This window comes from Streptomyces sp. A01, from assembly GCF_059026195.1.
Window position 1 is genome coordinate 57,672 of sequence record NZ_JBWLKN010000007.1, and the last position, 114,670, is coordinate 172,341.

The following is a 114,670-nucleotide window of genomic DNA, read 5'->3' on the forward strand; positions in this document are numbered from 1 at the left end:
CATCGGCGTACGCGCGAGCATGGCTATGGCGTGGTCTACTAATGCATTTATTGGCGCATGGGTGGACTCGCCTCATCCATTTGATCACGCGAAAAGCCTGGGTATTGGTTCTCACCCAGCGGCTGACCGTCCCACTGGGGACGGCCTTTCAGAGTGGTTGACGGCTGTCCTTGCTTGGTAGATGAGGGTTTTCATGCCGCTCAGCGCCCGGTTGGAACTTCTATCTACATAAGTCACTGGTGTCTTGTTATGGACTACTGGAGAGTTGTGTGGCATCACGATTTTCGTGATGAGCCCATAACATTTTTCAGCGAGATTGCCGAAGATGGGTACGAATCTTGAAAGATCCAGAAATATCGCGATGGTCGTCTCCTGCGTGCAGATCGCATGCACGAGACCGGGGAAATCGGACTCGGCGGAACTCCGGTCGGTGGCATCGAGGATGTGGCAGCGCAGGCAGAATTCTCTGCCGTAGTGATCTCACGTACTGACTTTGAGGAAGTGTGGCAGTGCGCATCCTGCTCGGACTGAACCAGTGCTAGGGCCTTGCGCCGTAGATCAACTGGCCAGAAATGTCCGCGAGACGGCTCAGATGCCGCCACTGCGGCATGCGATCAGAGAAGGTTGGAAGAAACCAAAAGGAAAAGCCATGTGATCGACGGGGTGAGTGATGCGAGCGTTTGATCAGGGTCAGGTAGATGCCTTGCTGTCTGGTTCGCTTTTTATTGACGAGCCTGCGGAGCGGGAATGTCCGGCCTGTGGCGCGAGGAAGGTGAGAACTACGTTCGTCGTGACAGCGCTGGACGGCGTCCGGTTCGATTCACTTACTCGTGGTGTGCCGCATGTCGCCGATTCAAGGGGTGGACAGGCCCGGATACGGGCGACCTGGAGATTTCTGATCCGCTTGAGGGCAAGTCTCCGCAGGCGTGGCGGGAAATGGAGCGCGACTTCGACGGCTTTTTTCTGCATGGGCTCGCCGGGTTGTCCGAGACTCGGCGCAGCGTAAATCGCCAGGTTGGTGCGGGCGTTGGAGCGTGGTCCGCTCGCTCATCGGTGGGTAGACAAGCGATGGACGCTGGCGCGGGTGAATACGTTGATCGGGCGGCTGTTCCACATCTCGTACACAGTGGAGGGCACCTGGCAGCTGTGAAGCGCCATGGGTGTCGTGGCAGCAGCCCGGTCGGCAAGCGATCGAGCGCGACGATGGGGCGGTGGAGCTGTGGAAGAAGGAGGTCTGGCCGCGGGGGAGAGCACTGCGGCGGCGTGCGACGGCTGGATCGTCTTCGAGGACGAGGCTGGCCAGTCGATGACGCCGCCGCCTGCCAGGAGCTGGGGTCGCAGAGGCGACACCCCTGTGGTGCGGGTGCGGACCGGGGGCGGGACGGGTATCGATGGCGGGCATGCCCTGCTACAAGCCCGGAGAACGGTCTCAGATGTTCTACGCAGTCCGCGAGTACAGGGCGCAGGGGCCAGCTGAAGGGCTGCGAGTGGCGTGACTTCCGTGACCTGCTCATCCGGGACCGCGTCCAGCTCGGTGGCCCGATCATGCTGGTGTGGGACAACGTCCGCATCCTTCTGACGGCCCCGCTGCGCGAGTTCATCGCCGCGAACGCCGACCGGCTCACCCTCTACCAGCTGCCCACCCACACGCCGGATCTCAACCCGCAGGACGACGTCTGGCCGTTGGTCAAACGCGACATCGGAAACCTCGCCGCAGCCAACCTGGGCCAGATCACCAGGGCCGTAAAGCGCAGAGTCAAGCAGATCCAGTACCGCCCGGACCTGGCCAATGGCTGTCTTACCGGCACCGGGCTGGCCCTCAACGACTGACCACATCATCAGCCTGGGACAAAAACGCTAGCACCGGACTAGAGCGAGGCGGCATGGTGAGGCGCATGTACATTACCCAGTGCCGCACCGAGGACGTCGTCCTGCTCGACCAGCACCTGCCCTCGGGCGGTGCAACCTCGTTCCATGCCCGGCGCTTCGCTCGCAATGCCTCAGGCAGAAGCACATATCTGGTGGCCTGGTTGGATGGCCGTCCGGTTGGCAATGGGGAGGTCCGGTGGAACGGCTGCGCCGCCCCAGAGGTCCAGGCTGCCTTCGCAGACTGCCCGGAGATCAACGGCCTGAATGTCGCCGAACCGCTGCGCGGCACCGGGATCGGCACCGCGCTCATACGCCATGCCGAACGACTCGCAGTACAACGGAACACGCACAAAATCGGACTGGGCGTCGACGACCACGGCAATCCTCGGGCCGCAGCGCTCTACGCCCGTTTGGGATACCAGTCAACAGTCCGCTATCTGGACCGCTGGTCCTACATCGATCGGGACGGCATCAGCCACCACGTCGAAGACCCTTGCATCTTCCTCGTCAAGAATCTCACCGCGGACCGCCCCGATGCTGACGGCCAACGCGACCGCGATTCCTAACCCCCACGCCAAGCCCCGACATCACGCATTCAACTTCAGTAGTGCCGGCTGACCACGCTGTCCCAAACCAGCAGGAAGGTGACACAGTGAGCCAGTACTTCGAGATGGGCGACCAGAGCCTGTGGAACTCATCCAGCGGCGCCCCCCGGCTTTTCCTACGCCACATGGCCGTCTATGAAGCCGAACTGGCTCTGCCGTCCGGCATCGGTCCGAGGGAAGCCGACGAGTACCAGATCGATCCCACTGACTTCAAAGTGTTCGTCGAAGCCCTACTGACGCGGCATCGCACAACGAATCACGCTGTCGTGAACGCCCTGTCCGAAGGGTTTGTCGCCACGGCCTTGGTCCTCGCGGAGAGGGCAGGCATCGAGGTGAGCTGGGAGTCGGCTGACTCCACTCCAGGCGATGAACTCAGGGACATCCAGGTCCCGGCACCTCCGGCTCCTGATGAGGGGGAAAGGGCGGCCAACCTGCGCCGGACGGCATGCGAACTGGACCGGTTTATGGCGCGCTGAGCCTCCGTCTGCCCTGCCACGGGCCGAGACGCGACCGTCCCGGTTCGTCCCAGCGCATGCGACGAAACAGGCGATCCTGAGACCCGTGCTCAGTGCTACGGCAACGTACCTACGGTTCAATTGAGGGTCACGTCCAAGCTCATGGCAGCAGGGGCCCCACGGCCGCGCGTCGCCGCCACCGCAAAAGAGGTTAAGAGTGTCAGAACCGGTGGTGGTAAGGAAACGTTCTGCGCGCCTGTTCCATGCGGAAAGAAGGTGAAGTACAGCACGCGGTTCTGGGGGATCAGCGAAGGGTAGATAGTCTCTCCCATAGCGGGTACCAAGGCCAAGGTTGAGAGTATGTATGCCGACGTTAAGGTCCCCAAGGAGGCGGACAAGAAAGAGGATGCCCTGCGATGGTCATGGACTGGGAAGTCGATGTGCAGCTGTTGCTGGACGTCACGGATGACGAGTGGGCAAGGCTCGAAGTGGGCATGGTTGATGCGATGGAAGGAGAACCGCAGTATGAAATCGCACCGACAGCCACCTCCAACAGCCCTACCGGTGCTTTCTTCTCCGTCGGTGCCACCTTGCAGGTCAAGGCGGAGACGCCCGGCGAGGCGGCTGATACCGCTGTCGCCGTAACACGCCGTGCTCTCCAATCCGCTGGAGGAAGGCCGGACTGCGGCGTAGTGGAAGTCAATGTTCGCCAGGGTGAGGTAGACCCCCGGATTCTGGGCCGTTAGCCTCGCGCTTTCATAAAGCGGCCTGTCCGACATAAAGCGGCCTGCCCGCCAGGTGACCAGGGAAGCAGAAAGTGCCTCCGACCGGCGAGAATGAGGATAGCTGAGGTTCTCGCACCCGCCGGAGGCACTTTCCAGGTGGAGAAGCGCATCGGGCCCTATCCGCGTGTCCGTCAGCCGTTGCGGTTGCCTGGCAGCGGTCGGCCGACGGCGACGAAGAGCCTGGTGTCGGCGTCGATGACGACCTGGTGGTTCGTGGAGTACCGGGAGTTCGACTGCTCGGCGATGGCGCGGTCGCGGATGGGGGCTGGGCGCCGTCCACGATCAGTGACTGGAATAATGACTGCCATCTCAGTCCGAGGAGTCAAAGGGCCGACTCGGCATTCGATTGGTTTCGGTGAATAGCGGCCACGTACGTGGATGACCCAGGCTGTCCCTCAGCCAGTCCGTTGGGCCGCCGGAAGGTCGACGTTTTGCCGAAGCGGCGGGCTCGGACAGCGGATTCGGGGCAGGGGAGGTCGTACCCGCACCCTCGTCGGCAGGTTCGGGTCCTGGGAACGCGGGGCACAGAAAAACGCATGGTTCCTACACCGCGACTGACGATGACGGGCACTGTGCTGGACGCCCCTGACCCCCATGGGCTGGCGGACTTCTACCGGGGGCTGCTCGGGTGGAGCGTGACGCAGGAAGAGCCCGACTGGGTGAAGCTCAATCCGCCCGAGGGTGGGCCGGGGATCGCCTTCCAGACTGAGCCGGTCTACGCGAGGCCGACCTGGCCCGCTGTTGCCGGGGAGCAGCAGATGATGATGCATCTGGACATCGAGGTGGACGACCTCGCGGCTGCGGGGGCCCACGCACGCGCCTGCGGGGCCGTACTGGCGGAAGATCAGCCGCAGGACGACGTACGGGTGTATCTGGACCCCGCGGGGCATCCGTTCTGCCTGTGGGTGCGCGAGTAGGGACACCCCCGGCGCGAGGGCGCCAAGCGCACAGCACGAAGGGCCGCCGCTCCCCCGGGGTGGAATCCACCAGGGAGCGGCGGCCCTTCGGCCACTGGTCGTGCGTCCTCACCCGCTTGCGCGGATGGATCGGGCATAACGCGCCTTTGGCGGTTATGGGGCGAATTGCGCCCGAACTGCCCCGCGCCGCAGGAGCCATGACGCACTGTGGCGCCATGTCGGCGCCGCATGTGAAGGAACGGGCGTTGCGTCAGGCCGGACCTCCGGACCGGCCTCCGGGCCGGACCTCCGCGCTCGACCGGATCAGACGATTCGGGGCGGAGGGCCGGGCCGGAGGGGCCGGAAGGGGCCCGATCAGAGAACCCGCACCGCGCCCGACGGCATGTCGTAGCTCATGTCGCGCTGCACGATGCCCGTGCTGGAGTTCTGCGCGCCGATGAACTCGCCGCCACCGATGTAGACGGCGACGTGGTACGCGCTGCCCGCGCTGCCCCAGTAGAGGATGTCGCCGGGCTGCAGGGCGTCCAGGGAGACCTGGGTACCCGTGGTGGACTGCGGCTGCGAGGTGCGCGGCAGGCTGATGCCGACCTGGCGGAAGGCGGCACCGGTCAGGCCGGAGCAGTCGTACGAGGACGGGCCGGTCGAGCCGAGGACGTACGGCTTGCCGATCTGGGCCTTCAGGAAGCTGATGACAGCGGCCGCGTTGCCGGTGCCCGTGGAGGGGGCGGTGGGCGTGGGGGTGTCGGGGGCGGAGCCGGGGGCGCTGAGCGTGGTGCGCTCGGAGGAGCGGGAGGCCCGTGTCTCCTGCGCCTTCTCCGCGGCTGCGGCGCGCTTGGCGGCGGCGCGTTCCGCGCGCTCCTTGGCTTCCTTCGCCTTGCGCTCGGCTTCGGCCTTGGCCTTCTTGGCCTCGGACTTGGCCTTGTCGGCGGCCTGGTCCTGCTGTTCCTGGAGCTGGTAGCCGAGGGCGGCCTGCTCCGTGGCGTCAGCGGCCTGCGCCGTGGTGCTCGCCAGGGCGGCGGAGACCGTGGGCAGTTCCTGCGTCGTCTCGGTGGCAGCGGGTTCGGCGGCGGAGGCAGGCATGGCGCTTCCGGCCACCGCGAGGGTGAGGATGCCACCAGTTACCCCGGCGCGAATTGCCCGCGCGGAGGCGGCACGTCGGGGTTTCCGGTGGCTGGGTATGTGAGCGGTCTGGGACATGAGTACAACGGCTATCAGGAGGCACAGGTTGCCCACAACAAACGTGGGCTGCGCCACAATTGGCGTGTACACACCCAGAATTGAGTGAAGTTGATCTTGGGTGGGCGCTTCGGCGGCTTGTCGGATTTTCGCGATCATGCGCCTACGCATGGCTTTTGGCGGTCAAAACGCCTACCAGAGCCGCCTACCACCTTCGGGGGCCCTGCACCAAGGGTTCCCGTTAAATCGAGATCTCGAACGTGGGCCACTGTGGGATAGGTCACTCTCTGACGCCTCGTGAATGAAAGCGCGAGCCGACGATCAAGCTGTCGGCCGGATGGTGGAACATGCCACCGGGCGGCGGTCATCTACCAGTTGACGCTGTCCATCGCCAATTTGCGTGCATAGGTCACGTCTTGATAGGCCCGCACCTCCTGGACCTGCGGTAACACCCTCGGATGTCACCTCTAGTGACCACTCGGCCGCTTCGCGTATGAAGATCGCCGGTCATCCGACTTCATGATCGTTCATCGGGTGGCAAAGATCACAAACCCGGTGTCGCACCCCGTGTCGCAGATCACAAGGCGACGGGCATAAGATGCAGGCGAATCGGGCTTGTGAACTGCCTCACATGTTGGCGATCTTCAGAGGCAGGACGCTCGCCCGGCGCAGCCCTCCCCCGGCCGGGGGAGCCCAGCAGTCATCGTCGACTGAGAGGAGCGAGGAGCGGTGAACGCGTATGCGCCCATCCTCGTACTAGGAGCCCTCGGGGCCGGCTTTGCGATCTTCTCCGTGATCATGGCCACGATCATCGGTCCCAAGCGCTACAACCGGGCAAAGCTCGAAGCCTACGAGTGCGGCATTGAGCCGACCCCGCAGCCGGCTGGCGGCGGGCGCTTCCCGATCAAGTACTACCTGACGGCGATGCTCTTCATCGTCTTCGACATCGAGATCGTCTTCCTTTATCCCTGGGCCGTCACCTTCGACTCCCTCGGGTTGTTCGGGCTCGTCGAGATGCTCCTCTTCGTGCTCACCGTCTTCGTCGCCTACGCCTATGTCTGGCGTCGCGGCGGCCTGGAATGGGACTAACGGGAGCGAGAGGAGCCACATCGCAATGGGTATCGAAGAGAAGCTTCCGAGCGGGTTCCTGCTCACGACCGTCGAACAGGCCGCCGGGTGGGTGCGCAAGTCCTCCGTCTTCCCCGCCACCTTCGGGCTCGCGTGCTGCGCCATCGAGATGATGACCACCGGCGCCGGCCGCTACGACCTCGCCCGCTTCGGCATGGAGGTCTTCCGCGGCTCTCCCCGGCAGGCCGATCTGATGATCGTGGCCGGGCGGGTGAGCCAGAAGATGGCGCCCGTGCTGCGGCAGGTCTACGACCAGATGCCGAACCCGAAGTGGGTCATCTCCATGGGCGTGTGCGCCTCGTCCGGCGGGATGTTCAACAACTACGCGATCGTGCAGGGCGTGGACCACATCGTCCCGGTCGACATCTACCTGCCCGGCTGCCCGCCGCGCCCCGAGATGCTGCTCGACGCCATCCTCAAGCTCCACCACAAGATCCAGAACGAGAAGCTCGGGGTCAACCGCGAGGAAGCCGCCCGCGAGGCGGAGGAAGCGGCGCTCAAGGCGCTCCCGCTGATCGAGATGAAGGGGCTGCTCCGGTGAGTGACGCGAACGAGCCCGTCGGCGTCAACCCCGACCAGGACGTCAACGCCAACAACCTCCCCGGCCAGCGCGGCGACGCGGGGGAGGTCATCGGCACCCGGCGCGGCATGTTCGGGGCCGACAACGGCGGCGACACCTCCGGCTACGGCGGGCTGGTGCGCACCGTACGGCTGCCCGGCGCGTCCACCCGCCCGTACGGCGGGCCGCGCGGCGCCGGGGAGAGCGGATACGGCCAGTTCGACGAGGTGGCCGACGAACTGGAAGGCGCCCTGGAGGAGCAGGGACTGCTCCCCGAGAACGCCATCGAGAAGACGGTCGTCGACCGGGGCGAGCTGACCTTCCACATCGCCCGCGAGCACCTGCCGCGCGTCGCCCGCGTCCTGCGCGACGACCCGGCCCTGCGCTTCGAGCTGTGTACGGGCGTCAGCGGGGTGCACTTCCCCGGCGACAAGGGCCGCGAGCTGCACGCCGTCTACCATCTGCGCTCGCTCACCCACAACCGGCTGATCCGGCTGGAGGTGAGCGCCCCCGACGCCGATCCCCATGTGCCGTCGATCGTCGATATCTATCCGACCAACGACTGGCACGAGCGGGAGGTGTACGACTTCTTCGGCCTCATCTTCGACGGCCATCCCGCGCTCACGCGGATCATGATGCCCGACGACTGGCAGGGCTTCCCGCAGCGCAAGGACTACCCGCTCGGCGGCATCCCCGTCGAGTACAAGGGTGCCCAGATCCCGGCTCCCGACCAGCGGAGGTCGTACACCTGATGCCGCGTTCTCCCGGGGGGCGACCCCCGTACCCCCAGCCGGAAACCCCCATGTGGCACGGCCCGTCGGTACCGGCCCCGCGAGGAGGAGCCCGATGAGCACTTCGCACACCCAGCACGCCGCGCCGGAGTCCTCCGGGCCGGCTGCCTCGACCGCCCGCGAGACCACCGAGGGCACCGTCTACACCGTCACCGGCGGCGACTGGGACGAGGTGGTCGCCGCCGCGGGGCGGACCGACGACGAGCGCATCATCGTCAACATGGGCCCGCAGCACCCGTCCACGCACGGAGTGCTCCGGCTGATCCTGGAGATCGACGGCGAGACGGTCACCGAGGCCCGCTGCGGCATCGGCTATCTCCACACCGGCATTGAGAAGAACCTCGAATACCGGACCTGGACGCAGGGCTCCACGTTCGTGACGCGCATGGACTACCTGACCTCGTTCTTCAACGAGACGGCGTACTGCCTCGCGGTCGAGAAGCTGCTCGGCATCGAGGAGCAGGTGCCGGACCGGGCGACCGTCATCCGCGTCCTGCTGATGGAGCTCAACCGGCTCTCCTCACACCTGGTCTGCATCGCCACCGGCGGCATGGAGCTCGGCGCCACGACGGTCATGATCTACGGCTTCCGGGACCGGGAGATGATCCTCGACGCGTACGAGCTGATCACCGGCCTGCGGATGAACCACGCGTACATCCGCCCCGGCGGACTCGCCCAGGACCTGCCGCCCGGTGCTGTGGAGCACGTACGCGACCTGGTCAAGAAGCTGCGCAAGAACCTCGGCGAGTACGACAAGCTGGCCACCGGCAACCCGGTCTTCAAGGGCCGCACGCAGGGCATCGGCTACCTCGACCTCGCCGGGTGCATGGCGCTCGGGGCGACGGGGCCCGTGCTGCGTGCCGCCGGACTGCCGCACGACCTGCGCAAGTCGCAGCCGTACTGCGGTTACGAGAACTACGACTTCGACATCCCGACCGACGACACCTGCGACGCCTACGGCCGCTTCCTCATCCGGCTTGAGGAGATGCGCCAGTCGCTGCGCATCGTCGAGCAGTGCCTGGACCGGCTGCGGCCGGGCCCGGTGATGGTCGCCGACAAGAAGATCGCCTGGCCCGCGCAGCTGGCCCTCGGCCCGGACGGGCTCGGCAACTCCCTGGACCACATCAAGAAGATCATGGGCACGTCGATGGAGGCCCTGATCCACCACTTCAAGCTCGTCACCGAGGGGTTCCGGGTGCCGCCGGGGCAGGCGTACACGGCCGTCGAATCCCCCAAGGGCGAGCTGGGTGTGCACGCCGTCAGCGACGGCGGCACCCGCCCTTACCGGGTCCACTTCAGAGACCCCTCCTTCACCAACCTGCAGGCGATGGCGGCGATGTGCGAAGGCGGCCAGATCGCCGACGTCATCGTCGCCGTAGCGTCCATCGACCCCGTGATGGGAGGCGTTGACCGGTGAGCGGCGCCCACGACGTACAGCTGGGCATGCCCCAGCTCCCGGCCCCCGACTATCCGGCGGAGGTACGGGCCCGGCTTGAGGCGGACGCCAAGGAGGTGATCGCCCGCTACCCCAGCAGCCGCTCCGCGCTGCTGCCGCTGCTGCACCTCGTGCAGTCGGAGGAGGGGTACGTGACCCGTACCGGCGTCCGGTTCTGCGCCGAGGTGCTGGAGCTGACCACCGCCGAGGTCACAGCGGTCTCCACCTTCTACTCCATGTACCGCCGCAAGCCGAGCGGCGACTACCAGGTGGGGGTCTGCACCAACACGCTGTGCGCGGTGATGGGCGGCGACGCGATCTTCGAGGCGCTCCAGGAGCACCTGGGCGTGGGCAACAACGAGACCACCAGCGACGGCAAGGTCACCCTCGAACACATCGAGTGCAACGCGGCCTGCGACTTCGCGCCCGTGCTGATGGTCAACTGGGAGTTCTTCGACAACCAGACGGTCGACTCCGCCAAGGAGCTCGTCGACGACCTGCGCGCCGGGCGGACCGTCGCGCCGACGCGCGGCGCCCCGCTGTGCACGTACAAGGAGACGGCGCGCGTCCTCGCCGGGTTCCCCGACGAGCGCCCCGGCGCCGTCGAGGCAGGCGGCGGCGCGGGACCGGCCTCGCTGGTGGGGCTCCGCCTCGCCAAGGGCGAGGTCGCGCCGGGCCGGGTCGTCTCGCAGCGCGCCGAGTCGGTGCCCGCCGACGCGGGGCCGCCGCAGCCGGGACAGGAAGCGCCCCCGACCCACCCCAGTTCGCACGACGCCCCGCGGCGGACGTCCGCCTCCGATCCCAGCCACCCGGCCGGGCCTACGGCCGAGGAGGGGGAGTGATGACCGTGGCCGCCGAGGTCAACGAGCACGACACCAGCCCGGAGAAGCTGCTCTCACCAGTGCTCTCCGAGTTCTGGGACCAGCCCGAATCCTGGACGCTGGACACCTACCGCCGCTACGACGGCTACGAGGGCATGCGCAAGGCGCTGGCCATGCCGCCCGACGACGTCATCGCCTACGTCAAGGAGTCGGGCCTGCGCGGCCGGGGCGGCGCGGGCTTCCCGACGGGCATGAAGTGGCAGTTCATCCCGCAGGGCGACGGCAAGCCGCACTACCTCGTCGTCAACGCGGACGAGTCCGAGCCCGGCACCTGCAAGGACATCCCCCTCCTCCTCGCCAACCCGCACTCGCTCATCGAAGGCATGATCATCGCCTGTCATGCCATCCGCTCCCACCACGCGTTCATCTATCTGCGCGGTGAGGTCGTGCCCGTGCTGCGCCGACTGCACGAGGCGGTGCGCGAGGCGTACGACGCGGGCTACCTCGGCCGGAACATCCTGGGCAGCGGGCTCGACCTCGACATCACCGTGCACGCCGGAGCGGGCGCGTACATCTGCGGTGAGGAGACGGCTCTGCTGGACTCCCTCGAAGGGCGGCGCGGGCAGCCCCGGCTGCGGCCGCCGTTCCCGGCCATCGCGGGCCTGTACGCGTGCCCCACTGTCGTGAACAACGTCGAGTCCATCGCCTCCGTTCCCGCGATCCTGCACAAGGGCAAGGAGTGGTTCAGGTCGATGGGCAGCGAGAAGTCCCCGGGCTTCACGCTCTACTCGCTGTCCGGGCACGTCACACGCCCCGGCCAGTACGAGGCGCCGCTCGGCATCACCCTGCGCCAGCTCCTCGACATGAGCGGCGGCATCCGCGCCGGGCACCGGCTGAAGTTCTGGACCCCCGGCGGCTCCTCCACCCCGCTCCTCACCGAGGAGCACCTGGACGTCCCCCTCGACTACGAGGGTGTCGGCGCCGCCGGATCGATGCTCGGCACCAAGGCGCTCCAGTGCTTCGACGAGACGACGTGCGTGGTGCGCGCGGTCACCCGCTGGACCGAGTTCTACGCGCATGAGTCGTGCGGCAAGTGCACGCCCTGCCGCGAGGGCACCTACTGGCTCGTCCAGCTGCTCCGCGACATCGAGGCGGGCAAGGGCCGGATGGCAGACCTCGACAAGCTGAACGACATCGCCGACACCATCAACGGCAAGTCGTTCTGCGCGCTCGGCGACGGCGCGGCCAGCCCCATCTTCTCCTCGCTGAAGTACTTCCGCGAGGAGTACGAGCGGCACGTCACCGGCGGCGGCTGCCCCTTCGACCCGGCCAGGTCCACGGCCTGGGCCGACGACACCAACAACACCCACCTGGAGGTGAACGCGTGACCGTAACGACCACGGGAGCCAGCAGCGGTTCCGCCGCGGGACCCTCCGGCGGAGGCGCGGCGGCGGTGCCGCCCGAAGACCTGGTCTCCCTGACCATCGACGGCGTGGAGATCAGCGTGCCCAAGGGCACCCTGGTCATCCGCGCCGCCGAGCTGCTCGGCATCGAGATCCCGCGCTTCTGCGACCACCCGCTCCTCGACCCGGTCGGCGCCTGCCGGCAGTGCATCGTAGAGGTCGAGGGGCAGCGCAAGCCCATGGCCTCCTGCACGATCACGTGTACCGACGGCATGGTGGTCAAGTCGCAGCTCTCCTCGCCGGTCGCCGAGAAGGCGCAGCGCGGCGTGATGGAGCTCCTGCTCATCAACCACCCGCTGGACTGCCCGGTCTGCGACAAGGGCGGTGAGTGCCCGCTCCAGAACCAGGCCATGTCCACCGGCGAGACCGACACCCGGTTCGAGGGCAGGAAGCGCACCTTCGAGAAGCCCGTCCCCATCTCCCCCCAGGTGCTGCTCGACCGCGAGCGCTGCGTCCTGTGCGCACGCTGCACCCGGTTCTCCAACCAGATCGCGGGCGACCCGATGATCGAGCTGCTGGAGCGGGGCGCGCTCCAGCAGGTGGGCACCGGCGAGGGCGACCCGTTCGAGTCGTACTTCTCGGGGAACACCATCCAGATCTGCCCGGTGGGGGCGCTGACGTCGGCGGCCTACCGGTTCCGGTCGCGCCCCTTCGACCTGGTCTCCACGCCGAGCGTGTGCGAGCACTGCGCCGGAGGCTGCGCCACCCGCACCGACCACCGGCGCGGCAAGGTCATGCGGCGGCTCGCCGCGAACGACCCCGAGGTCAACGAGGAGTGGGTCTGCGACAAGGGCCGGTTCGCCTTCCGGTACGCGCAGCGCCCCGACCGGCTGTCCATCCCGCTCGTACGGGACGCCGACAGCGGTGAACTGGTGCCGGCGAGCTGGCCGGAGGCGCTGGAAGCAGCGGCGCGCGGGCTGGCCGCGGCGAAGGGCCGTACCGGGGTGCTGGCCGGTGGGCGGCTGACCGTCGAGGACTCGTACGCGTACGCCAAGTTCGCGCGGGTCGTCCTCGGCACCAACGACATCGACTTCCGGGCCAGGGTCCACAGCGGTGAGGAGGCCGACTTCCTCGCGGCCTGTGTCGCCGGGCGGGGCCTGGACCTGAACGGCCAGGGGCTGACGAACACGACGCTGGAGGCGGCCCCGGCCGTGCTGCTCGCCGGGTTCGAGGCGGAGGAGGAGGCGCCCGGTGTCTTCCTGCGGCTGCGCAAGGCGCACCGGCTGCACGGTCAGCGCACCTTCTCGCTCGCCTCGCACGCGACCCGGGGTCTGACCAAGGCGGGCGGCCGGCTGCTGCCCGCGGCGCCGGGCACCGAGCCGACGTGGCTGGACGCGCTGGCCCACCCCCAGGCGGAACCCGCGGGCGGGGCGGGCCTGGACGAGCTGGGCCGGCAGGCGGCCGACGCGCTGCGCGCCGACGGCTCGGTGATCATCGTGGGGGAGCGGCTGGCCGGCGTGCCCGGCGCGCTGGCCGCCGCCGTCCGGCTCGCCGCGGCCACCGGAGCGACGCTGGCCTGGATTCCGCGCAGGGCGGGGGAGCGCGGCGCCGTCGAGGCGGGCGCGCTGCCCGGGCTGCTGCCCGGTGGCCGTCCCGCGACCAGCCCGAGCGCCCGCGACGAGGTCGCCGAGGTGTGGGGCGGCACCGAACTCCCGCACCGCTACGGCAGGGACACCGGGCAGATCATCGAGGCCGCGGCCACCGGTGAGCTGGGCGCGTTGCTCGTCGGCGGCGTCGAGGTGGGCGATCTGCCCGACCCGGCGCGCGCCGTCGAGGCGCTGGACGCGGTGGGTTTCGTGGTCAGCCTGGAGCAGCGGCCCTCGGAGGTCACCGACCGGGCGGACGTGGTGCTGCCGGTCGCCGCCGTCGCCGAGAAGTCCGGCACCTTCCTCAACTGGGAGGGCAGGGCCCGGATGTTCGAGGCCGCGGTCAAGCCCGACCAGATGACCCGGCGGCACGTCCAGCCGGACGGTCGGGTCCTGCACATGCTCGCCGACGCGCTCGGCACGCCGATCGCCCTGCCCGATGTGCGCGCCGCCCGGCGCGAACTGGACCGGCTCAGCGGCTGGGAGGCCGCTGCGGTCCCCGGCCTGGCCGCCGCCGTCGGCACGGGGGCGGCCACCGCGCGGGGCGTCCAGCCACCGCCCCGCCCCGAAGCGGGGCAGGCGGTCCTCGCCGGTCACCGGATGCTGCTCGACCAGGGCCGCATGCAGGACGGGGACGAGGCGCTGACCGGCACCCGGCACGCGGCCGTCGCCCGGCTCTCGGCGGCGACCGCCGAGGAGGCCGGGGTGCGCGGCGGCGATCCGCTGACCGTCACCGGGCCCACCGGAACGGTGACGCTGCCCGCGCTGATCACCGCGATGCCCGACCGGGTGGTGTGGCTGCCGCTGAACTCGGTCGGCGCGGGCGTCCAGCGCGACCTGGGCTCCCGCCCCGGTGAGCTGGTCACGATCGGAGCCCCGGCCGCAGCGGCGGGCAGCCCGGAGCCCGTCACGGAGGGGGAGGCATGAACACCATGAACTACCTCGCGGCCGAAGACCTGTCCATGTTCGGGAGCGACCCGTGGTGGCTGGTCGTCATCAAGGCGGTCTTCTGCTTCGCGTTCCTGATGGTGACCGTGCTGATCTCCATCGTCATGGAGCGCAAGGTCGTCGCCTGGATGCAGCTGCGCATCGGCCCCAACCGGCACGGCCCGTGGGGCATGCTCCAGTCCCTCGCCGACGGCGTGAAGCTGATGCTGAAGGAAGACGTCATCGTCAAGCGGGCGGACAAGGCGGTGTACCTGCTCGCGCCGGTCATCGCGGCGATCCCCGCGTTCATGGCGTTCGCGGTCATCCCCTTCGGCCCGGCGGGCAACGAGATCTCGATCTTCGGTGAGCGCACCACGATGCAGCTGACCGACCTGCCGATCGCCGTCCTCTACATCCTCGCCACCGCCTCCGTCGGCATCTACGGCATCGTGCTGGCGGGCTGGTCCTCCGGATCGACGTACCCGCTGCTCGGCGGGTTGCGCTCGTGCGCGCAGATGATCAGCTACGAGATCGCGATGGGCCTGTCGTTCGCCGCGGTCTTCCTGCACTCGGGGTCGATGTCCACCTCGACCATCGTGGAGGCGCAGCAGGAGCGCTGGTTCGCTGTGCTGCTGCCGGTGTCGTTCATCATCTACCTGGTGGCGATGGTCGGCGAGACCAATCGCGCGCCGTTCGACATGCCGGAGTCCGAGGGCGACCTCGTCGGCGGCTTCAACACCGAGTACTCCTCGATCAAGTTCGCGATGTTCATGCTCGCCGAGTACGTCAACATGGTCACCGTCTCGGCGGTGGCCGTCACCCTCTTCCTCGGCGGCTGGCGGGCCCCGTACCCGATCAGCACGTTCTGGGAGGGCGCGAACCACGGCTGGTGGCCGATGCTCTGGTTCGTCGGCAAGCTCCTCACGCTGCTGTTCGCCTTCGTATGGCTGCGCGGCACGCTGCCCCGGGTGCGCTACGACCAGTTCATGAAGCTGGGCTGGAAGGTCCTCATCCCCGTCTCCATGGTCTGGCTGATGCTGGTCGCCACGGTGCGGGCGCTGCGCAACGAGGACTACGACTTCCAGGAGATCGTGCTGTACGTCGGCGGCGCCGTACTCGCGCTGCTGCTGCTGTCGTTCGTCTTCGACATGTACCGCGACCGCGAGGACAAGCGGGCCGCTGAGCTGGCCGACGCCGAACCGGAGCCGGCCTTCGATCCGATGGCGGGCGGCTTCCCCGTACCGCCGCTGCCTGGACAGACCCTGCCGCCCGTGCCACGCCGACGCTCGCGCCAGGAGCGCGAGCTGGTCACCACGGACGGGACGACCGATGGAGAGGAGGCCGACGGTGTCTGAGAAAGCCTCCCGGGAGGAGCCCTCCAAGGCTCCGCCGCTGAATCCGGTGGCCGGCTTCGGCGTGACCTTCAAGGCCATGTTCAAGAAGCGGCTGACGGAGCAGTACCCGGAAGAGAAGAAGCCCACCGCGCCCCGGTTCCACGGCCGCCACCAGCTCAACCGGCATCCGGACGGCCTGGAGAAGTGCATCGGCTGCGAGCTGTGCGCGTGGGCCTGCCCCGCGGACGCGATCTACGTGGAAGGCGCGGACAACACCGAGGAGGAGCGCTACTCACCGGGCGAGCGGTACGGCCGCGTCTACCAGATCAACTACCTGCGCTGCATCCTGTGCGGCCTGTGCGTCGAGGCGTGCCCGACCCGGGCGCTGACCATGACCAACGAGTACGAACTCGCCAACACCTCCCGCGCCTCGCTCATCTACACCAAGGACGAGCTGCTCGCCGGGCTTGAGGAGGGGATGGTCGAGACACCGCACTCGATCTTCCCCGGCATGGACGAGCAGGACTACTACCGGGGCCTGGTCACCGAGGCCGCGCCGGGCACACAGCGGCAGGTCGCCGTCAGCAAGGGCGAGCAGCCCGCGCGTGAGGAGGCGGAGGCGTGACCGCACTGGCCGTGGCGGCCTCCACCACCTCCACCGGGGAGGCCGTCCAGTTCTGGGTGCTCGGCACCGTGGCCGTGATCGGCGCGCTGTCCACCATCCTCATGAAGAAGGCGGTGCACTCCGCCCTCTCGCTCGCCGGGACCATGATCATCCTGGCCGTCTTCTACCTCGCCAACGGCGCGTACTTCCTCGGCGTCGTGCAGATCGTCGTCTACACCGGCGCGATCATGATGCTCTTCCTCTTCGTCGTCATGCTGGTCGGCGTCACCGCCGCCGACTCGGTCAAGGAGACGATCAAGGGGCAGCGCTGGCTGGCCGCCGCGTGCGGGCTCGGCTTCGGCGTCCTGCTCATCGCCGGGATCGGCCACGCCTCGCTGAAGACCTCCCAGGGACTCGGCAAGGCCAACGCGGGCGGCAACGTCGAGGGCCTGGCGGAGCTGATCTTCACCAAGTACGTCTTCGCCTTCGAGCTCACCGGCGCGCTGCTGATCGTCGCGGCCGTCGGCGCGATGGTGCTCACCCACCGGGAGCGCACCGAGCGCCCGGCGAGCCAGCAGGAGCTGGCCGAGCGCCGGGTCCGCGCGGGCAAGCAGCTCCCGCCGCTGCCCGCGCCCGGCGTCTACGCCCGGCACAACGCCGTGGACATCCCCGGCCTGCTGCCCGACGGCACCCCGTCCGAGCTGACCGTCAACCCGACGCTGCGCGGCCGTGGCCAGATCCGGGACGTCTCCGGTGCCGCGCTCGCCGACCTGGCCGCGCTGGAGCAGCGCTCCGAGGAATGGCTGGAGCGCGGCGAAGCCGGCGAGGGACCGGGAGAACCGGCCACGGGCGCCCGTAACAGCGCCCGTACGGACAAGCGTGACGGGGATCGTGCCGAGGAGGAGGTCAAGTGAACCCGGTCAACTACCTCTACCTGGCCGCCCTGCTGTTCACGATCGGCGCCACGGGCGTACTGATCAGGCGGAACGCGATCGTCGTGTTCATGTGCGTGGAACTGATGCTGAACGCCTGCAACCTGGCGTTCGTCACCTTCTCGCGGATGCACGGCAACCTCGACGGTCAGATCGTGGCCTTCTTCACGATGGTCGTCGCCGCCGCCGAGGTCGTGATCGGCCTCGCGATCATCGTGACGATCTTCCGCTCCCGCCACTCGGCCTCGGTCGACGACGCCAGCCTGATGAAGCTGTAAGGGGAAGCGAACAGTGGAGAACCTCATCGGATGGCTTGTCGCCGCACCGCTGCTCGGCGCGGCCGTGCTGCTGTGCGGCGGCAAGCGGCTCGACCGCGTCGGGCACTGGCTCGGCACGCTGCTCGCCGCGGCGTCGTTCGCGATCGGCGTGCTGCTCTTCGTGGACATGCTGGGCGCGAACGAGCACGACCGGGCCATGCACCAGCACCTCTTCAGCTGGATTCCCGTCCAGGGCTTCCAGGCGGACGTCGCCTTCCAGCTCGACCAGTTGTCGATGACCTTCGTGCTGCTGATCACGGGTGTGGGCACGCTGATCCACCTCTACTCGATCGGCTATATGGAGCACGACGAGCGGCGCCGCCGCTTCTTCGGCTTCCTCAACCTCTTCCTCGCGGCGATGCTGCTGCTCGTCATCGCCGACAACTACCTGCTGCTGTACGTCGGCTGGGAGGGCGTCGGCCTCGCCTCGTACCTGCTGATCGGCTTCTGGCAGCACAAGCCGTCGGCGGCCACCGCGGCCAAGAAGGCGTTCCTCGTCAACCGGGTCGGCGACGTCGGCCTGTCCATCGCGATCATGCTGATGTTCACCACCTTCGGCACCTTCACCTTCGGTCCTGTGCTGGAGGCGACGGGCGAGACCGGTGAGGGCAAGCTGACCGCGATCGGGCTCATGCTGCTGCTCGCCGCGTGCGGCAAGTCGGCGCAGGTCCCGCTCCAGTCCTGGCTCGGCGACGCGATGGAGGGCCCGACCCCGGTCTCGGCCCTCATCCACGCGGCGACGATGGTGACGGCGGGCGTGTACCTCATCACCCGCTCCGGCGCGATCTTCAACGGCGCGCCCGACGCGCAGACCGCCGTGGTCACCGTGGGCGCGGTGACGCTCCTGTTCGGTGCGATCGTCGGTTGCGCCAAGGACGACATCAAGAAGGCGCTCGCCGGATCGACGATGTCGCAGATCGGCTACATGATCATGGCCGCCGGGCTCGGCCCGATCGGCTACGTCTTCGCGATCATGCACCTGGTCACGCACGGCTTCTTCAAGGCCGGGCTGTTCCTCGGTGCGGGCTCTGTGATGCACGCGATGAACGACGAGGTCGACATGCGCAAGTACGGCGGCCTGCGGAAGTACATGCCGGTCACCTTCATCACCTTCGGCCTCGGCTATCTCGCGATCATCGGCTTCCCCGGCCTGTCCGGCTTCTTCTCCAAGGACAAGATCATTGAGGCGGCCTTCGCCAAGGGTGGCACCGAGGGCTGGATTCTGGGGGGCGCCGCCCTGCTCGGCGCGGCTCTCACGGCGTACTACATGACCCGCGTCATGCTGATGACCTTCTTCGGCGAGGAGCGGTGGCGCCACAGGGCGACCCCGTCGCCGGACGAGCCCAGCGCGGAGCCCGCGGCGCAGGAGCGCGGTGAGCACGCGGAGCCGCACCCGCACGAGTCGCCCAAGTCCATGACGATCCCCATGATCGTGCTGGCCTTCGGCTCGGTCTTCGCGGGCGGGCTGTTCAGCCTCAACGACCGGTTCATCACCTGGCTTGAGCCGGTCACCGGCCACAAGCACGGTCATCCGCCGATCAGCGCCACGACCGTCACGCTCTCCACGGTCGCCGTGCTCATCATCGGCGTCGGGCTCGCCTGGACGCAGTACGGACGCAAGCCGGTGCCCGTGGTCGCGCCACGCGGCTCACTGCTCACCCGGGCCGCCCGCCGCGACCTGCTCCAGGACGACTTCAACCACGTCGTGCTCGTCAGCGGCGGCGAGCACCTGACGCGCAGCCTGGTCTATGTCGATCACAAGCTGGTCGACGGCGTCGTCAACGGCACGGCGGCCTCGGTCGGCGGACTGTCGGGGCGGCTGCGGCGGCTGCAAAACGGCTATGCCCGCAGTTACGCGGTCTCGATGTTCGGCGGCGTGGCGGTCCTGATCGCCGCGACGCTGCTGATGAGGGCGGTCTGACATGTCATTTCCTCTGCTGACGGCCATGGCCGCGGTGCCCGCGGCCGGTGCGATCGTCACCGCCGCAGTCCCGGCGGCCAAGCGCACCGTCGCCAAGTGGGTGGCGCTGCTCTTCTCGCTGGCCACCCTGGCCCTGGCGGCGGTGGCGCTGGTCCGCTTCGACCCGGGCAGCGACGATCCGTACCAGCTCACCGAATCGCACCCCTGGATCGCCGACTTCGGCGTGCGCTACGAGCTGGGCGTGGACGGCATCGGAGTGGTGCTGGTCGCGCTGACCGCGCTGCTCATCCCGTTCATCATGCTGGCGGGCTGGCACGACGCCGACCCCCTGGAAGAGGCGAACCCCAACCGGCGCTGGCGGCCCACGCAGGGCTTCTTCGCGCTGATCCTGATGGTCGAGGCGATGGTGATCGTCTCCTTCGAGGCCACCGACGTCTTCCTCTTCTACATCTTCTTCGAAGCCATGCTGATCCCGATGTACTTCCTCATCGGCGGCTTCGGGGACCGGGCGGGACAGCTGTCCGAGGACGAGACGGCCAAGCAGCGCAGCTACGCCGCCGTGAAGTTCCTGCTCTACAACCTGGCCGGCGGCCTGATCATGCTGGCCGCGGTGGTCGGCCTGTACGCCGTCACCGCCGACGACATGGGAACCGGCACCTTCTCGCTCCAGCAGATCGCCGAGGCCAGGGCCAGCGGCGAGCTGAACATCTCCACCAACACCGAACGGCTGCTGTTCCTCGGCTTCTTCTTCGCCTTCGCGGTGAAGGCCCCGCTGTGGCCGCTGCACACCTGGCTACCGAACGCGATGGGCGAGGCGACCACGCCGGTCGCCGTGCTCATCACGGCGGTGGTCGACAAGGTCGGCACCTTCGCGATGCTCCGCTTCTGCCTCCAGCTCTTCCCCGAGGCCAGCAAGTGGGCGACGCCGGTGATCCTGGTGCTCGCCGTCATCAGCATCATCTACGGCGCACTGCTCGCCGTGGGCCAGAAGGACATCAAGCGCCTGGTGGCGTACGCGTCGATCTCCCACTTCGGCTTCATCATCCTGGGCATCTTCGCGATGACCAGCCAGGGACAGAGCGGCGCGACGCTGTACATGATCAACCACGGGATCTCCACGGCGGCGCTGATGCTGGTCGCCGGTTTCCTGATCAGCAGGCGCGGTTCGCGGCTCATCGCGGACTACGGCGGGGTACAGAAGGTGGCCCCGGTGCTCGCCGGCACGTTCCTGGTCGGCGGTCTGGCGACGCTGTCGCTGCCCGGTCTCGCGCCGTTCATCAGTGAGTTCCTGGTCCTGGTCGGCACGTTCAGCCGGTACCCGGCCATCGCCATCGTCGCCACGGTCGGCATCGTGCTCGCCGCGCTGTACGTCCTCGTCCTCTACCAGCGGACGATGACGGGCCCGGTGAAGGCCGGAATCGAGAACATGCCTGACCTCCGGGTGCGGGAACTCGTCGTCGTCGCCCCGCTGATCGCGCTGTTGATCTTCCTCGGCGTCTACCCGAAGCCGGTCACCGAGATCGTGAACCCGGCCGTCGACCACACGCTGTCCGTGGTCGACAAGCAGGACCCCAAGCCCGATGTGCCCGTGCAAGATGTGGAGGCCGCGAAGTGAGCGCCGTGGCAGATCCCGGAACTGTCCACAGCCTGTGGACAATGGCGGCGGAGTCGCCGGACACGTTCAAGGCGCCCCATATCGAGTACGGCCAGCTGTCACCGACGCTGATCGTCCTGGGCGCCGCCGTCATCGGCGTACTCATCGAGGCTTTCCTGCCCCGCAAAGCCCGTTATGGTACACAGCTGTTCGTCGCGGTCCTGGGGCTCGCCTCCGCCTTCGCCGCCGTCGTCGGCCTCGCCGCCGGGGACTACGGCAGCAGCAAGGCGCGGATCGCCGCGATGGGCGCCATCGCCGTCGACGGGCCCGCGCTCTTCCTCCAGGGCACCATCCTGCTGGTCTCGGTGGTCGCGGTCTTCACCTTCGCCGAACGCCGCCTCGACCCACAAGTGCACGGCAACCGCGTCGACTCCTTCGCCGCGCAGGCGGCGGCCGTCCCCGGCGGCAAGGCCGAACAAGAGGCCATCAAGGCCGGGTTCGCCACCACCGAGGTCTTCCCGCTGCTGATGTTCGCCGTCGGCGGCCTGCTGATCTTCCCCGCGGCGAACGACCTGCTGACGCTGTTCATCGCGCTGGAGGTCTTCTCCCTCCCGCTGTACGTGCTGTGCGCGCTCGCCCGGCGCCAGCGCATGATGTCGCAGGAAGCGGCGGTGAAGTACTTCCTGCTCGGCGCCTTCTCCTCGGCGTTCCTGCTGTTCGGCATCGCCCTGTTGTACGGCTACGCGGGCTCCGTCTCGTACGGCAGGATCGCGGACGTCGTGGACGGCGAGGTCGGTGACATCACGCCCGCGCTCGCGGAGACCATGGGCAACGACGTCCTGCTGCTCATCGGCGGCGCGATGGTGCTGACGGGGCTGCTGTTCAAGATCGGCGCGGTCCCCTTCCACATGTGGACGCCGGACGTCTACCAGGGCGCCCCCACCCCCGTCACCGGCTTCATGGCGGCGGCGACGAAGGTCGCCGGGTTCGGCGCGCTGCTGCGCCTGCTGTACGTGGTGCTGCCGGGGCTGCGCTGGGACTGGCGTCCCGTGATGTGGGGCGTCGCGATCATCACCATGCTGGTCGGCGCGATCATCGCGGTCACCCAGACCGATGTGAAGCGGCTGCTGGCCTACTCCTCCATCGCGCACGCCGGGTTCATCCTCGCCGGTGTCATCGCCACCTCCGAGGACGGCGTCTCCTCCGTCCTCTTCTACCTGGCGGCGTACTCCTTCGTGACGCTGGGCGCGTTCGCCGTGGTCACCCTGGTCCGCGACGCGGGCGGCGAGGCCACCCACCTGTCCAAGTGGGCCGGTCTCGGCAGGCGTTCACCCCTGGTCGCCGCGGTCTTCGCGGTCTTCCTGCTGGCCTTCGCGGGCATCCCGCTCACCTCGGGCTTCGCGGGCAAGTTCGCGGTCTTCAAGGCGGCGGCCGAGGGCGGCGCGGGCGCGCTGGTCGTGGTCGGCGTGATCTCCTCGGCCATCGCGGCGTTCTTCTACATCCGCGTCATCGTGCTGATGTTCTTCAGCGAACCACGCGCCGACGGCCCGACGGTCGCCGTGCCGAGCATGCTGACGTCCTCGGCCATCGCGATCGGCGTCGCGGTGACGCTGGTCCTCGGCATCGCCCCGCAGTACTTCCTCGACCTCGCGGGGGACGCGGGCGTCTTCGTACGGTAGCCACGGCGGACATGCCAACGGCCCGGCACCTGGGAGAGGTGCCGGGCCGTTGGCTTGTCCGGCGGAACCGGTGGGGGGCTGATCAGGACTGTCCGGCCGCGCGGCGGCGGGGAGAGATTCCGCCGAGGTCGAGATCGACGGTGAAGGGGGCGGACACCTTCATGCGGTCCCGGAAGATGCCGGTGCTGGTGTACACGCCGGTGGCTGGTTCCAGCTCGAAGACGTAGACCACGGCACGGTCGTTGTCGTTCTCCACCCGCCAGTAGTGCGGGATCTTGGCGCGCGCGTACTTCACCGGCTTGGTCTCGCGGTCCAGCGTCACCGATTCGGGGCGGACGACTTCGATGGCCAGCAGCACCGACGTAGCGGGAAGACGGGTCTGCCGCCCGTCTTCGATGACGTCACCGTGCACGACGATCACCTCGGGTTCGGGCCTGTTCTGCCGGTCGATGTCGATGGTGAACTCGCGCATGACCTCCAGGTCCGCAGGGGCGACGGAGTGCAACTGCCGCTCGAAGAAGCCGACCGCACGCTCATGGAAAACCGTTTGCGGGCTCACGAAGACAAGGCTGCCGTCGATCAGCTCCGTGTGCGGAGGCAGGTCCGGAAGCCTGTCCAGGTCGTCGGCGGTCCAGCCGCCCTGGGGCGGAACGGGCCACCCGGCCCCGGTGGCTGCGGTTTTCGGGGTCTCGGGTTCGCCGCTTATCAGTGCTCCCATGCGACGGAGTCTCGCGGGTTCGCCCAGCGGAACCGGCGGAAACCCCATCATGCCCCCGCGTACGGGTGAACCCTCGTGCGCCGTTGACGTGCGGGGTGTACGCCCGGAGCTCCGCGTCCGGATCGGCGGGGGTAAGGCCCTGGGGCCGGGCGGGGAACGGGCGCTGCGGGCGGTGGGAAGCGGGCGAGCCCCCGGGGGCTCGGGAGAAGCAGTGAGCGGGGTCAGCCGCCGAGGCCGCCCGTGGCTTCGACGTCGCCGAGGTCGGGGAGGCCGGTGGGCTTCGGGACGTCGGGGAGGTCCACGGGCTTCTCGGTCTTGATGAAGGTGTCGGCCTCGCTGAGGCCGTCCCACTGCACCTTCAGGCTGCCGTCCGCGCCCGGGGTGACCGAGCCCGAGGTCCGGTCGGTGTTGCCGTCCGGGCACTTGAGGGTCAGCTTGTTCTGGCTGAACGTACCGGTGCAGGTGTGCTCACCGGCGAGGATGGCACCCTTCTCGCTGAGGGACAGGATGACCACGCTGCCGTCGTTCTTCGCGATGTACGTCCCGCTCGCCTGCGCGTTGTCCCCTTCTGCGGGGGCGTCGCCCGGGTTCTGCTCGGCGCCCGAGGTGCTCGCCTCGGACTTCTCGCTGTCACCGTCGCTGTCGCTTCCGCACCCGGTCACGAGCAGGGCGGCGATGACCGCCGCACCAGCGAGCGTCGCTGCCTTGCGCACGTGCTTCTCCGTCCGTTCCCTGCGTTGCGGGCCGCCCGGTGAGGGGCGGCCCCGTTCTGGTCGAGAGCCTGACAAGCTAGCAGTCGCCCGCTCGCGCGGACCGGGGCGTCATCCGGCTGTGACGCGCCCCACCACCTCGCCGAGACCCACTCGGACGCCCTCGCCGGGGCCGGGCGCCCAGGCGGTCAGCGTGACCTCGTCGCCGTCCTCCAGGAACGTGCGCTTGCCCGTCGGGAGCTCGACGGGGTCACGGCCCGCCCAGGTCAGCTCCAGCAGGCAGCCGCGCTCCTCGGGCAGCGGGCCGCTGACCGTGCCGGAGGCGAACAGGTCGCCGGTGCGCAGCGAGGCGCCGTTGACCGTCATGTGCGCCAGCTGCTGGGCCGCCGTCCAGTACATGGCCGAGAACGGCGGACGGGAGATGACGTGGCCGTTGACGGCGACCTCGATGTGGATGTCGAGCCCGCCCGGCGCGGAGCCGGAGTCGTCCAGGTACGGCAGCAGCGGGACGTCGCGCGCCGGAGGTGCCGTACGGGCGTGGGTGAGCGCTTCGAGCGGGGTGACCCAGCCGGAGACCGAGGTGGCGAAGGACTTGCCGAGGAACGGGCCGAGCGGCACGTACTCCCACGCCTGAAGATCGCGCGCCGACCAGTCGTTGAGCAGGCAGACACCGAAGACGTGGTCCTCGAAGTCGTGCAGCGGCACCGGGCGGCCCAGCTGGGAGGGGGTGCCGACGACGAAGCCTAGTTCGGCTTCGATGTCCAGGCGCTGCGAGGGGCCGAACACCGGGGCCGGGTCGGCGGGCGACTTGCGCTGTCCGGCGGGGCGGATGACCGGCGTGCCGGAGACCACGACCGTGCCCGCCCGGCCGTGGTAACCGATCGGCAGGTGCTTCCAGTTGGGGGTGAGCGCGTCACCACCGGGCCGGAAGATCTTGCCGACGTTGGTCGCGTGGTGCTCGCTGGCGTAGAAGTCGACGTAGTCGGCCACCTCGAAGGGGAGGTGCAGCGTCACCTCGGCGAGCGGCGTCAGCAGCGGCTCCACGGTGGCGCGGAGCGCCGGGTCGGTGAGCGCGCCGGTCAGCTCGGCGCGGACGGCCGCCCACACCGGACGGCCCGACGCCAGCAGCGGGTTGAGATTCGCGTGGGCGAGCACCGCGGCGTGCGCGGAACCGGTGGCCTCGGCGAGCGCGCCCGCGTCCAGGACGTACGAGCCGTAGCGCACGCCGATCCGCCGCCGGTCCGGCGCCGCGGATGTGGTGAAGACGCCGTACGGAAGGTTGTGCGGACCGAAGGGATCGCCTTCGGCCAGTTCAAGCGGGCTGTGCTGCGGCATGGGGTGCTGCCTCGCCTTCTCCTCGTCTCCAAGCTGGCAGGCCACAGACTACGTCGTGGCCATGTCGGTTGAGGGGTTGCGGGTTGCTGTCGTAAAGGGTTGGCAATGTCCGGATACTTCTTGCTGGAACCGATAATTCCGAAGTAGCGTCCTTAGTCGGGTCACGCGTAGTGGGGGGCCACTGCGCTGCGATGGCCGAGGGGGGCTCGTGGCGAGCAGCACCACGCCGTTCGCGATAGACCAGGCCATACCCGGCCTCATCGTGAAAATCGGCGATTATCCACTGCACCACGGCGGAGTCGGCGCGATCCGCAGCCTCGGCCGGGCCGGAGTCCCCATGTACGCGGTCACCGAGGACCGGCTGACACCGGCCGCGCTCTCCCGCTACCTCCAACGCGCCTTCGTCTGGCCGACGACGGGCCGCGAGAGCCCGCAGGAACTGGTCGGTGGCCTGCGGCGGATCGGACGGGCCATCGGACGGCCCACGGTCCTGCTGCCCACCGACGAGGAGGCGGCCGTCCTCATCGCCGAGCACGCCGGGGAACTCGGCGAGAACTTCCTCTTCCCTCACGTGGCAGCGGAGTTACCCAGGCGGCTGGCGAGCAAGCAGGGGCTGCACGAGCTGTGTCTGGAGCACGGGGTCCCCTCGCCGGTCGCGGCCTTTCCCCGCTCGTACGCGGACGTCGAGGAGTTCGCCGCGAACGCGCGCTTCCCCGTCGTCGCCAAGAACCGCGAGGCGTTCGTACGCCGCACGCGGCCCGTCGTCCCCGGCACCACCCGCGTCAGCGGACCGCGTGAGCTGCTGCGGCTCGCCCGGGGCTGGGGCCCGAACCCCGGCGTGATCCTCCAGGAGTACCTGCCGCGCGAGCACGCCGAGGACTGGATCGTTCACGCGTACTTCGACGCCGACAGCACCGCCCTCGCCATGTTCACCGGTGTCAAGGTCCGGTCCTGGCCACCGCACGCGGGAATGACGGCCTGCGCCTACGTCGTGGACAACCTGGAACTCGCCGAGATGGCGGCGCAGTTCGTCAAACGCGTCGGCTTCTCCGGCATCGTCGATCTCGACTGGCGTTTCGACCGCAGGGACGGGTGCTACAAGCTCCTCGACTTCAATCCGCGCATGGGAGCCCAGTTCCGTCTCTTCGAGAACGAGGCGGGCGTCGACGTCGTCCGCGCCCAGCATCTGGACCTCGCCGGGCGCAAGGTCCCCGAAGCGGAACAGCTCAGCGACCGCCGCTTCATCGTCGAGAACATCGACCTGCCCGCCCTGCTCGCGTACCGGCGCGGTGGCTACACCACTCCGAACGCGCCCGCACGCGCGCGTGGCACCGAACTGGCATGGCTCGCGCGGGACGACATGCTGCCGTTCTTCACGATGATGGCCCGCTTCGTCAGGCCGGGCGCGAAGCACCTGTTCCAGATGTGGCGAGCCAACCGCGAGAAGGGCGGCGCGCGGTAGCGCGCCGCACGGGCGAGCGAGCGCCGTGGAGCCCGCCGCGCGGGCGCCTGGCGCCGGCCCGGGACGTACGCCAGCGCCGCAGCACGGCAGTACGTCAGCACGTCAGCACGGCAGCGGCGCGGTACGTCGGGGCCGCGGTACGTCGGTACGGCGCTGCGTCGGTACGGCGCTGCGTCGGTACAGCGCCGCGTCGGCGTCGCGGTACGGCAGTACGTCTGCGTCGCGGTACGTCGGTGCACGCGCGGCAGCGCGCGTGTACCGGTTTCGCGCACCTCAGCGCGCGCTGTCAGTTCGCGCACGTCAGCGCGCGTGCGTCAGTTCACGAAAGCCAGCGCGGCACTCCGGCGCGGACCGCTGGAGAGCTGCCGAGCAACGCCCTGGGAGGGGACTGTGAACGATCCGGTTGTTGTCATCGGCGCCGGGCCCTACGGCCTGTCAACCGCCGCCCATCTGCGAGCGCGCGGGCTGCCGGTGCGCGTCTTCGGCATACCGATGGAGTGCTGGCGGACCGCGATGCCCGCCGGGATGCTGCTCAAGTCCACGCCGGCCGCCTCGTCCATCGACGCGCCGCAGCCCGGCCATCAGCTGCTCGACTACTGCCGCGCGGCAGGCGGACCGCGATACGAGACCGACTGGGACCTGATCCCGGTGGAGACCTTCACGCGGTACGGGCAGTGGTTCCAGGAACGGCTCCTGCCCGACCTGGAGCGGGTCCGGGTGATGTCCGTGGACCAGCGCGGGGCGGGCCGCGCCGGAAGCGCCGGGGTATCGGGAGTGGCGCGGGCGCCGTGGGCGCGGCGCGGCACGCGCCGGGGCGGCGCGGGAGCCGGGGGGCGGTTCGAGGTGAAGCTCGACTCGGGGGAGCAGTTCCAGGCGCGCGCCGTCGTGGTCGCCACAGGGCTGAGCGGCCTCGCCCAGCTGCCGCCGGAGCTGGCTGCCGCCCTGCCCGACGGGCCCTCGCCTACGGGGCCCGTATCGCACAGCTCGCAGCACAGCGACCTCGGCCGCTTCGCCGGGCGTGACGTGGTGGTCGTCGGGGCGGGCCAGTCGGCGCTGGAGAGCGCGGTGCTGCTGGCCGACGGCGGAGCCGCTTCCGTACGGGTCGTGGCACGCGGCAGGAACGCGGTGGCCTTCGGCGCGCCACCGGACCGGCAGCCCCGGCTGCGGCCCGCGTCCCCCTTCGGCCGCGCCTGGTCGCTGTATGCCCTCTCCTCGTACGCGGAGGGGTTCCGGCACCTGCCGCCGCCCGTGAGGCAGGCCCTCGTACGCAGGGTGCTGGGGCCGCTCGGCGCGTGGTGGCTGCGGGAGCGGTTCGAGGACCGGGTGCGGGTGACGGCGGGGCAGCGGATCACGGGGGCCCAGGTCGCGGACGGGCGCCCGGTGCTCACGCTCGCCGGGGGTGGCCGCACGGGCGTGGTGGAGGCGGACCATGTGCTGGCCGCGACCGGGTACCGGATGGATCTGGCCGCGCTCGGGTTCCTCAGCCATGAGGTGCGGGCCGGGGTGGCGTGCGGGGCCGGCGGGCCGAGGCTGGACGCCAGCTACGGCTCATCGGTGCCGGGCCTGTACTTCACGGGGATGGCCGCGGCGGCGTCCTTCGGTCCGGTGATGCGGTTCGTCTGCGGTACGGAGTACGCCTCGCGACGCCTGGCCGCGGCGGTGGCCCGCGGGTAGCCGAGCGGCCGGGTCGGCGGGCATGTCGGCGGCCGGGTCGGCGGCCAGGGCGGCGGTCAGGTCGGCGGGCGGCCGGGGGGCGCCGGTCGTCCGGCGGACGTGGAGCGGCAGTGGCAGGGGCAGGGGCAGGGTGGACCGGGACCCTCGCGGGGGTGGTGCGGAGCCTGCGCCGGGTCGCTGCTGAGCTGACGGTCGCGGGCCGGGGCCGGGGGGCGGCGCCGTGGCTGGATTCGGGGTCGGGGGTGGCAGAGACGTAGGTGACAGACATGACAGGTGTGCTGCGTTTGCCCGTGGTGCCGGGGGCGTCAGCGATGGCCGCCAGGGGCGGTGTTCGCTCTGTGTGAGCGGCAGCGCCTGGGCAATGACGTACATACCGGGGCGTAAGTCTGTCTGTGTGACGGTGGAGGCGGTTAATGATCAAGGAGCGCTGGAGGGCCGGGAAGGGGTCCCGGCCGGGAAGGCGCTCACGGTGATCGATAGCCGACCGGATACGCTGCCTTTTGGTGGAGACAGCGACACATCGACAATCCACGTGATCGTAGGCAGACAGGAGTACCTCTCGTGACCGTCGTCGGGCCCCTTGGGCTGACCGTGCGGGACCAGGCTCTGGAAGCTGACACCCAAGCCGGGTTGGCGGCCGTCGAGGAGGGCCTGTTCGCGGCCACCAAGAGCGACGTCCCGTTCATCAACGAAGCGGCACAGCACCTGGTGCGCGCGGGCGGCAAGCGATTCCGCCCGCTGCTGGTACTGCTCGCGGCGCAGTTCGGCGACCCGCACGCGCCCGGGATCGTGCCGTCGGCGGTCGTCGTCGAGCTGACGCACCTGGCGACGCTCTACCACGACGACGTGATGGACGAGGCGGACGTACGCCGTGGCGTGCCCAGCGCCAACTCCCGCTGGGGCAACTCCGTCGCCGTGCTGACCGGCGACTTCCTGTTCGCGCGCGCCTCGCACATCCTCGCCGACCTCGGGCCCGAGGCCGTCCGCATCCAGGCCGAGGCGTTCGAGCGCCTGGTGACCGGCCAGATCCTGGAGACGGCGGGGCCGCGCGACGGCCGCGACCCGATCGATCACTACCTGGACGTGATCGCGGGCAAGACGGGCTCGCTGATCGCCGTGTCCGGGCGGTTCGGCGCGATGATGGCCGGCGCCGACGAGAGCGTGGTCAGCATTCTCACGCAGTACTGCGAGCGGCTCGGCACGGCTTTCCAGCTCGCCGACGACGTCCTCGACATCGCCAGCGACTCGCGTGAGTCGGGCAAGACGCCGGGCACGGACCTGCGTGAGGGCATTCCGACCCTGCCGGTACTCCATTTGCGCGCGAGCGCGAAGGCGACCGGCTCGGCCGATGACCGCGAGCTGTGCGCGCTGCTCGACGGCGACCTGTCGGATGACGGTCGGCATGCCGAGGTGCTGCGGCGGCTTCGCGCCCACCCCGCCCTTGAGCAGGCGCGACGCGACACGGTCCGCTACGCCGCTGAGGCGCGGTCCATGCTGGCGCCGCTGCCGAGGGGCGCGGCGCGTACCGCGCTTGAGGGTCTGTGCGACGCCGTGGTGCACCGGGCGGGATGAGCCGCGGCCGCCCTCCGGAGGAGTTCCCGGTCGCGGCCACCGTCTTGCCCCGGTAACCCTGATCTTTCGGCGGCGGTGTCATCCCCGAGGGGTAGGGGGACTTGCTCCTGCGGGGGGACGCCAGGCGACGGCCCATTTGATGGGATGAACAGGCCACCGCACGGCGGATCGGGTGACAATGAACCCGAGGGTGGACGAGTGCGACGTTGATGACCGCCGGCCGACGACGGAGGTAGAGCACACATGGCACGTACCCGATCGACAGAGGCCACTGACGACTGGGATGAGGAGCGGCCCGCACGACGCCACAAGGCCGCTCGTTACGCCGTTCCGGTCGCCGTGGCCGGGGTGGCGGCGGCGACGATCGGGCTTGTCCCGGCGCTCGCCAGCTCCGGCGACCCCGACCTGCCGAAGATCTCGGCGGAAGAGCTGATAACGAAGATAGCCGAATCGGACACCCAGCAGCTCTCGGGATCGGTGAAGATCACGACGGACCTGGGTATCCCGGGTCTGCCGTCCGGCACCTCGCTGTCCGGGATGGGCGGCGGCCGGCAGGGCGGGGACGGCGAGGACGGCTCGTCCGCGGCGCCGGAGGCCAAGCTCACCGAGCTGGCATCCGGTTCGCACACGCTGCGGGTCGCGGTCGACGGCCCCCAGAAGCAGCGGGTCTCGATCATCGAGGACGCCGCCGAGTACAGCCTGATCCGCAACGCCGACCAGGTGTGGGCGTACGACAGCAGCAGCAACTCCGTGCACCACATGACCGCTCCCAAGGGCGCCGCCTCGGGCGACAAGGAGCGCGAGCACGCGGAGAAGCTGCCCAAGGACCTGCGCGACGCCACCCCGCAGGAGCTGGCCAAGAAGATCCTGGCCGGGGTGGACGACACCACGTCCGTCACGGTCGACGGCACGGCGAAGGTCGCCGGCCGGGACGCCTACCAGCTGAAGATCAAGCCCAAGGGCGACACCACGGTCGACGCGATCCGCATCGCGGTCGACGCGGACAACGGTGTGCCGCTGAAGTTCACCCTCTCTCCGAAGAGCGGCGACAAGGCGGCCATCGATGTCGGCTTCACCAAGGTGGACTTCGGCAAGCCGAAGGCGAGCACCTTCGACTTCACCCCGCCCAAGGGCGCCAAGGTGACCGAGCAGAAGGACCTCGACAAGAAGGCCGACGCGCGGTCGCACGAGGAACTGGGCGCGGGCGACCTGTCCGGGCTGAAGGTCATCGGCGAAGGCTGGAACTCGGTCGCCAAGGTCAAGCTCCCCGGCGGCGGCCTCGCCGCCGGAGGCGTCGGCGAGGAGCCGGCAGCTGCGGGGCAGTTCCTCGACAAGCTGGGTGACAAGGTCAAGGGCGACTTCGGCTCCGGCACGGTGTTCAGCACCCGCCTGGTCAACGTCCTGCTGACGGACGACGGCACGGCGTACATCGGCGCGGTCGGCAAGGACACGCTGATCGACGCCGCCAACGCGGGCAAGTAGGGCAGACGGGCAAGGGGCCCGGATCGCCAACTGCCGTACGGAAGTAGCCGGGGCCGTCGGAGCGACGGGTCTGGCAGGCGGTGGCGCGGCGCGAGCGGTGGAACGGCGGTACGCCGCCGCCCGCTCCGCCCGCCGCCCGCCGCCCGCTGCGGGCTCCCGGCCGTCCGGTGGTGAGTACACGAGTCCGTACGCACCGCCGGACGGCCTGACCGCACCCCGCCCGGCACGCCCCACGGCAGCGAGCGCTCCGGCCCACGCGGAATCCCGTTCACCGGACCGGCGGAGCCACACCGGGCAGGCGCATCCGGTGCCGCGGCCGGAGCGGGTGGCAAGCGGGTGAGGCCGGAGCGGGTGCGGCCGGCGGGGTCGCGAGGCGTCGGCGCAGCGGCGAGCGGCAGGGCCGCGGTCGAGGCTCAAGGGCAGCGGCGCGGCGGTACAGCAGAACTAACCTGTGGCCAACAGGTCACGCGGAGCGGCACGGAGCGGGGCAGCGGGGTTCGGGACCGGGATGACCGGGCAGCCGACTGTCCGACGAGCCAGATACGAAGGGGGAGCCTGTGGACGAGCCGTCCGCCGGAGCGACGCCCGCCGTGGAGACACGCGGGCTCACCAAGCGGTACCGGGGTGGGCAGCTCGCTGTGGACGGGCTCGACCTGATCGTGCCGCGCGGCAGCGTCTTCGGATTCCTCGGGCCCAACGGCTCGGGGAAGACGACGACCATCCGCATGCTGATGGGCCTGATCGAACCCACCTCCGGCGCCGCCCGGCTGCTCGGTTCGCCCATGCCGCGCGCCAGCCGCACGGTGCTGCCCAAGGTCGGCGCCCTGATCGAGGGCCCGGCGCTCTACGGATTCCTGACCGGCCGCGACAACCTCGTGCGCTACGACGCCGCCGACCCGACCGCCGACCCGCGCACCCGGGCCACCCGGGTCGCGGCGGCCTTGGACCGGGTGGGCCTCGGGGCCGCGTCGGGGAAGAAGGCCCGTGCCTACTCGCTGGGCATGAAGCAGCGCCTCGGCCTCGCCGCGGCGCTGCTCCAGCCGCGCGAACTCCTCGTCCTGGACGAGCCCACCAACGGACTCGACCCCCAGGGCATGCGGGAGATCCGCGCGCTGGTCCGCGAGTTGGCCGACGACGGCATCACCGTCTTCCTCTCCTCCCACCTCCTCGACGAGATCGAACAGGTGTGCAGCCATGTGGCCGTGATGGCGCAGGGCCGCCTCATCACCCAGGGCACGGTCGCCGATCTCGCGGCGGAGGCGCGGGGACGACTGGCCGTCACCACACCCGACACGGCGGACGCCGTCCGCATTCTCAAGGAGTACGGCGTGACCGACCTTGTCGTCGCCGATGACCGGATCACCGGTGAACTGCCGACCACGCAGCCTCCCGAGGACGATCCGCTCGATCTCGCCGACCTGAACGCCGCACTCGTCCAGGCCGATGTGCGCGTACGGGCCTTCGGCGCCGAACGGGCCTCGCTGGAGGACGCGTTCGTCGCGCTGACGGGGGAGGGCTTCGATGTCGCGGGCTGAGCTGTCCCCAGCCGAACCGCCGCACGGCGGATCGGCTCACGGAGCGCCAGGGGCTGACCCCGCGGAGCAGCGTGCGCCGGGTGGCCACGGTGCGCGGTCGGCCGAGCCCTCTCGACGGGTGGCCGGGTACGGCGCGGCGGAGCAGGAGGGCCGTGCCGTGGCGCCCCGGGGCGGGGGAGCGGCCGCCGTGCCGCGTCAGCCCAACCCGCTCTGGTCGCTGGCTCTCTTCCGCAGCGAACTGGGCACGACCTTCCGTCGCTGGCGGACCATCGCCCTGCTCGCCGTGCTCGCGGCGGTGCCGATACTGGTCGGCATCGCGGTGAAGATCGAGACGAGCGGTGGCGGGACGATCGGTGACGGCGGTGGTGGGGAGAACGGCGAAGGCCCGGCTTTCCTCACGCAGATCACCAACAACGGCATCTTCCTGGTGTTCGCCTCCCTCGCCGCGACACTGCCCGTCTTCCTCCCGATGGCGATCGGTGTCATAGCCGGTGACTCCATCGCGGGCGAGGCCAGCGCGGGAACGCTGCGCTACCTCCTGGTCGCCCCCGCCGGACGCACCCGGCTGCTGCTCGCCAAGTACGCCGCGACCCTCGTGTTCTGCCTGGCTGCCACGCTGGCGGTGGCCGCCATGGCCTTGGGGGTCGGAGCGCTGCTCTTCCCTCTCGGCGACGTCACGCTGATCTCCGGGACCAGGATCTCCTTCGGCGAAGGCCTGCTACGGGCGCTCGCCGTCGCGGGTGTGGTCGCGCTGTCCCTCCTCGGGATGGCGGCGATCGGGATCTTCATCTCGACGCTCAGCAACAGCGGCATCGCTGCCATGGCGGCCACCGTGGGGCTGCTGATCACCGTGCAGATCCTGGACAGCATCCCGCAGCTGCACGTGATCCACCCGTATCTCTTCTCCCACTACTGGCTGAGCTTCGCCGACCTGCTGCGTGATCCGGTGATCTGGGACGACATCGTCAAGAACATCGGGCTCCAGGGGCTGTACACGGCGGTGTTCGGGTCGGCGGCCTGGGCCCGGTTCACCGCACGCGACATCACGGCGTAGGTCACGCGCGCCGGGCCCGGCGCGCAGCGGGGCCCGCTGCTTCGGCCCGCACCCGGCCCGCCGCTCCCGAGAGGGGGGCGGCGGGCCGGGGCAGTGGCGGCAGGGGTTCAGCCGCCACACGGTACGCGCGGCTGCGGTGGGCCGGTCATCGGCCGTACGCAGCGTGGTGACACGGTCAGAACGTGAGCTTCCAGCTGTCGATGTAGCCGGTGTCCTGCGGGCCGACGTCCTGGACGCGGAGCTTCCAGCTGCCGTTGGCGGGCTCGCTGGACGCGTCGACGGTGTAGGTGGCGATGACGTTGTCCGCCGAGTCCGAGTTGGAGCCCTTGAGCCGGTAGGCGGAGCCGTCGGGTGCGACCAGGTCGAGGATCAGGTCGCCCCGGTAGCTGTGCTTGATGTCGACGCCGACCTTGAGCGCCGACGGGGCGTTCCCGGTGCGGCCGGTGATGGTGACCGCCGAGGTCACCGCTGAGCTGTTGTCCGGGATCGCGACGTCGTCGGTGTTCTCGTAGACGTCGCCGGTGGGCGGCGGTGTGTCGCCCGCGGCCAGCGTCCATATCGCGTGCGCTATGGCGTCGCTGTTCCGGTCGAGAGCGGTGTCGTTGATGTTGGAGGTCGTGTCGCAGGAGGAGTGGTAGCAGCGGTCGAACGCCTGGCCCGCCGTCCCTCCCCACTTCTGCGCCTGGGCCGACGTCTTGGTGCGGCTGGCGCCCGTGAACAGCCCGCCGACCGGTATCCCGACGTTCTTGAAGGAGGCGTGGTCGGATCGGCCGTCGCCCTCGGTCTCGATCTCCGTGGGCACTCCCTTGCCCGCGAACCAGTTCTTGAACACCGACTCCAGCTGCGGGTTGTCGTCGTAGACGAAGTAACCGGGGTTGGGGGAGCCGATCATGTCGAAGTTCAGGTACCCGTCGAACTTCGCCCGCTCGGTGCTCGGCAGGTTGTTCACGTAGTACTTGGACCCGAGGAGCCCCAGCTCCTCCGCGCCCCACCAGCCGAAGCGCAGGTGCTTTGTCGGCTTCAGCCCTTCGCGGGAAACGGCCAGCGCGGTTTCCAGGACGGCGGCCGAGCCACTGCCGTTGTCGTTGATGCCGGGGCCTGAGCTGACGGAGTCCAGGTGGGCGCCCGCCATCAGCACATTCTGCGGGTCGCCGCCGGGCCAGTCGGCTATCAGGTTGTAGCCGGTGGCGCCGCTGGCGGTGAACTGCTGGACGGTCGTGGTGTATCCGGCCGCGTCCAGCTTGGCCTTGATGTGGTCGATCGACGCACGGTAGCCGGGGCGGCCGTGGGCGCGGTTGCCGCCGTTGTTGCTGGCTATCGTCTGGAGCTGGCTCAGGTGTCCCTTGACGTTGGCGAGGGGGATGTCAGGGGCGGCGAGCAGGGGAGCCGACGAGGCCGGTGCCGTGGACTGGGCATCACGCGGGGCGGACGTGGCTGCCGAGGTGGCGGGGGCGGCGGCGATGAGTCCGGCGACGGCCCCGACCGCGATGGTCGCGGTCGTGGCCCGGCGCAGCCAGGATCTTCGGGAGCGGGAGGAGGTGCGACGAGCGGTGTCTGACGACATGCGAGGCTCCAGATTCCGAACGAACAGGATGAAAAGAACAGTTCGCCCAGCGAAATCCGTGCGAAACGCGCACGAGAGGCGAGGGGGGAGCTAGTTGACGCGAGCATGATGTTCTGGCTCTCGCTCTGTCGCAGTCAAGATGGAAACCGGACACCGCGCGCCGGATATCGACCTCTGGGGCTCAGGCGGGCAGCCGGGCGAGGAAGGCGACGCCGCCCGTGGCGCCCTTGCCGGGCGAGACCATCACGCGCACGGAGCCGGCGTCGCGCGCCGTGAGGTGCAGAAGCGTCCGCTGCGTGGCGCGCTCCGTACAGGGGGTTTCGCGGGTCTCCTGGACGCCTCCCGCCGACGCGGTGACGTTCACCGTGCCCGAACCCAGGCAGATGGTCTCGACGACGACTTGCTGGCCGGGCGTGACCACGCCATCGACGGCGGCGCGGGTGCGCTGTGAGGCGCGGCCGCTGCCATCCAGGAGGTGCGTCCCGTCCATCGCGAGACGCGGAAGGCTCTCGGCCGCCTCCTCGACCAGCGTTTGCTCGCGCTTCTCCTTTGCGGACCCGGAACCCGTTTCCCCGCCTGAACTCACGCTGGCTGCCCCTGCGATGAGGAGCGCGGCAGCTACGCCCGCCAATGCCGCCGTCTTCATTCGTGACGTGAGGACGCTCTTCATCGACTGCCCCCTTCGAATGCCGTCGCCACGATCATTCCGCCCAGGGGGCGATCAAATCCTGATTTGAGGGAGCCCAGAGGTTGTCCCGGGCGCTGGTGCCGGAGCCGCGTCAGGAGTCGCGTGGAGTGGGCTCAGGGGCGGTCGGCGCACACGGAATTCCTTGCCCCCCGGTCGGTCACGACGGCCCACTCCGTGCCCGAACCCGGCCACCCGGTGGTGCGCCGCCGCCCCCGTTCTCCTCCGGCCGTGCCACTTCAGCGCCGCGCTGCTCCGGCGCGGTGTGCGGATCACGGGCGGCCGGTTCTTTCCGGTCTTTACCTCTGCGACGCCTTGGAGGAGGCGCGGCGGCCGAGGCCCGCGCCGCTCATCTCGTCGACTGTGTCTTCGGGATGCCGGACGGCGATCAGGTCCCGCCAAGCCCCGCGGCCCGCGCACACCAGAGGTGCGTCAGCGGGGTGCGGAGCCGGCCCCCGTGCCGTCCGCGGGCGCCGCGGGAACCGGCCCCGGCGCTGCCGTCGTGAGGACGGCCGCCGCCTCGTCGGCCCGTTGTGCCGCTGCCCGCAGCGCGGTGCGGGACTTGTTCGCGGTGCGTAGCGCGTCCCAGGTCAGCAGGGCCAGGGCGAGCCATACGAGAGTGAAGCCCGCCCACCGCTCCGGCGGCATCTCCTCGTGGAAGACGACGAGCCCAAGGGCGAACTGGAAGGTCGGCGCGATGTACTGCAGCATCCCGATCATCGACAGCGGCAGCCGTACGGCCGACGCGCCGAAGCAGATCAGCGGCAGCGCGGTGATGAAACCGCAGCCCGCGAGCAGCAGCGCGTGGCCGGCGCCGTCGGTCGTGAACGTACTGTCGCCGCGCGCGCCGAGAAAGACCAGAAAGCCGAGCGCGGGCACGAACTGCATTCCGGTCTCGGCCGCGAGCGACTCAAGACCGCCCAGCCCGACGTGCTTCTTGATCAGGCCGTATGTCCCGAAGGAGAAGGCCAGGGTGAGCGCGATCCACGGCAGCTTGCCGTAGCCGATGGCCAGCACGATCACCGCGACGACACCGACCCCGACCGCCACCCACTGCACGGGGCGCAGCCGTTCCCGCAGCAGCAGGACTCCGAAGCCAATGCTGACCAGCGGGTTGATGAAGTAGCCAAGAGCCGTCTCGACGATGTGGCCGGAGTTCACACCCCAGATGTAGACGCCCCAGTTGACGGAGATGACGGCCGTGGCGACGGCGATGAGGCCGAGCCGTTTGGGCTGCCGCAGCAGCGGCCGTATCCACGCCCAGCGGCGCATGACGGCCAGGATGAGCACGATGGCGACCAGCGACCACACCATGCGGTGGGCAAGGATCTCGACGGCACCGGTGGGTTCGAGAAGCGGCCAGTAGAGCGGGAAGAGTCCCCACATCCCGTAGGCGGCGAAGCCAAAAGCAAGGCCCGTGCGCTTCTCATTGGGCGAGTCCAACGCTTCCCCCCGATCCAGCGGTGATGCGTCGACGGTAGCGCCGCCCATGCCCGCCTGTCATTCGCGTTCCGCGATACGGTCATGACAGGCGGAGCGTCGGCCGCCCTGCCGGACTCGCCGGGCCGTTCACCGGCTCCCGGCCCGCCCACCGGCTCCCTCGCGCCGCCGCGGTGCGCCCGCAGGCCCGGGGGGAATCCGCGCACCCGGCCTCCGCATCAGGTCAGAGGGGTTTCAGCGCCGCCGCGATGGCTTCGGAGACGGGCGTGGTGGGGCGGCCGATGAGGTGGCTGAGGTCCCCGGAGGTGCCCGCCAGCAGCCCGCGCTCGACGGCGGCGTCGACATCGACGAGGATCGCCGCGAACGACTCCGGTACGCCCGCGCCCACCAGGATCTGCTGATGCCGCGCGGCGGGCACGGAGGAGTGGACGACCGGCTTGCCGGACTGGGCGGCGACCTCGGCCGCGTACGCGTCGAGGCTCCAGGCGACATCGCCGCTCAGCTCGTACGCGGCTCCCTCATGGCCCTCGCCGGTGAGGACGGCCACGGCCGCGGCCGCGAAGTCGGCGCGGGCGGCGGAGGCGATCCGCCCCTGGCCCGCGCTGCTGATGACGGCTCCGTGCTCAAGGACAGGGGCCAGGTGCTCGGTGTAGTTCTCGTGGTACCAGCCGTTGCGCAGGAAGGTGTACGGCAGCCCGGAGTCGACAATCGCCCGCTCGGTCGCCTTGTGCTCGTCGGCGAGCAGGAAATCGGCGTCTGGTCCGCCCAGCACTCCGGTGTACGCGAGCAGCGCGACACCGGCCGCCTTGGCGGCGTCGATGACAGCCTGGTGCTGCGGCACCCGCTGACCCACCTCGTTGCCGGAGATCAGCAGCACCTTGTCGCCCGCGTGGAACGCGCCCTCCAGCGTGTGCGGCTGGCTGTAGTCGGCTACGCGCAGCTCGACGCCGCGTTCCGCGAGGTCGGCGGCCTTGTCCGCATCGCGTACGACGGCGGCTGTCCGGCCACTGGGGAGCTGCCCTGCGGCGACCTTTTCCAGCAGGCCGTCGATGACGTGGCGGCCGAGCCGGCCGGTGGCTCCGGTGACGACGATCATGTCTGGTTCTCCTTGTTCGGTGAGGTGCGGAGCCACTCTATTTCGGTAACTTACTTATCGAAAGTACCCACTTTGAAGTAAGGTACCGACCTTCAGGGAAGTGGTGGTGAACATGCAGGACGGCAATGGCGGCCCGCTGGGCGTGCCCGACGTGAACGTGCCGATGTGCCCGTCACGGGCGGTGCTTGAGCACGTCACCAGCCGCTGGGGTGTGCTCGTGCTCGCGGCGCTGCTTGAGCGCACGTACCGCTTCAGCGAACTGCGCCGCCGGGTCGGCGGCGTCAGCGAGAAGATGCTCGCCCAGACGCTGCAGACACTGGAGCGCGACGGTTTCGTACACCGTGAGGTGTATCCGGTGATCCCGCCGCATGTGGAGTACTCGCTGACCGCGCTCGGCGAGGAGGCCGGCCGTCAGGTGTGGGAGCTGGCGCGCTGGACGGAGAAGCGGATGGCCCAGGTGATGGCCTCGCGCGAACGGTACGACGCGGAGAAGGCCGCGGCGGGAACAGCGGCGGTGGAACGGGCCGGAGCGGGGCAGACCCAGGCCGGGAAGGCACGGGCGGCGCGGACCGGTACGGGGAAGGCTGACGCGTCCGGCGGCGGTGCGGGCAGGACCGGCGCGGTGGCGACCGGCGCGGGGCGCGGCACCACAAGGTGAGCCGCCCCCGGTGAGCCTCTCGGCGGCCACTTCGGCGTCAGCGGCGGCAACCGTTCGGCACCGGCGGCGACGCGGCCCGGGCCTGAGGTTCTCAGGTCCGGGCCGCCGCGTCGTGGGCCGTCACACCGGGCTTCGGCGCTGCGGCCGAGGGGCCATGGCCGAGGGTCCACAGCCGACCGCCGGCGCGTGGGTCGCCGGCGGTCCGGACAGCTGGTGTGTCAGCTCTGGTGTGTCAGCTGGGGATGGTCCAGGTGTCGTTGCCGTGGAGGAGGGTGGTGAGGTCGCCCTTGCCCTGCTGGGTGATGGCGTGGTCGAGCTGGTCGCTCATCTGCTCGTCGTAGACGGGGCGCTCGACGCTGCGCAGGACGCCGATGGGCGTTTGGTGGAGGGTGTCGGGGTCGGCCAGGCGCGAGAGGGCGAAGGCGGTGGTGGGCGAGGCCGCGTGGGCGTCGTGGATCAGGACGCCGGCTTCGTTGTCCTCGGTGACCTCGATGACGCGCAGGTCGCCGGTGGCGGGGTCGCGGGTCACGCCCTTGGAGCCGACGCCGTCGGCGGTGGGGGCGCCGAAGCGGATGGGCCGGCCGTGTTCGAGGCGGATGACCGCTTCCTGGGCCTGGGTCTTGTCCTTGAGGGCTTCGAAGGCGCCGTCGTTGAAGATGTTGCAGTTCTGGTAGATCTCCACCAGGGCGGTGCCGGGGTGGGCGGCGGCCTGACGCAGGACCGAGGTCAGGTGCTGACGGTCGGAGTCGATGGTGCGGGCGACGAAGGAGGCTTCGGCGCCGATCGCCAGGCTGATGGGGTTGAACGGGGCGTCCAGGGAGCCCATCGGCGTCGACTTGGTGATCTTCCCGACTTCGGAGGTCGGGGAGTACTGGCCTTTCGTGAGCCCGTAGATGCGGTTGTTGAACAACAGGATCTTCAGGTTCACGTTGCGGCGCAGAGCGTGGATGAGGTGGTTGCCGCCGATGGACAGGGCGTCGCCGTCGCCCGTGACCACCCAGACGCTCAGGTCGCGGCGGGAGGTCGCCAGGCCGGTGGCGATGGCGGGGGCACGGCCGTGGATGGAGTGCATCCCGTAGGTGTTCATGTAGTACGGGAAGCGGGAGGAGCAGCCGATGCCGGAGACGAAGACGATGTTCTCTCGGGCGAGGCCGAGTTCGGGCATGAAGCCCTGGACGGCGGCCAGGACGGCGTAGTCCCCGCAGCCGGGGCACCAGCGGACTTCCTGGTCGGACTTGAAGTCCTTCATCGACTGCTTGCCCTCGGCCTTGGGAACCAGGGCCAGGGCCGGCAGGCGGCTGGGGCCGGGCTGGTGGGTGGCCGTGTCAGTCATCGATGGTCTCCTTCAGGGCCTGGGCGAGGTCTTCGGCTTTGAAGGGCATGCCGTTGACCTGAGTGTGGGAGCGGGCGTCGATGGCGTATTTCGCGCGGATGAGGGTGGCGAGCTGGCCCAGGTTCATCTCCGGCACCACCACCTTCTCGTACGCCCCGAGGAGTCGGCCGGTGTTCGCGGGGAAGGGGTTGAGGTGGCGCAGGTGCGCGTGGGCGATGGACAGCCCCTCGGCGCGCAGGCGGCGTACGGCGGCCGCGATCGGCCCGTAGGTCGAGCCCCAGCCCAGGACCAGGGTCCGGGCACTGCCGGAGGGGTCGTCGGCGGTGAGGTCGGGGACGGTGATCTGGTCGATCTTGGCCTGGCGGGTGCGGACCATGTGCTCGTGGTTGGCCGGGTCGTAGGAGATGTTGCCCGTGCCGTCCTGTTTCTCGATCCCGCCGATGCGGTGCTCCAGTCCCGGGGTGCCCGGCACCGCCCACGGCCGCGCCAGGGTCTGCGGGTCCCGCTTGTAGGGCCAGAAGACCTCGGTGCCGTCGGGGAGCTGGTGGTTGGGGCCCGACGCGAAGCGCACCCGCAGGTCGGGCAGGTGTGCGGGGTCGGGGACCCGCCAGGGTTCGGAGCCGTTGGCGAGGTAGCCGTCGGAGAGCAGGAAGACCGGGGTGCGGTACGTCAGGGCGATGCGGGCGGCTTCCAGGGCGGCGGTGAAGCAGTCCGCCGGTGTCGCCGGGGCCACGATGGGGACCGGGGCCTCGCCGTTGCGCCCGTACATGGCTTGCAGGAGGTCGGCCTGCTCGGTCTTGGTCGGCAGCCCTGTGGAGGGCCCGCCGCGCTGGATGTCGATGACCAGCAAAGGCAGTTCGAGGGAGACCGCGAGACCGATCGTCTCCGACTTCAGGGCCACCCCAGGACCGGAGGTGGTCGTCACGCCCAGGGAGCCGCCGAACGCGGCGCCGAGGGCGGCACCGATCCCGGCGATCTCGTCCTCGGCCTGGAAGGTGCGCACACCGAAGTTCTTGTGCTTCGACAGCTCGTGGAGGATGTCGGAGGCCGGGGTGATCGGGTAGGAGCCCAGATACAGGGGCAGGTCGGCCTGGACGGAGGCGGCGACCAGCCCGTAGGACAGGGCCAGGTTCCCGGAGATGTTGCGGTAGGTGCCGGGGCTGAACGCGGCGGAGGCCGGGGCGACCTCGTAGGAGACGGCGAAGTCCTCCGTGGTCTCCCCGTAGTTCCAGCCCGCCCGGAACGCGGCCACATTCGCCTCGGCGAGCTGGGGTTTCTTCGCGAACTTCTTCCGCAGGAACGCTTCGGTGCCCTCGGTCGGCCGGTGGTACATCCACGACAGCAGGCCCAGCGCGAACATGTTCTTGCTGCGCTCGGATTCCTTGCGGGTCAGCCCGAATTCCTTCAGCGCCTCGACCGTCAGCGTGGTCAGCGGGACGGGATGGACGTGGAAGGCCCGGAGGGAGTCGTCATCCAGGGGGCTGGTCGTATAGCCGACCTTCGCCATCGGGCGTTTGGTGAACTCGTCGGTGTTCACGATGATCAGCGCGCCGTGCGGGACATCGGCGATGTTGGCTTTCAACGCCGCGGGATTCATCGCGACCAGCACATCGGGGGCGTCACCCGGCGTGAGAATGTCGTGGTCAGCGAAATGCAACTGGAACGAGGAGACTCCCGGCAGCGTTCCTGCGGGAGCCCTGATCTCCGCCGGGAAATTCGGCAACGTCGACAAATCATTCCCGAATGACGCCGTCTCCGAAGTAAACCGGTCACCCGTCAACTGCATGCCATCACCCGAATCACCCGCAAAACGGATAATGACCCGGTCCAGCTGACGGACTTCCTTGTCTTCGCCGTGCTTCCGCTGGCCCCCGACGAGCGCTGGCTCGTCCTGTGTCTCAGCGGATTCGGCCTGCTCGGCATCGTCGGCCTGCTTGGCCGTGCTACTGACCTGGCTGGTCACTGCTTCGGACCTCCTTCGAGGCGGCGGCTCGCGACGGGCTGGTTGCGCCGGGAGTCACCCCCCGGGCCCCGGGCGTTGCCAATCGTTGTCCCTTATCCATCGTACGTGGGTAAGGGTCGCCTTTTCGGGGCAGATCACATCGTGGACGGTGGCGCATGCCACTCCTATGGCGCGGTTTGCCATAGTTTGCCCGCCCCCTCGCGCCCTCTCTCGCGTAAAGCTCCCCGTCACGGTCTTTCGTTGTACGACTCGCTCGCGCCGGTGGCCCCCCATTCCCGTACGAACGCGGCTGGCTGCCGGGTGTCAGGACTTGAGGTGCGTGAGCACGGCGAGTACGCGCCGGTGGTCCCCATCGCTCGGCGACAGGCCCAGTTTCAGGAAAATGTTGCTGACGTGTTTTTCCACCGCGCCATCACTCACCACCAGCTGGCGCGCGATAGCGGAATTCGTGCGTCCCTCGGCCATAAGACCTAGGACCTCCCGCTCGCGAGGCGTGAGCCCGGCCAGCACATCCTGTTTCCGGCTGCGGCCCAGCAGCTGCGCGACAACCTCGGGGTCGAGGGCGGTTCCGCCCTCGGCGACCCGGACCACCGCGTCCACGAATTCACGCACTTCGGCTACCCGGTCCTTCAGGAGATAGCCGACGCCCCGGCTGCTTCCGGCCAGCAGCTCGGTCGCGTACTGCTCCTCCACGTACTGCGACAGCACCAGCACGCCCAGGTCCGGGTGATCGCGCCGCAGTCGCACAGCCGCCCGTACGCCCTCGTCGGTGTGCGTGGGAGGCATCCGTACGTCAGCGACCACCACATCCGGCAGCCTGCCCTCGGCGGCCAGCTCCGCGACCGACTTGAGCAGGGCTTCCGCGTCGCCCACCCCGGCGACAACCTCATGGCCGCGGTCGGTCAGCAGCCGGGTCAGGCCCTCCCGAAGCAGCACTGAGTCCTCGGCGATGACCACCCGCACCCTGTCCTCCACACACTTGAGCCCCCCGGCAACGACACGTCCGTCACAGCATCTCAGCAAACGGCAGCGGAGCGGTGTGCTCCGGTGCCGTTTGCCGATATCTAGGGGGCTGGATTCCTGCCGAGGGACGCGTGGCGCGCGGGGGAGGGGGCGGGCAGGGGCGCGGCAGACGTGGCCAAGGGGCGCCGGCGCACGCGGCAGGGGTGGGGCGGCAGCGGCACGGCCGACGGGCGTACGGGGCAGCCACGGCGCTTCAGGGGGCGCGGCGGGGCGCGTCAGCGGCGCCAGGGCAGCTCGGCCGTGATCGCGGTGGGTCCACCGGCCGGGGAGTAGACCACGAGCAGCCCGTCCACCGCGTCCAGCCGCTCCGCGAGACCGGCGAGGCCGGTGCCGGCCCCTGTCCCCGCGCCTCCCTGGCCGTCATCGGTGACCTGGAGCATCAGCCGGTTGTCGGCGCGCCAGACATCGACACCCGCTGTCCGCGCGCGGCTGTGCTTGCTGATGTTCTGCAGCAGCTCGGAGACGGTGAAATAGGCGATGCCCTCGATGGCGGGCGCCGGGCGCTCGGTGAGGTCCACGATGACCTTGACCGGAACGGTGCAGCGCGCCGCCAGGGCGGAGAGCGCCGGGCCGAGTCCGCGGTCGGTGAGGATCGCCGGGTGGATGCCGCGGGCGAGGTCGCGCAGCTCCTGGAGGGCGATCTTCACTTCGCCGTGTGCCTCGTCGACCATCTTGGCCGCGGCTTCGGGGTCCTCGGTGAGCTTTTCCTTGGCGAGGCCGAGGTCCATGGCGAGGGCGACGAGCCGGGCCTGGGCCCCGTCGTGCAGGTCGCGTTCGATGCGGCGCAGATCGGCGGCGGCGGTGTCGACGACCGTCCCCCGGTCCGTCTCCAGCTCGGTGACCCGGGTCGCCAGCTGCGAGGGGCCGAGAAGGCCCGACACCATCAGCCGGTCCACGTGTGTCATGCCCCGGACCAGCCACGGGCTCGCCAGGACGACCAGCAGGCCGGTCGTGGCGACGGCGGCGATCTCGAAGGGTGTGTCGAGGTAGAAGTTGTTCCCCGAGCCGTCCCCCCAGAGCTGCATGCCCGGCATGTCGCCGTACTTCGGGTACGTCCACTGCCACAACGGATACGTCAGCAGGGTCCAGCCGCAAGAAAAGATCACCACCGCCGTGGTGAAGGAGACAAGCGACCATGGCAGGAGCAGAAACATGTAGATCATGTGCCGCCAGGACGCGCCGTCCTTGAGCATCGCCCCGATCCAGCCCATCAGCCCGTGCTTGTCCGTACGCAGGCGTACGGGGCTGGGGCTCTCGACATTCCAGCGGAGCAGCGCGCGGGCCCGCCCGCGTTCCACGACTCCGAGCCCCCGCGCCCCGGCGAGCATGGCGGCCAGGACCGGCACACCGAGGAAGGTGACCAGCAACCCGACGCCGAGCGAGAACATCGTGACCGCGTAGGTGAACGTGATGACGGCGACCGGCAGGTTGAGGAGGAGGTACAGCAACTCTCGCCAGGTGCGGCCCTCAACCGGGGCTCGCAGTGCCACAGGCAGCCAGCGGCCGCGGGGCTCAGTTCCGTATGCGGTGGCCATCTTTGTCCGTCCTCCGGTCCTTCGTTCACGCGGGGCGGCGTTCACGTTGTCGCGAGTGCCGCCGGGCACCTCGCGTCTGGTGCTTGAAGTGCGCTTGGGGTGCGCTTGGAGTGCTGCGAGTGCTCTGAGTGCTGGGGGCGCTTGACAGCTTTTCTCGTTGTTCTCGCCGTCTCGTTGTTCTCGTTTGTCCTCGTTGTTCTCGTCGTCTCGGCGTTTGCCGGTGCCTGAATGAGGGGCTTGCCCTCTGGTGAGCTCAAGGCTGTCCGATGGGGCGCGGCCGGGCCATGGAGGCGGTCGGTCATTCGAGCAGGGGGTTTTCCCTACCTGGCACGGCGTGCTGGCGCCACCCTGGCCTGCTCGCGCGGGCTTGCCCCGGGCTTGCGCCGGGCGGTCACGTGCGGGTTGCCCTGCCAGGCGGGGCCGCCCGGCAGGGCTCCGCATGGCCCCGTGGGCCGCGGTGGGTGGCGAGCGGACAGGCTCGTACGGCAGCTCGTACGCAGCCCGTACGGCAGCTCGTACGGCTCGTACGGCGTGCGCGGTTGGGCGTTATGCGGCCCGTAGGGCTGGCGTGGCCGTTGTGGCCGGTGTGTTCGTACGGCCGGTCTGTCCGTACGTCGGCCGGGCGCGCCTCACATGCTGGTGCGGTGGCGCCAGGGCAGCTCGGCGGTGATCGTTGTGGGCCCGCCGACCGGGGAGTCGATGAGGAACAAGCCGTCGACGGAGCCGAGGCGCTCGGCGAGACCGGCCAGCCCCCCGCCGCTCGTGTCGGCGCCGCCCTGACCGTCGTCCCGCACCTGGATGAGCAGTCGCGTCTCCGTACGCCACAGCTCCACCGACGCCGTCCGTGCGCGGCTGTGCTTGCTGACGTTCTGCAGCAGTTCGGAGACGGTGAAGTACGCGATGCCCTCGATGGCGGGCGCCGGGCGCTCCGTGAAGTCGACCGAGACCTTGACCGGAACGGTGCAGCGGGTGGCCACGGAGGACAGCGCGGCGTCCAGGCCGCGGTCGGTCAGCACGGCCGGGTGGATGCCGCGGGCGAGGTCGCGCAGCTCCTGGAGGGCGATCTTCACTTCGCCGTGTGCCTCGTCGACCATCTTGGCCGCCGCGTCCGGGTCCTCCAGCAGCTTCTCCTTGGCCAGGCCGAGCCCCATGGCGAGGGCGACGAGCCGGGCCTGGGCGCCGTCGTGCAGGTCGCGTTCGATGCGGCGCAGGTCGGCGGCGGCGGTGTCGACGACCGCCCCCCGGTCCGATTCGAGCTCGGCGATGCGCTGTTCCAGCTCGTCGGACGGCGACAGCAGGCCGCGCACCATCGCCCGGTCGACGTTCGTCAGACCTCGCACGACCCAAGGCAGGACCGGCCAGGCGACGAACAGGCCGGTCAAGGTGACGCCGAAGGTGACGACGTCCCAGGGCAGCCGGATGAGGCAGTAGAGCGTGTGCCGCCAGCCCACCGGGTCCTTCAGGCTCGTCCACAGCCAGGGGAAGAAACCGCCGCCCGGGCGGTGCCTGAGGCGACTCGGCTCGTCGACGCGCAAGCGGAGCAGCGCCCGGGCGCGGGCCCGTTCGAACTTGCCGATCAGCCGGCTGCCCATCAGGCCGAGCGCCAGCATGGGCAGGCCGATGACCGTGATCGACAGTCCGGCTCCCGTGAAGAACCAGAACGAGACATAGATAAAAGCGGCGATTCCGACCGGCAGGTTGGAGAGCAGATACGCGATCTCGCGCCAGGTCTGGGCGGGGAAGGCGAAGGCCGGGGGGTTGGGCAGCTGCTCCTCGGCGGTGTCGGCGGACGTGGCGCCGAACACATTCGCACGGGATTCGGCCGGTGATCTGACGGTCATGCTCCTAAGACTGCCGGGTTGAGTCCCCGAAACACCATGGGGGAAGTCGGTGCGACGAACTGGGGATAACCCCACTTCGCGGCGGACAGGCTGGTCACCGGGGTCCGCGCAGGGCCTAGACTCCCGTGCGTACGGATCGTCGAAGGGCGAAAACCGGCAAATACCGGCGATAAGCGGGACAGTGGGAGAGGGAGCGAGGGGCGGACGTGCCGAACGCGTCGTACGTGCCGAATGTGACGGACGTGCCGGAGGCGACAACCGTGCCCAGGACCAGCGCTCCCGTCCAGCTCGCGGCCGACTACTTCGACGGCTATTCGGTCGTCGGCCTGCTGATGGTCCTCGGCCTCCTCTTCGTCGCCGTGGCCTTCGTGGGCGGCCGACTGCTGCGGCCCATGGTCCCGACACGCGAAAAAATGCTGACGTACGAATGTGGCGTGGACCCGGTGGGCGAGGGCTGGGCGCACACCCAGATCCGCTACTACGTGTATGCCTTCCTCTACGTGATCTTCGCGGTTGACTCGATCTTTCTCTTCCCCTGGGCGACGGTCTTCGCTGAACCTGGCTTCGGCGGCACCACCCTGGTGGAAATGTTCGTCTTCCTCGGATTTCTCACCGTAGGCCTGTTGTACGCATGGAAGAAGGGCGTCCTCGAATGGACGTGACCCCCCGGACGAACCCCGTGGACCTCCCCGAGCCCACGGTGGCACCGCCGGCCAACGACCGCGGCAAACTCGGCGTGCTCTCCCGGCTGGCCCCCGAACCGATGAAGGTCGTCCTGAACTGGGGCCGCCGGTACAGCCTGTGGGTCTTCAACTTCGGCCTCGCCTGCTGTGCCATCGAGTTCATCGCCGCCTCGATGGCACGCCACGACTTCATCCGGCTCGGCGTGATCCCCTTCGCGCCGGGGCCGCGCCAGGCGGACCTCATGATCGTCTCCGGCACGGTCACGGACAAGATGGCCCCGGCCGTGAAGCGCCTGTACGAGCAGATGCCCGAGCCGAAGTACGTCATCTCCTTCGGCGCCTGCTCCAACTGCGGCGGCCCGTACTGGGACTCGTACGCGGTGACCAAGGGCGTCGACCAGATCATCCCCGTCGACGTCTACGTGCCCGGCTGCCCGCCCCGCCCGGAGGCGCTGCTCCAGGGCATCATCAAGCTCCAGGAGAAGATCGCGCACGAGTCGCTGTCCGAGCGCTACGGACCCGCCCAGGCCCGCCCCGCGGTGCCTGCGGCTGCTCCTTCGGGGCCGGGCGCCTCAGCTGCCGCACTGCGCAGCGGGCTGGTCCAGCCGCCGCAGCCGTCCGAGCCGCCCCGCGCGCCGGGGGAGGACGCCTGATGAGCACCCCCCAGGAACCGGCTGAGGGTGCCGAGCCCGTGGCACCCGGCGAGCCGGCCGAGCCCGCGCGGCCTGCGCGATCCACGCCGCCCACCCCGTCCAGCCCGTCCAGCCCGTCCACGCCGCGTACCGGGGCCACACCGGCTGCCCGGCGCACACGATCCACGCCGCCTTCTGGAGACCCGTCCGCTGGCGCTGGCGCGTCGGCTGGGGAGCCTGGTGCACCGGCTGAAGCGGTCGCGCCGCCTACTGGAGACCCGTCCGCTGGCGACCAGTCCGCTGGAAACCCGGCGCCGTCCGCTGGAGACCAGCCGTCCGGTGATCAGCCGTCCGGCGACGGGACCGCGGTCGTGGAGCCGCCGGTGGGGTGGTTGCCACGGCCCGCTGCTGAGCTGTTCGGGGAGGGCGCGACGGCCGCGGAGATGTACGGCCTGCTCACCGTCGACGTCCCGGCGGAGTCCTGGCTCTCCGCGCTGGAGACGGCCCGGACCACGCTGGGCTGCACGTTTTTCGACTGGCTGAGCGCGGTGGACGAACCGGGAGAGGGCTTCCGGGTCGCCGCGCACGTCGTCGCGCTCGCCGGACCGCCGGTGGCCGAGCAGCCGTCGGCACTGGCGGAGCCCGGGGAGCCGGCCTCTTCCCGACAAGCTGTCGGACAAGCCGCATCCGGGCAAGCCGGACCTGGGCAAGCCGTACCCGGTACACCGGTCGCACCGGCCGGAGGCGGGGGCGCTGGTTCCGCGGGGTCCAGGCTGCGCCGCCTGCTGGTACGGACGACCGTGCCGCACGACGCCCCGGTACTGCCGACCGCTACCGGTGTGTACGCGGGCGCCGGCTGGCATGAGCGCGAGACGCACGAGATGTTCGGCGTCGACTTCACCGGCCATCCCTACCTCGCCCCGCTGCTGCTGCCCGACGGCTTCGAGGGCCACCCGTTGCGTAAGGACTTCGTTCTCGCGGCACGGGTCGCCAAGGCGTGGCCTGGCGCGAAGGAACCGGGGGAGTCCGACCACGGTGGCCCCAAGCGCCGCACCATGCTGCCCCCCGGCGTTCCCGACCCCAACGAGTGGGGCCCGCTCAAGGGACAGCTTCCGCCTGCCCCGGCCCGCCCGGCTCGCGGAGCCCGTGCGGCAGCCGGCGCCAAGGGCGACCGTCCCGTACGACGTGCCCGCACCGCCAGCGCGGGCTCGGCCAGCCAGCAGGCCGAGGCCGCGGCGCCGGCCGAGGCGGCGCAGCCAGAGGCACCCCGGAAGCGCACCGCGACCGGCCCCGGCCCCTCGGCCAGGGGAGCAGCCGCTGCGCCTGCTGCCGACGCCGCGGGCACCAGTGCCACGGGTGCTGGGGCTGTGGGTTCTGGTGCTGCGGGGGCCGCTGGCGAGAGCGCCGGTGTCGCGGACGCCGCGGGCGCGACTGCCGCCGGTGCGGCCACCCCTGCTGGGACGGCCCCCGAAGCGACCGCCGCCGAGGGCGCAGCGGCTGAGCGGGCCGCCACCGACGGGACGACCGCAGAACGGGCTGCCGCCGAGGGCACGACCGCCGCACGCAAGCGGACGTCGTCCGACGCTCCGTGGCACAACCCGCGCCCGGCGACCCCTGAGCCAGGGCCGAAGGCCGAGCCGAAGCCTGAGCCCGAGGCTGAGCCCGCGCAGCAGCCCGTATCGGAGCCGAAGGCCGAGCCCGAGCGGCAGCCCGAGCCGAAGCCCGAGGCCGAGCCCGTTCAGGTGACCCCCGAGCCGGGGCCGAAGGCCGAGCCGAAGCCCGAGGCCGAGGGGCAGTCCGAGCCCCGGCCCGCGCCGAAGCCGGAGTCGGACTCGGAGCAGCAGCCCAAGCCTGAGCCGGGGCCGGGGTCCGAGCGGGAGTCCGGAGCCGATGAGTCGGCCTCGCCAGCCCGTACGACGGACTCCGCCGCCGCTGGGGAGACGCCCGAGGGCGGGCAGGGACCTGGGCCGAAGGCAGGAGGGGACGACGCGTGAACGACAGCCTCGAAGTCGCGCTGCGGCTCATCGGCATCTTCGTGATCTTCCTTGTCTTCCCTCTGGTGATCGGCCAGACGGAGCACAAGGTCATGGCCCACATGCAGGGCCGCCTCGGGCCCATGTACGCGGGCGGCTTCCACGGGTGGGCTCAGCTCGTCGCTGACGGGGTGAAGTTCGCGCAGAAGGAAGACGTCGTTCCGACGGGAGCGGACCGCCGTATCTTCCAGCTGGCACCTGCCGTGGCGCTGCTTCCCTACCTCCTTGTGCTGGTCGCGATCCCGATCGGCCCGGACAACGCCGTCGGTGAGGTCATCGACGCGGGCATCTTCTTCGTCCTCGCCGTGATGGGGGTCGGAGTCCTCGGCTCGCTCATGGCGGGCTGGGCCTCGGCCAACAAGTACTCCCTCCTGGGTGGTCTCCGTACGGCCGCCCAGCTCATGGCTTACGAGCTGCCGATGCTGCTCGCCGCCGCCTCCGTCGCGATGGCCGCGGGCACGGTCTCGCTGCCCGGCATGCTCGACGCCTTCGAGTGGTGGTGGGTGCCGTGGCAGATCGTGGGTGGCCTGGTGTTCTTCACCGCAGGACTCGCCGAGCTGCAACGGCCGCCGTTCGACGCCCCGGTCGCCGACTCCGAGATCATCTTCGGCGCGTACACCGAGTACACCGGGCTGCGTTTCGCGCTCTTCCTGCTCGCCGAGTACGCGGGCATCGTCGTCCTCTGCGGGTTGACCACCGTCCTCTTCCTCGGGGGCTGGCATGGGCCGTTCGCCGGTGAACTCGGCTGGCTGTGGACACTGCTGAAGACGGCGGCTCTCGCCTTCGTCGTGATCTGGCTGCGGGTGAGCTACCCGCGGCTGCGTGAGGACCAGTTGCAGAAGGTCGCCTGGACCGTTCTCATTCCGCTCGCTCTCGCTCAGATCGCCCTCACCGGCGTCGTCAAGGTGGTGATCTCCTGATGGCCGCGGGAAAGAAGGCGGGGTGGCCCGGTTCGGGCCTGGCCAAGGGACTGGCCGTCACCCTGCGCACGATGACCAAGAAGACCCACACCGCGCAGTACCCGGACGCGGTGCCCGCGCTGCCGCCGCGCAGCCGTGGCGTGATCGGGCTGTTCGAGGAGAACTGCACGGTCTGCATGCTCTGCGCCCGCGAGTGCCCTGACTGGTGCATCTACATCGACTCCCACAAGGAGACGGTGCCTCCGGCGGCCCCGGGTGGCCGCGAGCGCAGTCAGAACGTGCTCGACCGCTTCGCCATCGACTTCTCACTGTGCATGTACTGCGGTATCTGCATTGAGGTGTGCCCCTTCGACGCGTTGTTCTGGTCCCCGGAGTTCGAGTACGCGGAGACCGACATCCGTGAGCTGACCCACGAGCGGGACAAGCTCCGCGACTGGATGTGGACCGTGCCGGCCCCGCCCGCGCTGGACCCGGCCGCGGAGGAGCCGAAGGAGGTCGCCGCCGCGCGCAAGACCGCCGACAAGCTCGCCGAGGCGCGTGCGGCCGAGGCCGCTGCCCTCGCCGCGCAACCGGACCAGTCAGGCGACGAACCGGCCGAAGACGCAGCCCCGAGCCACGACGACTCCCCGAGCCAAGGCCCCGCTCAGCGCCGAGGCGGCCCCGCGAGCCCGGGCAGCTCCGCTCCCGGGGGCGACTCTGCCGACCGTGGTGACTCTTCCGGTGAAGGAGCGCCCTCATGATGCCCGCTGCGGAAAGCGGCTTCCTGTCACCCACCGGGGTCGAGGTCGTCTTCCTCCTCGTCGGCATCGCCACGCTCGGCGCTGCCATCCTCACGGTCACCACCAAACAACTGGTGCACGCCGCCCTGTGGCTGGTGGTGGCGCTTGGCGGGCTCGCGGTCGAATACCTCCTCCTCACGGCTGAGTTCATCGCCTGGGTGCAGGTGCTGATCTACGTCGGCTCTGTCGTCGTCCTCCTCCTTTTCGGGCTGATGCTGACCAGGGCGCCCATCGGACGGTCGCCGGACGCGGATTCCGGCAACCGCTGGGCCGCGCTCGCGGTGGCTGTCGCTGCGGCAGCCACCCTCGTATGGGTCGTCGTCGACGCCTTCCGGTCCACCGGGATCGACCTGGACGCGTCGGCGCCGGGCGGCGAGGGCGGCGCCGTACAAGGCTCGACCAGGGTCTCGGGAGAGATCCTCTTCCGGCACTGGGTGCTGCCGTTCGAGGCGCTCTCGGTCCTTCTTCTCGCCGCGCTGGTCGGCGCGATCGTGTTGTCCCGTAAGAACGACAACGGCAGCAGGGGCGGGGGCACCAAGGACGCCGTGGGCGGCAACGGCAGTAACGGTGGCAAGGCCGCCGGTGCGGCCAGGCGCCGGAACTCCACCGCGACAGTCTTCTCGGGCAGGTCCGGCCGCTCGGACAGGTCTGCCACGTCAGGCGGGACAGGACGAGTGACGGCCGACAGGGCGACGGCAGGCGAGGCGACGGCGGGCAGGGCGACGACAACCCCAGCGCCGTCGGCCACGCGAGCCACGAGCGACACCACCACCCAAGCCGGCCCCACCGTGCGAACCGGCCCCACCGCGGCCGACTCCACCCGCACCCGAGCCGACTCCACCCAAGAAGGCTCCACCCGAGCCGACTCCACTGATCCCAGCTCCAGCCGAGGCGGCACCGCCGAGGGCACCCCCGGGGAGGACAAGAGCTGATGCACCTCGTCTATCCCGCTGTGCTCGCCGTCCTCCTCTTCTGCGTCGGCCTGTACGGCGTGCTCGCCCGGCGCAACGCGATCCTGGTCCTGATGTCCGTCGAGCTGATGCTCAACGCCGTCAACCTCAACCTGGTCGCCTTCGACGTCTGGCTCCGCGACACGCTCCACGCGGGCCAGGCGCTCACCCTCTTCATCATTGCCGTCGCCGCCGCTGAGATCGGCATCGGCCTTGCCATCGTGCTGCTCGTGTACCGCAACCGCGGCACCTCCGATGTCGACAAGCTCCGCGATCTCGCCGACTCCCCACCCTCTGACGACAGCATGGCAGCCACCACTGACAATGCCGCCGCCGAGCGTCTGACCAGCGGAGAGGCCGCCGCGTGACGACCACGACCACCGCCGTCCTCGTCCCCCTCCTGCCCTTCCTCGGCGCCGTCGCCGGTCTCCTTTGCGGCCGCAGGGCCCCGGGGCTCGTGCGGCCGCTCGCCGTGCTGCCGACCGTCGCCGCCGCCGTGCTCGCGGTCGTCGTCGCCGTACGGCAGGGCGGGGACGGGCCGGTCACCGCGTCGACCCGGTACACCGACACCGGCTCCATCCCGATCGACCTCGCGCTGCACATCGACGGCTTCGCGTCGCTCGTCGCCGTGCTCGTCGGTGTCGTCGCGTGCTGCGTGCAGATCTACTCGACCGGCTATCTGCACGACGACCCGCGCTACCCCTCGTATGCCGCGCTCGTCTCGCTCTTCACCTCCGCGATGCTGCTGGTCGTCTACGCGGACGACCTGATCGTGCTGCTCGTCGGGTGGGAAGTCATGGGCATCTGCTCGTACTTCCTCGTCGGCCACTACTGGGAGACGGCGGCGGCGCGCGCCGCCTCGATCAAGGCTTTCCTGGTCACCAAGCTCGGTGATGTGCCGTTCCTCATCGGCATCTTCGCGCTCGCGTCCGACGCCGGAACGTTCAGGATCAGCGAGATCTACACCGGTCTCACCGCCGCCGCCGGAGGCGCGCACGGGCCCGAAGGCGCTGGCTTCCACCTCGACCACCCGACCGTCATCGGCCTGTTGCTGCTGGCGGGAGTCGCGGGCAAGTCGGCCCAGTTCCCGCTGCACACCTGGCTGCCGGACGCGATGGCGGGCCCCACCCCGGTCTCCGCGCTGATCCACGCGGCCACGATGGTCGCGGCGGGCGTCTACTTCGTCGCCCGGCTGCTGCCCGTCTTCGCCGCGTCCGCCGTCACGCTGACCGTGCTCGCGATCATGGCCGCGGCGACCATGGTGGGTTCCGCGCTCGCCGCGCTGGCGCAGGACGACATCAAACGCGTCCTCGCCTATTCGACCGTCGGGCAGCTCGGCTACATGACCGGTGCCCTCGCCGTCGGCGACCGCGGGGCGGCCATCTTCCACCTGCTGGCGCACGGCGCGTTCAAGGCGCTCCTCTTCCTCGGCGCGGGCGTGATCATCCACGCGGCCGGCACGAACTCGCTCGCCGCGATGTCCCGCATGAGCGGCCTCGCCAAGCGCATCCCCGACGCGTACTGGACGATGACCGTCGCCCTGCTCGCCCTCGCCGCGATCCCGCCGTTCGCGGGCTTCTTCTCCAAGGAAGCCGTTCTCGGTGCGGCGGAGTCCGTCGCCACCGGGCACGGCGCGCCGGAGCACGCGTACGACATCCCCGGCGCGGTCGGCTGGACCGTACTGATCGCCGGGCTGTTCACCGCGCTGCTCACCGCCGGCTACGCGGCCCGGCTGTGGCTCCTCACCTTCCATGGCAGCGGCACCGAGGCCCCCGACCACGGCAAGCAGCCTCTCGTCATGAACGCCGTGCTGTGGGTGCTGTTCATCCCCGCCGCCGGGCTCGGGCTGGCCGTCGGCGTCCTCCCTGACTGGTTCGACGACCACTCACTCAGCCCGACCCTCACCACCTCCGTCCTCGGGACCGGCCTTGCCCTCGTCGGCGGGTTGGTCACCTACGCGTCCTGGCGGCACACCACGGCACTCGCCGCCCGGTCGCCCATCGGCGCGGTCGCGGCACACCCGCAAGCGGAGCCCGCCGTGTCCGAGGCGGAGGCCATCGCCAGCCACGAACCTGTGTACGGAAGCATCGCCTCCGCCGATGACCCGGCCGACCAGGGAAGGCTGCTGCTCGGCCCCGTACACCGGCACGCCGCGGTCGGTTTCCATCTGGACGCCGTCTACGGGGCCCTGTTCGTCCGGCCCGTACGCGCCGCTGCCCGGCTCGTCCGCTTCCTGGACCGGGAAGTGGTCGACACGTACGTACGCGGCGCGGGCACCGCACCCCGGCTCCTGGGCACGGCTGCCCGCCGAGCGCAGACGGGCAACGTCCAGACGTATCTGAGCGCCCTGCTGGCGGGGACCCTTGTGCTGGTCGTCGCCGTCGTCCTCGCCGCGACGGGAGGCTGAACCGTGCCCGACACCCTCAGAGCAACACCCCACCGAGCACGTTCCCACTCCCGTTCCCGAGCGCGCCACGGGGCGCTTCGTGAACCAGGCCGACCAGTGCCGACCGCCACCCCAAGCCGGACCTCGCCCGCCCCTGCCCGGACGGCGGCCCCCGGCTGCCGGGCCGCGATTACCTGGGCCGCGTGCCTCGCGGCCGACACCCCGAGGAGCCCGAGGTGAGTCAGACCGCTATGCAACTCCTCCTCGCGGCCATCGTCGTCCTCCCGCTGATCGGCGCCGTCGCCGCGCTGCTGCCCGCTCCGCCCGGGCTGCGCGGACGCAGCCCCGACCAAGCGGTGCTCAGGCACGGCGTCACCGTCACCGGACTGATCCTCGCGCTGTCGATCGCGCTGGCGGCGGGCTTCGACCACGACCGACCGGCGTCGATGCAGGCGACCACGGACATCAGCTGGATTCCCGCGCTGGATATCCGTATCCACCTCGGCGTCGACGGCGTATCGCTTCCGCTGCTCGTCATGACCGCGCTGCTCACCTTCCTCTGCGCGCTGTACAGCTACTTCAAGATGCCGGCGGGCCCGTCCCCGATGGCGTTCGTCTCGCTGCTCCTCGTGCTGGAGGCCGGCACCCTCGCCACGTTCGCCGTCCTCGACCTGATCCTGTTCTTCCTGGCGTTCGAGATGGTCCTGATCCCGATGTACTTCCTGATCGCCCGCTGGGGCGGCTCGGAAGGCACGGCGCCCGGCATCCCGGCCCCGGCCAAGGGCGAGGATCAAGACGCAGACCACCAAAGCGATGGACTTGGCGTTGGCGTTGGCGTCCAGGGCGGCGGCCAGCCCGCGACCGGGCGTGAGCGCGCCGCCTGGAAGTTCATCCTCTACACGCTGCTCGGCTCCGTCGTCATGCTGCTCGGTCTCCTCCTCATCGGGATCAAGGGCGGCACCTTCGACATGGTGGCACTCGCCTCTGACAACGGCTCCGGGCTCAGCCACACCACCCAGCTCATCGCCGTCCTCGCGATCGGCGTCGGACTGGCCGTCAAGACCCCGATGTGGCCGCTGCACAGCTGGCTGCCCGACGCGCACACCGCCGCCCCGACCGTCGGGTCGGTCCTGCTGGCGGGCGTGCTGCTGAAGATGGGCACGTACGGGTTCGTACGCATCGTGCTGCCGATCGCCCCCGACGGCGCGCACACCTTCGCCCCGTACCTCGCCGCCTTCGCCGTCGTCGGCATCATCTACGGATCGCTCGCCTGCCTGGCTCTGGTCCGCCCTGGCGCCAAGGGCGACCTCAAGCGCCTCATCGCGTACTCCTCCGTCGGGCACATGGGCTTCGTGCTGCTGGGCATCTCGACCCTCACGCCCACCGGCGTGAACGGCGCGCTGTTCGCCAACATCGCGCACGGCCTGATCACAGGCCTGCTGTTCTTCCTGGTCGGAGCCCTCAAGGACCGTTACGGCAGCACGGATCTCGACCGCATGGCCGGTGGGGTGCGGGCATCGGGCGCCGCGCTGTACGGCAAGGCGCCGCTGCTCGGCGGGTTGCTCGTCTTCGCCGCCGTCGCCTCCCTCGGCCTGCCGGGGCTGGCCGGATTCTGGGGCGAGATGCTCGCCATGTTCGGCGCCTTCGAACCCGCCGACGGGCTCAGCCGTCCCGCCTTCCTGACCTATCTGGCGCTCGCGGGGCTCGGCACGCTGCTGACGGCCGCGTACATGCTGCTGGTCGTACGGCGTGTCTGCATGGGCGAGCACACCACGCCCACCGAGACCGTGGCCGAGGCCGAATCCGGGTCGGCTTCCGGCGCGCCGGGCGCGGGCGCCGTGGGCGCCGGCGCGGCCGCTGGAGCCTCCCGTACGGCTGCCTCCGCCACCTCCACCGCCGCCCCGGCTCCCACCCACGCGACGGACCGTGATGCGCAGCCGTACAGCGAGATCGCGGATGTCCGCGGGTACGAACTGGCCGCCTGGACCCCGCTCGTCGTCCTCACCATCCTCGCCGGACTCTGGCCGGCGGCCCTCCTCGGGCTGACCGACCCGGCCGTGCAGCACCTTCTCGGAGGCGGCAGCTGATGACCACCATCGCCGCGAGCGCCGTCCAGTCCGTCGACTGGCTCGCCATCGCCCCGCCCACCATCCTCGCCGTGGCCGGGCTCGTCGTCCTGGTCGCCGACCTGTTCGTGGCCGAGCGGCACAAGCCGCTGCTCGGCTGGGTCGCGGTGGCCGGACTCGCCGTCGCGGGGCTGTCCCTGCTGCCGCTGCTCGACGGCGACCGGACGACGTTCTGCCTCTCCGCGGAACCGGACGTGTGCAGTTACGTCGCCGACGACTTCGCGATCGTCGTCCAGCTTCTGGTGATCGGCGGCGCCTTGCTGACGGCGCTGCTGTCCATGCACGCCGTGGCGGAGCTCAAGCTTCCGGCGGGGGAGTACTGGTTCCTGCTGCTGTCATCGGCCGCCGGAGCCGCGCTGATGCCCGCCTCCCGGGACCTGGCGACCCTCGTCATCGCCCTCGAAGTCACCTCGCTCCCCGCCTTCGCGCTGGTGGGCCTGCGCCGGGACGACCGGCGCTCGTCCGAGGCGGCGCTGAAGTTCTTTCTCTCCTCCGTCACGGCGACCGCCGTGACCCTGCTGGGCGTCAGCTTCGTGTACGCGGCCACCGGCAGCATGCACTTCGCCGAGATCGCCGACGGCCTCACCCGCGTCGACCCGCAGCTGGAAACGCTCGCCCAGGCGGGCGTCGCCCTCACCCTCATCGGCTTCGCCTTCAAGACGGCGGCCGTGCCCTTCCACTTCTGGGTCCCTGAGACGTACGTGGGGGCACCGCTGCCGGTGGCCGCGTACCTCTCGGTCATCGGAAAGGCGGTCGGCTTCACCGGTCTGATCCTGGTGACCGTCCTGGCCTTCCCGTCCTACGCGGACATCTGGGGCCCGGCCATGGCGGTGCTCGCCGCGCTGACCATGACCATCGGGAACGTGGCCGCGCTGCGCCAGCGGCCCGAGCAGGCCCGCAGCGCCGTACGCCTGCTGGCCTGGTCCTCCGTCGGCCAGGCGGGCTACCTCCTGGTCCCGATCGCGGCAGCCGGTTACGTGGACTCCGCGGACGACGCCGCGCACACCATCGGCGCCACCGTGGCGTACGCGCTCATGTACGCGGCGGTGAACCTCGGCGCCTTCGCCGTCGTCGCCCTCGTCGCGCTCCCGACCGCCGCCGCTCGCGGCGAGGGGGCAGCGCGGGCGCACCCCGCCGCCTCCCCGCCGACCGCCGACCGGCTCGCCGACCACCGCGGCCTCTACGCCACCCGCCCACTGGCGGCCCTGTCGCTCGGCTTCTTCCTGCTCTGCCTGGCCGGGCTGCCGCCGGGCATCATCGGCCTGTTCGCCAAGGTCACCGTCTTCTCGGCGGTCGTCGACGCGGGTCTCGGGTGGCTCGCCGTCGTGATGGCCGTCAACGTGGTGATCGCGCTCTACTACTACCTGCAGTGGACAGCGGTCCTCTTCCGCGCCCCGGCACCGTCCCTGGTTTCGGCGGCGGCGAGTGGGCCGGAGCCGGCAGCGGCAGGTCAGGCCCCGGGCGCTGGGGCGAACGTACGAGCGGGCGCGCACGCGGGCACGCGAGCAGACGGAGAAGCAGGCGTACGAGCGGGCGCGGCCGCGGAAGCCGAAGCGACCTCTACGCTGACGGCGCCCGCCGGGCAGCCGCGATCCCGCCCGGACACGGACACACGGCCCCGCGTCCCGGCCCCGCTGGCCGCGTGTATCGCCCTCGCCGTCATCGTCGGCGTCGCCCTCTCCGGCGCCCCGCAGCTCGTCCTGCGGTTCGCTTCCGGCACTCTGCTCTGACGTAACGCCCTGACGCCCTGACGCCCTGACGTCCTGAGGTAAGGCTGCGCTGGCGTAAGGCTCTGACGTAAGGCGCGCGGGTGCGCTGCCGCAGGCTGGCCCGACCTCCCGACCTCCCGACCGCCCGACACGCAGCCGTGGGTGGCGGGCTCCGGCGCCGGGCGTACGCGCCGAATGTCGCAGCCCGCCGCGGCCTGGTCTGGCCATGGGCGTACGGGCAGCCCGGCATGCCTCCGGCGGGCTCCCGGCTGCCCGGCGCCCGCGTGCCCGTGCGCATACGCGCCCGTGTGCCCCGAGTGCCTACGCGTCCCGCACGCCCCGCGTACGTACGCGCCCGTGTGCCCGCGTGTGCGATGGGTAAGCGGGAGCCCGATGACCAGCCGCCGACCACGGTCACATCCGCTCGGGTCAACCAGCCCCGACCAGGCGCGCCGGGCGACCGAGGCGGGAGGCCCGAGGGGTCCCGGCACGCCGCTCAGGGCCGCGTACGGGTGTTCCAGCCGGTTGGGAGAGGGCCGGACCGGTGTCGGCTCGCCTGGCGGCCGTGCGGCGGGCACAAGGGAACTTGGACCTCTCATCTGGCGTTGACCAGTGAGGGAGGGTCCACTGGAAGCTGGAGAAACCGCGAAAGGGTTCCCCTGCCGCATTACTTGGAGGGCGTACCGTGCACCGCCGGCACAATGGACTCAAGACCGCTGTACTCCTCGGGGGACTGTCCGCACTCATCATCGTCATCGGCGGGATGTTCGGCCGGACGGGCTTGATCATCGCTGTGTTCGTGGCACTCGGCACGAACGCCTACGCCTACTGGAACAGCGACAAGCTGGCCCTGCGCGCCATGCGCGCGCGTCCCGTGAGCGAGTTCGAGGCGCCGCAGCTCTACCGCATGGTCCGTGAGCTCTCCACTGCCGCCCGCCAGCCCATGCCGCGCCTCTATATCTCGCCGACCGACGCCCCCAACGCCTTCGCCACCGGCCGTAACCCGCGCAACGCGGCCGTCTGCTGCACGGACGGCATCATGCGCCTGCTCAACGAGCGCGAGCTGCGCGGCGTCATCGGCCATGAGCTGAGCCATGTCTACAACCGCGACATCCTCATCTCCTCCATCGCGGGTGCGCTGGCGAGCGTGGTGATGTTCCTGGTGCACTTCGCCTGGCTGATTCCCATAGGCCGCTCCGACGACGATGACGGCCCCAACTTCGTCGGCATGCTGCTGATCATGATCCTCGGGCCGCTCGCCGCCTCCGTCATCCAGCTGGCCATCAGCCGGTCCCGGGAGTACGAGGCGGACGCCTCGGGCGCACAGCTCACCGGCGACCCGCTGGCACTGGCGAGCGCCCTGCGCAAGCTCGAAGCGGGCACGAAGGCGCTGCCGCTGCCGCCCGAACCCCGCCTGGAGACAGCGAGCCATATGATGATCGCCAACCCGTTCCGGCCGGGCGCGGGTATGGCGCGGCTTTTTTCCACGCACCCGCCCATGGCGGAGCGCATCAGCCGCCTTGAGAAGCTGGCAGGCCACTGACCCATGAAGACCATCCTGAACCTGATCTGGCTCGTACTGTCCGGCTTCTGGCTGGCCTGCGCCTACGTGCTCGCGGGTCTGATCCTCTGCGTCACGATCATCGGCATCCCCTTCGGCATCGCATCGTTCCGCATAGCGCGCTACGCCCTGTGGCCCTTCGGCTATACGACGGTGGAACGCCGCGACGCGGGCGCGCCCTCGTGCGTCGGAAACGTGCTGTGGCTGATCCTGGCGGGCTGGTGGCTGGCGCTCAGCCACATCGTCACGGGCCTGCTGCTCTGCGTCACGATCATCGGCATCCCGCTCGGCGTGGCGAACTTCAAGCTGATCCCGGTCTCCCTGATGCCACTGGGCCGCGACATCGTCCCCACGGACCGCCCCTTCGCCACCCGCTGAACGCCCCGTGGGCGGCGGCTGGCTGGGCACATGGCGCGCCGCTGGCTTCTCGGCCCTTCACGCGGCCACGACCGGGGCGATGGCTGTCGTTCCGTTGCCCGTTGCCCGGCGCCCGTTGTCCGTTGTCCGAAGCGTCGTCCCGCTGTGTCGTCCCGCTGTCCGGGCGGGGAATGCGGCGTGCGGGCACGGAACGCGCTCCGGCGGGCAGGCGTGGACGGGCGCGGCGTGCCATGCAGGCGCGACGCGGCACGTACGAGGATGCGCGGGGCGTCGCGCGGGACGCGTACGCGCGTGTGGGGTCGGCCTACGGCGCGTACGGGCGGACACGGCGGCGTTTGAGGAGCCGCCCATGCGTCGTACGGACGAGCGGGCGGGGGCACATGATGCGGCGGGAGCCTCGGAAGGCGCCGCGCGCACCGACCGCGCTGCTTTCGCGAACACCGCGACGGTCCCGGCTGCCGACGGCGGGCTTGTTCTTCCATCGGCAGCCGAGAGCCTGGGTCAGCGGTAGTTCACGAACTGCAGGGCGAAGTCGAGATCCTTGCCCTTGAGAAGGGTCTGGACGGCCTGGAGGTCGTCCCGGCTCTTCGACGAGACGCGCAGCTCATCGCCTTGCACCTGCGCCTTGACGCCCTTCGGCCCCTCATCGCGGATGATCTTGGCGACCTTCTTCGCGTTGTCCTGCGAGATCCCCTCCTCCAGCGAGGCGGAGATCTTGTATTCCTTGCCGGACGCCTGCGGCTCGCCCGCGTCCAGGGCCTTCAGCGAGATGCCCCGCTTGATCAGCTTGGTCTCAAAGACGTCGAGGATCGCCTTGACGCGCTCCTCGGAGTTGGCGCGCATCTCGATCTGCTCGCCCGACCACTCGATCGAGGCACCGACGTTCTTGAAGTCGTAGCGCTGGGAGATCTCCCGGCTGGCCTGGTTGAGGGCGTTGTCGACCTCCTGCCGCTCGACCTTCGAGACGATGTCGAAACTGGAGTCGGCCATATTGAGTTGGCTCCTCGTACGTAGATCCGTCAGGGGTATGGTCCGGTGGACCGTGCCGCCAGCCTAGCCATCCCTGACCCGGTCCAGCGGCGAACAACCGGGTGGCGAACCACCCCCCGGCATCAGGTAAGGTTTACGTCGTTGCCAGGGAGCCCCGAGCGCGGGGCGAAAAACCTGACGACAACACCAGGCGGTGTGCCCGAGTGGCCAATGGGAACGGACTGTAAATCCGTCGGCTTAGCCTACCCAGGTTCGAATCCTGGCGCCGCCACGCAAAGGAACGGCCCCTGATCTGCGGAAACGCAGGTCGGGGGCCGTCTTCGTTGCGTTGGGCACGACCGGGAGCCGGGGTCGCGGAGAGGCGTGTGGTCGCCTCGGTGGCGGCCTGTCGGCGCGGTCGTTTCTGGGCTCGCAGGGCTGCGCAGCGGGGGCCGCAGCCGGAGGGGCGCAGCAGGTCACCCACTAAGTTGAGCGGCTACTTGTCAAGTTTGCTGCGGTGAGCTATATAGGTGTTGTCGTCATGTGCATCCCGCATCAGGAGAAGGAGTGACCGATGATGCTCATGCGGACCGATCCCTTCCGTGAGTTCGACCGGCTGACGCAGCAGGTGCTGGGCACCGCGGCGAAGCCGGCGGCCATGCCGATGGACGCCTTCCGGCATGGTGACACTTTCGTCGTCGAGCTGGACCTGCCCGGTGTGAGCCCCGAGACGATCGACCTCGACGTCGAGCGCAATGTGCTGACGGTGAAGGCCGAGCGTCGTCCCAGTGCGGGCGAGAACGCGGAAGTCCTGATCAGCGAGCGGCCGACCGGAGCCTTCAGCCGCCAGCTCTTCCTTGGCGAGACCCTCGACACCGAGCGCGTCGACGCGTCGTACGACGCCGGTGTCCTGAAGCTGCGCATCCCCGTCGCCGAGCAGGCCAAGCCCCGCAAGATCGCCATCAGCGGCGGCAGCGCCCCGAAGGAGATCCGCAGCTGAGCCCCGGGGCGGGGCCCGTGGCCGGTGCGTCCGCAGGGCCCCGTCCCCGTAACCGCGAATCAGGCGTAACCGGGAACCAGGGGAGCCGTCATCGTGATGAAGAAGTGGGACGTGTTCCTGGCGGCGGTCCAGGAGCGGGGCAAGTACTCCTCACCGCAGGAAGCCGAGCGGGCGGTTCGCGTGGTGCTGGCGCTGCTCGGCGCCCATCTGGTGGGGGCCGAGAGGGCCGAACTGGCCGCTCGATTGCCGGAAACCTGCGCGCTGGTGCTCCTCGATCCGCTCCCGGCCGTTGAACCGCTCGGGCCGCAGCGGTTCGTCCGCGCCACCGCCGCGTGGATCGACGGCGCCACCGACGAAACCGCGAAGTGGGACGTCAGCGCCGTCTTGAGCGTGGTGGCCGACGCCGCGGAGGAAGAGTTGCTACGGCGCGTACTGCTCCAGCTGCCCCCCGGCTACGACCTGCTCTTCGGTCGTCCCCAAGCGGCCTGAGCACCAGCGCCACCCACTGCCGAGCGGCGGCTACGTGGTTGCGCAGCCCGCAGCCCGCAGCCGACAGCCCGCAGCCGGGGACGGGCGCGCCGCTATGGTGCGCCCGCCCCCGGCGTCGTGGGTGCCCGGCCAGCGTGAGAAGGGTGTGGCTACTCCGGCTCCCCGGCGCCCGGCAGTTGGTCGTACGTCCGGTACGTGTACGTGGCGGCCAGCGAGATCTTGTTGTCGCCCGAGGCGGCGGGCAGGCGCAGCCGCTTGTCGACGAGGCGGCCGAGGGGGCCGCAGCCGTGCGTACGAGGGGCGGTGAACGAGTCGTCGTAGGCACTGAACTTCACGACGGGCGGGTTCTTGGAGACCCATTCCGTATCGCCGTCCTGAATCAAACGGATCTTCATCGCATCGGCCTCAGCGCCGATGGTGCAGTGCTTGCCCAGGAGCGGGTGGAGCAGGCGCAACTTCATGTCCAGCTTCCCGCGGTGCTTGCCGTCCGAGTAGAAGTCCGAGAAGCCCGCGTACTGCGGCTGGACCCGCAAACCCTTGCGGAACGGTGCTGGGGCCCCGCTCACCGGCGTCGGTGCGGCCCGCAGGGCGCCGAACACCTGGCCCTTGGTGCCGTCGGGCAAGGGGCCTTCGGCGTTGGTGATGGTCATGGGAGCGAGGCCGGGTACGTCCAGCGCGCCGACCCTGAGGTGGCTTTCGGACGTGAAGACTTCACAACGCCACTTCGCGGGATCGACGCCCGTGGGCAGTTCCGGGCAGTCTCCGAAGTCGAACGCCGTGGGACTTGCTGACGTCGGCGTGGACGCGGTGGCGGTCGTTGCCGTACCGGCGATCAGAGCGGCGGCAGCACCGGCCGCGAGTGCCGCCGTGACGCGGCGACGAGTCTGGGGCTTCATGGGACTCAGCCTGTCCTCCGCACGATGCCGGCTCATCAGGGATACCCCGCAGGTGCCCCGCACCTCCCCCTGATGCGGCATCAGGGCCCGGACGAGCCCGTCCAGATCACGGGAAGTGGCCGGTCAGACTGCGGTGGTAGCGGATGTGCTCCTCACGTATCGGATGGTCCGGGTGGCGGCGCAGGGTCCCGATGGGGGAGCCGTCACGGGCGAGGCACACCGTGTCGTCTGCGGCTATATAGATGGCCAGCAGGTCGAATTGCCTGTGGTGGTTCGGGCACAGGCAGAGGAGGTTGGCCAGCTCGTCGGGACCGTCGTGGGGCCGTCCCAGTCCGCGAAGGTGCGCGGCTTCGCTGTAGTAGCCGACGCGGGCCTCCAGCCGCTGGTCGCATATTTGGCACCGGTGCTCGTGCAGCGCCTTGACCCGGGCCGCGGCGTTGGCGTCCCGGACCAGTCGCGAGGTCATCGCCGTCCTGCGGGTCGCTTGGCCCGGGGGCTGGGCATCGTCTTCTGCCGCGCGCCCCAGCTGCCCCGCCACCGCGTCTTCCAGCACGCTCTGTACGTCGGAGTCGTCCTCCAGAACTCCGCTCGCTGTCGCGTAGCCGGCGAGCCCTACGTGTTGAAGCAGACCGTCCTGGTCTGCGACGTCGTGGAGGTGGACGGCGCGGAGGACGCCGATGGCCTGCGCGCGGACCAACGGGTCTTGCAGGAGCCGCGCCGCGGCGAGTGTCAGCCCGGCATGTGCGTCAGCCTTCGCCAATGCGGTCGGACTGGGGTGGAAACCGGAGTCGAGCGGGACGCCATGGATCTCCCACAGCCCGCTGGTGCGTAGATGCCAGAACGGATAGTGCGGCGTGACCTGGGAATCGGGTCGGCCGAACGCGGTCAGCAACTGGCCGACTTCCCGCTCGAAGACATGCCAGGGGCTCAGCCGGGGCTCACCGCTCACGGCCCGGGCCATGGTCCACAGCAACGACAACGACTTGTGGCGGCTCGCCTGCCCGTGATGGCGATACGTATGCAGATCTTCGATCTTGGTCAGCAGTTCCGCGGGCCGCAGCGGGACGAGGGCCATAATTTCTGCTTCGTCCTCGGGGCCTTGGGCGTCTTCGTCCTTTTCTTCCTTGGGAACTTGGGCGCCGCGCCTCTCGACGGTGAAACCGAGCGCCTGAAGCCGACGCGCCACCGTGGCCGCTCCGCCACTGAAGTCCCCGGCTCGGAGGGCCACCCCCGTCGAGTGGTGGTGCGCGGCGCCCACGATCGCCTTCGAGTCGTACGGCCTGCCCTCGAACACCAGGTCGTAGGCCAGTGCCTGCTTGAATCCGTAATGCCGCAGAAAGACGTCTCTTCCCCGGTCGTCACATTCGCGGATCGCGGCGATCACGCCGTCCCGGGTGACCTCTGCCAGTCCCATAAGGCTGAGCGTAGCGATGCGGTGTGACGATACGACAAGTCCGGCCGACGGCCCCGCCCCCACGGATCAAGTGCGGGGCGCAGGGCTCACGTCGCGGCGGCCGTCTTGACCGCCGCCGTTACCGGTGTCGTGCCGCTGATCAGTTCCAAGGTCCGGCCCGCTGTGCCGGGCTCGTCCAGCAGGGCGGCCAGTACCGCCGCCACGTCCTGGCGGGGGATGTCGCCCCGGCCCGTGGATTCGGCCAGGGTCACCAGGCCCGTGCCGGGGTCGTCGGTGAGGCGGCCGGGGCGCAGGATGGTCCAGTCGAGGGCGGTGCGGGACCGTACGTTCGCGTCCGCTGCGCCCTTCGCCCTGAGGTACGCGGCGAACACCGGGTCCGTGCCCTCCGGGGGCTCGCGGTCGGCGCCCATCGAAGAGACGATCAGCATGCGGCGGACGCCGGCGGCCTCGGCGGCGTCGGCGAACAGGACCGCCGCCGCGTGGTCGACCGACTGCTTGCGTTCTGTGCCGCTGCCGGGGCCCGCGCCCGCCGCGAAGACGGCCGCGTCGGCGCTCTCCAGATGCTGGGCGACGGCTGCGGCAGACGCCGTTTCCAGGTCGCAGACGACCGGCTCGGCGCCTGCTGCCAGCAGGTCGCCCGCCTGCTCCGGCCTGCGGATGATGCCCGCGACCTCGTCTCCGCGCTCGGCGAGCAGTCGCTCCAGCCGCAGCGCGATCTGACCATGTCCACCAGCGATGACAATGCGCATTCCTCGACCGTACGCCGTGACGCCGTGCAACCTTGAGAGCCACTCACGCGTCTCTTATCTGTCTTCGATGAGTCCGCTGTATGGCAGATATGCGGCGATGTACGGTTATGTACGGCAGAACGTGTGCGGGATCGGTGTCTTACGTTCGGATGCCCGGTCCGGACGCGCCGCGTGGATGCCAGTGCGCCGGTACGCCGGTATGTCCGTATCACGCCGTGTCAGTACGCCTGCAGCGGGCGCGGGGTGGTGGAAATTGGTATGCCCCTCGCTGTCGGAGTGCTTTGGTGATCCACGTTGTGGTTCACGTTGTGATCAAGGAGAGCGCGGGGAGAGGTCCTCGCTCGCGCCGCCGCGCATGAGGAGCCTGAAATTACTGCCATACGTAAATCCCTGGTCGCCGTCGGCTGCACCGTCGCCCTCGCCGCTGGCTCCACCGCCTGCGGAACCGAGGAGGACCTTTCCGCCGGGCAGCGCCTTTCGCGTGCCGCCGACAAGCTTGGCGAGCAGGACTCGTTCTCCATCGAGATGAGCCTCGGCGCCTCCGCTGATCAACTGCTCGCCCTCGCGTCCGACGGCGATGACCCCATGCCGCCCGAGGCGGCGGAGTTCATGTCGAAGATGCGGGTGTCGTTCTCGGCGAAGTCCAAGAAGCCGCTGCTGGAATCCGATGACAAGGATTTGATCAGCAGTCAGCTCAAGATAGCCGGTCCGGACGGCGACGTCGTTGAGTACCGAAGCGTGGGCGATGCGGCCTACTTCCGGCTGGACATGGAGCAGCTGGCCAAAATCGGCGGCGAGACCATGCCTCCCGCGGAACAGCTGGCGGCGCAGATCCCGGACGGCTTCGAGTCCGCCAAGAAGATCATCGCAGGTGACTGGATCAAGGTCGACATGACCGAGCTGGAGAAGCTCCAGAAGGACATGCGGGAGAAGGGCGGCTCGGAGTCCGCGGCGCAGCCGACGCTCGGTGCCGAGAGCAGCAAGAAGCTTCTGGCGTCGTTCAAGAGCGCCTTCTCCAGCAACGTCACGACCAAGGACGCCGGGCGCCGCGACGGAGCGGACCATGTGCTGGCCACCGCGCCCATCCGGCCCCTGGTGACGGCCCTCGTCAAGGGCATGCGGCCGGTCGCTGACGAGCTGCCTGGCGGCAGCAAGGACCTGCCGACCGACAAGGAACTCAACGAACTGCCCAACAAGAAGGTCACCGTCGACTTCGCCCTGAAGAATGGTGCGCTCAGCGGGGCATCGGTGGATGTGGCGCAGTTCGACAAGGAGCTGAAGAAGAAGCTCAAGGGCTTCAAGGGCGGCCAGAAGATGCCGGTTGAGCTGGCGTTCGGCACGCCCGGCGACGTCGCCGCTCCGGCGGGTGCCACGAAGGTCGATCTCGAAGAGCTGATGATGGGCCTCGCGTCGCTGAAGCCCGGCGGCATGGGCATGGAGGACCAGGCCACCGACGACAGCGTGGGCTACTCGGCCCTCGGCTAACCGGTTCCGTTCATCAGCGGGGCGTGCTGACTCCCGTGGTCGGCTGTCGCCGGCGGCCACGGCTCGCGGTCAGTTGACGTGCGTCGGTGGCGCTCGGAGGAGGGGCGGGCGAGTGGGCATCACGCCCCCGCCCGCCCCTCCGTCCGTATCGCGGCGCCCGCCCCTCCGCTCGTACCCCGGGCCCGCCCCTGCGTCCGTCCCTGTGTCCGTCCCTGTGTCCGCGCATCGACCGCCCTTCCTGTCCGCGTCCCGCCCGTTTCGGTGGGCCGTCGTCAGGTTCGTGGCGGATGCTGCCGGTTGTCCTTCGCCGCGCGGGACTGGCGCGGCAGGTCGAGCGCTACGGCGGCGGCCGAGTCGCAGTACTCGCGTACCGCGCTCGTGCGGGCCACCACCCGCCCCCGGTGCACGACGACGCGGCTGTACGCGAGGGACAGGATGCCCCCGGTGGTGTCCCCGCGTACGGCCAGCAATTCCGCCGGGAACCCGGCCTCCACCCGCACCTCCGGCAGCCCCATCGCCGCTCGTGCCTGGCTGCTGATCGTCTCGTACGCCTCGTCGGCGGGCAGCCCCTCGCGCGAGGCGAGCAGGAAGGCCGCCTCCAGCGGGTCACCGCGGCCCACCGGGTTGGTCGTGTCGCGGAGTGCGCCGCTCCCGGCGGCGACCCGTACGCCCGCCGCGCGCAACAGCCGCACCGGCGCGCACTGCGAGACACGCGCTCGCCGTTCCTCCAGTGCGCCGCACTCTGCCTGCGGCAGGCAGATGACCGTGATTTCCGCAGCGGCCAGCTGATCGGCGGCCCGGGTGGCCAGCTGGCGGGGCAGCCGGGAGAGCCCCGCGCAGGGGCTGAGCGCGACGCCCGGCCGCAGCCCGCCCGCCATCGCGGCGAACCGCGCCAGAAACGCCGGATCATCACCGTCCAGATGCAGGTCGACCGCGCACCCGTGCTCGGCGGCGGTGCCGATCACGGCCTCCGCATAGCCCGTGGGATCGGGATCGAGATCCGGGCAGCCGCCGATCACGGACGCGCCCATCTTCACCGCGTCCCGGAGCATCGCGAGGCCGTCCGCGCCCGCCACACCGGTCAGTGTGCGCGGCACGGCGACGGCGGCCAGGTCGGTGAGCCCGCGTAGCGTCCGCCGGGCGTGCAGCACGGCCTCCAGCGCGCGCAGGCCGGCGACGTCACCGATGCGTACGTGGGTGCGTACGGACGTGGCGCCATGTCCGAGTTGCAGCAGGGCCGCCTCGGTCGTACGGCGCTGGATGTCGTCGGGGGCGTGCGGGACGGGGCCTTCCATCTCGGCGCTGAGGGCGGTGTCGTAGTGGCCGTGCGGTTCGGTCGGTGCGGGCAGCAGCAGATAGCCGCTGAGGTCCACGCGGGTTCCGGGGGCGAGGCTGCCTGCCGTGCCGACCGCTTCGACGCGCCCGCCGCTGAGCCGCACATCGACGGTGCGGCCGTCGGCGAGCCGGGCACCACTGAGCAGCAGCGCGGCCGTGTCGGGCGCCGAGCCGTCGTTCTTGGGGGGCTGCTGCGGCTGGCTGTCGGGCATCGCGCTCCTGGGAGTGGCGAGAACTGCGGGGGGATGGGGGGAGGAGGGGCGTGGCGTGTTCCGAGCGGCTGTCCGGAGTGGGGCCGGGCCGGGCGGTGCGGCGTGTCGGGGGCGGGAAGGCGGAGACGGGGGATGGGGAATGGGGGGAATGGGGCAAGGAGGGGATGCCGGGCCTTTGGGGGCCGTGGGGCCTCCGATGGCGGGGTGGCGCGGTGGTGGCTTCGCGGTGATGGGTCAGTTACGGGCGGTGCTGGTGGGAGGGGGCGGGAGGGGCTGCGTTCGGTCGGGAGGCGGGGCGTATGCGGGGCGCGGGGGAGCGCGCTCGGCCAAGATCACTCAATGAGCTTCGAGCCTAAGGCGCGGCCGGGGCGGCTTCGAGGAGGAGCCGAATAGTCGTACTGGTGTGGTGCCGGAGACGTCTGTGGCGGAGGGCCGATACGGATTTCACGATCGGCGGCCGAGCGTGTAATGTCTTCATCGCTCGCCCCAATAGCTCAGTCGGCAGAGCGTCTCCATGGTAAGGAGAAGGTCTACGGTTCGATTCCGTATTGGGGCTCTGGTGTGTGAGGATGCTCATCCGAGATAATCGGGTGAGCGCCCCCATGCATCACAGCGGTGTAGCTCAGTCGGTAGAGCAAGCGGCTCATAATCGCTGTGTCACCGGTTCAAGTCCGGTCACCGCTACTGACAGTAGCCGATTGTGGGGTCGGTCCTTCGATCGGCTACTCTTTTCTGCGTTCATCCATCCGTCCCGTGGGCTGATCCCCTGGGCCGGTCCCACGTTCAAGGAGCACTCACGTGGCTGCCACCGACGTCCGCCCGAAGATCACGCTGGCCTGCGTGGAGTGCAAGGAGCGGAACTACATCACCAAGAAGAACCGGCGTAACAACCCGGACCGTCTTGAGATGAAGAAGCACTGCCCTCGTTGCAAGTCGCACACCGCGCACCGCGAGACGCGATAATTTCAGGCTCGTTCACGAGGCCGCTCCCAGCCTGGGAGCGGCCTCGTGGCGTTCCACGCAAACTTCACGACAGCCGCAGGAGGTGTGAGCGATGCCGCTCGACGAGTCGTACGTCGGACGTGCCTATCCGCCGACCGAGCCCTATGAGGTGGGCCGGGAGAAGATTCGCGAATTCGCGGAGTCGATCGGTGACACCAACCCGGCGTATACCGACCCCGCGGCCGCCAGGGCGCTTGGCCATCCGGACGTGATCGCGCCGCCGACCTTTGTGTTCTCCATCTCGTACAAGGCGGCGGGGCAGGTGGTGCACGACCCGCAGCTCGGCCTCGACTACAGCCGTGTGGTGCATGGCGATCAGGGCTTCACCTATGTGCGCCCGGTACGCGCGGGCGATTGCCTATCGGTCACTTCCACCATTGAGTCGGTCAGATCCATGGCTGGTAACGACATCCTGGTGGTGCGTGGTGAGGTGCACGATAAGAGCGGCGAACTCGTGGTGACCGCGCGCACCATGCTCGTGGCCCGTGGCGCTGACGGGAAGTGAGACAGATGACAGCGAAGATTTCTTACGACGAGGTCGAGGTCGGCACGGAACTGCCTCCCCAGACCTTTCCGGTGACACGCGAAACCCTGGTGCGGTACGCGGGTGCCTCCGGTGACTTCAATCCGATCCACTGGAATGAGAAGTTCGCCACCGAGGTCGGCCTGCCGGATGTCATCGCGCACGGCATGTTCACGATGGCGGTGGCGGCTCGTGTGGTGACCGACTGGGCCGGAGATCCGGCGGCGGTCGCGGAGTACGGGGTGCGGTTCACCAAGCCCGTCGTCGTGCCGAACGACGACAAGGGCGCCTTGATCGAGGTCAGCGCGCGGATCGGCGCCAAGCTCGACGACGAGGCCCGTACGGTACGGGTCGATCTGATAGCGGTCAGCTCCAACCAGAAGGTGCTCGGCAGGTCTCGCGCCGTGGTCCGGCTCGCCTGAGCCGTAGCCGTAGCAGCAGCTGTAGCCGGCGGGAGCGGTGGCGGGTCACCGCATCGCAGCCGCGCGGGCGGCCCTGGCTGGGCGTCACGAGGGGCGGCGACGCGGTCGGCCGCCCCTCGCGCCGTCGCTCTCCGTATGCGCCGGGCTCGCGCGCCTGTCAGCCCCGCCGCCGGGTTTCCGGGTGGCGGTTCGTGCTTGACGGGTTGGTTATTGAGTACTAACTTACCGACATGGCCAACACCACACCCCGAATGAGCGCGGAGGAGCGGCGGACTGTCGCCGTCCGTGTCGCCATGTCGGAGTTCGCCAAGAGTGGTTACTTCGGCACCTCCACCGAGACCATCGCCCGGCGCGTCGGCGTCTCGCAGCCGTACCTCTTCCGGCTCTTCCCCAACAAGATGGCCCTCTTCCAGGCCGCCGCCGAGCTCTGCTTCGCGCGGACGACCGAGACGTTCGAACGGGCCGCCGAAGGGATGCGCGGCGAGGGGGCACTGGCGGCGATGGGTGCCGCGTACTCCGAACTCATCAATGACCGCGACGTGCTGAACATGCAGATGCAGCTCTACGTCGCGGCCGGAAGCGTGGGTGACGCCGCGCTCGCCGTGTATGTGCGGCGGAGCTGGGAGGGGCTGTGGGGCACGGTCCGCGCCCTCAGCGGCGCCACCCAGTCCGAGGCGGAGGACTTCTTCGCCAAGGGTCTGCTGATCAACGTGCTCGTCATGCTCGGCGTCCCCGGTGACAACCCGTGCTGGGCGGGATTCGGTGAGGACAGCAGGGCCGCGGCCACTCAGGCCGCGGCGGCCGTCGCCGGTTCGGGGGCCGGCTCGGCCTGCTCCCGCGGCGACCTGCCGGAGCCGTGACGGTCGGGGGAGGGGCCGACCGGTGGTCGCTGCCGCTACCGCCGGCGCCGCGGTTCGCCGGTGCGGCCCTCGCCCGCCGCCACCGCCCGGCGCGCCTCCCCACGCTTCCCGCCCCTGCCCCCGGCTCCGGGTTCGCTGTTCCGCGTGCGTTCTGTGGTTGTTCTGTGGTTGTCCCTGCTCTTCGCTTCGCGCCTTGCCCGTTACGGGGCGCGTGGCACGTACCGCTCACGTCGTCGCGCCGCCGCCTTCCGGTGGCTGCCGGCGGCTCGCTGTCTCCGCGTAACTTAGTGATCGATAACTAATCAAGGGAGTTCCGATGCGTGAGGACCGGCCGCCGACCATGGCCACCGCCGTCTGGACACTGGTCATCACCAGCCTCGCCGGGTTCATGGCGGCGCTGGACAACCTCATCGTCACCACCGCGATTCCCGACATCGGGAAGGAGCTCGGCGGTGGTCTCGAAGAGCTCGAATGGACCGTCAACGCGTACACACTCACCTTCGCGGTGCTGCTTCTGCTCGGCGCCGCGCTCGGTGACCGGTTCGGGCGGCGCCGGGTGTTCACCGCCGGTATCGCGCTCTTCACGGCGGCGTCCGCCGCCGCGGCCCTCGCCCCCGGCATCAACGAACTGATCGCCGCCCGTGCGGTCCAGGGCGTCGGCGCCGCGATGCTCATGCCCCTCAGCCTCACCCTGCTGACCGCGGCGGTTCCGGAGGAACGGCGCGGCGCGGCGTACGGCATCTGGGGCGCGGTCAACGGTCTCGCCATCGCCTCCGGGCCACTCATCGGCGGTGCGGTCGTCGAGCACATCTCGTGGCAGTGGATCTTCTGGCTGAATGTGCCGGTCGGCGTCGCGCTCCTGCCTCTCGCCCGGCTCCGGCTCACCGAGAGCCACGGTCCGAACAACCGGCTCGACATCGTCGGCACCGTGCTGGCCAGCCTCGGCCTGCTGGGTGTGACGTTCTCGCTGATCAGGGGGCACGGGGAGGGCTGGACCAGTGCGTCGGTCCTGGTCGGCTTCGCGGTCGGCGGCGCCCTGCTGGTCGCGTTTGTCCGGTGGGAGCTGCGTACGGACGCGCCGATGCTGCCGATGCGGCTGTTCCGCTCCCGCGCGTTCAGCACCGTCAACGCCGCGGGTTTGCTGATGTACCTGGGGATGTTCGGCTCGATCTTCCTGCTCACCCAGTTCCTGCAGCTCATTCAGGGCTACTCGCCGCTCGAAGCGGGGTTGCGCATGCTGCCGTGGACCGCGATGCCCATGATCATCGCGCCCCTCGCGGGAGCCCTCTCCGACCGCGTCGACGGCCGGGCCATCGTCTCGACCGGCCTGGCCCTGATGGCCGCCGGTATCGGCTGGCTGGCCGCCGTCGCCGAGCCGGACGTCTCCTACGGGGCGCAGATCGCGCCCTTCGTCCTCAGCGGAATGGGCATGGCGCTGTTCTTCGCCCCTGTCGCAGCCCTCGTCATGAACTCCGTACAACCCGCTGAGCAGGGCATCGCCTCCGGCGCGAGCAACGCGCTGCGCGAGATCGGCGGCACGCTCGGCGTCGCCGTGCTGGCCTCGGTCTTCAGCTCCCGAGGCGGGTACGGGTCGCCGCAGGAGTTCACCGACGGCCTGGTGCCCGCGCTGTGGGTCGGCGTGGCCGCGCTGGCCGCCGCCGCGGTCGCGGTCATGCTCGCGCCCCGGCGGCGGCGCGCCCCCGAGGCGCCACCCGCCGCCGAGCCCGCGAAGACGCCGGTAGGGGTCTGACGCCATGGTGAGGGGGACGGGGCGCCCGCCGCACGCGGCGGGCGCCCCGTCCGCACGGCCTGGCGGCGCCCTCGCGGCCTGGCGGTGCTCGGCGGGTTGTCCGGAGGAGAAACGGGTTACGTACTCTTGGGCCCGTGCAGGAACTCCACAACGCTCCCCTCGCCCCGCTGACCACCTTCCGGCTGGGCGGCCCCGCCACCCGGCTGATCACAGCCACGACCGATGACGAGGTGATCGCGGCCGTCCGCGAGGCCGACGCCACGGCCACCCCGCTGCTGATCATCGGTGGCGGCAGCAACCTGGTCATCGCCGACAAGGGCTTCGAGGGCACCGCCCTGCGCATCGCCACCTCGGGATTCGAGCTCCGCTCGGCGGGCCCTGAGGCCGGTGGCGGCACGTACCTGGAGCTCGCCGCGGGCGAGAACTGGTCCGCGGCCGTCGCCCGCACGGTCGAGGCCGAGCTGGCCGGGATCGAGTGCCTGGCGGGCATCCCGGGGTCGGCGGGCGCGACGCCGATCCAGAACGTGGGCGCGTACGGGCAGGAGGTCTCCACGACGATCACGGAGGTCGTCGCGTACGACCGGCACACCGGTGAGGTCGTGACGATCCCCAACGCGGACTGCGGCTTCTCCTACCGCCACAGTTGCTTCAAGCAGGACCCCAGCCGCCACGTGGTGCTGCGGGTGCGCTTCGCGCTGGAGGACGCGGGCGGGCTGTCAGCGCCGCTCAAGTACGCCGAGACCGCGCGCCTCCTCGGCGTGGAGCCCGGCGACCGGGTTCCCGTGGGCACTGCCCGGGAGTCGGTGCTCGCGCTGCGCGCGGGCAAGGGCATGGTGCTCGACCCGGCGGACCACGACACGTGGTCGGCGGGGTCGTTCTTCACCAACCCGATCCTGACCGAGGCCGAGCACGCCGCCTTCCTCGCCCGGGTAGCCGAGCGCCTGGGCCCGGACGTCGCCCCGCCGGCCTTCCCGGACGGGGCGGGACGGATCAAGACGTCCGCGGCCTGGCTGATCGACAAGGCCGGGTTCGCCAAGGGATACGGCCGGGGCCCGGCCCGCATCTCCACCAAGCACACGCTGGCCCTGACCAACCGGGGCGAGGCCACCACCGAGGACCTGCTCGCGCTGGCCCGCGAGGTGGTCGCCGGAGTCCACGCGGCGTTCGGTGTGACGCTGGTCAACGAACCGGTGACGGTGGGCGTCAGCCTCTGAGCCGCGCGCCACCCGGCCCGGCGCCAGGATCGCGCGCGGGTCGAGTCGGGCCCCGCCCAGCTCAGGCGTCGGCGGCCAGCCAGGCGTCGATCTCCGTGATCAGCTGATCCCTGATCGGCGCGGGAGCGGCTGAGCCCCGGACGGACTGGCGGGCCAGCTCCGCGAGTTCCGGGTCAGTGAAGGCGTGGTGCTCACGGGCCAGCTCGTACTGCGCGGCGAGCCGCGATCCGAAGAGCAGCGGGTCGTCCGCGCCGAGGGCCATGGGCACGCCGGACTCGAAGAGCTTGCGCAGCGGTACGTCCTCCGGCTTCTCGTACACGCCGAGGGCCACATTCGACGACGGGCACACCTCGCACGTCACCTGCCGGTCGGCGAGCCTGCGCAGCAGCCGGGGGTCCTCGGCGGCCCGTACGCCGTGCCCCACCCGGCGCGCGCCGAGGTCGTCCAGGCAGTCCCGCACGCTGCTCGGCCCGGCCAGCTCCCCGCCGTGCGGAGCCGCCAGCAGACCGCCCTCGCGGGCGATGGCGAACGCCCGGTCGAAGTCGCGGGCGAAACCGCGCCGCTCATCGTTGGAGAGGCCGAAGCCGACGACCCCGCGGTCCGCGTAACGCACCGCGAGCCGGGCGAGGGTGCGCGCGTCCAGCGGGTGCTTCATCCGGTTCGCCGCGACCAGCACCCGCATGCCGAGACCGGTCTCGCGCGCGGCGCTGTCGACGGCGTCGAGGATGATCTCCAGGGCCGGGATCAGCCCGCCGAGCCGTGGCGCGTACGAGGTGGGGTCGACCTGGATCTCCAGCCAGCGGGACCCGTCCCGCACGTCCTCCTCGGCGGCCTCGCGCACCAGACGCTGAATGTCCTCCGGCGTTCTCAGGCACGACCGCGCGATGTCGTACAGCCGCTGGAAGCGGAACCAGCCGCGCTCGTCGGTGGCCCGCAGCTGGGGCGGCGTGCCGCCGGTGAGGGCTTCGGGGAGGTGGACGCCGTACTTGTCGGCGAGTTCCAGCAGCGTGCCGGGCCGCATCGAACCGGTGAAGTGCAGATGCAGATGGGCCTTCGGCAGCAGCCGCAGATTCCGTCCGGTGGCCGCTCCGGGGGTGGCCGGGGCTGAAGAGTGCAACATCCCCAGATCTTGCCGTACGGCCCGACGCGCCGAAAGCGGCTTTCCCCGATCGGTGAAGCGGCTGGACACGTGACCGGGCGGCGGGCGCGCGAGCAGGCGCCGGGGCACACGGACGGCGCCCGGCACCCGCTGACTGGTGCCCGGCGTGCGCCGGGCCCGACTCGGGATACGCGAACGGGCGTCCGGCACACGCCGGACGCCCGTTCGCGTCGAGTCAGTCGAGTCAGTCGCGTAAGAAGAGTCAGCCGGGCAAGTGCGTCAGGCGATGTGAAGCGGTGCGCGGAAGGCCGGTCTCCCGGTCTGCTCCGGCGCCGGAATCCCGGCTACCGGAGGTGGGCCGCCGGGGGAGGGGCGGCCGCCAGCGCACGTGTCCGCGCGCTCGCCCCAGCGGTCGTCAGTGCGCCTCCGCCAGGAGCTTCTGCATCCGCGAGACGCCCTCGACCAGGTCCTCGTCGCCCAGCGCGTACGACATGCGCACGTAGCCCGGCGTCCCGAACGCCTCACCCGGTACGACCGCGACCTCGGCCTCTTCCAGGATCAGCTCGGCCAGCTCCACCGACGACTGCGGGCGCTTGCCCCGGATCTCCTTGCCGAGCAGCGCCTTCACCGACGGGTACACGTAGAACGCGCCCTCGGGCTCGGGGCACTCGACGCCGTCGATCTCGTTGAGCATCCGCACGATCGTCTGACGGCGGCGGTCGAACGCCGCACGCATGTCGGCGACGGCTTCCAGGTCACCGGAGACCGCGGCCAGCGCCGCGGCCTGCGCCACGTTGGAGACGTTGGACGTGGCGTGCGACTGGAGGTTCGTCGCTGCCTTGATCACGTCCTGCGGGCCGATGACCCAGCCCACGCGCCAGCCGGTCATCGCGTACGTCTTCGCCACGCCGTTGACGACGACGCACTTGTCGCGCAGCTCGGGGACCACGACCGGCAGCGAGGAGAACTCGGCGTCGCCGTAGACCAGGTGCTCGTAGATCTCGTCCGTCATGACCCACAGGCCGTGCTCGGCGGCCCAGCGGCCGATCGCCTCGACCTGCTCGCGCGGGTAGACCGCGCCGGTCGGGTTCGACGGGGACACGAAGAGCACGACCTTGGTGCGCTCGGTCCGCGCGGCCTCCAGCTGCTCCACCGAGACCAGGTAGCCCGTCGTCTCGTCGGCGACGACGTCCACCGGCACGCCGCCCGCGAGCCGGATCGACTCCGGGTAGGTGGTCCAGTACGGAGCGGGGACGATGACCTCGTCGCCCGGGTCGAGGATCGCGGCGAACGCCTGGTAGATCGCCTGCTTGCCGCCGTTGGTGACCAGTACCTGGGACGCCTGGACCTCGTAACCGGAGTCGCGCAGCGTCTTCGCGGCGATGGCGGCCTTGAGCTCGGGCAGCCCGCCTGCTGGCGTGTAGCGGTGGTACTTCGGGTTACGGCAGGCTTCCACCGCCGCCTCGACGATGTAGTCGGGCGTCGGGAAATCCGGCTCACCCGCGCCGAAGCCGATCACCGGACGCCCGGCGGCCTTGAGGGCCTTGGCCTTGGCGTCGACGGCGAGCGTCGCGGACTCGGAGATCGACCCGACGCGGGCTGATACCCGGCGGTCGGTGGGTGCGGTCGCAGAAGGAGTAGCAGCGGTCATGCCTGCATCGTCGCAGACGGGGGAGAAGGGTGGCACAGTGGTTTCACGGTCCGCCGCGATCCTCATCGTTCGACGGCTGGCCCTTCAGCACGTACACTCAGGCGTCGTTGGCTCTCAGCGGCTGCTCCAGCCCGCGCACTCCGCGCGGCCGTTTGGATGCGGTAGGTTGAGGATCACAAAGGGTCGTAGCTCAATTGGTAGAGCACTGGTCTCCAAAACCAGCGGTTGGGGGTTCAAGTCCCTCCGGCCCTGCTCCACACATCGACAGCTTTATGGAGATGTGTGCATGTGCAGGTATTGCAACGCACCGCCGTGCGGCCGGGCCGGATGCGGCACGGCCACGACCCGGATTCAGGTGAGGACGAGTGACGGAAGCCATTGGCTCCACCGCGACGCCTGAAAGCGGTCGTCCCGAAGACGATGAGACGGCCCAGCGGGGCCGTCGTGGTGGCAAGCGCGGGAAGAAGGGGCCCTTCGGCCGCCTCGCGCTGTTCTACCGCCAGATCGTGGCGGAGCTGCGGAAGGTCGTCTGGCCTTCGCGTAACCAGCTCTCGACGTACACGACTGTCGTGATCGTCTTCGTGGTCATCATGATCGGTCTTGTTACCGTGATTGACTATGGGCTTAACGAAGCCGTCAAGTACGTCTTCGGCTGATCCCGCGTAGGGCCCCGCGCTCACGTGTGGTCGGCCCTTCGCACGTTCCACCTCCATTAAGCCAGGAAGAAGCAGCCACCGTGTCTGACCCGAACCTGAACGACGCCATCGAGCCCGGCGAGGGCGAAGAGGCTGCGGCGACGGCCGACCCGGCCGGAGTTGCGCCGGAGGCGGTCGACGAGGGCGCTGTGCTCGACATCGTCGAGGCGGCTGACGAGGCTGACCAGGCAGAGGCCGCTGACACCGAGGCGGGCGAGCCCGCCGAGGAAGCAGCCGTGCAGGCCGAGGACGAGGCGGACGCCGAGGCGGAGACCGGCGACGCCGCTGAGGCGGCTGACGCCGAGGCCGCTGCCGACGAGGACGCCGAAGAAGCGGGAGAGGCCGAGGCCGGCGAGGGTGACGACGCCGAGGCGGCCGAGGTCGCGGCTCCGGTGGACCCGGTCGAGGCGCTGCGCGAGGAACTGCGCAGGCTTCCCGGTGAGTGGTACGTCATCCACACCTACGCGGGTTACGAGAACCGCGTGAAGACCAACCTTGAGCAGCGCGCCGTGTCGCTGAACGTCGAGGACTACATCTTCGCTGCCGAGGTGCCGCAGGAAGAGGTCGTCCAGATCAAGAACGGCGACCGCCGCACCGTCCGCCAGAACAAGCTCCCCGGCTACGTGCTGGTGCGCATGGACCTGACGAACGAGTCCTGGGGCGTCGTCCGTAACACCCCGGGCGTCACCGGCTTCGTGGGCAACGCCTACGACCCGTACCCGCTGACCCTGGACGAGATCGTCAAGATGCTCGCCCCCGAGGCCGAGGAGGCCGCCGCCAAGGCAGCGGCCGCCGAGTCCGGCCTCCCGGCGCCGAGCCGCAAGGTCGAGGTCCAGGTGCTGGACTTCGAGGTCGGCGACTCGGTCACGGTCACCGACGGCCCGTTCGCGACGCTCCAGGCGACGATCAACGAGATCAACGCCGACTCGAAGAAGGTCAAGGGCCTCGTCGAGATCTTCGGCCGCGAGACCCCGGTCGAGCTGAGCTTCGACCAGATCCAGAAGAACTAGCTCTCTGGACCACGCGCTACCGATCAGGTCAGAGCGGCCCTCGCGGCCACTCTGACCTGCTCGGTTTTTGGCCGCACAGCTATACCCGTTATCGTTGTGCGGTATGCCTGCATCCGGATGACCGGATGCTAGGCGAAAACCTCTCACTAAGACCCGGAGAGAGCATGCCTCCCAAGAAGAAGAAGGTCACGGGGCTGATCAAGCTCCAGATCCAGGCTGGTGCCGCTAACCCGGCTCCGCCCGTCGGTCCCGCGCTGGGCCAGCACGGCGTCAACATCATGGAGTTCTGCAAGGCCTACAACGCCGCGACCGAGTCGCAGCGTGGCATGGTCGTGCCGGTGGAGATCACGGTCTACGAAGACCGTTCCTTCACCTTCATCACGAAGACTCCGCCGGCCGCCAAGCTGATCCTCAAGGCCGCTGGTGTGGACAAGGGCTCTGGCGAGCCGCACAAGACCAAGGTCGCCAAGATCACCCGTGACCAGGTCCGTGACATCGCCACGACCAAGATGCCCGACCTGAACGCGAATGACCTGGACGCCGCCGAGAAGATCATCGCCGGCACCGCCCGTTCCATGGGTGTCACGGTCGAGGGCTGAAACCCCCCACGTCCTGGGGCGTCAGCCCCCTCAGTGGCAGGGCCAAGCGCTGGCCCGGACCACGACTCCATCCCTGACTCGCGGCGGCAGCCGTGAGTGCGACTACCAGGAGCAGCAGTGAAGCGCAGCAAGTCTCTCCGCAGCGCGGACGCGAAGATCGACCAGGAGCGCGTGTACGCGCCCCTGGAGGCCATCCGTCTCGCCAAGGACACCACCACCACGAAGTTCGACGCGACTGTCGAGGTCGCCATGCGTCTGGGCGTTGACCCGCGCAAGGCCGACCAGATGGTCCGCGGCACCGTGAACCTGCCGCACGGCACCGGCAAGACCGCCCGGGTCCTGGTCTTCGCGACCGGTGACCGTGCTGCGGCCGCGGAAGCCGCGGGCGCCGACATCGTCGGCTCCGACGAGCTCATCGACGAGGTCTCCAAGGGCCGTCTCGACTTCGACGCCGTCGTCGCCACCCCGGACCTCATGGGCAAGGTCGGCCGCCTCGGCCGCGTGCTCGGTCCGCGTGGTCTGATGCCGAACCCGAAGACGGGCACCGTGACCCCGGACGTCGCCAAGGCTGTCACCGAGATCAAGGGTGGCAAGATCGAGTTCCGCGTCGACAAGCACTCGAACCTGCACTTCATCATCGGCAAGGTGTCGTTCGGTGAGGAGCAGCTCGTCGAGAACTACGCGGCCGCGCTGGAGGAGATCCTCCGTCTGAAGCCGTCCGCCGCCAAGGGCCGCTACATCAAGAAGGCCACGGTGACGAGCACCATGGGTCCCAGCATCCCGCTGGACTCCAACCGCACCCGCAACTTCCTCGTTGAGGACGACGCCGTCTGATGTAAGGCGTCGCAGCGTGTACACGGACCCCGCATCTCTTTTGAGGTGCGGGGTTCGCGCGTCCCGGCGTGTCCCGCTCGGCTACTCTCCTGTGAAGTGGTAAAGCGAAGATAAAGAGGGGGACTCGTGCGTAGTGGTCGTAGTGGAGCCCGGATCGGCGTCCGTGCAGTGGCGGCGGCCGGCAGCCTCGTGCTCATGGCCGGACTGGCCGCGTGCGGCAGTGACTCCGGGGACGGCAAGGGCGGGGACAAGGTCGGCGGCGACAAGCCGGCTCCCAAGGCGGACGCCCTCGCGGCGCTCCAGACAGCCTCCAAGCGCACGGACCAGCAGCACTCGGCCAAGGTCGATGGCGACACGCAGAACGCGGGCACGCGGTCCACGCTGAACGGCGCCATGGACTGGTCGGACGGCATGCGGGCCGAGCTGACCATCACCCAGCACGGTGGCGCGGCTCAGGGGACACCGCTGGACGGCAAGGCGATGAAGGCCCGGTACACGCCGGACGCGATGTTCATGAACCTGGGCGACGAGTTCGCCCGGGCGCCCGAGTCCGGTGGCAAGCACTGGATGAAGTACGACTACGACGTGCTCGCCGAGAAGGCGGGGCCGTCGGGCAAGTTCTTCAAGGACCAGATGCAGAACACCGACCCGGCGCGCGCCGTGCAGGTGCTCATCGCCACCGGCAAGGTGCGCGAGGTCGGCACGGAGAACGTGCGCGGGGCGCGGACCACGCACTACACGGGCACCGTGAACGTCTCGGAGCTCGCCGAGATGCAGTCCAAGGACCTGACCAAGCAGGACCTCTCCGACCTCCAGCAGCAGCTTCAGCAGGCCGGCATGGAGACCGAGACCATCGATCTGTGGATCGACGGCGAGGACCTGCTGGTCAAGAAGCGCGAGCAGGCCGACACCAGCAAGGGCTCCATGGACTCGACGGTGTTCTACACGGACTACGGCACCGAGGTCTCCGTCGAAGAGCCGCCGGTCTCGGACACCATGAACTTCGAGGACGCGATGGCCCAGCAGGGCCGGTAACGGCGGCCAGTACGGCGATTTGCCTTGCCGTGTTCCGTTCACGTACTCTTCCACAGAAGCCAAAGACCGCTGGTCGTTGCTGTGTCTCGTCAGAGACTCGGTGGCCGAAGGACCCGCTAGATGCGGGCGACCTGCGCAGGTGACTGTGGTTGAACTCCCGAGTGGACGATGTCCTCTCGGTCGAGTCACGCCCCGTGCGCCTGCGCCGGGGCGTTTTCGTTTTGCCCAGGTCCCTTCACGTCTACGCGGTCCGAATCACCCGGAAGGAGGCCGAGGCTCATGGCGAGGCCCGATAAGGCTGGAGCGGTTGCTGAGCTGACGGACAAGTTCCGCAGCTCGAACGCCGCCGTGCTGACTGAGTACCGCGGTCTCACCGTGGCGCAGCTCAAGGAGCTGCGTCGTTCGCTCGGTGAGAACGCCCAGTACGCCGTGGTGAAGAACACGCTGACCAAGATCGCGGCCAACGAGGCCGGGATCAGCACGCTGGACGACCTGTTCACGGGTCCGACGGCGGTCGCCTTCGTCACCGGAGACCCGGTGGAGTCGGCGAAGGGTCTTCGTGACTTCTCCAAGGAGAACCCGAACCTCGTCATCAAGGGCGGTGTCCTTGATGGCAAGGCGCTGTCCGCCGACGAGTTCAAGAAGCTTGCGGACCTGGAGTCCCGCGAGGTGCTGCTCGCCAAGCTGGCAGGCGGAATGAAGGCGTCCATGGCCAAGGCCGCGGCGACCTTCCAGGCCCCCCTCACGAAGTTCGTCCGCACTGCGGACGCCCTTCGCGACAAGGTCGAGCAGGGCGGTGCCGGTACGCCGGCTCCCGCCGAGGCCGAGGCCGCCGAGTAGTCGAGCCCCGCGCTCGTACCACTCGCGTCCGTCACGGTCGCAGCGGGCAAGGCATACGCCCGCCGAAATGTACATCCGGCACCTGCCGAATTAGTGGAAGGACGCCATCATGGCGAAGCTCACCCAGGACGAGCTGCTTGAGCAGTTCAGCGGCATGACCCTCATCGAGCTCTCCGAGTTCGTGAAGGCCTTCGAGGACAAGTTCGACGTCGAGGCTGCCGCCCCGGTCGCCGCTGTCGCCGCCGGCGGTGGCGCTGCCGTCGCCGAGGCCGTCGAGGAGCAGGACGAGTTCGACGTCATCCTCACCGGCGCCGGCGAGAAGAAGATCCAGGTCATCAAGGTCGTGCGTGAGCTGACCTCGCTGGGCCTGAAGGAGGCCAAGGACCTCGTCGACGGCACCCCGAAGCCGGTCCTTGAGAAGGTCAAGAAGGAGGACGCGGAGAAGGCTGCCGAGTCCCTCAAGGCCGCTGGCGCCTCGGTCGAGGTCAAGTAAGTAACCGCTCACGCGCCTCACGGCGCGTGGCGTGAGTCACCTGACTCAGCTGTCTCCAGGGCGATCACCCGTAAGGGTGGTCGCCCTGGAGCGTTCCCGCACCGGGTGCCTTGTCTTGTCGGTCACGGCAGGTATGGTGATCTTCGTTGCCCGCGAGCACACCCTGTGACAATCTCGCCGCGCGGATGGCCCTTGACGAACGGCACGTGGCGCGCAATTCTCAGGACGCGAGGGCAGACCGGTCCACGGTCTGAGGCATGGATCGAGCGCAAAGCGGGAAGCCTTGCCGCAGGCGTTGAAGAGGCATTGGAAGACAACGAGGGGGAGACCCCTCCCGGAGGGAGAGGTTGGCGCTGCCAGTCTCCGGAAATCCGCTCTGGACATCAGTGTGCCAAATGGCTACACTGACCCTTTGCGCTGCCTGTTAGCTGCCCCCTGCCCGTCACCAGGGGCATGCCCGCACGTGAGCACTCTGAATGAAACACCCTGACCAGGGATTTCCCTCCGTGTGCTCCGTATGGGACCGGTATGCGCGTAGTGAGTCCGAGCCCTCGGAAGGACCCCCTCTTGGCCGCCTCGCGCAACGCCTCGACTGCCAATACGAATCACGGCGACAGCACTGCCCCGCTGCGCATCTCTTTTGCGAAGATCAAGGAGCCCCTCGGGGTTCCGAACCTCCTCGCGCTGCAGACCGAAAGCTTCGACTGGCTGCTCGGCAATGCCGCCTGGAAGGCTCGCGTCGAGGCCGCGCTGGAGAGTGGGCAGGACGTCCCCACCAAGTCCGGTCTGGAGGAGATCTTCGAGGAGATCTCTCCGATCGAAGACTTCTCTGGGTCGATGTCGCTGACGTTCCGTGACCACCGCTTCGAGCCGCCCAAGAACTCCATCGACGAGTGCAAGGAGCGCGACTTCACGTACGCGGCTCCGCTCTTCGTCACTGCCGAGTTCACCAACAACGAGACCGGCGAGATCAAGTCTCAGACGGTCTTCATGGGCGATTTCCCGCTCATGACCAACAAGGGCACCTTCTGCATCAACGGCACCGAGCGTGTCGTTGTCTCGCAGCTGGTCCGCTCGCCGGGCGTCTACTTCGACAGCCAGATCGACAAGACCTCCGACAAGGACATCTTCACCGCCAAGATCATCCCGTCCCGGGGTGCCTGGCTGGAGATGGAGGTCGACAAGCGCGACATGGTCGGTGTCCGCATCGACCGCAAGCGCAAGCAGTCCGTCACCGTCCTGCTCAAGGCGCTCGGGTGGACCACCGAGCAGATCCTTGAGGAGTTCGGCGAGTACGAGTCGATGCGCGCCACCCTGGAGAAGGACCACACCCAGGGCCAGGACGACGCGCTGCTCGACATCTACCGCAAGCTGCGCCCGGGCGAGCCGCCGACGCGTGAGGCCGCGCAGACGCTGCTGGAGAACCTGTACTTCAACCCGAAGCGCTACGACCTCGCCAAGGTCGGCCGCTACAAGGTCAACAAGAAGCTCGGGGCCGACCAGCCGCTCGACGCCGGTGTGCTCACCAGCGACGACGTCATCGCGACGATCAAGTACCTGGTCAAGCTCCACGCGGGCGAGACCGAGACGGTCGGCGAGAACGGCACGTCGATCGTCGTCGAGACCGACGACATCGACCACTTCGGCAACCGTCGTCTGCGCAACGTCGGCGAGCTCATCCAGAACCAGGTCCGTACGGGCCTGGCGCGGATGGAGCGCGTCGTCCGTGAGCGGATGACGACCCAGGACGTCGAGGCGATCACGCCGCAGACCCTGATCAACATCCGGCCGGTCGTCGCCTCCATCAAGGAGTTCTTCGGCACCAGCCAGCTGTCCCAGTTCATGGACCAGACGAACCCGCTGTCGGGTCTGACCCACAAGCGCCGCCTGTCTGCGCTCGGCCCGGGTGGTCTGAGCCGTGAGCGGGCGGGCTTCGAGGTCCGTGACGTTCACCCGTCGCACTACGGGCGCATGTGCCCGATCGAGACGCCGGAAGGACCGAACATCGGTCTGATCGGCTCGCTCGCCTCGTACGGCCGGGTCAACGCCTTCGGTTTCGTCGAGACCCCGTACCGCAAGGTCACGGGCGGCGTCGTCACCGACCAGGTGGACTTCCTCACGGCCGACGAGGAAGACCGCTTCGTCATCGCCCAGGCGAACGCCCCGCTGGCGGATGACAACACCTATGCCGAGGAGCGCGTCCTCGTCCGCCGTCGTGGCGGCGAGGTCGACTACATCCCCGGCACCGAGGTCGACTACATGGACGTCTCGCCGCGCCAGATGGTGTCGGTCGCGACGGCGATGATCCCCTTCCTTGAGCACGACGACGCCAACCGCGCGCTCATGGGATCGAACATGATGCGCCAGGCCGTGCCGCTCATCAAGGCGGAGGCGCCGCTGGTCGGCACCGGCATGGAGTACCGCTGCGCGGTCGACGCCGGTGACGTCATCAAGGCCGAGAAGGACGGTGTCGTCCAGGAGGTCTCCGCCGACTACGTCACGGTGGCCAACGACGACGGCACGTACAACACGTACCGCGTAGCCAAGTTCTCCCGCTCCAACCAGGGCACCTCCTTCAACCAGAAGGTCGTCGTGGACGAGGGCGCCCGCGTGGTCACCGGCCAGGTGCTCGCCGACGGTCCCTCCACCGACGAGGGGGAGATGGCGCTCGGCAAGAACCTCCTCGTGGCGTTCATGCCGTGGGAGGGCCACAACTACGAAGACGCGATCATCCTCAGCCAGCGTCTGGTGCAGGACGACGTCCTCTCCTCGATTCACATCGAGGAGCACGAGGTCGACGCCCGTGACACCAAGCTGGGCCCGGAGGAGATCACCCGGGACATCCCGAACGTCTCCGAGGAGGTCCTCGCCGACCTCGACGAGCGCGGCATCATCCGGATCGGTGCCGAGGTCGTCGCCGGTGACATCCTCGTCGGCAAGGTCACGCCCAAGGGTGAGACCGAGCTGACCCCGGAGGAGCGCCTGCTGCGGGCGATCTTCGGTGAGAAGGCCCGTGAGGTCCGCGACACCTCGCTGAAGGTCCCGCACGGCGAGATCGGCAAGGTCATCGGCGTCCGCGTCTTCGACCGCGAGGAGGGCGACGAGCTGCCGCCCGGCGTGAATCAGCTGGTCCGCGTCTACGTCGCCCAGAAGCGCAAGATCACCGACGGCGACAAGCTCGCCGGACGCCACGGCAACAAGGGCGTCATCTCGAAGATCCTGCCGGTCGAGGACATGCCGTTCATGGAGGACGGCACCCCGGTCGACATCATCCTCAACCCGCTGGGTGTCCCGTCCCGAATGAACCCGGGGCAGGTCCTGGAGATCCACCTCGGCTGGCTGGCCTCCCAGGGCTGGAAGGTCGACGGTGACGCGGACTGGATGAAGCGGCTCCAGGCGATCGGCGCCGACGAGGTTCTCGCCGGCACCAACGTCGCGACCCCGGTCTTCGACGGTGCCCGCGAGGACGAGATCGCCGGTCTCTTCAACGCCGCCACCCCCAACCGCGACGGCGAGCGCATGGTGCAGCCGTCCGGCAAGGCCCGGATGTTCGACGGCCGCTCCGGCGAGCCGTTCCCGGACCCGATCTCGGTCGGGTACATGTACATCCTCAAGCTGCACCACCTGGTGGACGACAAGCTGCACGCGCGTTCCACCGGCCCGTACTCGATGATCACCCAGCAGCCGCTGGGTGGTAAGGCTCAGTTCGGTGGCCAGCGCTTCGGTGAGATGGAGGTGTGGGCGCTTGAGGCTTATGGCGCCGCGTACGCCCTCCAGGAGCTGCTGACCATCAAGTCTGACGACGTGACCGGTCGCGTGAAGGTCTACGAGGCGATCGTCAAGGGCGAGAACATCCCTGAGCCCGGCATCCCTGAGTCCTTCAAGGTGCTCATCAAGGAGATGCAGTCCCTGTGCCTCAACGTGGAGGTGCTGTCCTCGGACGGCATGTCCATCGAGATGCGTGACACTGACGAAGATGTCTTCCGCGCGGCGGAGGAGCTCGGTATCGACCTGTCCCGGCGGGAGCCGAGCAGCGTCGAAGAGGTCTGACGGGTTGGCCGGGGGAGCCGTAACGGCTCCCCCGGCTCTCCCCGGACCCAGTCAGACCATGATTGAGACACGACCCTGAAAGAGGGATTGACGACAAGTGCTCGACGTCAACTTCTTCGACGAGCTGCGGATCGGCCTGGCCACCGCGGACGACATTCGACAGTGGTCTCACGGCGAGGTCAAGAAGCCGGAGACCATCAACTACCGCACGCTCAAGCCGGAAAAGGACGGGCTCTTCTGCGAGAAGATCTTCGGTCCGACCCGGGACTGGGAGTGCTACTGCGGCAAGTACAAGCGCGTCCGGTTCAAGGGCATCATCTGTGAGCGCTGCGGCGTCGAGGTCACTCGCGCCAAGGTGCGCCGTGAGCGTATGGGCCACATCGAGCTGGCCGCCCCCGTCACGCACATCTGGTACTTCAAGGGCGTCCCGTCGCGCCTCGGCTACCTGCTCGACCTCGCGCCGAAGGACCTTGAGAAGGTCATCTACTTCGCCGCGTACATGATCACGTGGGTGGACGAAGAGCGCCGCACGCGCGATCTGCCGTCGCTGGAGGCGCACGTCTCCGTCGAGCGCCAGCAGGTCGAGCAGCGCCGTGACGCCGACCTTGAGGCCCGCGCCAAGAAGCTTGAGACCGACCTGGCCGAGCTTGAGGCCGAGGGTGCCAAGGCCGACGTGCGCCGCAAGGTGCGCGAAGGCGCCGAGCGGGAGATGAAGCAGCTGCGCGACCGCGCTCAGCGCGAGATCGACCGCCTCGACGAGGTGTGGAGCCGCTTCAAGAACCTCAAGGTCCAGGACCTTGAGGGCGACGAGCTGCTCTACCGCGAGCTGCGTGACCGCTTCGGCACGTACTTCATGGGTGGCATGGGCGCCGCCGCGCTGCAGAAGCGCCTTGAGTCCTTCGACCTCGACGAAGAGGCCGAGCGGCTGCGCGAGATCATCCGGACCGGCAAGGGCCAGAAGAAGACCCGTGCGCTCAAGCGCCTCAAGGTCGTCTCCGCGTTCCTGCAGACCCGCAACAGCCCCAACGGCATGGTGCTGGACTGCGTCCCGGTCATCCCGCCGGACCTGCGTCCGATGGTGCAGCTGGACGGTGGCCGCTTCGCGACCTCCGACCTGAACGACCTGTACCGCCGCGTGATCAACCGGAACAACCGCCTCAAGCGTCTCCTTGACCTCGGTGCCCCCGAGATCATCGTGAACAACGAGAAGCGGATGCTCCAGGAGGCCGTCGACGCGCTGTTCGACAACGGCCGCCGCGGCCGTCCGGTCACCGGCCCGGGCAACCGCCCGCTGAAGTCCCTGAGCGACATGCTCAAGGGCAAGCAGGGCCGTTTCCGGCAGAACCTGCTCGGCAAGCGAGTCGACTACTCGGCCCGTTCCGTCATCGTCGTCGGCCCGCAGCTCAAGCTGCACCAGTGCGGTCTGCCGAAGGCCATGGCGCTGGAGCTCTTCAAGCCGTTCGTGATGAAGCGCCTGGTTGACCTCAACCACGCGCAGAACATCAAGTCGGCGAAGCGCATGGTCGAGCGCGGCCGTACGGTCGTGTACGACGTGCTCGAAGAGGTCATCGCCGAGCACCCGGTGCTGCTGAACCGTGCGCCGACCCTGCACCGCCTGGGCATCCAGGCCTTCGAGCCGCAGCTGGTCGAAGGCAAGGCCATTCAGATCCACCCGCTCGTCTGCACCGCGTTCAACGCGGACTTCGACGGTGACCAGATGGCCGTGCACCTTCCGCTGTCCGCGGAGGCGCAGGCCGAGGCCCGCATCCTGATGCTGTCCTCGAACAACATCCTCAAGCCGGCCGACGGCCGTCCGGTGACCATGCCGACCCAGGACATGGTACTGGGTCTGTTCTTCCTCACCACGGACGAGGCGGAGCGCAAGGTCATCGGCGAGGGCCGGTCCTTCGGCTCGACCGCCGAAGCGATCATGGCGTTCGACAACCGGGAGCTGTCGCTCCAGGCGAAGGTCGACATCCGCTTCCCGGTCGGCACCATCCCGCCGCGCGGCTGGACTCCTCCGGAGCCGGTCGAGGGCGACAGCGACACCAGCGGCTCCGCCGCGCGGCCGTACCAGCCTGGTGACTCCTTCCGGCTGACCACCTCGCTGGGCCGCGCGCTCTTCAACGAGCTGCTGCCCGAGGACTACCCGTTCGTCGACTACTCGGTGAGCAAGAAGCAGCTCTCCGAGATCGTCAACGACCTGGCCGAGCGCTACCCCAAGGTCATCGTGGCGGCGACGCTCGACAACCTGAAGGCGGCGGGCTTCCACTGGGCGACCCGTTCCGGCGTGACCGTCGCGTTCTCCGACATTCTCGGCCCGCCCGAGAAGCCGGCGATCCTCGACGAGTACGAGAACAAGGCGCTGCACGTCCAGAAGCAGTTCGAGCGCGGTCTCATCACGCGTGACGAGCGCCACCAGGAACTGGTGGTCATCTGGAACAAGGCGACCAACGAGGTCTCCGAGGCCATGCAGCGGAACTTCCCGCGCACCAACCCGATCTTCATCATGATCGAGTCCGGCGCGCGAGGAAACATGATGCAGATGCGTCAGATCGCCGGTATGCGTGGTCTGGTGTCCAACGCGAAGAACGAAACCATCTCGCGGCCGATCAAGGCGTCCTACCGTGATGGTCTCTCCGTGCTGGAGTACTTCATCGCCACCCACGGTGCCCGTAAGGGCCTCGCGGACACCGCCCTGCGTACCGCCGACTCGGGTTACCTGACCCGTCGTCTGGTGGACGTCTCGCAGGACGTGATCATCCGCGAGGAGGACTGCGGCACCGAGCGCGGCCTGAAGCTCGCCATCGCGACCAAGGGCGCGGACGGTGTGCTGCGCAAGACGGACGACGTCGAGACCAGCGTGTACGCGCGGATGCTCGCCGAGGACGTCGTCGTGGACGGCAAGGTCATCGCGCCGGCCAACGTCGACCTGGGCGATGTCCTCATCGACCAGCTCGTCAAGCACGGCGTGCAGACGGTCAAGACCCGCTCGGTCCTCACCTGCGAGTCCGCCGTCGGCACCTGCGCCTTCTGCTACGGCCGCTCGCTGGCGACCGGCAAGCTCGTGGACATCGGCGAGGCCGTGGGCATCATCGCGGCCCAGTCCATCGGTGAGCCCGGCACCCAGCTGACGATGCGTACCTTCCACACCGGTGGTGTGGCCGGTGACGACATCACACAGGGTCTGCCGCGTGTCGTCGAGCTCTTCGAGGCTCGTACGCCGAAGGGTGTCGCGCCGATCTCCGAGGCCGCGGGCCGTGTCCGCATCGAGGAGACCGAGAAGACCAAGAAGCTCGTCGTCACTCCGGACGACGGCTCCGAGGAGACCGCGTTCGGTGTCTCCAAGCGAGCCCGTCTGCTGGTGGGCGAGGGCGACCACGTCGAGGTCGGCCAGCCCCTGACGCTGGGTGCCATCAACCCGCACGACGTGCTGCGTATTCTCGGCCAGCGCGCCGTGCAGGTGCACCTGGTCGGCGAGGTCCAGAAGGTCTACAACTCGCAGGGTGTGTCGATCCACGACAAGCACATCGAGATCATCATCCGGCAGATGCTGCGCCGAGTGACGATCATCGAGTCCGGCGACGCGGAGCTGCTGCCGGGCGAGCTCGTGGAGCGCACGCGCTTCGAGGGTGAGAACCGTCGTGTGGTCCAGGAAGCGGGACAGCCGGCCTCCGGCCGTCCGCAGCTGATGGGTATCACCAAGGCCTCGCTGGCGACCGAGTCGTGGCTGTCGGCGGCGTCCTTCCAGGAGACGACCCGGGTGCTCACCGACGCGGCGATCAACGCCAAGTCGGACTCCCTGATCGGCCTCAAGGAGAACGTCATCATCGGCAAGCTCATCCCGGCCGGTACGGGCCTGTCCCGCTACCGCAACATCCGGGTGGAGCCGACCGAGGAAGCCAAGGCCGCGATGTACTCGGCCGTCGGCTACGACGACATCGACTACTCGCCCTTCGGGACGGGATCGGGTCAGGCCGTGCCGCTGGAGGACTACGACTACGGTCCGTACAACCAGTAGCCACCAGCCCGGCCGGGCCCAATCCGGCCGGGTGACAGGCGAAACCGCAGGGCGGTCATCCCGGTGTGGGATGACCGCCCTGCGGTTTGTCGTGGATGATGGGGGGAGCTGTCCAGCTGGGGGAGGTTTCTGAGGTGGCGTTCCAACCGTGGCAAGGCGGACAACCGGCTCAGCCGGTCAACCAGACACCGATGATGCGGGCTTCGCACGCCGAGCGGGAGCGCGCGGTCGATGTGCTGAAGGCCGGCTTCGCCGAGGGGCGGCTGTCCCAGCCGGAGTACGAGGAGCGGATCGGCCGGGCCTACCAGGCACAGACCTACGGTGAGCTCCAGGTCATCGTCGCGGACCTGCCCCAAGGCCCGGTTCCCCAGGCGCAGTTCGCCCCGCGCCCGATGATGGTGCCGCAGACGTTCCTGCCCGCCCCGCCGCGTACCAACGGAAGCGCGACAGGCGCGATGGTCTGCGGCATCCTGGGCACCATGGTCGGCGTCACCTCGATTCCCGCGGTGATTCTGGGCCACAAGGCGCGGGCGGAGATCCGCCGGACGGGTGAGCAGGGGGACGGTCTGGCGGTCGCCGGTCTGGTCCTCGGATACCTGGTGATGGGCTTTATCGGCCTGATGGTGCTGCTGATCGTGGCGGCGAGCGGCTGACGCCGGGCGTGATCATCGGCTGAGACGCGCTTCCGCATGGCGGCCGGGCACACTACGGTGGCGAAAGCGTCGAGGCCGCCCGGCGTGTCCTACGCGTGTGCATTTGTTTTGACCGGAGCCGATGCGGTAGGTACGCTCTGACCTTGTGCCTGGCGTGTCCCCGGGCTCCCATGCGCGCATTCTCCCCATCTGGCCTCGCCGGGTGGGAGGCATCCTGGCCGAAGGCCGGGAGCGCCCGCTGCACGGGTGACCGAGGTGTTTACACCAAACTCCGCACTTCCGCGCTCGTCGCCGAGGTCTGGGGTGCGCGACACACCCGACCGCGTGGGTCGGGGAAAACGCCAGGTTAGCTTCACTACACGGCACACAGAAACCGGAGAAACGGTGCCTACGATCCAGCAGCTGGTCCGAAAGGGCCGGCAGGACAAGGTCGAGAAGAACAAGACGCCCGCTCTTGAGGGTTCCCCTCAGCGTCGTGGCGTCTGCACGCGTGTTTTCACGACCACCCCGAAGAAGCCGAACTCGGCCCTGCGTAAGGTCGCGCGTGTGCGTCTGACCAGCGGCATCGAGGTCACCGCTTACATTCCGGGTGAGGGCCACAACCTGCAGGAGCACTCGATCGTGCTCGTGCGTGGCGGTCGTGTGAAGGACCTGCCGGGCGTTCGCTACAAGATCATCCGTGGCTCGCTCGACACCCAGGGCGTCAAGAACCGCAAGCAGGCTCGCAGCCGCTACGGCGCCAAGAAGGAGAAGTAAGAATGCCTCGTAAGGGCCCCGCCCCGAAGCGCCCGGTCATCATTGACCCGGTCTACAGCTCTCCTCTTGTCACCAGCCTCATCAACAAGGTGCTGCTGAACGGAAAGCGCTCCACTGCCGAGCGCATCGTTTACGGCGCCATGGAGGGCCTGCGCGAGAAGACCGGCAACGACCCGGTCATCACGCTCAAGCGCGCGCTGGAGAACATCAAGCCGACCCTTGAGGTCAAGTCCCGCCGTGTCGGTGGCGCGACCTACCAGGTGCCGGTCGAGGTCAAGCCCGGCCGCGCCGCCACCCTCGCGCTGCGCTGGCTCGTGGGCTACTCGCGCGCCCGTCGCGAGAAGACCATGACCGAGCGCCTGATGAACGAGCTCCTGGACGCCAGCAACGGTCTGGGCGCCGCGGTCAAGCGTCGCGAGGACACCCACAAGATGGCCGAGTCCAACAAGGCCTTCGCGCACTACCGCTGGTAGTCGCTACCCACATCGAGACCGAGAGAAGACTGAGCCAAATGGCCACCACTTCACTTGACCTGGCCAGGGTCCGCAACATCGGGATCATGGCCCACATCGACGCGGGCAAGACGACGACCACCGAGCGGATTCTGTTCTACACCGGTGTGAGCTACAAGATCGGTGAGGTCCACGACGGCGCTGCCACGATGGACTGGATGGAGCAGGAGCAGGAGCGCGGCATCACGATCACGTCGGCCGCGACGACCTGTCACTGGCCGGTGAACAACGTCGACCACACCATCAACATCATTGACACCCCGGGCCACGTGGACTTCACCGTCGAGGTGGAGCGTTCGCTGCGCGTGCTCGACGGTGCTGTGACAGTGTTCGACGGTGTCGCCGGTGTGGAGCCGCAGTCCGAGACGGTGTGGCGTCAGGCTGACCGCTACAACGTTCCGCGCATCTGCTTCGTGAACAAGCTGGACCGCGTCGGTGCGGAGTTCCACCGCTGCGTCGACATGATCACGGACCGCCTGGGGGCGACCCCGCTCGTCATGCAGCTGCCGATCGGCGCTGAGGCGGACTTCAAGGGCGTCATCGACCTCGTCCACATGAAGGCGCTGGTGTGGTCCGTCGAGGCTGCCAAGGGTGAGATGTACGACACCCTCGACATCCCGGACACCCACGCCGACGCCGCGGCCGAGTGGCGCGACAAGCTCCTTGAGACCGCCGCTGAGGGCGACGAAGAGCTGATGGAGCTGTACCTGGAGGGCCAGGAGCCCACCGTGGAGCAGCTGCAGGCCGGCATCCGCCGCGCCACCATCGCCGGCAACCTCACGCCCGTGTTCTGTGGCACCGCGTTCAAGAACAAGGGCGTCCAGCCCCTGCTCGACGCCGTGGTCGCCTACCTCCCGTCCCCCGTGGACGTCGAGGGCGTCACCGGCCACAAGGTCGATGACGAGGACACCGAGGTCTTCCGCAAGGCGTCCGAGGACGAGCCGTTCTCCGCGCTCGCCTTCAAGATCGCGAGCGACCCGCACCTCGGCAAGCTCACCTTCGTCCGGATCTACTCCGGTCGCCTGGAGGCCGGCACTCAGGTGCTGAACTCCGTGAAGGGCAAGAAGGAGCGCATCGGCAAGATCTACCGGATGCACGCGAACAAGCGTGAAGAGATCGACGGCGTGGGCGCCGGCGACATCGTCGCCGTCATGGGTCTGAAGCAGACCACCACCGGTGAGACTCTTTGCGACTCGTCGAACCCGGTCATCCTTGAGTCCATGAACTTCCCCGCTCCGGTGATCCAGGTCGCCATCGAGCCGAAGTCCAAGGGCGACCAGGAGAAGCTGGGTGTCGCCATCCAGCGCCTCGCCGAGGAGGACCCGTCTTTCCAGGTCCACACCGACGAGGAGACCGGCCAGACGATCATCGCGGGTATGGGCGAGCTGCACCTCGACGTGCTGGTCGACCGTATGAAGCGTGAGTTCCGCGTCGAAGCCAACGTCGGCAAGCCGCAGGTCGCGTACCGCGAGACGCTCCGTAAGGCCGTCGAGCGGATCGACTACACGCACAAGAAGCAGACTGGTGGTTCCGGCCAGTTCGCCAAGGTGCAGATGGCGATCACGCCGCTCGAAGGCGACGGATACGAGTTCGAGAACAAGGTCACCGGTGGCCGTATCCCGCGGGAGTACATCCCGTCCGTGGACGCGGGCTGCCAGGAGGCCATGGAGTTCGGCGTGCTGGCCGGCTACCCGCTGACCGGCGTGAAGGTGACGCTGCTCGACGGCGCCTACCACGACGTCGACTCCTCCGAGCTCGCGTTCAAGATCGCCGGCTCCATGGCGTTCAAGGAAGGTGCCCGCAAGGCGTCGCCGGCTCTGCTTGAGCCGATGATGTCCGTTGAGGTCATCACCCCCGAGGACTACATGGGCGATGTGATCGGTGACATCAACTCCCGCCGTGGACAGATCCAGTCCATGGAGGACCGCAGTGGTGCCAAGGTCGTCACCGGCCTGGTCCCGCTGTCGGAGATGTTCGGTTACGTCGGTGACCTGCGGAGCAAGACCTCCGGTCGCGCGAGCTACTCCATGCAGTTCGACTCCTACGCCGAGGTTCCCCGGAACGTCGCTGAGGAGATCATCGCGAAGGTCAAGGGCGAGTAACAGCTGCCCGTCCCCGCGTCAGCGGGGATGAGCTCAGCGCGTTGCTCAGCCTTTAGGCTGGAGCAAAGGCATCGGGGCATTCCGCCACAGATCGCTACGGCGTTTCTGTGGCGGGGCCCCGGGCGCCGGCCCCCAAGCGAACTAGGCCAAGGGCATCCCCTCGGGGTCCTGGTCAGTTCGACAAGACCACCTGAACCCATCCGCAAGGTGTGGATGGAGTACAGCACCAGTCCACAGGAGGACCCCAGTGGCGAAGGCGAAGTTCGAGCGGACTAAGCCGCACGTCAACATCGGCACCATTGGTCACATTGACCACGGTAAGACGACGCTCACCGCGGCGATTACCAAGGTGCTGCATGACGCGTACCCGACCCTGAACGAGGCCTCGGCCTTCGATCAGATCGACAAGGCTCCGGAAGAGCGCCAGCGCGGTATCACCATCTCCATCGCGCATGTCGAGTACCAGACCGAGTCGCGTCACTACGCCCACGTTGACTGCCCGGGTCACGCGGACTACATCAAGAACATGATCACCGGTGCCGCCCAGATGGACGGCGCGATCCTCGTGGTCGCCGCGACCGACGGTCCGATGCCGCAGACCAAGGAGCACGTGCTCCTCGCTCGCCAGGTTGGCGTGCCGTACATCGTTGTCGCCCTGAACAAGGCCGACATGGTGGACGACGAGGAGATCATGGAGCTCGTCGAGCTTGAGGTCCGCGAGCTCCTCTCCGAGTACGAGTTCCCGGGCGACGACCTTCCGGTCGTCAAGGTCTCGGCGCTCAAGGCTCTTGAGGGCGACGAGGAGTGGGGCAAGACCGTCCTCGACCTGATGAAGGCCGTTGACGAGTCCATCCCGCAGCCCGAGCGTGACGTCGACAAGCCGTTCCTGATGCCGATCGAGGACGTCTTCACGATCACCGGTCGTGGCACCGTCGTCACCGGTCGTATCGAGCGTGGCATCCTCAAGGTCAACGAGACCGTCGACATCATCGGCATCAAGACCGAGAAGACCACCACCACGGTCACCGGCATCGAGATGTTCCGCAAGCTGCTCGACGAGGGCCAGGCCGGTGAGAACGTCGGTCTGCTCCTCCGTGGCATCAAGCGCGAGGATGTCGAGCGCGGCCAGGTCATCATCAAGCCCGGTTCGGTCACGCCGCACACCGAGTTCGAGGCCCAGGCCTACATCCTGTCGAAGGACGAGGGTGGCCGTCACACCCCGTTCTTCAACAACTACCGCCCCCAGTTCTACTTCCGTACCACGGACGTGACCGGTGTCGTGACCCTCCCCGAGGGCACCGAGATGGTCATGCCGGGCGACAACACCGAGATGTCTGTCTCGCTGATCCAGCCCGTCGCCATGGAAGAGGGCCTGAAGTTCGCCATCCGTGAGGGTGGCCGCACTGTGGGCGCCGGTCAGGTCACCAAGATCAACAAGTGATCTGACTCCCTCCGCGCCCTCCGGGGTGCGGAGGGGCCTCTCAGCAAGAAGCCTGGGCCCCGCTCGCCGGAAACGGTGAGCGGGGCCCAGGCGTTTTCTGTGCGGTGGCTTATCCCCGCGCGGCGGGCTTCTCCCTGTGCGGGGGCGTGCGGCGAGTCCCGTGCGTGTGTGAGCGCCTACGGCGGCGGGCCGATGCCCCGGGGGACGGTCGGCGGGCCCGCCGACCTCAGACGGCGTTCTCAGGCGCGGCCGACCGGGCGCGGCTGCCAGATCCACGGTGTGGCGCCCGGGGACATGCCGACCACCCGGGCCTGGCCGCCCACGCCCCCGCCGCGGTCCTCGCTGGGCGGTACGAGAGCGGGCGTGCCCACCGGGGTCAGCCGGGGGGCGCGCAGCGGGCGGGCGCGGCGACCGGTGCCGTACTGGAACTGGACCTCACCGTCGATGCCGCGCCCGAGCAGCAGCAGCGTCCCCGGCGCGTCGCCGGTGCCGTCCTGCCCGTTGTCCTTGGGATCGGTGCCGGTGGCGGCGGTCGTGTAGTGGGTCGCGATCGGCCCGTAGCCGTCGAAGTCGCGCAGGACCGTCGCGGGCCGGCCGCCGTCGAGGGCGTACGTGACGGGCTCGGCGGCGGCGGGGGTGCGGTAGGTGAGCGTGAGGGTGCCGTCAGGGCTGAGGGCGGCGGCGGGCTGCTCGCCGGGGAGCGGGAGGCCGGTGGGGGCCTGCGGCCGGACCGGGCCGCCCGCGCGGTCCTGCGCCCAGTGCCGCACGGAGCCGCGGCCCGCGGCGAAGACGTGGACCCGCGAGTCGGTGTCGAGCACGACGGTCAGGCCGTCCTGGATCTCGTCGTCCGCCGCCTGCCGGGCCGCCGCGCCGATGCCGGCGCCGACCCGCTGCCAGCTGCCCCAGCGGCCGCGGGCGTCGCGTACGCGGGTGGCGATCCCCTTGTCGGCCGTGCGCGCGAAGAGGTGGACGCGGCCGTCGGGGGTGGCGATGGCCGCCGGGCAGCCGACGCGGCGGCCGCGCTCGGTGTCCCGCTCCGGGTTGCCGAGGCCGGTCCAGGGCTTGAACGGGCCTCCCGGGCGGCGCTCTTCGAGGACGACGAGCTCGCGGACGTTCGCCCCGCCCTGGCCCTCAAGCCCGGCGAAACGCAGCGCGAACAGCAGCTGGCGGCCCTCGCTGTCCCGTATGGCGCACAGCGTGGGGGCCAGCGGCCCGCCGCCGAGGTTGTGGGGGGTGCCCCAGCGGCCGCTGCCCGCTGCCGTCTCCCGCCACCGCACGGCCTGGGTGCCGAGCACGCCGTACGCGACGAGGCGGCCGCCGGACTCGGTGGCCGGGGCGGGCAGCGCGCCGGGGTAGCGGTAGTGGGTGCTGCGAATCCAGCCCTTGCGGTTGCGCAGCGGGCGGGTGCCGCCCTGGCTGTAGTCGCCGCATCCGGCGGCGTCGCCGCAGTCCCAGTCGGGGCTGCCGCCGTAGGCCGCCACGTAGAGGGCCTTCTGCCGTACGACGGCGGCGGGGAGGTTGTGCGGCCAGCGCTGGTTGTAGTAGCCGCGGAAGGCGATGGTGGTGAAGCGCGGGGCGCGGCCGTCGCGCTGGGAGGCGTCGGCCACCCACTGGGACATGGCCTTCCAGGTGAACAGCGCGACCGGGGTGTGGTCGCGGTGGTCGGAGCAGCCGGGCTGGTCGTTGTCGCGCGGGTGCGCGAGGTCGTGCTCCTGGAAGTCGGGGTCGGGGTCCAGGGTGTGGATCAGGGTGGGGCGGTAGCGGTCCATGAGGTCCGCGAGGACGTCCACCAGCGTCTCGTGGTGGTAGGTGCTGCTGCCGCGCAGCGGTGAGCCGGTGGGGGTGAGGGTTTCCATGCTGGTGCCGGGGGTGTCCCACAGCCGGGGTGTCCTGGTGCCGTCGCCGGAGAGCGTCGCGATGTTGAGGAAGACCAGCCGGACCGACGTACGCCCGTGGGTCAGCAGGTTGGTCTCGGCGGTGACCCGGCCCGGCAGGTCCAGCACGGTCCGCTGCCAGCGGGTGAACCGGTGCATGCCGAGCATCTCCGCGTACGCCTGCCGCAGGCCCTGCTGCCGGGCGGCGGCGTAGCCGGGCTTGTCCGGCTCGGGGCGGGGGCGGCCCGGAGCGCGGTTGACGCCCTTCGCCTCACCGGCGGTCACGTAGACGGACACCACCGGCGTCCCGGCGGCGAGCACGTGCCGCGCGTCGGGGTTCATGAAGTACAGGTCGTCGTCGGGGTGGGCGACGACCTGGAGCAGCAGCGCGTCCTTGTCCCCGGTGGCGGAGGCGAACGGCTCGGCGGCGTGCGGATCGACGGACCGTACGGGCGCGGCCGGGACGGAGGGCGAGGCGGTCGAGGCAGGCGTGGTGCGCCCGTACACGACGCTGGCGGCGGTCAGCGCGGCCAGCGCGGCCACGGTCTGCCGTCGGCTCGGCAGCGGCCGCGCGGTGGAGCTGTTCACGTGAAGTGCCTCGCGATGTCATTCCGGGGCAGCACTCTCGACCCCGGGCTGCACTCGCGTTATGGCAGACGACGGGCTCTCCGCGTTGGTTGCCCGATGTGACGTGGACGACGGTCACAAAGTGATCACTGGCAGTTCACGGCCGGCCGCCGAGCCGCCGCCGGCCGGGCATCGGCCGCGGGACGGGCGCCGGGACCGGCCGCGGGACCGGCGGCATCGCGGGCGCTCCCGGGGCCGCTTCCGGGCCGCGCCCGGGAGGCGTCACGGAGTGGCGGAGCGGCGGACGCGCAGGACGTCGTGGGTGTGGTCCAGCGCGTACGACCCGTCCGGCCGGGCGAAGTTGCTCCGCACGTACGCCGCGAGCTCGCTCCTGGTGGGCGGGTTCTCCAGGGCCGCCAGGCCGGGGACGTTGAGTACGAACTCGGCTACGTCCAGCGCGTCGGCCGCGCTGGACGTGCGGTAGTGGTTGGGCAGGGTCTCCATGGACCAGTCGGCGACCAGGTCGGTGTCCTGCCCGTGCTGTCCGTCCAGCTCGGCGGTCAGGTCGGCCAGGCTGAAACGGGCCCCTGTGAAGTGCCGGACCATCCGCATGCAGGCGTTGCCGGGATTCTGGAGCAGGACGACCAGCTCGCCGCCGGGCGTCACCCAGCGCAGCACGCGCAGCATGGTCGGCAGCCAGGACGGCTTCGGCAGGTAGTACAGGACGTGCGAGCACAGCGCCAGATCGGGGCCGGCACCGGGTTCCGCCCGCTCGATCGGGACCGGCAGGATGTCGGCGCCGGGGCAGGCGCGCCGAAGGCTCTCGCGCAGCGCGGCACTGGGCTCGACGGTGATGACGCGGGCGAAGTACTGGCCGACATGCCGGGTGGTGTCTCCCGCCCCGGCCCCCACATCGAGGAAGACGCGCCGCCGCGGCAGCTGGGCGACGAGCCGCGACAGGTACGGGTGGAGGGTGGCCTTCTCATCCGTACCGGCCAGGAACAGCTGGAACGCCCTGCGGTAGTGGGGCCCGCCGACGTCGAGAACGCGGATCGGCTCTGAGTCCGGGGAGTACGGGGAGTCCGGGGAGTACGAGGTCACGCTGGACCAACCCTTCGCCGGGGAGAGCCACGCCCGCGCTCTCCCGTTGTGCGGTTTGCCCCGATAGCTCCCCTGTGGGGCGCGGGGTCATGCGTGGCGGGGCGGGGATGCCGGGCGCTGATCGGGCATCCGGCCCCCGCTACCGCCAGTGAGCAAGCCCCTGCTTCGGGGTGATGCCCAAAGGTCGCGCGCTGGGCGGTCGCGCGCGAGCTGAGTGGCCACTGCCGATACCACGCTGTGTGATCGGTCTCCGTGGCGGGTGGAGGCGGCCGCGTGGCGGCGTGACGGTCGTGCTGGCTCAGGGAAGCTCGGGGCCGGGTGGAAACTCCTGGTCAGGGCGGTGTCGAGCGAGCCTGGGGCAGGCCGAGGACATCGAGGGGCCACGCGGCTTCAGCCCGTACGTAGATTCACAGCCACTCGCGTGGGGTACGCTCCAAAGCTCGATTCGCGACGGACATGCCCCGTATGGCACACTGACCAGGTTGCTCGGTTGAGTGCCGATGTTGCGCGCCTCCCGCCGGGGGGACTGGAAGCAAGTCCCGCAGTACTCGTCGCCCCATGCTGTGTGCCGCAAGGCGCAGGGGCGGAAGTACGGGAATCTTCCGGGAAGCGTTAACGGGGCCCCAGCCAGGCGCCCGGTGGGTGACTTTCCCCCACAACCCCTTCCAGGGATTCTCCATGTGGAGATTTACGGGGAGGGGAGCGACACGCCCGACCGCGTGGGTCGGGGGAAAGCCGCGAACCAGCCGGGTCCCAGAGCGTTTCGAGAGACAGGACTACAAAGTAGCCATGGCGGGACAGAAGATCCGCATCCGGCTCAAGGCCTACGACCACGAGGTCATCGACTCATCGGCGAAGAAGATCGTTGAGACGGTGACGCGTACTGGTGCGTCGGTCGCGGGCCCGGTGCCGCTGCCCACTGAGAAGAACGTGTACTGCGTCATCAAGTCGCCGCATAAGTACAAGGATTCTCGCGAGCACTTCGAGATGCGCACGCACAAGCGCCTCATCGACATCCTCGACCCCACGCCGAAGACGGTTGACTCGCTGATGCGCCTCGACCTTCCGGCGGGCGTTGACATCGAGATCAAGCTCTGAGGTGACGCGCGAGATGGCTAAGCAGATCAAGGGCGTCCTGGGCGAGAAGCTCGGTATGACGCAGGTGTGGGACGAGAACAACCGTGTTGTCCCGGTCACCGTCATCAAGGCCGGTCCCTGCGTCGTGACCCAGGTCCGCACCGCAGACTCGGACGGCTACAACGCCGTCCAGATCGCCTTCGGCGAAATCGACCCCCGCAAGGTGAACGAGCCCCTCAAGGGTCACTTCGCCAAGGCGGACGTCACCCCGCGCCGCCACCTGGTGGAGCTGCGTACCGCTGACAGCAGCGAGTACACGCTCGGCCAGGAGGTCACCGCCGAGGTGTTCGATTCCGGTGTCAAGGTCGACGTGACCGGCACCAGCAAGGGCAAGGGCACCGCCGGTGTCATGAAGCGCCATGGCTTCGCCGGCCTCGGCGCCGGACACGGTACCCAGCGCAAGCACCGCTCGCCTGGCGCCATCGGTGGCTGCGCCACCCCGGGCCGCGTGTTCAAGGGCACGCGCATGGCCGGCCGTATGGGCAACGAGCGGGTCACCACCCAGAACCTGACCGTTCATGCCGTTGACGCGGAGAAGGGCCTGCTCCTCATCAAGGGCGCGGTTCCTGGTCCGAACGGCGGCCTCGTCCTGGTCCGTACCGCGGCCAAGGGGGCCTGAGGTAACGATGAGCACCATTGACATCCTTTCGCCGGCAGGTGACAAGGCCGGGACCGTCGAACTCCCCACGGAGATCTTCGACGTGCAGGTCAGCATTCCGCTGATCCACCAGGTCGTAGTCGCCCAGCTGGCCGCTGCCCGACAGGGCACGCACAAGACGAAGACCCGTGGCGAGGTCCGCGGCGGCGGCAGGAAGCCGTACCGCCAGAAGGGCACCGGCCGCGCGCGCCAGGGCTCGACCCGCGCGCCGCAGTTCGCCGGTGGTGGCGTCGTGCACGGTCCCGTGCCGCGTGACTACTCGCAGCGGACCCCGAAGAAGATGAAGGCCGCCGCCCTGCGCGGTGCCCTCTCCGACCGGGCGCGTCACAGCCGCATCCACGTCGTGACCGGCGTGGTCGAGGGCGAGGCCTCCACGAAGGCAGCGAAGACCCTGCTTGGCAAGATCAGCGAGCGGAAGAACCTGCTCCTGGTTGTCGACAGGGCCGACGAGGCCGCGTGGCTGTCCGCCCGCAACCTGCCCCAGGTGCACATCCTGGAGCCGGGCCAGCTGAACACGTACGACGTGCTCGTCTCTGACGACGTGGTCTTCACGCAGGCCGCCTACGAGTCCTTCGTGACCGGTCCGGCCGCGTCTGCCAAGGCTGTCGCCTCCGAGGCCGAGCTCGAAGGGAGCGACGCCTGATGAGTGAGGCAACCGCAGAGGTCATCACCAGCAAGACCTACACGGACCCCCGTGACATCCTGGTCAAGCCGGTGGTTTCCGAGAAGAGCTACGCGTTGCTCGACGAGAACAAGTACACGTTCATCGTCGCGCCTGGCTCCAACAAGACCCAGATCAAGCAGGCCGTCGAGGCGGTCTTCTCGGTCAAGGTCACCGGGGTCAACACGATCAACCGGCAGGGTAAGCGCAAGCGGACCAAGACCGGTTTCGGCAAGCGCAAGGACACCAAGCGCGCCATCGTGACCCTCGCCGAGGGCGACCGTATCGACATCTTCGGCGGCCCGGTCTCCTAACGGGGATCGGATCGTCTAGAAGTCCGGAATCTTCCGAGGACTGAGAAATGGGTATCCGCAAGTACAAGCCGACGACTCCGGGCCGTCGTGGCTCCAGCGTCGCCGACTTTGTCGAGATCACGCGGTCCACGCCGGAGAAGTCGCTGGTCCGCCCTCTGCACAGCAAGGGCGGCCGTAACAACGCCGGTCGTGTGACCGTTCGCCACCAGGGCGGTGGCCACAAGCGCGCCTACCGAGTGATCGACTTCCGTCGTCACGACAAGGACGGCGTGCCGGCCAAGGTCGCGCACATCGAGTACGACCCGAACCGCACCGCTCGCATCGCGCTGCTGCACTACGCAGACGGTGAGAAGCGCTACATCATCGCGCCGGCCAAGCTCCAGCAGGGCGACCGGGTTGAGAACGGCCCCGGGGCCGACATCAAGCCGGGCAACAACCTCCCGCTGCGCCACATCCCGGTCGGTACGGTCATCCACGCCATCGAGCTGCGGCCCGGCGGCGGCGCGAAGTTCGCCCGTTCCGCGGGTGCTTCGGTCCAGCTGCTGGCGAAGGAGGGCGTCATGGCGCACCTCCGTATGCCGTCCGGTGAGATCCGGCTGGTCGACGTCCGCTGCCGCGCCACGGTCGGCGAGGTCGGCAACGCCGAGCAGTCGAACATCAACTGGGGCAAGGCCGGCCGTATGCGCTGGAAGGGCGTTCGCCCGACCGTCCGCGGTGTCGTGATGAACCCCGTTGACCACCCGCACGGTGGTGGTGAAGGCAAGACTTCCGGTGGTCGCCACCCGGTCTCGCCGTGGGGTCAGAAGGAGGGCCGTACGCGCTCGCCGAAGAAGGCCAGCAACAAGTACATCGTCCGCCGCCGCAAGACGAACAAGAAGCGCTAGGAGCGGGTTTAGATGCCGCGCAGTCTCAAGAAGGGGCCCTTCGTCGACGACCACCTGAGCAAGAAGGTGGACGTACAGAACGAGGCAGGCACCAAGAACGTCATCAAGACCTGGTCCCGCCGCTCCATGATCGTCCCGGCCATGCTCGGCCACACGATCGCGGTGCACGACGGCCGCAAGCACGTCCCGGTGTTCGTCACCGAGTCGATGGTCGGCCACAAGCTCGGCGAGTTTGCGCCGACCCGCACCTTCCGCGGCCACGAGAAGGACGACCGCAAGTCGCGGCGTCGTTGATCGGCGGAGTGCGAAGACTATGACTGACACCGAAGGGACAACCATGGAAGCCAGGGCCCAGGCGCGGTACATCCGCGTCACGCCCATGAAGGCCCGCCGCGTGGTGGACCTTATCCGTGGCATGGATGCCACGGAGGCTCAGGCGGTCCTGCGTTTCGCCCCGCAGGCCGCGAGCGTGCCGGTTGGCAAGGTGCTCGACAGCGCCATTGCCAATGCCGCACACAACTACGACCACACCGACGCCGGCAGCCTCGTCATCACTGAGGCTTATGTCGACGAGGGCCCGACTCTGAAGCGGTTCCGTCCGCGAGCCCAGGGCCGCGCCTACCGGATCCGCAAGCGGACCAGCCACATCACCGTGGTCGTCAGCAGCAAGGAAGGAACCCGGTAATGGGCCAGAAGGTTAACCCGCACGGGTTCCGGCTCGGCATCACCACGGACTTCAAGTCCCGTTGGTACGCCGACAAGCTGTACAAGGACTACGTCAAGGAAGACGTCGCGATCCGCAAGATGCTCACGCAGGGCATGGAGCGGGCCGGCATCTCCAAGGTCGAGATCGAGCGCACCCGTGACCGGGTCCGCGTCGACGTCCACACCGCCCGGCCGGGCATCGTCATCGGCCGCCGCGGCGCGGAGGCCGACCGGCTCCGGGGCAACCTGGAGAAGCTCACCGGCAAGCAGATCCAGTTCAACATCCTTGAGGTGAAGAACCCGGAGACGGACGCTCAGCTGGTGGCCCAGGCCGTCGCCGAGCAGCTGTCCTCCCGCGTCTCCTTCCGTCGCGCCATGCGTAAGAGCATGCAGTCGACGATGAAGGCCGGCGCCAAGGGCATCAAGATCCAGTGTGGTGGCCGTCTCGGCGGCGCCGAGATGTCCCGCTCGGAGTTCTACCGCGAGGGCCGTGTGCCGCTGCACACCCTCCGCGCGAACGTCGACTACGGCTTCTTCGAGGCCAAGACGTCCTTCGGCCGCATCGGTGTGAAGGTCTGGATCTACAAGGGCGACGTCAAGAACATCGCCGAGGTCCGTGCCGAGAACGCCGCGGCGCGTGCGGGCAACCGCCCGTCGCGTGGCGGCGGCAACGAGCGCCCGGCCCGCGGTGGCCGTGGTGGCGAGCGTGGCGGCCGTGGCGGCCGCAAGCCGCAGCAGTCGGCTCCGGCCGCCGAAGCCCCCAAGGCTGAGGCGCCCGCCGTCGCTGCTCCGGCGGAGACCACCGGAACGGAGGCCTGACCGACATGCTGATCCCTCGCAGGGTCAAGCACCGCAAGCAGCACCACCCGAAGCGGTCGGGTATGGCCAAGGGCGGCACGGAGCTGGCGTTCGGCGAGTACGGCATTCAGGCCGTCACGCCGGCGTACGTGACGAACCGCCAGATCGAGGCCGCCCGTATCGCGATGACCCGCCACATCAAGCGTGGCGGCAAGGTCTGGATCAACATCTACCCGGACCGGCCGCTCACGAAGAAGCCTGCCGAGACCCGCATGGGTTCCGGTAAGGGTTCGCCGGAGTGGTGGATCGCGAACGTCAAGCCCGGTCGGGTGATGTTCGAGCTGTCCTACCCGAATGAGAAGGTCGCTAAGGAGGCGCTCACCCGCGCCGCCCACAAGCTTCCGATGAAGTGCCGGATCGTGCGGCGCGAGGCAGGTGAGTCGTGATGGCGGCCGGTACCAAGGCGTCCGAGCTGCGTGAGCTGAACGACGAGGAACTCGTCGCGAAGCTGCGTGAGGCCAAGGAAGAGCTGTTCAACCTCCGCTTCCAGGCGGCGACGGGGCAGCTGGAGAACCACGGCCGGCTGAAGTTGGTCCGTAAGGACATCGCCCGGATCTACACCCTGATGCGTGAGCGCGAGCTGGGCATCGAGACGGTGGAGAGCGCCTGATGAGCGAGACGAATGTGACTGAAAAGACGCAGGACCGCGGCTTCCGCAAGACCCGTGAGGGTCTGGTCGTCAGCGACAAGATGGACAAGACCGTCGTCGTCGCCGTTGAGGACCGTGTGAAGCACGCGCTGTACGGCAAGGTCATCCGCCGTACGAACAAGCTCAAGGCGCACGACGAGCAGAACGCCGCGGGTGTCGGCGACCGTGTCCTCCTCATGGAGACCCGGCCGCTGTCCGCGACGAAGCGCTGGCGCGTCGTCGAGATCCTCGAAAAGGCCAAGTAGGCACTTTCCCGTCAGGGAAATGCCGAGATATGCAGCCTGAGGGGGTTCCCCCTCGGGTCAGTTCCGCCAGGCTCGGCAGGGGCTTGAGAGATCAAGCCCCTGCCGGGAACCGGCAGACGATCAGGAGATAGACGTGATCCAGCAGGAGTCGCGACTGCGTGTCGCCGACAACACTGGTGCGAAGGAAATCCTTTGCATCCGTGTTCTCGGTGGTTCCGGTCGCCGCTACGCGGGCATCGGTGACGTCATCGTCGCCACCGTCAAGGACGCGATCCCCGGTGGCAACGTGAAGAAGGGTGACGTCATCAAGGCGGTCATCGTGCGCACCGTCAAGGAGCGCCGTCGCCCCGATGGCTCGTACATCCGCTTCGACGAGAACGCCGCCGTCATTCTGAAGAACGACGGCGACCCCCGCGGCACCCGTATCTTCGGCCCGGTGGGCCGCGAGCTGCGCGAGAAGAAGTTCATGAAGATCGTCTCTCTCGCGCCGGAGGTGCTGTAACCGATGAAGATCAAGAAGGGCGACCTGGTCCAGGTCATCACCGGTAAGGACAAGGGCAAGCAGGGCAAGGTCATTGTGGCCATCCCTACTGAGAACCGTGTTCTCGTCGAGGGTGTCAACCGGGTCAAGAAGCACACCAAGGCCGGCCAGACCGCTCGTGGTTCGAAGACCGGCGGCATTGTGACGACCGAAGCCCCCATCCACGTGAGCAACGTTCAGCTCGTCGTGGAGAAGGACGGCAACAAGGTCGTCACCCGTGTCGGATACCGCTTCGACGACGAGGGCAACAAGATCCGCGTTGCCAAGCGGACCGGTGAGGACATCTGATGACTGCCACCACCAACGCGCCGCGTCTCAAGCAGCGCTACCGCGAAGAAATCGTGGCGAAGCTGCGTGAGGACTTCTCGTACGAGAACATCATGCAGGTTCCCGGCCTCACCAAGATCGTGGTCAACATGGGTGTGGGCGACGCCGCCCGCGACTCCAAGCTGATCGAGGGCGCCATCCGCGACCTCACCACGATCACCGGTCAGAAGCCGGCCGTCACCAAGGCCCGTAAGTCCATCGCGCAGTTCAAGCTGCGTGAGGGCCAGCCGATCGGTGCCCACGTCACCCTCCGTGGTGACCGGATGTGGGAGTTCCTGGACCGCACGCTGTCGCTCGCGCTGCCGCGTATCCGCGACTTCCGTGGTCTGTCCCCGAAGCAGTTCGACGGTCGGGGCAACTACACCTTCGGTCTCACGGAGCAGGTCATGTTCCACGAGATCGACCAGGACAAGATCGACCGGACGCGGGGCATGGACATCACCGTGGTCACCACGGCGTCCAACGACGATGAGGGCCGCGCCCTGCTTCGTCACCTCGGCTTCCCGTTCAAGGAGAACTGACCGTGGCGAAGAAGGCCCTGATTGCCAAGGCCGCCCGCAAGCCCAAGTTCGCTGTGCGTGCGTACAACCGCTGCCAGCGCTGTGGCCGGCCCCACTCCGTGTACCGCAAGTTCGGCCTCTGCCGTGTGTGCCTTCGTGAGATGGCCCACCGCGGCGAGCTGCCGGGCGTGACCAAGAGCTCCTGGTAAATCCCGCCCACCGCCCGGCCAGGGCCCCCCTCACGGGTGCTCTGCGGGCGACTGGACAAGGACTACCTGGACTCTCGGTAAGCATCTGGTCGGCGGGAGCCCTGCTTTTCTTCCCGTAGGGTAGAAGGGTTGGGCGCCCGCCGCCCAAGACCGTCTTACTACGCCGAAGGTCCCCGCGCCGCACCCGTCCCGACATCGATCGGGGAGAGGGATGGCGCAGATAGGAAACCCCGGCGAGAGAGGCCGAAGGCCAATTCATGACCATGACTGATCCCATCGCAGACATGCTGACGCGTCTGCGTAACGCGAACTCGGCGTACCACGACTCCGTCGTGATGCCGCACAGCAAGATCAAGTCGCACATCGCGGAGATCCTCCAGCAGGAGGGTTACATCACCGGCTGGAAGGTCGAGGATGCCGAGGTCGGCAAGAGCCTCATCCTTGAGCTGAAGTTCGGCCCGAACCGTGAGCGTTCGATCGCCGGCATCAAGCGCATCTCCAAGCCGGGCCTTCGGGTCTACGCAAAGTCCACCAACCTGCCGAAGGTGCTCGGCGGCCTGGGCGTGGCGATCATCTCCACGTCCCACGGGCTGCTCACCGGCCAGCAGGCCAGCAAGAAGGGCGTGGGTGGGGAAGTCCTCGCCTACGTCTGGTAATCGGGAACGGAGGAATAGCCAATGTCGCGTATTGGACGGCTGCCCATCCAGGTTCCCGCTGGTGTGGACGTCACCATCGATGGCCGCACGGTCGCGGTGAAGGGTCCCAAGGGCTCCCTTAGCCACACCATTGCTGCGCCCATCGAGATCGCTAAGGGCGAGGACGGCGTACTGAGCGTCACGCGCCCCAACGACGAGCGTCAGAACAAGGCCCTGCACGGCCTGTCCCGGACGCTGGTGGCGAACATGATCACCGGCGTGACCGCGGGCTACAGCAAGGCTCTTGAAATCAGTGGTGTCGGTTACCGCGTCCAGGCGAAGGGCTCCAACCTGGAGTTCTCGCTGGGCTACAGCCACCCCATCCTGATCGAGGCCCCCGAGGGCATCACCTTCAAGGTCGAGTCCCCGACCAAGCTGAGTGTCGAGGGAATCGACAAGCAGAAGGTCGGCGAGGTCGCCGCCAACATTCGCAAGCTTCGCAAGCCTGACCCTTACAAGGCCAAGGGCGTGAAGTACGCGGGTGAGGTCATCCGCCGCAAGGTCGGAAAGGCTGGTAAGTAAGCCATGGCATACGGTGTGAAGATCGCCAAGGGCAACGCTCGCAAGAGTGCCGCCCTCAAGCGTCGCCACATCCGCGTTCGTAAGCGGATTTCGGGCACCCCCGAGCGCCCCCGTCTGGTGGTCACGCGTTCCAACCGCCACATGGTGGCTCAGGTCATCGACGACATCGCTGGGCACACGCTCGCGTCGGCGTCGACCCTGGACGCGTCGATCCGCAGCGCGGACGGCGACAAGAGCGCCCAGGCCAAGGACGTCGGTGCCCTTGTGGCCGAGCGTGCCAAGGCTGCCGGCGTCGAGGCCGTCGTGTTCGACCGCGGTGGCAACCAGTACGCCGGGCGCATCGCCGCTCTGGCGGACGCCGCCCGCGAAGCCGGGCTGAAGTTCTAAGCCCCGGTTCCGGAGCTAGCGGACGTAACAGAGAGAGGTAATTCCAATGGCTGGACCCCAGCGCCGCGGTGGCGGCGCCGGTGGCGGCGAGCGGCGGGACCGGAAGGGCCGGGACGGCGGCGCAGCTGCCGAGAAGACCGCGTACGTTGAGCGCGTTGTCGCGATCAACCGCGTCGCCAAGGTCGTGAAGGGTGGTCGTCGCTTCAGCTTCACCGCGCTGGTCGTGGTAGGAGACGGTGACGGCACCGTGGGTGTCGGATACGGGAAGGCGAAGGAGGTTCCGGCCGCCATCGCCAAGGGCGTTGAAGAGGCCAAGAAGAACTTCTTCAAGGTTCCCCGGATTCAGGGCACCATCCCGCACCCGATCCAGGGTGAAGAGGCCGCGGGTGTCGTGCTGCTCAAGCCGGCTTCGCCTGGTACCGGTGTGATCGCCGGTGGCCCGGTGCGCGCCGTGCTGGAGTGCGCGGGCATTCACGACGTGCTCAGCAAGTCGCTCGGCTCGTCGAACCCGATCAACATCGTGCACGCCACGCGTGCGGCTCTCCAGGGGCTTCAGCGTCCCGAGGAGATCGCCGCCCGTCGTGGCCTGCCGCTGGAAGATGTCGCCCCCGCCGCTCTGCTGCGGGCGCGTGCCGGGGTGGGTGCGTAATGGCTCGCCTCAAGGTCACGCAGACGAAGTCGTACATCGGTAGCAAGCAGAACCACCGCGACACCCTGCGTTCGCTCGGGCTCAAGGGCCTGAACACCGTGGTTGTCAAGGAGGACCGTCCTGAGTTCCGCGGCATGGTGCAGACCGTCCGCCACCTCGTGACGGTTGAGGAGGTCGACTGACATGGCGGAGCAGAAGCCGCTGAAGGTCCACAACCTCCGGCCCGCCCCGGGCGCCAAGACCGCCAAGACCCGTGTGGGTCGTGGTGAGGCGTCCAAGGGTAAGACCGCTGGTCGTGGTACCAAGGGCACGAAGGCCCGTTACCAGGTTCCGGAGCGCTTCGAGGGCGGGCAGATGCCCCTCCACATGCGTCTCCCGAAGCTCAAGGGCTTCAAGAACCCCGCGCACAAGCAGTTCCAGGTCGTGAACCTGGAGAAGCTGGCCACGCTCTTCCCGCAGGGTGGAGAGGTCACGGTGGCCGAACTGGTCGCCAAGGGCGCGGTGCGTAAGAACGAGCTCGTCAAGGTGCTCGGCGCCGGCGAGATCTCCGTGGCGCTGCAGGTGACGGTTGACGCCGTCTCCAGCTCCGCCAAGGAGAAGATCGCCGCCGCCGGTGGCACCGTCACCGAGCTGCTCTGAGCTGATGACAACCGGCCGGGGATGTCCCTCACAGGGGGCATCCCCGGTTGGTCGTTCCTAGGGGGGCCCAGTCGCCGGTAAGGTGGCGTGCGCTGTTACCCTCCGCGTGGCCTGTGTCCGCGCGGGTTTTGACTGATTTGTATTCGTCGATCCTCAAGACCGTCACCTCTCGCGCCTGCCGCGGGGGGCGCAGGAGGCACCGTGCTCACCGCGTTCGCCCGAGCGTTCAAGACGCCCGACCTGCGCAAGAAACTGCTCTTTACGTTGGCCGTCATCGTCCTTTTCCGGATCGGGGCGCACATCCCGGTACCGGGCATCGACTATAAGAACGTCCAGACGTGCATGGACCAGGCTGAGGCCCAGCAGGGTCTGTTCGGCCTGGTGAACATGTTCAGCGGTGGCGCACTGCTGCAGATCACCATTTTCGCGCTGGGGATCATGCCGTACATCACGGCGAGCATCATCCTCCAGCTGCTGACCGTGGTGATCCCCCGACTGGAAGCCCTCAAGAAAGAGGGCCAGTCCGGGCAGGGCAAGATCACCCAATACACCCGTTACCTGACGGTGGCACTCGCCATCCTTCAGGGCACCGGTCTGGTGGCGACCGCGCGCAGCGGCTCGCTGTTCCAGAACTGCTCCGTCGGCCAGGACATCGTCCCCAACCAGTCGATCTTCACGACCGTGACCATGGTCATCACGATGACCGCCGGCACCGCCCTGGTGATGTGGCTCGGTGAGCTCGTGACCGACCGCGGCATCGGCAACGGCATGTCGATCCTGATGTTCGTCTCCATCGCCGCCGGGTTCCCGAGCGGTCTGTGGGCGATCAAGCAGCAGGGCAAGATCATGGGTGGCTGGCTGGAGTTCGGCATGGTCATCGTGTGCGGTCTTGCGATGGTCGCGCTGGTGGTCTTCGTCGAGCAGGCGCAGCGGCGCATTCCGGTGCAGTACGCGAAGCGCATGATCGGCCGCCGTTCCTACGGCGGAACCTCGACCTACATCCCGCTGAAGGTGAACCAGGCGGGTGTGATCCCCGTCATCTTCGCCTCCTCACTCCTCTACATCCCGGCACTGGTCGCTCAGTTCAGCGGCTCGAAGTCCGGGTGGGCGCAGTGGATTGAGCAGAACTTCGTGACCGGTGACCACCCCGTTTACATCGTCACGTACTTCCTGCTGATCGTCTTCTTCGCCTTCTTCTACGTCGCGATCTCCTTCAACCCCGAGGAAGTCGCCGACAACATGAAGAAGTATGGTGGCTTCATCCCGGGAATCCGGGCTGGTCGTCCCACTGCGGAGTACTTGAGCTACGTGTTGAACCGCATCACGTGGCCCGGCTCGCTGTATCTGGGCCTGATCGCTCTGGTGCCAACGGTGGCGCTGGTGACGCTCAATGCCAATCAGAACTTCCCGTTTGGTGGGACCAGCATCCTCATCATCGTGGGTGTCGGTCTCGAAACGGTGAAACAGATCGAGAGCCAGCTTCAGCAGCGACACTACGAAGGGTTCCTCCGCTGATGCGAATCGTCCTCGTCGGGCCTCCCGGGGCGGGCAAGGGTACGCAGGCCGCGTACCTCGCCAAGAACTTGTCGATCCCGCACATCTCGACGGGCGACCTCTTCCGCGCGAACATCAGTCAGGGCACACCGCTCGGTCAGAAGGCCCAGGAGTACATGAAGGCCGGTCAGCTGGTGCCGGACGAGGTCACCGTGGGCATGGCCAAGGACCGGATGGCGCAGCCCGACGCCGAGGGCGGCTTCCTGCTCGACGGCTTCCCGCGCAACCTCAACCAGGCCGAGGTGCTCGACGAGCAGCTGAAGGCCGACGGCCTGCGGCTGGACGCGGTGCTCGACCTGGAGGTCCCCGAGGGCGAGGTCGTCAAGCGGATCGCCGGGCGACGCACCTGCCGTACGGATTCGAGCCACACCTTCCATGTGCAGTACAGCCCCCCGAAGAGGGAGGGCGTCTGCGACATCTGCGGCGGTGAGCTGTACCAGCGCGAGGACGACAGTGAAGAAACGGTCCGCAAGCGCCTTGAGGTCTACCACAGCGAGACCGAGCCGATCATCGACTTCTACAAGGCGCAGGGCCTGGTAGTGACGATCTCCGCGCTCGGCAAGGTGGCCGAGGTCACCCAGCGCGCGATGGACGCACTGCCGCAGAAGGCGGCGTAGCGCCTGCCGCGAGGCGACGGGACGGACGGAAACAGCGATATGGCCGCGGTGCTCCTCAGGGGCATCGCGGCCGTACTGTTGTGGGGCATCCATGAGGCACTCGCGAACGCGGCCGCGAGCGCGCCCACGAGCGCATTCATGCAGCACCCTTGAATGCGTCATGAGTAGGTCATGAATACGTCGATGAACGCGTCGATGACGGAAAGCCGATGACAGAGAGCGGAAGGCGGCCCATGCTGGAGATCAAGACCCCGGAGCAGATCGCGAAGATGCGCGAGGCGGGGCTGGTCGTCGCCGCGATCCACGCGGCGACCCGCGAGGCGGCTGTTCCCGGTGCCACGACGAAGGATCTGGACGAGGTCGCCCGCAAGGTGATCGCCGACCACGGGGCGAAGTCGAACTTCCTCGGCTACGGCGGCTTCCCCGCGACGATCTGCACATCGGTGAACGAGATCGTCGTGCACGGCATCCCGGATGAGGAGACCGTCCTCAAGGACGGCGACATCATCTCGATCGACGCCGGTGCCATCA

At 69.0% G+C, this 114,670-nt stretch carries 104 protein-coding genes, 4 tRNA genes and 5 pseudogenes (1 of these 113 running past the window's edge); 90 read left to right on the top strand and 23 right to left on the bottom strand.

The genetic code is table 11. The annotated features are described in order from the left end of the window. Positions 1–249: 249 nt before the first annotated feature. The 5 genes and pseudogenes from AC5P1B_RS11305 (at position 250) to AC5P1B_RS11325 (ending at position 3,675) form a co-directional block, all read left to right on the top strand. Positions 250–531, top strand: a pseudogene (locus AC5P1B_RS11305) (DUF6881 domain-containing protein). A 439-nt stretch (positions 532–970) separates the two neighbouring features. Further along, positions 971–1,830, top strand: a pseudogene (locus AC5P1B_RS11310) (transposase); the annotation flags it as partial. A gap of 65 nt (positions 1,831–1,895) precedes the next feature. After that, the gene (locus tag AC5P1B_RS11315) at positions 1,896–2,435 is read left to right on the top strand and encodes a GNAT family N-acetyltransferase (RefSeq protein ID WP_493886687.1); all 540 of its coding nucleotides are present in this window, start codon (positions 1,896–1,898) and stop codon (positions 2,433–2,435) included. An 86-nt stretch (positions 2,436–2,521) separates the two neighbouring features. Next, on the top strand, positions 2,522–2,950 hold the full coding sequence (locus tag AC5P1B_RS11320; protein ID WP_493886688.1) for a DUF6086 family protein: 429 nt from the start codon (positions 2,522–2,524) through the stop codon (positions 2,948–2,950). 401 nt (positions 2,951–3,351) lie between these two features. Continuing rightward, on the top strand, positions 3,352–3,675 hold the full coding sequence (locus AC5P1B_RS11325; protein WP_493886689.1) for a hypothetical protein: 324 nt from the start codon (positions 3,352–3,354) through the stop codon (positions 3,673–3,675). Positions 3,676–3,851: 176 nt separating this feature from the next. Here AC5P1B_RS11325 and AC5P1B_RS11330 read toward each other — a convergent pair. Further along, positions 3,852–4,000, bottom strand: a pseudogene (locus AC5P1B_RS11330) (IS5/IS1182 family transposase); the annotation flags it as partial. A gap of 274 nt (positions 4,001–4,274) precedes the next feature. Between AC5P1B_RS11330 and AC5P1B_RS11335 the strand changes: the two are divergent. Then, positions 4,275–4,631 carry a VOC family protein gene (locus AC5P1B_RS11335; protein ID WP_493886690.1) on the top strand — a complete coding sequence of 119 codons (357 nt, stop codon included), beginning with the start codon at positions 4,275–4,277 and terminating at the stop codon, positions 4,629–4,631. Between the two features lie 354 nt (positions 4,632–4,985). Here AC5P1B_RS11335 and AC5P1B_RS11340 read toward each other — a convergent pair whose 3' ends face one another. Beyond that, positions 4,986–5,828, bottom strand: a complete 843-nt coding sequence (locus AC5P1B_RS11340; protein ID WP_493886691.1) for a C40 family peptidase — start codon at positions 5,826–5,828, stop codon at positions 4,986–4,988. Positions 5,829–6,536: 708 nt separating this feature from the next. Here AC5P1B_RS11340 and AC5P1B_RS11345 point away from each other — a divergent pair. From AC5P1B_RS11345 to nuoN, 14 genes are all read left to right on the top strand, one after another. Continuing rightward, complete coding sequence (locus AC5P1B_RS11345; RefSeq protein WP_493886692.1) at positions 6,537–6,896, top strand: NADH-quinone oxidoreductase subunit A; 360 nt, start codon at positions 6,537–6,539, stop codon at positions 6,894–6,896. 25 nt (positions 6,897–6,921) lie between these two features. Next, positions 6,922–7,476, top strand: a complete 555-nt coding sequence (locus AC5P1B_RS11350; RefSeq protein ID WP_493886693.1) for a NuoB/complex I 20 kDa subunit family protein — start codon at positions 6,922–6,924, stop codon at positions 7,474–7,476. After that, a complete protein-coding gene (locus tag AC5P1B_RS11355) occupies positions 7,473–8,246 on the top strand; it encodes an NADH-quinone oxidoreductase subunit C (RefSeq protein ID WP_493886694.1) in 774 nt (257 codons plus the stop codon). Before AC5P1B_RS11350 ends, AC5P1B_RS11355 begins: the two co-directional genes overlap by 4 nt. Before the next feature lie 94 nt (positions 8,247–8,340). Further along, on the top strand, positions 8,341–9,702 hold the full coding sequence (locus tag AC5P1B_RS11360) for an NADH-quinone oxidoreductase subunit D (RefSeq protein ID WP_493886695.1): 1,362 nt from the start codon (positions 8,341–8,343) through the stop codon (positions 9,700–9,702). Positions 9,703–9,728: 26 nt separating this feature from the next. Continuing rightward, complete coding sequence (gene nuoE, locus AC5P1B_RS11365; protein WP_493886998.1) at positions 9,729–10,562, top strand: NADH-quinone oxidoreductase subunit NuoE; 834 nt, start codon at positions 9,729–9,731, stop codon at positions 10,560–10,562. After that, positions 10,562–11,929, top strand: coding sequence for an NADH-quinone oxidoreductase subunit NuoF (gene nuoF / locus AC5P1B_RS11370; RefSeq protein ID WP_493886696.1), 1,368 nt, complete (start codon positions 10,562–10,564; stop codon positions 11,927–11,929). The genes nuoE and nuoF overlap by 1 nt, the downstream gene beginning before the upstream one ends. Beyond that, positions 11,926–14,517: an NADH-quinone oxidoreductase subunit G gene (locus AC5P1B_RS11375; protein WP_493886697.1), complete on the top strand. Its 2,592-nt coding sequence runs from the start codon at positions 11,926–11,928 to the stop codon at positions 14,515–14,517. The genes nuoF and AC5P1B_RS11375 overlap by 4 nt, the downstream gene beginning before the upstream one ends. Positions 14,518–14,522: 5 nt before the next feature. Continuing rightward, positions 14,523–15,872, top strand: coding sequence for an NADH-quinone oxidoreductase subunit NuoH (gene nuoH / locus AC5P1B_RS11380; protein ID WP_493886999.1), 1,350 nt, complete (start codon positions 14,523–14,525; stop codon positions 15,870–15,872). Then, positions 15,847–16,476, top strand: coding sequence for an NADH-quinone oxidoreductase subunit NuoI (nuoI, locus tag AC5P1B_RS11385; RefSeq protein WP_493886698.1), 630 nt, complete (start codon positions 15,847–15,849; stop codon positions 16,474–16,476). Before nuoH ends, nuoI begins: the two co-directional genes overlap by 26 nt. Beyond that, the gene (locus tag AC5P1B_RS11390) at positions 16,473–17,369 is read left to right on the top strand and encodes an NADH-quinone oxidoreductase subunit J (RefSeq protein WP_493886699.1); all 897 of its coding nucleotides are present in this window, start codon (positions 16,473–16,475) and stop codon (positions 17,367–17,369) included. Before nuoI ends, AC5P1B_RS11390 begins: the two co-directional genes overlap by 4 nt. After that, positions 17,366–17,665: an NADH-quinone oxidoreductase subunit NuoK gene (gene nuoK, locus AC5P1B_RS11395; protein ID WP_493886700.1), complete on the top strand. Its 300-nt coding sequence runs from the start codon at positions 17,366–17,368 to the stop codon at positions 17,663–17,665. The genes AC5P1B_RS11390 and nuoK (AC5P1B_RS11395) overlap by 4 nt, the downstream gene beginning before the upstream one ends. A 13-nt stretch (positions 17,666–17,678) precedes the next feature. After that, positions 17,679–19,625, top strand: coding sequence for an NADH-quinone oxidoreductase subunit L (nuoL, locus tag AC5P1B_RS11400; RefSeq protein WP_493886701.1), 1,947 nt, complete (start codon positions 17,679–17,681; stop codon positions 19,623–19,625). A 1-nt stretch (position 19,626) separates the two neighbouring features. Next, a complete protein-coding gene (locus AC5P1B_RS11405; protein ID WP_493886702.1) occupies positions 19,627–21,240 on the top strand; it encodes an NADH-quinone oxidoreductase subunit M in 1,614 nt (537 codons plus the stop codon). Between the two features lie 41 nt (positions 21,241–21,281). Beyond that, positions 21,282–22,898, top strand: coding sequence for an NADH-quinone oxidoreductase subunit NuoN (nuoN, locus tag AC5P1B_RS11410; protein ID WP_493886703.1), 1,617 nt, complete (start codon positions 21,282–21,284; stop codon positions 22,896–22,898). A gap of 82 nt (positions 22,899–22,980) precedes the next feature. On the opposite strand, the gene AC5P1B_RS11415 is transcribed toward nuoN, so the two are convergent. The 3 genes from AC5P1B_RS11415 to fahA all read right to left on the bottom strand — a co-directional run bounded on the left by AC5P1B_RS11415 (position 22,981) and on the right by fahA (position 25,661). Continuing rightward, positions 22,981–23,604, bottom strand: coding sequence for a Uma2 family endonuclease (locus AC5P1B_RS11415; protein WP_493887001.1), 624 nt, complete (start codon positions 23,602–23,604; stop codon positions 22,981–22,983). A 233-nt stretch (positions 23,605–23,837) separates the two neighbouring features. Next, positions 23,838–24,329, bottom strand: coding sequence for a hypothetical protein (locus tag AC5P1B_RS11420; protein WP_493886704.1), 492 nt, complete (start codon positions 24,327–24,329; stop codon positions 23,838–23,840). A 108-nt stretch (positions 24,330–24,437) separates the two neighbouring features. Beyond that, positions 24,438–25,661 (bottom strand): fumarylacetoacetase, encoded by a 1,224-nt coding sequence (gene fahA / locus AC5P1B_RS11425; RefSeq protein ID WP_493886705.1) that lies wholly within the window; start codon positions 25,659–25,661, stop codon positions 24,438–24,440. A 208-nt stretch (positions 25,662–25,869) separates the two neighbouring features. On the opposite strand from fahA, the gene AC5P1B_RS11430 reads away from it, so the two are divergent. The 6 genes from AC5P1B_RS11430 (at position 25,870) to AC5P1B_RS11455 (ending at position 34,440) form a co-directional block, all read left to right on the top strand. Continuing rightward, positions 25,870–27,123, top strand: coding sequence for a carboxylate--amine ligase (locus tag AC5P1B_RS11430; protein WP_493886706.1), 1,254 nt, complete (start codon positions 25,870–25,872; stop codon positions 27,121–27,123). Between the two features lie 390 nt (positions 27,124–27,513). Further along, entirely contained in the window at positions 27,514–28,797 is a 1,284-nt protein-coding gene (locus AC5P1B_RS11435; RefSeq protein ID WP_493886707.1) for an FAD-dependent oxidoreductase, read from the top strand. A gap of 561 nt (positions 28,798–29,358) precedes the next feature. Next, a complete protein-coding gene (locus tag AC5P1B_RS11440; protein WP_493886708.1) occupies positions 29,359–30,369 on the top strand; it encodes a polyprenyl synthetase family protein in 1,011 nt (336 codons plus the stop codon). Between the two features lie 243 nt (positions 30,370–30,612). Next, positions 30,613–31,851 (top strand): LolA family protein, encoded by a 1,239-nt coding sequence (locus AC5P1B_RS11445; protein WP_493886709.1) that lies wholly within the window; start codon positions 30,613–30,615, stop codon positions 31,849–31,851. A gap of 557 nt (positions 31,852–32,408) precedes the next feature. Beyond that, positions 32,409–33,386 carry an ABC transporter ATP-binding protein gene (locus AC5P1B_RS11450; RefSeq protein ID WP_493886710.1) on the top strand — a complete coding sequence of 326 codons (978 nt, stop codon included), beginning with the start codon at positions 32,409–32,411 and terminating at the stop codon, positions 33,384–33,386. Further along, on the top strand, positions 33,373–34,440 hold the full coding sequence (locus AC5P1B_RS11455; protein WP_493886711.1) for an ABC transporter permease: 1,068 nt from the start codon (positions 33,373–33,375) through the stop codon (positions 34,438–34,440). Before AC5P1B_RS11450 ends, AC5P1B_RS11455 begins: the two co-directional genes overlap by 14 nt. Before the next feature lie 175 nt (positions 34,441–34,615). Here the strand turns inward: AC5P1B_RS11455 and AC5P1B_RS11460 are convergent, their stop codons facing one another. The 4 genes from AC5P1B_RS11460 to AC5P1B_RS11475 form a co-directional block, all read right to left on the bottom strand. After that, entirely contained in the window at positions 34,616–36,004 is a 1,389-nt protein-coding gene (locus AC5P1B_RS11460) for a M28 family metallopeptidase (protein WP_493886712.1), read from the bottom strand. Between the two features lie 181 nt (positions 36,005–36,185). Continuing rightward, on the bottom strand, positions 36,186–36,590 hold the full coding sequence (locus AC5P1B_RS11465) for a hypothetical protein (RefSeq protein WP_493886713.1): 405 nt from the start codon (positions 36,588–36,590) through the stop codon (positions 36,186–36,188). A gap of 531 nt (positions 36,591–37,121) precedes the next feature. Next, the gene (gene rarD, locus AC5P1B_RS11470) at positions 37,122–38,075 is read right to left on the bottom strand and encodes an EamA family transporter RarD (RefSeq protein WP_493887002.1); all 954 of its coding nucleotides are present in this window, start codon (positions 38,073–38,075) and stop codon (positions 37,122–37,124) included. Between the two features lie 277 nt (positions 38,076–38,352). Then, on the bottom strand, positions 38,353–39,225 hold the full coding sequence (locus AC5P1B_RS11475; protein ID WP_493886714.1) for an SDR family oxidoreductase: 873 nt from the start codon (positions 39,223–39,225) through the stop codon (positions 38,353–38,355). Positions 39,226–39,337: 112 nt separating this feature from the next. Between AC5P1B_RS11475 and AC5P1B_RS11480 the strand changes: the two are divergent. Further along, a pseudogene (locus AC5P1B_RS11480) lies at positions 39,338–39,730 on the top strand (winged helix-turn-helix transcriptional regulator); the annotation flags it as partial. Between the two features lie 385 nt (positions 39,731–40,115). On the opposite strand, the gene AC5P1B_RS11485 reads toward AC5P1B_RS11480, so the two are convergent. From AC5P1B_RS11485 to AC5P1B_RS11505, 5 genes are all read right to left on the bottom strand, one after another. After that, positions 40,116–41,216, bottom strand: a complete 1,101-nt coding sequence (locus AC5P1B_RS11485; protein WP_493886716.1) for a 2-oxoacid:ferredoxin oxidoreductase subunit beta — start codon at positions 41,214–41,216, stop codon at positions 40,116–40,118. Then, positions 41,209–43,179 (bottom strand): 2-oxoacid:acceptor oxidoreductase subunit alpha, encoded by a 1,971-nt coding sequence (locus tag AC5P1B_RS11490; protein WP_493886717.1) that lies wholly within the window; start codon positions 43,177–43,179, stop codon positions 41,209–41,211. Before AC5P1B_RS11490 ends, AC5P1B_RS11485 begins: the two co-directional genes overlap by 8 nt. A 303-nt stretch (positions 43,180–43,482) precedes the next feature. After that, a complete protein-coding gene (locus tag AC5P1B_RS11495; RefSeq protein ID WP_493887003.1) occupies positions 43,483–44,142 on the bottom strand; it encodes a response regulator in 660 nt (219 codons plus the stop codon). Between the two features lie 275 nt (positions 44,143–44,417). Next, the gene (locus AC5P1B_RS11500; RefSeq protein ID WP_493886718.1) at positions 44,418–45,737 is read right to left on the bottom strand and encodes a sensor histidine kinase; all 1,320 of its coding nucleotides are present in this window, start codon (positions 45,735–45,737) and stop codon (positions 44,418–44,420) included. Between the two features lie 629 nt (positions 45,738–46,366). After that, positions 46,367–47,578, bottom strand: coding sequence for a sensor histidine kinase (locus AC5P1B_RS11505; RefSeq protein ID WP_493886720.1), 1,212 nt, complete (start codon positions 47,576–47,578; stop codon positions 46,367–46,369). Between the two features lie 242 nt (positions 47,579–47,820). Between AC5P1B_RS11505 and AC5P1B_RS11510 the strand changes: the two genes are divergently transcribed. The 12 genes and pseudogenes from AC5P1B_RS11510 (at position 47,821) to AC5P1B_RS11565 (ending at position 61,735) form a co-directional block, all read left to right on the top strand. Beyond that, positions 47,821–48,240, top strand: a complete 420-nt coding sequence (locus AC5P1B_RS11510) for an NADH-quinone oxidoreductase subunit A (protein ID WP_493887004.1) — start codon at positions 47,821–47,823, stop codon at positions 48,238–48,240. Further along, positions 48,231–48,914: an NADH-quinone oxidoreductase subunit B gene (locus AC5P1B_RS11515; RefSeq protein WP_493886722.1), complete on the top strand. Its 684-nt coding sequence runs from the start codon at positions 48,231–48,233 to the stop codon at positions 48,912–48,914. The genes AC5P1B_RS11510 and AC5P1B_RS11515 overlap by 10 nt, the downstream gene beginning before the upstream one ends. A 422-nt stretch (positions 48,915–49,336) precedes the next feature. Further along, the gene (locus tag AC5P1B_RS11520; protein ID WP_493887005.1) at positions 49,337–50,887 is read left to right on the top strand and encodes an NADH-quinone oxidoreductase subunit C; all 1,551 of its coding nucleotides are present in this window, start codon (positions 49,337–49,339) and stop codon (positions 50,885–50,887) included. Beyond that, on the top strand, positions 50,884–51,846 hold the full coding sequence (locus AC5P1B_RS11525; RefSeq protein ID WP_493886723.1) for a complex I subunit 1/NuoH family protein: 963 nt from the start codon (positions 50,884–50,886) through the stop codon (positions 51,844–51,846). Before AC5P1B_RS11520 ends, AC5P1B_RS11525 begins: the two co-directional genes overlap by 4 nt. After that, positions 51,846–52,586 (top strand): NuoI/complex I 23 kDa subunit family protein, encoded by a 741-nt coding sequence (locus AC5P1B_RS11530; protein ID WP_493886726.1) that lies wholly within the window; start codon positions 51,846–51,848, stop codon positions 52,584–52,586. The genes AC5P1B_RS11525 and AC5P1B_RS11530 overlap by 1 nt, the downstream gene beginning before the upstream one ends. Next, positions 52,583–53,135 (top strand): annotated as a pseudogene (locus tag AC5P1B_RS11535) (NADH-quinone oxidoreductase subunit J family protein); the annotation flags it as partial. The gene AC5P1B_RS11530 and the pseudogene AC5P1B_RS11535, both read left to right, overlap by 4 nt. Before the next feature lie 421 nt (positions 53,136–53,556). Continuing rightward, a complete protein-coding gene (nuoK, locus tag AC5P1B_RS11540; protein WP_493886727.1) occupies positions 53,557–53,943 on the top strand; it encodes an NADH-quinone oxidoreductase subunit NuoK in 387 nt (128 codons plus the stop codon). Further along, a complete protein-coding gene (locus tag AC5P1B_RS11545; RefSeq protein WP_493886729.1) occupies positions 53,940–55,982 on the top strand; it encodes an NADH-quinone oxidoreductase subunit 5 family protein in 2,043 nt (680 codons plus the stop codon). Before nuoK (AC5P1B_RS11540) ends, AC5P1B_RS11545 begins: the two co-directional genes overlap by 4 nt. Positions 55,983–56,212: 230 nt before the next feature. Continuing rightward, positions 56,213–58,048 carry a complex I subunit 4 family protein gene (locus AC5P1B_RS11550; protein WP_493887006.1) on the top strand — a complete coding sequence of 612 codons (1,836 nt, stop codon included), beginning with the start codon at positions 56,213–56,215 and terminating at the stop codon, positions 58,046–58,048. Continuing rightward, positions 58,048–59,817, top strand: a complete 1,770-nt coding sequence (locus tag AC5P1B_RS11555) for an NADH-quinone oxidoreductase subunit N (protein WP_493886731.1) — start codon at positions 58,048–58,050, stop codon at positions 59,815–59,817. Before AC5P1B_RS11550 ends, AC5P1B_RS11555 begins: the two co-directional genes overlap by 1 nt. A 664-nt stretch (positions 59,818–60,481) precedes the next feature. Then, positions 60,482–61,339 (top strand): zinc metalloprotease HtpX, encoded by an 858-nt coding sequence (gene htpX, locus AC5P1B_RS11560; protein ID WP_493886733.1) that lies wholly within the window; start codon positions 60,482–60,484, stop codon positions 61,337–61,339. A 3-nt stretch (positions 61,340–61,342) separates the two neighbouring features. Next, positions 61,343–61,735: a YccF domain-containing protein gene (locus tag AC5P1B_RS11565; RefSeq protein ID WP_493886736.1), complete on the top strand. Its 393-nt coding sequence runs from the start codon at positions 61,343–61,345 to the stop codon at positions 61,733–61,735. Between the two features lie 501 nt (positions 61,736–62,236). Here the strand turns inward: AC5P1B_RS11565 and AC5P1B_RS11570 are convergent. Further along, positions 62,237–62,725 (bottom strand): YajQ family cyclic di-GMP-binding protein, encoded by a 489-nt coding sequence (locus tag AC5P1B_RS11570; protein ID WP_493886738.1) that lies wholly within the window; start codon positions 62,723–62,725, stop codon positions 62,237–62,239. A 189-nt stretch (positions 62,726–62,914) separates the two neighbouring features. Here AC5P1B_RS11570 and AC5P1B_RS11575 point away from each other — a divergent pair. The 3 genes from AC5P1B_RS11575 to AC5P1B_RS11585 all read left to right on the top strand — a co-directional run bounded on the left by AC5P1B_RS11575 (position 62,915) and on the right by AC5P1B_RS11585 (position 64,193). Then, a tRNA-Tyr gene (locus tag AC5P1B_RS11575) sits at positions 62,915–62,996 on the top strand. A 285-nt stretch (positions 62,997–63,281) separates the two neighbouring features. Then, positions 63,282–63,704 (top strand): Hsp20/alpha crystallin family protein, encoded by a 423-nt coding sequence (locus tag AC5P1B_RS11580; RefSeq protein WP_493887007.1) that lies wholly within the window; start codon positions 63,282–63,284, stop codon positions 63,702–63,704. A 96-nt stretch (positions 63,705–63,800) separates the two neighbouring features. Beyond that, a complete protein-coding gene (locus tag AC5P1B_RS11585) occupies positions 63,801–64,193 on the top strand; it encodes a DUF2267 domain-containing protein (RefSeq protein WP_493886740.1) in 393 nt (130 codons plus the stop codon). Between the two features lie 149 nt (positions 64,194–64,342). On the opposite strand, the gene AC5P1B_RS11590 is transcribed toward AC5P1B_RS11585, so the two are convergent. The 3 genes from AC5P1B_RS11590 to AC5P1B_RS11600 all read right to left on the bottom strand — a co-directional run bounded on the left by AC5P1B_RS11590 (position 64,343) and on the right by AC5P1B_RS11600 (position 67,252). Further along, positions 64,343–65,089, bottom strand: coding sequence for a hypothetical protein (locus tag AC5P1B_RS11590; protein ID WP_493886742.1), 747 nt, complete (start codon positions 65,087–65,089; stop codon positions 64,343–64,345). A 106-nt stretch (positions 65,090–65,195) separates the two neighbouring features. Then, the gene (locus tag AC5P1B_RS11595) at positions 65,196–66,503 is read right to left on the bottom strand and encodes an HNH endonuclease (protein ID WP_493886744.1); all 1,308 of its coding nucleotides are present in this window, start codon (positions 66,501–66,503) and stop codon (positions 65,196–65,198) included. Positions 66,504–66,589: 86 nt separating this feature from the next. Then, positions 66,590–67,252 (bottom strand): NAD(P)H-binding protein, encoded by a 663-nt coding sequence (locus tag AC5P1B_RS11600; protein ID WP_493886746.1) that lies wholly within the window; start codon positions 67,250–67,252, stop codon positions 66,590–66,592. 525 nt (positions 67,253–67,777) lie between these two features. On the opposite strand from AC5P1B_RS11600, the gene AC5P1B_RS11605 reads away from it, so the two are divergent. Beyond that, on the top strand, positions 67,778–68,737 hold the full coding sequence (locus AC5P1B_RS11605) for a hypothetical protein (RefSeq protein ID WP_493886748.1): 960 nt from the start codon (positions 67,778–67,780) through the stop codon (positions 68,735–68,737). A gap of 272 nt (positions 68,738–69,009) precedes the next feature. Here AC5P1B_RS11605 and AC5P1B_RS11610 read toward each other — a convergent pair whose 3' ends face one another. Continuing rightward, the gene (locus AC5P1B_RS11610; RefSeq protein WP_493886750.1) at positions 69,010–70,284 is read right to left on the bottom strand and encodes an amidohydrolase family protein; all 1,275 of its coding nucleotides are present in this window, start codon (positions 70,282–70,284) and stop codon (positions 69,010–69,012) included. Positions 70,285–70,767: 483 nt separating this feature from the next. Between AC5P1B_RS11610 and AC5P1B_RS11615 the strand changes: the two genes are divergently transcribed. From AC5P1B_RS11615 to AC5P1B_RS11650, 8 genes are all read left to right on the top strand, one after another. Further along, positions 70,768–70,840: transfer RNA gene (locus AC5P1B_RS11615), tRNA-Thr, on the top strand. Between the two features lie 55 nt (positions 70,841–70,895). Continuing rightward, a tRNA-Met gene (locus AC5P1B_RS11620) sits at positions 70,896–70,968 on the top strand. Between the two features lie 114 nt (positions 70,969–71,082). After that, positions 71,083–71,247, top strand: a complete 165-nt coding sequence (rpmG, locus tag AC5P1B_RS11625) for a 50S ribosomal protein L33 (RefSeq protein ID WP_158989327.1) — start codon at positions 71,083–71,085, stop codon at positions 71,245–71,247. A gap of 91 nt (positions 71,248–71,338) precedes the next feature. Further along, on the top strand, positions 71,339–71,791 hold the full coding sequence (locus AC5P1B_RS11630) for an FAS1-like dehydratase domain-containing protein (RefSeq protein WP_493886753.1): 453 nt from the start codon (positions 71,339–71,341) through the stop codon (positions 71,789–71,791). 5 nt (positions 71,792–71,796) lie between these two features. Next, a complete protein-coding gene (locus tag AC5P1B_RS11635; RefSeq protein ID WP_493886755.1) occupies positions 71,797–72,231 on the top strand; it encodes a MaoC family dehydratase in 435 nt (144 codons plus the stop codon). Positions 72,232–72,461: 230 nt separating this feature from the next. Beyond that, entirely contained in the window at positions 72,462–73,091 is a 630-nt protein-coding gene (locus tag AC5P1B_RS11640) for a TetR/AcrR family transcriptional regulator (protein WP_493886757.1), read from the top strand. A 316-nt stretch (positions 73,092–73,407) separates the two neighbouring features. Beyond that, positions 73,408–74,841, top strand: coding sequence for a DHA2 family efflux MFS transporter permease subunit (locus tag AC5P1B_RS11645; RefSeq protein ID WP_493886759.1), 1,434 nt, complete (start codon positions 73,408–73,410; stop codon positions 74,839–74,841). A 134-nt stretch (positions 74,842–74,975) separates the two neighbouring features. After that, entirely contained in the window at positions 74,976–76,055 is a 1,080-nt protein-coding gene (locus tag AC5P1B_RS11650; protein WP_493886761.1) for a UDP-N-acetylmuramate dehydrogenase, read from the top strand. Between the two features lie 61 nt (positions 76,056–76,116). Here AC5P1B_RS11650 and AC5P1B_RS11655 read toward each other — a convergent pair whose 3' ends face one another. Both AC5P1B_RS11655 and AC5P1B_RS11660 read right to left on the bottom strand, forming a co-directional pair. Then, positions 76,117–77,175: an adenosine deaminase gene (locus AC5P1B_RS11655; RefSeq protein ID WP_493886763.1), complete on the bottom strand. Its 1,059-nt coding sequence runs from the start codon at positions 77,173–77,175 to the stop codon at positions 76,117–76,119. 394 nt (positions 77,176–77,569) lie between these two features. Next, entirely contained in the window at positions 77,570–78,805 is a 1,236-nt protein-coding gene (locus tag AC5P1B_RS11660; protein WP_493886765.1) for a pyridoxal phosphate-dependent aminotransferase, read from the bottom strand. A 179-nt stretch (positions 78,806–78,984) separates the two neighbouring features. On the opposite strand from AC5P1B_RS11660, the gene AC5P1B_RS11665 reads away from it, so the two are divergent. From AC5P1B_RS11665 to tuf, 15 genes are all read left to right on the top strand, one after another. Next, a tRNA-Trp gene (locus AC5P1B_RS11665) sits at positions 78,985–79,057 on the top strand. Between the two features lie 113 nt (positions 79,058–79,170). After that, a complete protein-coding gene (secE, locus tag AC5P1B_RS11670; protein ID WP_493886767.1) occupies positions 79,171–79,461 on the top strand; it encodes a preprotein translocase subunit SecE in 291 nt (96 codons plus the stop codon). 80 nt (positions 79,462–79,541) lie between these two features. Next, the gene (gene nusG / locus AC5P1B_RS11675; protein ID WP_493886769.1) at positions 79,542–80,510 is read left to right on the top strand and encodes a transcription termination/antitermination protein NusG; all 969 of its coding nucleotides are present in this window, start codon (positions 79,542–79,544) and stop codon (positions 80,508–80,510) included. A gap of 164 nt (positions 80,511–80,674) precedes the next feature. Further along, complete coding sequence (gene rplK, locus AC5P1B_RS11680) at positions 80,675–81,109, top strand: 50S ribosomal protein L11 (RefSeq protein WP_277320571.1); 435 nt, start codon at positions 80,675–80,677, stop codon at positions 81,107–81,109. A gap of 117 nt (positions 81,110–81,226) precedes the next feature. Next, positions 81,227–81,943 (top strand): 50S ribosomal protein L1, encoded by a 717-nt coding sequence (gene rplA / locus AC5P1B_RS11685; protein WP_493886771.1) that lies wholly within the window; start codon positions 81,227–81,229, stop codon positions 81,941–81,943. A 126-nt stretch (positions 81,944–82,069) separates the two neighbouring features. After that, positions 82,070–82,978, top strand: a complete 909-nt coding sequence (locus AC5P1B_RS11690) for an SCO4651 family lipoprotein (protein ID WP_493886773.1) — start codon at positions 82,070–82,072, stop codon at positions 82,976–82,978. A gap of 279 nt (positions 82,979–83,257) precedes the next feature. Continuing rightward, positions 83,258–83,818 (top strand): 50S ribosomal protein L10, encoded by a 561-nt coding sequence (gene rplJ / locus AC5P1B_RS11695; RefSeq protein ID WP_493886775.1) that lies wholly within the window; start codon positions 83,258–83,260, stop codon positions 83,816–83,818. 109 nt (positions 83,819–83,927) lie between these two features. Further along, the gene (gene rplL, locus AC5P1B_RS11700) at positions 83,928–84,311 is read left to right on the top strand and encodes a 50S ribosomal protein L7/L12 (protein ID WP_493886777.1); all 384 of its coding nucleotides are present in this window, start codon (positions 83,928–83,930) and stop codon (positions 84,309–84,311) included. A 567-nt stretch (positions 84,312–84,878) separates the two neighbouring features. After that, positions 84,879–88,361 (top strand): DNA-directed RNA polymerase subunit beta, encoded by a 3,483-nt coding sequence (rpoB, locus tag AC5P1B_RS11705; protein WP_493886779.1) that lies wholly within the window; start codon positions 84,879–84,881, stop codon positions 88,359–88,361. Positions 88,362–88,458: 97 nt separating this feature from the next. Next, positions 88,459–92,382, top strand: a complete 3,924-nt coding sequence (locus tag AC5P1B_RS11710) for a DNA-directed RNA polymerase subunit beta' (RefSeq protein ID WP_493886781.1) — start codon at positions 88,459–88,461, stop codon at positions 92,380–92,382. 194 nt (positions 92,383–92,576) lie between these two features. Beyond that, a complete protein-coding gene (locus tag AC5P1B_RS11715) occupies positions 92,577–93,035 on the top strand; it encodes a DUF1707 and DUF4190 domain-containing protein (RefSeq protein ID WP_493887009.1) in 459 nt (152 codons plus the stop codon). A 384-nt stretch (positions 93,036–93,419) separates the two neighbouring features. Then, positions 93,420–93,791 carry a 30S ribosomal protein S12 gene (gene rpsL / locus AC5P1B_RS11720; RefSeq protein ID WP_003948652.1) on the top strand — a complete coding sequence of 124 codons (372 nt, stop codon included), beginning with the start codon at positions 93,420–93,422 and terminating at the stop codon, positions 93,789–93,791. A gap of 2 nt (positions 93,792–93,793) precedes the next feature. Further along, positions 93,794–94,264 carry a 30S ribosomal protein S7 gene (gene rpsG / locus AC5P1B_RS11725; protein ID WP_493886783.1) on the top strand — a complete coding sequence of 157 codons (471 nt, stop codon included), beginning with the start codon at positions 93,794–93,796 and terminating at the stop codon, positions 94,262–94,264. A gap of 38 nt (positions 94,265–94,302) precedes the next feature. After that, entirely contained in the window at positions 94,303–96,405 is a 2,103-nt protein-coding gene (gene fusA, locus AC5P1B_RS11730; RefSeq protein WP_493886785.1) for an elongation factor G, read from the top strand. A 247-nt stretch (positions 96,406–96,652) separates the two neighbouring features. Continuing rightward, complete coding sequence (gene tuf, locus AC5P1B_RS11735; RefSeq protein WP_493886787.1) at positions 96,653–97,846, top strand: elongation factor Tu; 1,194 nt, start codon at positions 96,653–96,655, stop codon at positions 97,844–97,846. A gap of 239 nt (positions 97,847–98,085) precedes the next feature. Here tuf and AC5P1B_RS11740 read toward each other — a convergent pair whose 3' ends face one another. Together AC5P1B_RS11740 and AC5P1B_RS11745 are read right to left on the bottom strand one after the other, a co-directional pair. Then, positions 98,086–100,308 carry a PIG-L family deacetylase gene (locus tag AC5P1B_RS11740; RefSeq protein WP_493886789.1) on the bottom strand — a complete coding sequence of 741 codons (2,223 nt, stop codon included), beginning with the start codon at positions 100,306–100,308 and terminating at the stop codon, positions 98,086–98,088. Positions 100,309–100,569: 261 nt separating this feature from the next. Then, positions 100,570–101,388 (bottom strand): class I SAM-dependent methyltransferase, encoded by an 819-nt coding sequence (locus tag AC5P1B_RS11745; RefSeq protein ID WP_493886791.1) that lies wholly within the window; start codon positions 101,386–101,388, stop codon positions 100,570–100,572. A gap of 789 nt (positions 101,389–102,177) precedes the next feature. Here AC5P1B_RS11745 and rpsJ point away from each other — a divergent pair. The 24 genes from rpsJ to map form a co-directional block, all read left to right on the top strand. Further along, positions 102,178–102,486, top strand: coding sequence for a 30S ribosomal protein S10 (rpsJ, locus tag AC5P1B_RS11750; protein ID WP_003948644.1), 309 nt, complete (start codon positions 102,178–102,180; stop codon positions 102,484–102,486). Positions 102,487–102,499: 13 nt separating this feature from the next. Beyond that, positions 102,500–103,144 carry a 50S ribosomal protein L3 gene (gene rplC, locus AC5P1B_RS11755; protein ID WP_493886793.1) on the top strand — a complete coding sequence of 215 codons (645 nt, stop codon included), beginning with the start codon at positions 102,500–102,502 and terminating at the stop codon, positions 103,142–103,144. A 7-nt stretch (positions 103,145–103,151) separates the two neighbouring features. Continuing rightward, positions 103,152–103,826 carry a 50S ribosomal protein L4 gene (gene rplD, locus AC5P1B_RS11760; RefSeq protein WP_493886795.1) on the top strand — a complete coding sequence of 225 codons (675 nt, stop codon included), beginning with the start codon at positions 103,152–103,154 and terminating at the stop codon, positions 103,824–103,826. Continuing rightward, the gene (gene rplW, locus AC5P1B_RS11765) at positions 103,826–104,158 is read left to right on the top strand and encodes a 50S ribosomal protein L23 (protein WP_493886798.1); all 333 of its coding nucleotides are present in this window, start codon (positions 103,826–103,828) and stop codon (positions 104,156–104,158) included. The genes rplD and rplW overlap by 1 nt, the downstream gene beginning before the upstream one ends. A 47-nt stretch (positions 104,159–104,205) precedes the next feature. After that, positions 104,206–105,042, top strand: coding sequence for a 50S ribosomal protein L2 (gene rplB / locus AC5P1B_RS11770; protein ID WP_493886801.1), 837 nt, complete (start codon positions 104,206–104,208; stop codon positions 105,040–105,042). Positions 105,043–105,054: 12 nt separating this feature from the next. Then, positions 105,055–105,336 carry a 30S ribosomal protein S19 gene (gene rpsS / locus AC5P1B_RS11775; protein ID WP_014054167.1) on the top strand — a complete coding sequence of 94 codons (282 nt, stop codon included), beginning with the start codon at positions 105,055–105,057 and terminating at the stop codon, positions 105,334–105,336. Positions 105,337–105,379: 43 nt separating this feature from the next. Continuing rightward, positions 105,380–105,727 (top strand): 50S ribosomal protein L22, encoded by a 348-nt coding sequence (gene rplV, locus AC5P1B_RS11780; RefSeq protein ID WP_052859704.1) that lies wholly within the window; start codon positions 105,380–105,382, stop codon positions 105,725–105,727. Further along, positions 105,727–106,566 (top strand): 30S ribosomal protein S3, encoded by an 840-nt coding sequence (gene rpsC / locus AC5P1B_RS11785; protein WP_493886805.1) that lies wholly within the window; start codon positions 105,727–105,729, stop codon positions 106,564–106,566. Before rplV ends, rpsC begins: the two co-directional genes overlap by 1 nt. A 5-nt stretch (positions 106,567–106,571) precedes the next feature. Beyond that, on the top strand, positions 106,572–106,991 hold the full coding sequence (gene rplP / locus AC5P1B_RS11790) for a 50S ribosomal protein L16 (protein WP_176163506.1): 420 nt from the start codon (positions 106,572–106,574) through the stop codon (positions 106,989–106,991). Beyond that, positions 106,991–107,215 carry a 50S ribosomal protein L29 gene (rpmC, locus tag AC5P1B_RS11795; protein WP_493886806.1) on the top strand — a complete coding sequence of 75 codons (225 nt, stop codon included), beginning with the start codon at positions 106,991–106,993 and terminating at the stop codon, positions 107,213–107,215. Before rplP ends, rpmC begins: the two co-directional genes overlap by 1 nt. After that, entirely contained in the window at positions 107,215–107,499 is a 285-nt protein-coding gene (rpsQ, locus tag AC5P1B_RS11800) for a 30S ribosomal protein S17 (RefSeq protein WP_493886809.1), read from the top strand. Before rpmC ends, rpsQ begins: the two co-directional genes overlap by 1 nt. Positions 107,500–107,632: 133 nt before the next feature. After that, positions 107,633–108,001: a 50S ribosomal protein L14 gene (gene rplN, locus AC5P1B_RS11805; RefSeq protein WP_176163508.1), complete on the top strand. Its 369-nt coding sequence runs from the start codon at positions 107,633–107,635 to the stop codon at positions 107,999–108,001. Positions 108,002–108,004: 3 nt separating this feature from the next. After that, the gene (rplX, locus tag AC5P1B_RS11810; RefSeq protein ID WP_493886813.1) at positions 108,005–108,328 is read left to right on the top strand and encodes a 50S ribosomal protein L24; all 324 of its coding nucleotides are present in this window, start codon (positions 108,005–108,007) and stop codon (positions 108,326–108,328) included. After that, entirely contained in the window at positions 108,328–108,888 is a 561-nt protein-coding gene (rplE, locus tag AC5P1B_RS11815; RefSeq protein ID WP_493886815.1) for a 50S ribosomal protein L5, read from the top strand. Before rplX ends, rplE begins: the two co-directional genes overlap by 1 nt. Positions 108,889–108,890: 2 nt before the next feature. Then, positions 108,891–109,076 (top strand): type Z 30S ribosomal protein S14, encoded by a 186-nt coding sequence (locus AC5P1B_RS11820; protein ID WP_030890724.1) that lies wholly within the window; start codon positions 108,891–108,893, stop codon positions 109,074–109,076. A gap of 257 nt (positions 109,077–109,333) precedes the next feature. Then, a complete protein-coding gene (gene rpsH / locus AC5P1B_RS11825) occupies positions 109,334–109,732 on the top strand; it encodes a 30S ribosomal protein S8 (RefSeq protein ID WP_493886817.1) in 399 nt (132 codons plus the stop codon). A 21-nt stretch (positions 109,733–109,753) separates the two neighbouring features. Further along, positions 109,754–110,293, top strand: a complete 540-nt coding sequence (gene rplF / locus AC5P1B_RS11830) for a 50S ribosomal protein L6 (RefSeq protein ID WP_493886819.1) — start codon at positions 109,754–109,756, stop codon at positions 110,291–110,293. Between the two features lie 3 nt (positions 110,294–110,296). Continuing rightward, on the top strand, positions 110,297–110,680 hold the full coding sequence (gene rplR, locus AC5P1B_RS11835) for a 50S ribosomal protein L18 (protein WP_493886821.1): 384 nt from the start codon (positions 110,297–110,299) through the stop codon (positions 110,678–110,680). A gap of 46 nt (positions 110,681–110,726) precedes the next feature. Next, positions 110,727–111,329, top strand: a complete 603-nt coding sequence (gene rpsE, locus AC5P1B_RS11840; RefSeq protein WP_176163514.1) for a 30S ribosomal protein S5 — start codon at positions 110,727–110,729, stop codon at positions 111,327–111,329. Next, entirely contained in the window at positions 111,329–111,511 is a 183-nt protein-coding gene (gene rpmD / locus AC5P1B_RS11845; protein WP_493886824.1) for a 50S ribosomal protein L30, read from the top strand. The genes rpsE and rpmD overlap by 1 nt, the downstream gene beginning before the upstream one ends. Position 111,512: 1 nt before the next feature. Then, the gene (gene rplO / locus AC5P1B_RS11850) at positions 111,513–111,968 is read left to right on the top strand and encodes a 50S ribosomal protein L15 (protein ID WP_493886827.1); all 456 of its coding nucleotides are present in this window, start codon (positions 111,513–111,515) and stop codon (positions 111,966–111,968) included. A 201-nt stretch (positions 111,969–112,169) separates the two neighbouring features. Continuing rightward, complete coding sequence (gene secY, locus AC5P1B_RS11855) at positions 112,170–113,483, top strand: preprotein translocase subunit SecY (protein ID WP_493886829.1); 1,314 nt, start codon at positions 112,170–112,172, stop codon at positions 113,481–113,483. Continuing rightward, a complete protein-coding gene (locus AC5P1B_RS11860; RefSeq protein ID WP_493886830.1) occupies positions 113,483–114,139 on the top strand; it encodes an adenylate kinase in 657 nt (218 codons plus the stop codon). Before secY ends, AC5P1B_RS11860 begins: the two co-directional genes overlap by 1 nt. A gap of 233 nt (positions 114,140–114,372) precedes the next feature. Then, positions 114,373–114,670 carry the 5' portion of a type I methionyl aminopeptidase gene (gene map, locus AC5P1B_RS11865; RefSeq protein ID WP_493887011.1) on the top strand. 545 nt of this gene lie beyond the right edge of the window, so 298 of the gene's 843 nt are visible here — the first part of the coding sequence; its start codon is at positions 114,373–114,375; its stop codon lies beyond the right edge, outside the window.

Bases quoted from the DNA above. Each gene is read 5' to 3' on its own strand.
- rplR (WP_493886821.1), top strand. From the start codon at position 110,297: ATGGCATACGGTGTGAAGATCGCCAAGGGCAACGCTCGCAAGAGTGCC.
- AC5P1B_RS11555 (WP_493886731.1), top strand. From the start codon at position 58,048: ATGACCACCATCGCCGCGAGCGCCGTCCAGTCCGTCGACTGGCTCGCC.
- AC5P1B_RS11505 (WP_493886720.1), bottom strand. From the start codon at position 47,578: ATGACCGTCAGATCACCGGCCGAATCCCGTGCGAATGTGTTCGGCGCC.
- AC5P1B_RS11655 (WP_493886763.1), bottom strand. From the start codon at position 77,175: ATGTTGCACTCTTCAGCCCCGGCCACCCCCGGAGCGGCCACCGGACGG.
- fahA (WP_493886705.1), bottom strand. From the start codon at position 25,661: ATGCCGCAGCACAGCCCGCTTGAACTGGCCGAAGGCGATCCCTTCGGT.
- AC5P1B_RS11475 (WP_493886714.1), bottom strand. From the start codon at position 39,225: ATGATCGTCGTCACCGGAGCCACCGGCCGGCTCGGCCGCCACGTCATC.
- rplX (WP_493886813.1), top strand. From the start codon at position 108,005: ATGAAGATCAAGAAGGGCGACCTGGTCCAGGTCATCACCGGTAAGGAC.
- nuoH (WP_493886999.1), top strand. From the start codon at position 14,523: ATGAACTACCTCGCGGCCGAAGACCTGTCCATGTTCGGGAGCGACCCG.
- AC5P1B_RS11460 (WP_493886712.1), bottom strand. From the start codon at position 36,004: ATGTCGTCAGACACCGCTCGTCGCACCTCCTCCCGCTCCCGAAGATCC.
- AC5P1B_RS11325 (WP_493886689.1), top strand. From the start codon at position 3,352: ATGGACTGGGAAGTCGATGTGCAGCTGTTGCTGGACGTCACGGATGAC.
- AC5P1B_RS11455 (WP_493886711.1), top strand. From the start codon at position 33,373: ATGTCGCGGGCTGAGCTGTCCCCAGCCGAACCGCCGCACGGCGGATCG.
- AC5P1B_RS11645 (WP_493886759.1), top strand. From the start codon at position 73,408: ATGCGTGAGGACCGGCCGCCGACCATGGCCACCGCCGTCTGGACACTG.
- AC5P1B_RS11610 (WP_493886750.1), bottom strand. From the start codon at position 70,284: ATGCCCGACAGCCAGCCGCAGCAGCCCCCCAAGAACGACGGCTCGGCG.
- rplB (WP_493886801.1), top strand. From the start codon at position 104,206: ATGGGTATCCGCAAGTACAAGCCGACGACTCCGGGCCGTCGTGGCTCC.
- AC5P1B_RS11580 (WP_493887007.1), top strand. From the start codon at position 63,282: ATGCTCATGCGGACCGATCCCTTCCGTGAGTTCGACCGGCTGACGCAG.
- AC5P1B_RS11605 (WP_493886748.1), top strand. From the start codon at position 67,778: ATGAGCCTCGGCGCCTCCGCTGATCAACTGCTCGCCCTCGCGTCCGAC.
- rplF (WP_493886819.1), top strand. From the start codon at position 109,754: ATGTCGCGTATTGGACGGCTGCCCATCCAGGTTCCCGCTGGTGTGGAC.
- AC5P1B_RS11360 (WP_493886695.1), top strand. From the start codon at position 8,341: ATGAGCACTTCGCACACCCAGCACGCCGCGCCGGAGTCCTCCGGGCCG.
- AC5P1B_RS11500 (WP_493886718.1), bottom strand. From the start codon at position 45,737: ATGGCCACCGCATACGGAACTGAGCCCCGCGGCCGCTGGCTGCCTGTG.
- rpsQ (WP_493886809.1), top strand. From the start codon at position 107,215: ATGAGCGAGACGAATGTGACTGAAAAGACGCAGGACCGCGGCTTCCGC.
- AC5P1B_RS11640 (WP_493886757.1), top strand. From the start codon at position 72,462: ATGGCCAACACCACACCCCGAATGAGCGCGGAGGAGCGGCGGACTGTC.
- AC5P1B_RS11635 (WP_493886755.1), top strand. From the start codon at position 71,797: ATGACAGCGAAGATTTCTTACGACGAGGTCGAGGTCGGCACGGAACTG.
- rplC (WP_493886793.1), top strand. From the start codon at position 102,500: ATGGCTAAGCAGATCAAGGGCGTCCTGGGCGAGAAGCTCGGTATGACG.
- AC5P1B_RS11860 (WP_493886830.1), top strand. From the start codon at position 113,483: ATGCGAATCGTCCTCGTCGGGCCTCCCGGGGCGGGCAAGGGTACGCAG.
- nuoE (WP_493886998.1), top strand. From the start codon at position 9,729: ATGCCCCAGCTCCCGGCCCCCGACTATCCGGCGGAGGTACGGGCCCGG.
- AC5P1B_RS11335 (WP_493886690.1), top strand. From the start codon at position 4,275: ATGACGGGCACTGTGCTGGACGCCCCTGACCCCCATGGGCTGGCGGAC.
- rplJ (WP_493886775.1), top strand. From the start codon at position 83,258: ATGGCGAGGCCCGATAAGGCTGGAGCGGTTGCTGAGCTGACGGACAAG.
- AC5P1B_RS11550 (WP_493887006.1), top strand. From the start codon at position 56,213: ATGCAACTCCTCCTCGCGGCCATCGTCGTCCTCCCGCTGATCGGCGCC.
- AC5P1B_RS11630 (WP_493886753.1), top strand. From the start codon at position 71,339: ATGCCGCTCGACGAGTCGTACGTCGGACGTGCCTATCCGCCGACCGAG.
- rplL (WP_493886777.1), top strand. From the start codon at position 83,928: ATGGCGAAGCTCACCCAGGACGAGCTGCTTGAGCAGTTCAGCGGCATG.
- rpsE (WP_176163514.1), top strand. From the start codon at position 110,727: ATGGCTGGACCCCAGCGCCGCGGTGGCGGCGCCGGTGGCGGCGAGCGG.
- AC5P1B_RS11660 (WP_493886765.1), bottom strand. From the start codon at position 78,805: ATGACCGCTGCTACTCCTTCTGCGACCGCACCCACCGACCGCCGGGTA.
- rarD (WP_493887002.1), bottom strand. From the start codon at position 38,075: ATGTGGGGACTCTTCCCGCTCTACTGGCCGCTTCTCGAACCCACCGGT.
- AC5P1B_RS11445 (WP_493886709.1), top strand. From the start codon at position 30,613: ATGGCACGTACCCGATCGACAGAGGCCACTGACGACTGGGATGAGGAG.
- nuoI (WP_493886698.1), top strand. From the start codon at position 15,847: ATGGAGAGGAGGCCGACGGTGTCTGAGAAAGCCTCCCGGGAGGAGCCC.
- rplE (WP_493886815.1), top strand. From the start codon at position 108,328: ATGACTGCCACCACCAACGCGCCGCGTCTCAAGCAGCGCTACCGCGAA.
- AC5P1B_RS11340 (WP_493886691.1), bottom strand. From the start codon at position 5,828: ATGTCCCAGACCGCTCACATACCCAGCCACCGGAAACCCCGACGTGCC.
- AC5P1B_RS11715 (WP_493887009.1), top strand. From the start codon at position 92,577: ATGCGGGCTTCGCACGCCGAGCGGGAGCGCGCGGTCGATGTGCTGAAG.
- AC5P1B_RS11350 (WP_493886693.1), top strand. From the start codon at position 6,922: ATGGGTATCGAAGAGAAGCTTCCGAGCGGGTTCCTGCTCACGACCGTC.
- rpsJ (WP_003948644.1), top strand. From the start codon at position 102,178: ATGGCGGGACAGAAGATCCGCATCCGGCTCAAGGCCTACGACCACGAG.
- AC5P1B_RS11570 (WP_493886738.1), bottom strand. From the start codon at position 62,725: ATGGCCGACTCCAGTTTCGACATCGTCTCGAAGGTCGAGCGGCAGGAG.
- rpsS (WP_014054167.1), top strand. From the start codon at position 105,055: ATGCCGCGCAGTCTCAAGAAGGGGCCCTTCGTCGACGACCACCTGAGC.
- AC5P1B_RS11565 (WP_493886736.1), top strand. From the start codon at position 61,343: ATGAAGACCATCCTGAACCTGATCTGGCTCGTACTGTCCGGCTTCTGG.
- rplK (WP_277320571.1), top strand. From the start codon at position 80,675: ATGCCTCCCAAGAAGAAGAAGGTCACGGGGCTGATCAAGCTCCAGATC.
- rpsH (WP_493886817.1), top strand. From the start codon at position 109,334: ATGACCATGACTGATCCCATCGCAGACATGCTGACGCGTCTGCGTAAC.
- rplD (WP_493886795.1), top strand. From the start codon at position 103,152: ATGAGCACCATTGACATCCTTTCGCCGGCAGGTGACAAGGCCGGGACC.
- AC5P1B_RS11590 (WP_493886742.1), bottom strand. From the start codon at position 65,089: ATGAAGCCCCAGACTCGTCGCCGCGTCACGGCGGCACTCGCGGCCGGT.
- AC5P1B_RS11405 (WP_493886702.1), top strand. From the start codon at position 19,627: ATGTCATTTCCTCTGCTGACGGCCATGGCCGCGGTGCCCGCGGCCGGT.
- rpsG (WP_493886783.1), top strand. From the start codon at position 93,794: ATGCCTCGTAAGGGCCCCGCCCCGAAGCGCCCGGTCATCATTGACCCG.
- AC5P1B_RS11315 (WP_493886687.1), top strand. From the start codon at position 1,896: ATGTACATTACCCAGTGCCGCACCGAGGACGTCGTCCTGCTCGACCAG.
- rplO (WP_493886827.1), top strand. From the start codon at position 111,513: ATGGCGGAGCAGAAGCCGCTGAAGGTCCACAACCTCCGGCCCGCCCCG.
- AC5P1B_RS11485 (WP_493886716.1), bottom strand. From the start codon at position 41,216: ATGACTGACACGGCCACCCACCAGCCCGGCCCCAGCCGCCTGCCGGCC.
- rplW (WP_493886798.1), top strand. From the start codon at position 103,826: ATGAGTGAGGCAACCGCAGAGGTCATCACCAGCAAGACCTACACGGAC.
- fusA (WP_493886785.1), top strand. From the start codon at position 94,303: ATGGCCACCACTTCACTTGACCTGGCCAGGGTCCGCAACATCGGGATC.
- AC5P1B_RS11515 (WP_493886722.1), top strand. From the start codon at position 48,231: ATGGACGTGACCCCCCGGACGAACCCCGTGGACCTCCCCGAGCCCACG.
- rplV (WP_052859704.1), top strand. From the start codon at position 105,380: ATGGAAGCCAGGGCCCAGGCGCGGTACATCCGCGTCACGCCCATGAAG.
- AC5P1B_RS11585 (WP_493886740.1), top strand. From the start codon at position 63,801: ATGAAGAAGTGGGACGTGTTCCTGGCGGCGGTCCAGGAGCGGGGCAAG.
- nuoK (WP_493886727.1), top strand. From the start codon at position 53,557: ATGCACCTCGTCTATCCCGCTGTGCTCGCCGTCCTCCTCTTCTGCGTC.
- AC5P1B_RS11595 (WP_493886744.1), bottom strand. From the start codon at position 66,503: ATGGGACTGGCAGAGGTCACCCGGGACGGCGTGATCGCCGCGATCCGC.
- AC5P1B_RS11600 (WP_493886746.1), bottom strand. From the start codon at position 67,252: ATGCGCATTGTCATCGCTGGTGGACATGGTCAGATCGCGCTGCGGCTG.
- rplP (WP_176163506.1), top strand. From the start codon at position 106,572: ATGCTGATCCCTCGCAGGGTCAAGCACCGCAAGCAGCACCACCCGAAG.
- rpsC (WP_493886805.1), top strand. From the start codon at position 105,727: ATGGGCCAGAAGGTTAACCCGCACGGGTTCCGGCTCGGCATCACCACG.
- rpmC (WP_493886806.1), top strand. From the start codon at position 106,991: ATGGCGGCCGGTACCAAGGCGTCCGAGCTGCGTGAGCTGAACGACGAG.
- rpmD (WP_493886824.1), top strand. From the start codon at position 111,329: ATGGCTCGCCTCAAGGTCACGCAGACGAAGTCGTACATCGGTAGCAAG.
- nuoN (WP_493886703.1), top strand. From the start codon at position 21,282: ATGGCGGCGGAGTCGCCGGACACGTTCAAGGCGCCCCATATCGAGTAC.
- AC5P1B_RS11520 (WP_493887005.1), top strand. From the start codon at position 49,337: ATGTACGGCCTGCTCACCGTCGACGTCCCGGCGGAGTCCTGGCTCTCC.
- AC5P1B_RS11530 (WP_493886726.1), top strand. From the start codon at position 51,846: ATGGCCGCGGGAAAGAAGGCGGGGTGGCCCGGTTCGGGCCTGGCCAAG.
- nuoF (WP_493886696.1), top strand. From the start codon at position 10,562: ATGACCGTGGCCGCCGAGGTCAACGAGCACGACACCAGCCCGGAGAAG.